Below are 115,343 nucleotides of genomic sequence, written 5' to 3' on the forward strand. Positions count from 1 at the left end.
TATGACCTGCAACTACCAGCAGTAGAGCTGGAAATAACACTGATGTACGAAGCGCTGAAGAACCAGGAAGCCGACGTTATTGCTGGCTTCACCACTGATGGCAGAATTCAGTCCTTCAACCTCCGGGTACTGGAGGACGACCTGCATTATTTTCCGCCCTACTATGCCGCACCCATTGTCAAGCTGGCAACGCTCAAAGAGTATCCACTGCTGGAAGCTTCTCTTGAAAAGCTGGAGGGCAAGATACCAAAGGAGTTGATTGCGTACCTTAACCTGAAGGTCGATCAGCATGAATTCACCATCGAGCAGGCTGCCGATAGCCTGCTTTCAGCAGTAACGAGGGGAGTTTTTGTTAACAATCGTTCTGCGTCCGGCAAAGAAAGGCTGGTTATTGGCTCCAAAGCTTTCACGGAAAGCTACATCCTGGCAGCTTTTCTTTCGAGGTATATCGAAGCTACTACCTCCTACCGAACCGATCTAAAGCTAGGCTTCGGAGGCACCAAGCTACTTTTCGATGCCTTCATTAGCGGCGACATCAAGCTTTATCCCGAATACACAGGCACAGCTTTGCTGGTTTTCGTTCAGCCCGACAAAACTGTTATTGACTCCTTGCTTCAATCACCGGAAAAGATTCATACTTTTACCAATAGAGAATTAAAAGAAGACTTTGGTGTTGTAATGCTGCCTTCGTTTGGGTTCAACAATACAACGGCCCTGATGATGAGAGAGGAGTTGGCAAATCAGCTTGGCATTGTCTCTATCAGCGACTTGAAAAATTACATCAATCGTTTTGATCAGTAGGGCAATAAGTCATATTTTAACAACCTGATACCTTAAAAAATGCGGAAGACAGTTCCGAGCTAATCGACCAAAAGTGGCTGCTAGAGATCAACAGAATAAACACCTAAAACATGGCCTTGAAATTGCAGGAGGGCTAGTGATCTATTTTATCCTGATAGCTCTGCTGGTGGAATTCGAAAATGACAGCAATCAGGCCTCGATAACAAACTTTTCGAATGCCATCTGGTTCTCAATAGTGACACTAACTACCGTTGGTTACGGAGACATCTATCCAATAACTATTTATGGAAGAGTTATTGGCTATATATTCCTCTTTATAAGCCTGGGTATTTATGGTCTTTTAATTGGTCAATTCACAACACTTATGACAACTATTAAAGAAAATAGCAAATTGGGCTATGGCGGCACTTCCTTCGAAGATCATGCTATTATCATTGGATGGAACGATTTTGGAAAAGCAGTCGCAGATCAGCTCGTTGGGGTAGGGAAAAAAGTAGCTATCATAACTGACAAAGCCACTGACATCGATATTATTAAGGAGAAGTACCGGAGCGCCAGACAAAACATCTACACGCTTTATGCTGACTATCAAAACCTCGATATGTTGTCGAAAGCGAATATTGAAGACTCTTCAATCGTGTTCATTAACTTTGAAAATGACACAGAGAAACTGGTCTATGTACTGAATTTGAAAAAGCTGTACTCCAGCTTACGTTTTGTTGTGACACTCGACAATGCTAACCTGCGCAACACATTCCTAACGGCAGGAGTAACAAACACCATCTCCAAAAACGAAATAGCCTCCAAGCTACTTGCCAGCTACATGTTTGAGCCAGATGTGGCTGAATACAGCGAAGACATCATGTCGATTGCTGAAACTGACGGAGACTACGATATCAAGCAATTGATTGTAACCGAAAAGAATCCATACCTCAACAAACCCTATCAGGCAGTGTTTTTTGACATCAAAAAGCGATTCAATGTAATCCTGATCGGCTTGAGCAAACTGGAGGCTGGTGGCAAGCGGAAGCTCCTTAAAAACCCAACTGATGAGCAGAAAATAGAAATGGGAGATTATATGATTATGATCCTCAACAAGAAGTCATATCAAGCCCTCCGCAATGTCTTCCAGATTGACGAAGGCTATGTTAAAAAACTATGATCCTATGAAGGCATTCAAAATCGCACGACTATCGCTGGCTTTGGCTTCACTTGTCCTCTTAGGATGTGAAAACAGAGATGCTAATCCAGAGACCAGCATCTCCATGGGGGAAATTCGTGAGGAGGGAGAATATCACTTCACTGTGATCATGGTCGACAACTGCGAATATCTGATGCTGATGATGGACAGAAATCACCCGCATGAAGGGTTTGGCTTTATGGCACACAAAGGGAATTGTAGAAACCCGATTCATATCTACAACCCCGATGTTCCCTATGTACCTACCGTTTACGACTCATCTGTCGTCGTCGGCAGACCACTTAAAATCGATAAGTAGTTTTCCCTTTAAAGCGCCGCAATGTGCTCTTTTACCTCCTCCAGAGAACTGGCAACTTCAGGAGGCAATCCACCTGAATGAACCGAGTCTTTAGCAAACTTGATGGCATCGATAAGCTCATCTTTGTCGCTAAACACTTCGTCAAGAATCTCCAGACTCCCCAGCAATGAAGCAAGAATGACGAACGCCGGAGTTGGCTTCACTCCTTTCAATACAATTGACTTTAACGAATCTCTGATTTCCTTCTCGTAGGCATAATTCGCATTGTCCATACGCTCAGAAATAGGTATCCATAGCAAGCGGGTTGCTTCCCTCTTCAAAATACCTCTGCCAATCAGTAAATCGATACACATTTCATAGAGAGATCTCATTTGAGGTGCAAGGCTCACAACTGTGTCCTTTACTGATTTGCCCCCTTGGCCGACGCCGCTCAGTATGTGGTCGAGTATTTTGTTGCCTGAGGAAGTCGTGTCTTTGATGGTGATTTTACCTCCCTCAAAACCAATTTTACGCAGCAAGTGCAGTTCAAAAATCCCTGCGGCTACCAAAGCGTCTATGATGCCTTTTTCGGCATCTGCCAACAACCTGCCCTCATTGTCATCAAGGGCGATTAACAATAGTCCTTCTGCTAAACTTAATCTCATTTTATAATTAATGTTACTATGCTAAAAACACTACAAAGTAAATGAAAATCACTATGACTTTATAAGTTTTCCAATGGTTAAACCTTGTACAAGTATGGAGAACACAACCACACAATAGGTACAAGAAAGTATAAGATCCTTTTCAGCGATAGAATCGGGAAGAGAAAGAGCCATTGCTACTGACAATCCGCCCCTTAACCCTCCCCATGTGAGGATAGCTACGGTGTTCTTTTCAAAGTGTCGGAAACGTTTCATAATGCCTATCGGCAAGGCCACGCCGATAAACCTGGCAGCCAGTACAATCGAAATTGACATTAGTCCGAGTGCAAAATAATCGACCACAAAACTTTGACTGATAACTATCATTTCGAAGCCGACCAAAATGAACAGAATGGCGTTCAATGATTCATCGAGCAAGTGCCAGAATTTATACACGTATTCTCCCGTGGCACTGGCAAACTCATCTCCCCTGCCCTCGTTGCCCACAAATAGTCCCATGATTACCATTGCCAGTGGGCCAGAGACATGTAGCATTTCTGAAAGCCTGGCGCAAACCAGCACCATAGAAAGGGTTACCAACACCTCAAGCTCCACATGATCATTGTCGATGAAGTCGAGTAGCTTAAGTCCCATATAGCCAAAAACAGCTCCAATACCCAATCCGCCAATTACTTCTCTGGCAAATAGTCCCGCCACCTCAAGTGCATCAAACGAATCGGCTCCTCCTCTTTCGTCAATTCCCATGATGGTGAGAAACACAACAACGCCAATGCCGTCATTGAACAGCGATTCTCCTGCTATCTTAATTTCCAGGTTTTTGGAAAGATTGGCTTTTTTGACCAGGGCTAGGACTGCAATAGGATCTGTAGGCGATATCAGTGCACCAAAAAGGTAACAGTGCACCAGCGTGATTTCAAATCCTACAAAGGTGAAGGCGTAATACATCAGCGTGCCTACAATAAAGGTAGACACAAGCACACCAATGGTCGCCAAAATCAAAATGGGCCACTTTTCCTGCAAAAGCATTCGCAGGTTAATCGACATGGCGCCAGCAAAGAGCAGAAAGCTCAGCATGACATTCAGGAGCACTTCTTTGAAGTCGAAATCCTCCATGATTTGGATAGCCAGGTCACTTACTGAAGGGAAAATCAAGCCAAGCAGTAATATCACGACAGACATCACAAGCGCAATAGCCATCAAACCGATGGTATGCGGTAGTTTAAGGTAGGTGATATTTACTAGAGTGAAGGCAGCTGACAGGAAAATCAGCAACGAAATAAGGTCTAATATATCCATACTCCTGTTTTAGTCGATAGGTCTAAGCAATTAAAAATTAATACCATCTAGAAAAGATTCTTTTTAAACACGGCCTTTTATTATTTGAACCCATTCGTTTTCCTTTCGAAAGGAGTTCCATGTAACAAAGCGCCACTTTTTGCTGGTGAATAAAAAGCTGCAGGAATATTGGTGGTAATCGCCGGGCAAATATATAGAATTAACCTCTATCTATTAAAATTAATGTAAAAAAATAGGTGCTTTACCCTATCCAGGGCTTTTGTCATGCGCAATCTGTTTGAGCAAAGGTAAGCACCTACGGAACCTACCTGACCAAGAATAAGGCATAAAAAGCTAATATGTCAATTTAGCTACTTCCGAAATTGGCATAGCATTGGCAGCACTAGTGACTTCACTTTCGGTAAAGGCCCCATCAAAGTCCACGGTGAACAGCGACTGATTGAAGGGAATCTGAAGAGTGTAACCTCCTACAGCTTGTGTTGCATCTTTTCTTTGCAAAAGTGCCTTGTACCCGCTCACCTTAACCACCTTCTGGCTACCATCCGAACTATTCATAATCATAGGCATAGCCAAAAGACTGTTAATACCGGCCAGCATGGGCGAGTTGTCCATCAAGTCAATGGCGACCGACTTGGTGGTGTCACCATAATCACGGTGAACAAACAATCCCCCAAAAGACGAAGAGTTGCCGGAGACATTATCGTTTGCCTCAACAAACGAAAAACCAGCAATACTTTTGGGCAGTATTTCCAGAATCTCCTTTCCAATCTCCTTATCCACCTCAGCCAGCGACTGCTGCAGGGCAAACCGAGCTTCTTCCAAATTGCCCGCCTTGTACTCATTCTTTGCTGTAGCCGTTGATGCGCTAAAATCATTTTGCGCACTAGCCTTCAGGCCAGCCACTGCTATAATCAATGCAAGTATATATATCTTCTTCATCTTAAATCTTAGTTAATCTTATCGCCCAACTGTTTTTGAATGCCTGCCAAATCAAAGGCGTCCGATACTTTTAGCGCAGCTGATTCGTTAGCAAAATTTACCATTTTCATGATCGCTATGCTTGTCTGCCCGAGAGGCACCGACAGTTTGTAACCATCGTATTCGGAAAACTCCAACACACCCTTAAAACCCTGCACCGTCACTGATTTGATGTTCTCCTGACCAGAGGTATAAGCCGGATTGGTCAGGTACATATTGGCCGACATGAGTAAGGAAGAATTATTGGCAACAGTTATATCTATGGCTTTGTCGTCGTTGTAGTATTCCCTGAAAATGGTTAACCCGACAAAAGCCATTCCGGTACTTGTGACCTTATCGCTCTCCTTGACAAAGCCTATGCCAGCCACTTTTTCAGGAAGAGACTCCATTACCTTGTTGCCCATTTCCATTTCTATCCCCACAATGGCCTGTTGTAGTGCATACCTGGCTTCGCCATATTTCTTAGCAGAAAATGAAGACTCGGCTGTTGCAATGCTCTTTCCTACATCGGGCGGGGTTGTGATAAGGCCTCCGGACGTGTTATTCATAGGTCGCCCAGATCGTTCATCACCTTCAGAAACACTGGGTGTAGACGGTGCGTCATTGTCACCAAAAATGGCGTTGGAAGCTTTGTTCTTGGCTGCCGATTTCACTTTGTTCAATATGGCTTGCGCCTCTGTTTGGTAGTTTAAAAAGCAGAGCAGCGCCAGCGCAACGGCTCCTTTCACTTGAAGTTTCAGCATACTCGTTTGTATTAAAAAAAGAATCGACAGCAAGATAATACGTTGAATCCATTTCAACGTTTCCTTACTGCCGATATAATTTTGAACGAAGCGGCTATTTTTGTGCTTTCAGCAAATCTCTGATCTCAGTCAATAGCTTCTCCTCATTGCTAGGTGCAGGTGGAACTGCTGGAGCCGGAGCTTCTTCTTTCTTCTTTTCCATCCGCTTGTAGGCCTTAATGACCATGAAAATGGAGAAGGCGATGATGATGAAATCAATCACAGTCTGGGTAAAAGCACCATAATTAATTGTTACAGCTGCTTTTTCACCAACCGCCTCCTGAATAACGACGTTTAGATCCCGGAAGTTGACATTACCAAGCAGCACCCCTATTGGCGGCATTAGTATGTCATTTACAAGTGATGACACAATTTTTCCAAAAGCCCCGCCAATGATGACTGCGGTAGCCAGATCGATAACATTGCCTTTCATGGCAAAGTCCTTGAATTCTTTTAAAATTCCCATGTTTACGATTTATGTTGGTAGTAAAATGTAATTAAATGCCCTAAGGCTTTCTGTTTTCCAGCAGGCTGAGAATGACGATAATAGCAAAAAAGATTACCCCAACAGACAAAAACAAGCTCACCTCATTGTTAAATAAAAAATTGTAAAGCGCTGCGCCGGTCGCACCTCCAGCCAATGGCCCCAGCACTGGCACCCAGGCATATCCCCAATTAGATCCGCCCTTTCCGTTGATAGGCAATACCGCATGTGCTATTCTCGGCCCCAGGTCTCGGGCTGGATTGATGGCAAATCCTGTGGTTCCTCCGTGCGACAAACCAATTGCAGTGATTAACCCTCCTACTACCAATGGGTTCAACCCTTCGGTAAACTGATTAGCACCTATAAACAACAGAGCAAAGATCAGGATAAAAGTGCCCATAAATTCCGAAAGTATATTAGCGCTTGTGCTCTTTATAGCCGGGCCAGTAGAAAACACGCCCAACTTGGCAGCGGCATCGTCCGTTGCCTTCCAGTGGGGTAAAAAATGAAGATAAGCTAAACAGGCTCCACAAAAAGCACCAGCCATTTGAGCAAGCATATACCCTGCTATCATGTCGGCAGGAAACTCACCTGCTGCATACAAGCCAAGCGTAACAGCGGGATTTAAATGAGCTCCGCTAATGCCGCCTACAGCATAAATACCGAGCGTTACCCCAAGCCCCCAGCCAATACAGATGGTGAGCCAACCTGCATTTTGTGCATAACTTCCTTTAAGTGTTGTTGCGGCGTTCACTCCGTTGCCAAAATACAGCAAGACCATTGTGCCAATAAATTCTCCTAGGTATGGGTTCATGTGTTGTCTTTTTGCGAAAATATACGAAGATGATTTGGAACCGCCATTCGCTCGGCTAATTTTACGCCCAGCGCTATCTAACCACGCAAATACATGAAGCCAGCCGCCTTATTGTTCGACATGGACGGAGTAATAGTAGATAATCATCAATTTCACCTGAAAGCGTGGATGGAGTTTTCAAAGCGACATGGCTTCCACCTTGACGAAGCCGAGTATAAAAAACACATCAACGGAAGAACAATTTCGGCTACTATGACCCACTTTTTCCCTGATGAAAAAAACCCAGATGTCATCCAGTCCCTTGGTGCCGAAAAAGAGGAGATTTACAGACAACTGTATGCTCCACATCAAAAACCAACTCCCGGCTTGGTAAATTTCTTGCGCCTGGCCATGGATGCCGGGATTGCTGTGGGCGTTGGTAGTTCAGCACCTCCTGAGAATATTGCCTTCACTTTGGATGGCCTTGACCTTCGGAAGTACTTCGCCGCAATTGTAAATGGCAGTGAAGTGAGTGTGGGCAAACCTGCGCCTGAGGTGTACTTGAAGCTGGCAGAAAAGCTCGGTGCAAAAGCTGAAGATTCCATCGTACTGGAAGATGCTCTCTCGGGGATTGAGGCTGGAAAGAACGCAGGAGCAAAAGTGATTGGGCTGGCTACAACCCACCCAGCACATGAAATCAGCCATTCAGACCTTGTGATAAACGATTTCAACGGACTCACCGTTGATAAACTAACGTCTCTTTTTGACTAATTATGAAGAAAGTCTCCATTTTGGCTCTTGTGATGTTAAGTTTCAGTGCTGTCGCACAGCAGGACAACACAATGAAAATTGCCAAGCTGAAATATCACGGGGGCGGCGACTGGTACGCCAACAAGACTGCACTACCAAACCTGGCCAAATTTTGCAATGAAACCCTGGGCACGGCCCTTGCACCTTCCGAAGACGCTGTTGACGTAGGCAGTCCTGAGATTTTCTTGTATCCCTATGTGTACATGACTGGGCATGGCAACGTGCTCTTTTCCGATCCGGAAGCAACCAACCTCAGGGAATACCTTGTTTCAGGTGGCTTTTTGCATATCGACGACAATTATGGTCTCGATCAGTTTGTTCGCCTCGAAATGAAGAAGGTGTTTCCAGAACTAGAATTTATTGAGCTTCCTTTTTCACACCCCATTTACCACCAGAAATACCAGTTTGCTGACGGTCTGCCCAAGATTCATGAACACGACGGCAAAGCACCCATGGGTTATGGACTTATTTATGAAGGAAGACTTGTTTGCTTTTATTCTTACGAATGCGACCTGGGAAATGGCTGGGAGGATCAGTCGATCTACAACGACCCGGAGACTGTGCGGCTAAAAGCCCTGCAAATGGGTGCCAACATTATCGCCTACTGTTTCACGAGTTTCTGATCAATATTTTCTGTTGAGAATTTCGCCAAGGATGATGGCCTTCTTGGCACCATGCTGATCGGAAAGCATATCTACAATTTCGTCCCGAAAAGCTGAATTGTCCTCTTCTTTGATCTCAAATTCTTTGAACCTGCTTTTGGCTCTTTCAAGCTGCGCTGAAAGCTCGTCGTCTTTGCTGTGATCGATATGGATTGATTCCTGATAAATTCTTTTTGTTTCTTCATCAGAAAAAAGCCTGGTGTGGCTACCCTCTTTCACAGTCACAATTTCCTTGTCCTCCCACTCATCGTGCACGTCTTCATAGTTTTTTCCGTCTGAGGGAAATTCGAAAGATCGGCTGGGCTCAGGCGCTGGTTGCTGGGGTGGCTTTTGAGCAGTTTTACCTCCGCTGGTCAGCTCCTTCAGCAGGTCTTCGAAGCTCATTGGTGGCGTGGATGTCGGCTCCGGCTGGCTTTCATAGTCATCATCACTTTGAGACCTTCTTTCCTGAACCTCAGGCGCTTTTGGCTTCTTCTTCAGGTTTCTGACCACAAAATAAATAATGGCCATAACAATGTAAATGATGACGTCTCTATCCATATACCTCAAATATAAGTCATTGAATGTTATTTTTGCTGTCTGCCCCAAAAAAGAGGACAAGTATCAGCGTAATGTTGATAACTAGCCCCCTTTGAGCCCCATTTTGTTGATAACATTTAAAGGTTAATGAATATTTTTGCCGCATGCAGTTGACGAAACTTGAGATTCGGGGGTTTAAGAGCTTTGGGGATAAAGTGGTGATCAACTTCGATGAAGGCATCACCGGCATCGTTGGTCCAAATGGCTGCGGCAAGTCCAATGTGGTTGATTCCATTCGCTGGGTGCTTGGAGAGCAGAGATCACGCATGCTACGTTCCGACAAAATGGAGAATGTGATCTTTAACGGAACAAAAAAAAGAAAGCCTACCAACCTTGCCGAGGTTTCTCTCACCTTCAACAACACTAAAAACCTCCTTCCTACCGAATATTCTCAGGTCACCATCACCCGCCGCTACTACAGGTCGGGTGAAAGCGAATATGAATTGAATGGCGTCACTTGCCGACTGAAAGACATTTCCAATCTTTTCCTTGATACCGGGATAGCGTCAAACAGCTATGCCATTATCGAGCTTAAGATGGTCGACGACATCCTCAATGACAAGGACAATTCGAGGCGTGGTCTTTTTGAAGAAGCAGCTGGTATTTCGAAATTTAAAGTAAGAAAGAAGGAAACGCTGCGGAAGCTCAGCGACACCGATGCTGATCTTGCCAGGGTGGAAGATCTTCTGTTTGAAATAGAAAAAAACCTGAAAAGCCTTGAAAAACAGGCCCGTCAGGCGCAGCAGTACTATAAAATTAAAGAGGAGTACAAAGAGGCCAGTATTGCCCTCGCCAGAAAAACAGTTGAAAAACATCAGCAATCATTTCGGGATGGAAAGAGCAAAATAGAGACTGAAAACGACCTGAAGCTAAGTCTGAACCGTCAGCTTGCGGAGAAAGAAGCGGCTATTGAGAAGTCTAAAGCCGATTTGATAGCCAAAGAAAAGCAGCTCAGCTCAAGACAAAAAGCGCTGAATGAACATGTAGGTAAGATAAGGTCGTACGAAAGCGAGAAGAAAATCAAGAACGAAAGGCTTCGCTTCCTGAATGACAAAAATGAAAACCTCAGAGAGCAAATTGAGCAGGACAGGAAAAGCAACGAGCGGGCATCCTTTTCTATTGAAAGTCTTACCAAGGAAAAGCAGGTAGCCGATAAGATCCTATCGGAAGTAGCGGCGAAGCTCGACCGGCTCAAAGGTGAGTATGACCACCAGAAAACAGAAACAGCGGCCCTTCAGGAGGAAGTTAACATCCTCAACCGCAACTTCCGGCAGAGCAGGGAAGAGGTGTATCAGCTTACCAAAGACCTGGAGATCAAACAAATTCAGCTATCCACGCTCAAGCAGGAACTGGACAAAGCAGCTTCCGACACGACGGAGCAATCGGCCAACCTGGAAGAGTTTGAAATTAAGTTGCAGGAAGTAGGTGAACTGAGGGCCGAAAGACAAAAAGAAATCGACAAGCTTAAGTCGGAAGAAGAAGCTGTTCAAAGTAGAATTGAGAGTATAAGCAAAACGCTGGAAGTCATCAAAGAAGAAGGCACCCAGGTGAGCCGTAAGCTTGATGCCCGGCAAAATGAGTATGCGCTCACCAAATCGCTGGTCGAAAACCTGGAAGGCTTCCCTGAAGCTATCAAATTCCTGAAAAAGAACTCTTCCTGGGGAAAAGATGCTCCCCTCCTCTCTGACGTTATCACCTGCCCTGAAGAATACAGGGTGACAATCGAGAATTTTCTCGAGCCTTACATGAACTACTATATAGTAGAGAGTGAGGCTAATGCCTATCAGGCGATCAACTTGCTGAGCGACGCTGCCAAGGGAAAAGCTCACTTCTTTATTCTGGAAAAGTTCGACAAATTCAAGCCAACCAGCACCAAAATCATTCAGAACGCTATTCCGGCCACTGAGGTGGTGGAGTTTGACGGCAAATACAAGAAGCTTGTCAGCTTCATTCTTGACAACGTTTACATCTCTACCAACCACCACACCGACCTGCCAGATGTAGATGATGCTATCTTCATAACAAAAAATGGAAAGGTTACCCGTCGTCACTATTCCATATCTGGTGGGGCAGTGGGACTCTTTGAAGGAAAAAGGATTGGTCGTGCCAAGAACCTTGAAAAACTCGCTGTTGAAATAAAAGCGCTCAACAAAAAGCTGGATGAAATTCAGCAGAGTATCGAAAGCAATCAAGCCGACCTGAATGCGCTGAAAGCTTCCAGCAAGAAGGAGAGAATTGAAGCGCTGCTTCCCGACCTGAATCAGATCAACGAGGAGTATGTTTCCATAAGAACCAAGCAGGAGCAATTTTCGAAAATGCTCACCTCCAACACCACTAAGAGGGAAGACATTATCGACAGGATTGAGGTGCTTACCGAAGAATTGCGCACCCTGCAACCAAAAGCAGAGCGTGAACAAGACTTGCAAAAAAGCGACGAAGAGAACCTGGCTTCAAAGAACAGTGAACTACAGGTTTTTCAAGAAATCTTAAGTCAAAAGTCGGCAGCATTCAACCAGGAAAACATTTCATACCACCAGCAGGAGAACAAGGTAGCGAGCATCGCTCAGGAAATCAGCTTCAAGGAAAACACCTACGAAAGCTCCAAAGAAAGGATTGAGCGCAACCAAAGTGAGCTGAAGCAAACCGAGGAAGAAATTAAAGCTCTCGTGGAAAAAGCGGAGATGAATGACGACGAGTTGGTGGCCATGTACTCCGAAAGGGAAGCGATAGAAGTAGGTGTTAATGAAGCAGAAAAGGAATACTACAGCAGTCGTGGGCTGATAGATGAGCTGGAGAAAGAGAGCAGGGAGATTCAACGTCGCAGGGAAAGTACCGACCTGATGCTGATGGAATTCCAAAACCAGCTAAATGAAACTAAACTACAACTGAGCGCTGTAAAAGAGCGTCTTTCCGTCGAATTCAATATTGACCTCGACGATTTGCTGAAGGAGCAAGCTCCGGTAGAAGGAGAAGAAGTGAAAGAGAATCCGTTTGCCGACATTTCGGACGAAGAGCTTCGGGAGAAAGTTTCCAGGTTCAAAACGAGAATTGACAATATTGGCCCCATCAACCCCATGGCCATGGAGGCTTTCGAGGAAATCAAAGAGCGCTACGACTTTATCATCAAAGAAAAAGATGACCTGATCAAAGCCAAGGAGTCGCTGATCAGTACTATAGGCGAAATCGACGCTGTGGCCAGGGAAACCTTTCTCGATGCTTTCGAGAAGATCAGGGACAACTTTATCAAAGTATTCCGATCTCTCTTCACAGAAGAAGATGACTGCGAGCTGAAGCTACTCAACCCCGACGACCCGTTGGAAAGCCCGATTGAGATCATGGCCAAGCCAAAAGGCAAGCGGCCATTGACCATCAACCAGCTTTCAGGCGGTGAAAAGACGTTGACGGCTATTTCCCTCCTTTTCTCTATATACCTGCTGAAGCCAGCTCCCTTCTGTATTTTTGATGAAGTGGATGCCCCTCTCGATGACGCCAATATTGACAAGTTCAATAACATCATCAGAACGTTCAGTAAGGAATCTCAATTCATCATAGTGACACACAACAAGCGCACGATGTCAAGCACCGACATCATCTACGGTATCACCATGATAGAGCAAGGTGTGTCAAGAGTGGTACCTGTGGATTTGAGAGAATTGGCCTGATCTAGTTGCGGTAGATCAGGAAGCCCGTATAGCCAACAAATGCCACCAGAAACATCACAGCTTCTACTCTGTCAAGTTTGTTGCGGTTAAAGGTGAACATGAAAAGCAGCAGCGCAATGGATCCGAAGAAAATCACGAAGAAATCCATATTCAACGTTGCATTATAGGGAATTTCCCGGATGCCTCCGTTGATTCCCAAAATGAGCAGGATGTTAAAAATGTTGGATCCCACCACATTACCAATGGCAATGTCTGTATTTCGCCTGTAGGCGGCGACGGCCGACGTGGCCAGTTCAGGAAGTGAAGTGCCTGCTGCCAAAATGGTCAACCCTATCAGCTTTTCGCTCAGCCCGAAGCTTGCTGCAATGGCTACAGCATGATCCGTCACAAGTTTACCTCCTCCTACCAAAAGCGTAATCCCTACTGTGACAAACAAAACCGATTTTAGCAAGGTCATCGTTTGTATTTCTTCTTCTGGCTGCGTTTCGTTTTTTGCCTGCCTGACAATGTAAGCCATAAAAAGACCGAAAAAGACCAGAAGCACCAATGCATCTATCCGGCCGAGTGAGTTGTGATCAGCACCAAAGAACATGGCGTCGTTGACCAGAAAGAAAAGAAGCAGTGCAGAAAACAAAGAGTAAGGAATTTCGTATTTCACAGTCGTCCGCTGTACACTCAATGGGTAAATAACGCCGGCAACTCCAAGGATGAATAACAGATTGAATATGCTACTCCCTATGATGTTGCCGAACATGGCATCGTTCAGTCCGCTGGACGAGGCAAAGAGGTTAACAGTGAGTTCTGGGGCAGACGTCCCGAAGGCAACTACTGTAAGTCCAATCATCAAATTGGAGACGTTGATTCTTTTAGCGAGGGATGAAGCACCACTAACCATCCAGTCAGCCCCTTTTATGAGGATAGCGAATCCTACCAATAGCAGGATAAAGTGAAGAGTCATAAGGTCGATTAATTAGGTTAAAAGCTAAGAAATGTAAGAAGAAAAACGACTAGATTATCTTCGAATAGATTAATTTTTTTACTGAATAATTCAATTTTTTAATAATTGGAGATTTTACACTCCCAACAAGGAATAATTTTCGAATATCGCATCGTCAATACACATGAATGACTAGAGTCCTAACGCTTTACAAAAATGCCTTCGGTGGGCTCTCAAGAGCAGCCTGGATTCTGGCGCTTGTGATGCTGATCAACCGCAGCGGATCAATGGTGGTACCCTTTCTTAGTGTGTACCTCACAGCCTCTTTGGGCTTTGATTTAGAGCAGGCTGGCATCCTGTTAAGCCTCTTCGGGGTTGGCTCTATTACCGGTGCATTTGTCGGAGGATGGCTCACCGATAAAATCGGTCATTTTTGGGTGCAATTTTTCAGCCTCTCAGGCGGCGGCAGTTTGTTCTTTTTTGTTGCCAACCTCACAGAGTTTTTCCCTTTGTGCGTTGGCATATTCACCATCAGCGCTGTGTCGGAAATGCTGCGACCAGCCAACTCGTCGTCAGTGGCTCACTACGCCAAGCCAGAAAATGTAACACGGGCTTTTAGTCTCAATAGAATGGCGATCAATTTGGGTTATTCTTTTGGCCCGGCGGTTGGGGGTATTTTGGCCACCTTTTCTTACAACCTTCTTTTCATTGTTGACGGGATCACGTGCATATCGGCTGGCATTCTTTTCTTCTTCTATTTCAAAAACAAAAAAGGGCATGAACAGAAAGAGGACGAAACAAAAGCTACTTCTTCCCCTCTCAATGCATTAAAGGATTGGCGATTTGTGTTTTTCGTTCTGTTAGTGCTCTCTTTTGCTACAGTATTCTTTCAATTGTTCATGACCCTTCCTCTGTATTATAAAGAGGTCTACCAGTTGCCTGAGTCACAAATTGGATTGCTGATCGGGCTCAATGGCTTCATCGTATTCCTGCTGGAGATGATTATCGTGTACAGCGTGGGTGAGAGATTCAGCATCAGGAGACTGGTGATGATAGGAAGCCTGCTCAACGGACTAGCCTTCATTATTCTCAACCTGTTACACAGCGAGCCCATCCTTTACCTGGCAGTGTTGATCATTAGTGTCGCCGAGATTATGGCAATGCCGTTTATGGCCACCTACACGGTACAAAGGTCGGGGCCAAAAAACCGGGGAATTTATATGGGCATGTACTCTTTTGCCTATTCAGCGGCATTTGTACTGGCACCTGCGTTAGGCACAAATATTGTCAGAGCATTCGACTTCACCACGCTGTGGTGGGTTTGCGGGGTTCTTTCAATTGGAACATCCGTCGGTTTTTTTCTATTGCTGGCACCGCAAAAAAAGAAAGCCTAGTCTTCTTTTTTGGCAGGCTTGGCATTCCACTCCTTCAAAAAGATGGCATAGGCATTGAGTGAAGGTACCTCTTCCAATATAATTTTCACAATTCCGACGAGCGGAATGAAAAGTATCATTCCAGATACGCCCCATACCAGGGCCCCAACAATAAACGATAAGAAAACAGCAAAAGCGTTTATTTCGGTTGATGAGCCAACCACCCACGGCCTGATTACATTTTCCTGTATCATGTTAGCCAGCCAAAGCAGCCCGACAAGGAGTAACGGCGTGAGTAGTGAGTCTTTGGTTACTAGTGCGTAGCCCACCACAATGATCATTGCAATTAGGTTGCCTACGTAAGGAATAAGGTTAAGAATGGCCACCAAAATGGCGAAGAACAGCGCATACTCAAGCCCGAGCGACAGAAAGATAATGATGTCCATGGCTGCTGTAATAGCTGTAAATAAGCTAATACCTACAATGTAACTGCGAAGCACTTTCTGGATTTTGCCAAAGACCTTCCTGATTGTCTCCTGATTTGATTCGCTATATTTTTTTTCGATGAACCGGGAGGGAAGATCCCGGTACAGGAGAATGAAATAGATATAGATGGGCATTAGAAAAAGGTCAAAGAAAGACTGCCCAACTGATGAAATATTACCAAACAGCCATTTCACGACTTCCTCGAGTTGACTGCCTATCATGCTCTTTAGCTCCTCGGTATCATCTGCAATGCCCAGGTCTTCAACAATAAACTGCTGAACCCTGGTGATGCTGGAAGAAAACCGTGTGGAAATGGAGGGGAGATCCTTGCTTATGGACACTACTTGCGCTGAAAGCGTTGCCAGAATTCCTATTATGACTGCGGTGAGCAAAAGTACGGCGATGATAATTGCCAGGCCCCTCCTCATTCGCTTACTTTCCATCCATTCGACAAAAGGCATCATGAAAATGGCAAAAAAAGATGCCCAAGCCAGTGGCACCAGTAATCCACGGGTAATCATTAGCACCCAGATAATTACGACTATCAGTGCTATTGTATAGAACTGGCGTTGAATTCCACTGATTTCTTTTTTAGCTGAAGGAGCCATTTAGTTTGCCTTTATTTTACCTATGAAAATATCACTCAAAGGTCTTTAAATTTAACGATCCAGCCACATTTTAAAAGCATTTACTTTTTCCCTGGCAACAACAACATCTGTGTCGTCGCAGTTGTGCAGCACCAGCCTCAATCGGCTGTTGGACCAGGCAATAATGTCTTTGATAGACTTGAACGACACGATATACTTCCTGTTTATCCTAAAAAACACTAACGGATCGATCAGCGCTTCGGCCTGATCAAGGGTAAAGTCAATGATAAACCTTTTACCTTCCCGGTTCTGGGCAAAAGTGGCTTTCTCCTGGCTAACAAAATGGTCAATGTCAGCTACTTCAACAGATTTTAGATGATCGCCCACCTTAATGATAAATCTCTCCTTATAGCTTTTAGATAACCCTGCCAAAAGGTTTTCCAGCTTATCAAGCGGCAAACCTGACGGGCCGCCAGACGGCCTAGTCAAGCTGTTAAACTTCCTGAGAGCCGCTTTCAATTCATCATCGTCAATGGGCTTCAGCAAATAATCAACGCTATTCACTTTGAAGGCTTTGATGGCGTATTCATCGTAGGCGGTAGTAAAAATGATTGGAGTCCTCACCTCTACCCTCTCAAATATTTCAAAGCTAAGTCCATCGGCCAGCTGAATGTCGAGAAACAACAAGTCGGGCGCTGACTGGTTGGTCAGCCATTCCACCGCTCTCTTTACTGAATCGACCTGGGCGATAATTTCTACATCAGGCACAATCTTTCTGACCATTTGGGCCAGTCTGTCGGCCGACAATTTTTCATCTTCAACTATCAGAACCTTCATCAAACTTTATCGAGGGTTAAAAGCGGCAGGGTTACTTCAAACTTACCGTTCTCCTGTGTGACAATTACTTTCTTGCCACTCAGAAACTCATACCTGTCCTTGATATTATCAAGTCCTGTTCCCGAAGAAGGCTCTCTGGTGTGCTTTATCTGAAGGGTATTGGAAACCCGCAAGGTTTCCTCTTCAACGGAAATAGCAATTGTCAGCGGATGTTCTTGTGAAATTTCGTTGTGCTTGATGGCGTTTTCTACCAGCATTTGAACTGACAATGGAGGCACCACTTTATGCATATATGCATCAGGAACACTTATGTCATATTTGAGGTTGTCACCAAACCGAATCTGCTGTAGAAAAAGGTAGTCTTTTACAAACCTTAGTTCTGTAGAAAGATCTATCAGCTCCTGCTTTCTTGACTCCAGCACAAATCTATACACTTCCGACAGCTTCTTAATGAACTTCACAGCAGTGTCTGGATCTTGATGAACAAGCGACGTAAGCACATTCAATGAGTTGAACAGAAAGTGCGGATTGACCTGGCTTTTGAGCGCTTCATATTGGGAAGCCAACTGTTCTGACTTTAGTTTTTCAAGATTGATAGCTGTTTGCCTCCAGCTAAGGAAAAACTCCCGGCCAAACAAAAATGTCATGATCAACATGGTGCAGAACACAGGAAAGATCAGGTTATATAAGAACCCTGAGGACAATAACGTGTCAATGTCTCTCCCCAAATAAACAACGTAAAACAGGTAGTAGATAAGCGAAGCTGCTGTAAGGGTGTAAACTACCATCACAATGAGGCCAATCACCAACCGCTTCCCGGGAGCCTCAAGCCAGCTTATACGTGTCTGAATAAACTCCGAAAGATATTGATTCCCCTTCCAGAAAAACAGCCAAAAAGACGCATTGAGGCTAAAAATGGCGATTGTGCGTGTGTTGAACTCACTGAAGCACGAATTACAGGAAAGATATCCGCCAATTAAGCCGCCCGCTAAAATTAGCAGGGCAATTTCTTTTAACTCCCGTTGAACGGTCTTTCTGGTGATTTGCATCTCTGTTTTTTGAAGAAAACCAAACGAAGCTTAAAGTGCAACAGGCTCCATTAAATTACAAGTATTTGATAGGCCTTTACTTTAGTTGCCTTCTCCGGAGGCAGCCTTCTGGCAATTCTTTAGCATTTGCTCCGCCGCCCCTTGTCCCCAGGTGGGCGAAAAATCCCCATTATCCTTTTGCCGACCATAGTTCTCCACTGCTTTGGCAAGGGTTTGACACGAGGCCTCATTACTTTGCCCGAAGAAGTTCTCAGTGCCGTCCTGCATTTGCGCCATGAAGAGCCTGGCTCTCGGGTTTTGCGGATCCATTTGGATGGCCTTGCCGAAAGTCTGGAAAACTCTTGTTGACAAAGTCTGACCACGGGTTGCCGGATCGAAGGCGATACTTAGCATGTCAGCATAGCCCTGCATAGTGATCAGCTCCACATTGTCTGGCGAGACTTCCAACCCGGTTTCAACAAACTTTCTCGCCCGGTTCATTTTCTCATCCTGCAGGGTTAAAGTTTCCTCTTTTGTTGCCATCCATGCATAGGCAAGCGCAGCATAGTAATGTGGCTGCCATTTGTCTTTTTCCACGTTGGCAATTCGCTCCAACTTGTTGGCTGCATTCTGCCAGGCCTCTTTGCCGCCTTCAGCAGAGAACAATTGTTCCAGGGCTCCCTTCATTCCTTTTTCATAGGAGTTTTGTGCATTGGTTTGGCCAACTGAAAACAATGCCAAAAGGGAAACTACTGCGGTTATTTTAAGTGTCTTCATGATAATTAGCGGTTAAGTTTGATTTCAATAGAAGTATCGTTTTTAAAGCTGATTTTGCTTTGCTCAAAGCTGGGAGGGCCAAATTTGCCCATGACATTATTGCTGAAGCCATAAGGCTCGGTTGGTATCACCAGAAAAGTGTCGAGTTCGCCATTTTCATTTTCATCATGGATCACGCTGACGGCATATTCTCCGTACGGAAGGTTCTCAAAAACAAGCTCCTGGCCTTCGGCTGTCACTTTAGCTGAAACACCTTTTATTGGCTCTTTCAGGAAATTGTCCTCCTTATCAAAAAGGCCTACCATTACCTGGCCTTTCAGATCTCCCAGGTTGGTAACTTTCACAACCAACCTTCCCTGGTTGTCGCCGGCCTGGCTTTCAATGCCAACCAGCAATAAAATCATCATCAGTACATTTTTCATTGTTATGATATTTAAGTTGAATTATAAGTTTTCGAGTTGATTTTTCGACTTGTCCTTTGACAGTGTAATGAAAACTCCAAGGAACAAGAAACGTTTAGCAGGCTGACCAATAGCTCTTGCCTCAAAGGCACCGTCGCTGTTTGGATTGTCTGCAAACTGATAACCGAAGATGTTGTCCCGACCTAGCAGGTTGGTAGCTGAAGCATAAAAGATAACCTGCGGACGAAACAGATAAGCCATGTTAAAGCTGAAGTCCTGATAGCTCGGTAGCTGACTATTCATAAAACCATCTTTGTTGGGATTGTTGTAGAAGCGGCCACTGCCGTAAGAGTAAGTAAACCCTATCTGCGACTTGATGGCATCGACAAAGTGCTTGTAGACGAAAGAAAAATTATGCTTTGAAGCGAAGCCAGGCACGGCAGCACTGTTGTAAGTCAGGTAGTCCCTTTCAGTATCCAGAAATGAATAAGATATCCAGTAGTCAATATTGCGAAACGTCTTTGCATCTCGGAAGAAAATATCCAACCCATTGGCATCGCCATAGCCCTGGTTGTTGAAATAGGTTGGATTATAAGGCTCCGCCCCGTTGTACTTTACCAGTTTGTCGTAGGCCTTCATGTAGCCCTCTACCCTGAAAGTCCTGTTGTCTTTTTGAATTTGATAGTTGAGAATATAGTGAGAAGCTATTTCTGATGTCAAATCAGTAGTGACACGAAAGCGTTCGTTGTCTGGCGTTTGGTAAAATCTGCCATAGGCCAGCGACACCTGACTGAATTCAGTGGTTTTATAAGCCAGCGAAGCTCTCGGTGCCAGATTCCATTTACCAATAAGTGATGAATACTCTAACCTTGCTCCGGTTCTGAATACAAACTTATTGGACAGGTAAACGTCAGCCTCAGCAAAAGTAGCCGGTAACGTCTCTGTCTTTTCGTTGACCAGACTTTGGCCCTCAGCTGCGGTGATATTATCAGTAAAGTCTCTGACAATCACTTCCTGCCCAAGTTTAAGCGTCACCTTCTCGTTGCTATCGTTGGTGAAGACTGACTTTACATGCCATGCGTGCTCACCTGTGTCAACACGGTCGTTGTCGAAGTCAATACTGTCCTCAGAAATGGTTTGGCTGATACCGCCGCTATAGTACCACCCACCTCCCAGTTGGTTCTTATAAGTAGCATTCAAGTAGCTGTATCCATTCTTTATAGCAATTCTATTGCTTCCGCCGGGGTTGTTGATATCTGGTTGACGCAGGGCAAAAGAAGCATTAGCAAACGAACCATATAATTTGAAAATTCCGCTCTTTCCACTTTTTTGCCTGACCATAAAAGAACCACCCAGCGACTCAGAAGGCTTTTCCCAGTCGTATGCCTGACTGATCAGCGACTGGTATGGCTTCAGGTTAGTATAAGCAAGCTCTCCAAAAACGGAACCTCTCTCCCATCTTTCAGTGTGGCTCACACTTCCACCTACACTCATCAAAGAAATGTTTGACTCGGTTTGTTCGGGGAGGTCAAAGGTGTTGAGCACCAGCGCCGACGACATCGCCTGACCATATTCAGCGCTGTAGCCGCCCGTGCTAAAGAACGTGCCTTTGAACAGGAAGGGCGAAAACCTTGATCGGCCAGGCATATTAGGTCCGCTGGTATTATAGAAACTGTTCATTAGCATGCCGTCAACAAAAGTCCTGGTTTCTGTGCTGGCCCCTCCCCGCACGAAAAGCCTTCCGGACTCTCCTACCTTTTGAGTCCCTGGCAGTGTGTTGAGCGCCCCTGGAATGTCGGCAGTGGCCCCCGCCGTCATGGCAATATCGAGTGGCTTGAGCACTACCGATTTTTTCTCATCGCTTGCCTCGAAAGTGCCTGCTGTAATGGTGACGCCGTCAAGCTTGTTGATTTCCTCCTGGAGCTGGATGGTCAGCTGAATTGGGTTGCCTTCCAGCTTCACCTCCGTCACATGCTTCTTGTAGCCGATAAAAGTTGCCACCACCTGGTGGTCTCCGGCCTCCTCAGTTTCAAAAGAAAACGCCCCTTCCATATCTGTGGTGGCACCATCATAAGTACCTTCAACATATATATTGACGCCGGGAATCGGCTCACCCGATTTTTCGGTGATCACCCCCTTGATGACTGTTTGCGCTATAAGTGGTGTTGAAAAAAGTAGCGCCAGAACATAAAAAACGATTTTGAGTAGCTGTATCATTGAATCACTTGTTTGTCGTTGAATGATTCAAAGGTGCTATGCTCCCGACCGCTTTAATAATAGAAGTGACTGAACTGTAGAAGAAGCCGGATGAAATGACGCAGGGTTTGGATGGATGTTTTTATCTTTAATCGACCTTGAATTGAAAAGCATGAAAACCATACTCTTTTTCTTCGTAATTACGATGGCAGCCACAGCCAGCCAGGCTCAGCGCTCAACTGACCCTGTTGATGTAGTGAGCCGTCAGTTGGACGCCTACAATGCCAGAGATATTGACAAGTTTCTTGAAACATACAGCGACACGGTCAAGATTTACAACTATCCTGACAAACTACTTATGGATGGAATTGAAAACCTTAGAAAAGGATACGAGGGTTTCTTTCAAACTGCCGTTGACCTCCACTGCGATATTGTCAACCGAACTGTTTTAGGAAATACGGTTATTGACCACGAAAGTGTGGTCTTTGACAAGAACAAACCCAGGCTTGAAGCAATTGCCATTTACAAAGTAAGTAACGGCAAGATCTTCGAAGTGCGCTTTATCAACGCCAGTACTGAACCTTAGGGAGCACCAGCTGTCGGGTGTTTACCTGGTACCAACAAATGAACTGATGCCAGCAAATGAACTAATACTTCTGTTATTTAGCCTGGGTGCTTTTCAGGGAGTTTTACTTTCCGTATTACTCAAAGTAAAATACCGTCGTTCTCAGTCAGGCTACCTCTCGCTGATTTCTCTGTTCTTTGCGTTGCTGCTTGCCTTTTATGTGGCCTATTGGGCCAAACTGGGTACGCCCACCTACCTCTGGTGGGTTCAATACCTCACTTTTCTCATCGCTCCGCTTTTCTATTTTCTCATTAGAGGCATCTCCATTCAACAGGCAACGAAATGGCCGACAATCCTACATCTTCTCCCCTTCCTTGTGGCGGTCTTCGTTCTATACATGCCGATAAGCCCCATGTTTCTTTTCCTCTTGCAGCCGCTTCACCTGGTTATATATGTGGTTCTTTCCTTCCCATTCGCAAGAGGCAGGCGAGACAATGTTCGACACTGGCTATTTATACCATTGCTGGCTTATGCCCTACTGTTTGTGCTCTACTCCATTATGGTTGCCACAAAAACACTGACGTTGGAATTTGACTACCTGATTGCCGTCGCTTCATGCTTTTTTATTTATGCGCTGTTGATCAAATCCTATCTCCAGCCCCAATTCATCAGCCAACTCTCTACAGAAGAAAAGTTGAGCACCTACATTTCGGAAACAGTACTTTCTCAAATTGAGCGCCATTTCAAAGACTGCAAGCCCTACCTTAATGGTGAATACAGGCTCAACGACCTTTCGAATGATTTATCCTTAAAGCCCTATCAGCTTAGCGAAATCATCAACCAGAAATACGATGGATTTAACAAGCTACTAAATGACTACCGGATAAGAGAATCCATCTACCTTCTGAACAACACGAATGAAAAGGTTATTGACATAGCCCACCTAAGCGGTTTCAACAACAAGGTATCTTTTTATAAGTCATTCAAAAGAGCAACCGGGAAAACGCCGGTGGAATGGAGAAACTCTCAAAAAAGGCCGGTTAACATTTCTATAGATTAACCACTTCCATTCGTATCTGTGATAGATTGATCGGAAATCAAAAACTATCAATCTATGAAAGGGATATTATTCACCGTCTTACTGTGCTTCGGCTTTGCGGCACATTGCCAGGAGCTTCAACTTAGCAAAATTGACACAACCCAATACTTCGACTTTTGGGTGGGTAAATGGAAAGCAACCTACGACGAGGGAAATGGTGTGCAGCAATATGGCATCAACACTATTGACAAAATTCTCGACGGCACCGTCGTTCGAGAGACTTTTGAGCTCGATGAGGGCCAAAATAAAGGATTTAAAGGCACGAGTATTTCCGTTTACCAGCCACAGCTCAAGAGGTGGAAACAAGCCTGGGCGGATAACCAGGGCGGTTACTTCGATTTCGAAGGAGAATTTATCGGAGACAAACGAATCTTCAAGACCCAGATATTTGAGCGGGGCGAGAAGCGAATCCAGCAGCGCATGGTGTTTTACAACATCAAACACGACTCGTTTACATGGGACTGGGAGCTCTCATCGGACGGAGGAAAAACCTGGGCGCTGAGCTGGCGGATTTTGTATGAGAGGATTGACTAATCGTTATCCTTCATAAACATTCAAATCCAAATACTCATTCCTGAACTTTCCTTGCGGATCATACTTTTTGACTAGCTCCAAAAACGATTGGTATTTTGGGTATCTCTCATGCAAAGTTTCGGGAGCTACGGCGAACAGCTTGCCCCAATGTGGCCTCACTCCAAATGGAGACAGTTCTGCTTCAATCATTGGCAGTAGCTTGCTTACCTCCGGCCAGTTTTGCTTCCAGGTAAAGTGGATAGCCAAACTTGGCTGCCTGTAGGCTGTGCTCATCCACAGCTCATCGGCTGCAATGGTGCGAATTTCAGTGATCATCAATTGAGGAAAGATCAGGTCACGTTTTTTCTCCAGCGCCAAAATAGCGTCAACGGCGTTTTCCATGGGGACAAAGAACTCTGACTGCAGCTCCTCTCCACTGCTAGGCGTAAAGCCCATTTTAAAGTGTGGCAGACGGTCGTACCAGGGGCCAGGCTCACCCATTTGTTCGGTGCAATTCTCTGCTGAAAGGCGGGTAATCGGATGCAGGTTTTTGGTGGCAGCAGTTGCTCCGTAGAATTCGACGCAGGCATCTGTTATTTCCTCATCCATCCGCCGTTTGATCCACACCTGACTCACCACCTGATTCTGCCAGTCAGTAAATAAGCTGACGCTGTAGCCGGCAGACATGATGGCTTCAAAGTCCTTTTCCAAAGACACCAGCGGCAAATCCTGAAACACGTCTTGCCTCACATCGAAGGTCTTCTCGATAGCGAGCGTCACTTTCGTAACAATGCCCAATGCGCCAAGACCGACGACAGCTCCATAGAAATCCGGATCCCCTTCTTTCAATTTCACCAGTTGCCCGTTACCATCTACCAGCTCCAGTCCCTTCACAGCGCTTGCCAGGTTTCCGTTCCCCACACCCGACCCGTGAGTGGCCGTGGCAGCAGCGCCAGCGACAGAAATATGAGGCAGTGAAGCAAGGTTGTGTAAAGCGAAGCCCTTCCGATGAAGTTCCGGAGCAAATTCCCCATACCTGGCGCCCGACTCTACCGTGACGGTCATCGCCTCCTCATCAATCCCCAAAACCTTGTTGAAGTGCTTAGTAGATATCTGATTTTCGGGGCTGTCGGCTATATTGTTAAAGCAGTGCTTAGAACCCAACGCCTTCTGACTGGAAAGCTTTCTGACAAGCCCCTGAAGCTCCTCGGTGGTTTTGGGTTCCAGAAGGTTCTTCGCTTTGTACTGGTAATTACCCGCCCAGTTCTTTCGCACTTCCGTCGGTTTATCTTCGCAGGAAACCAGCGGCACCATCATTGATCCGGCTACAAATGCGCCCGTTGTTTTCAAAAACTCCTTTCTCTTCATAGGATGTCAGGTATAGGTTGGCAAGAAGTTAGCAATTTTCCTGGTGAATGCCCTACCTGCATACCTCAATTTCCTAGAGCATCTCCTCCAGTGCACCCACCAGCATGTTCACATGGTTTTTGGTACAGCTTTCTCCCATAATACCTATTCTCCAGATTTTACCGGCAAACACACCCAGTCCTCCACCGACTTCAATATTGTAGTCATTTAATAAACGAGTTCTGAGTGCCGCTTCGTCGACACCCTCAGGTAAGTAGACGGCATTCAAATTGGGCAAACGATGCTGTTCATCTACTACAAACCGAAAACCCAGTGCTTCCAGCTTCATCTTCAAATAGTTGTGCACTACTTCGTGCCTGGCCCAACGCTCTTCCAATCCCTCCTCCAACACAATATTCAATGCCTCATGCAGGGCAAAAATAGCAGACACGGGACCGGTGTGGTGGTAAGCCCGCTTCGCCCCTGCCCAATAATTCTTCACCATTGTGAGGTCAAGAAACCAGCTTTGCACCTTAGTTTTGCGGTTGTCAAGTGCCTTTACAGCAGCCTCCGAAAAGCTGACTGGCGACAGGCCCGGAGGGGCACTGAGGCACTTTTGCGATCCTGAGTAAATGGCGTCAATACCCCACTCATCGACCTTCAACGGTGCGCCTGTATAAGACGTAACTGCGTCAACAACAAGAAGCGACCCTGCATTATGCACCAGGTCACTTATCTCCTGTAAAGGCTGCATGGCACCTGTAGAGGTTTCGGCATGCACAATGGCTACCAGCTTTGGCTTTGGGCAGACATCCAGCACTTTCTTGATCTGACTCACTTCGGTCACCTTGCCCCAGTCGGTGTCTATCCTGTGCACCTTTGCCCCGCAGCGCTCGGCTATATCGACCATACGGCCACCAAAAACACCATTGACGCAAATGATGCACTCATCACCTGGCTCCAGCAGGTTGACCAGGCAGGTTTCCATGCCAGCCGAACCTGGTGCTGACACAACGAAGGTGAGATTATTCTTGGTCAACAATGTTTGCTGCACCATGCTTTTCACCTCGTCCATCATCCTGACAAACTCAGGGTCAAGATGGCCAATTAGTGGTGAAGACATCGCCTTCAGCACTCTCGGGTGCGCATCTGACGGGCCAGGGCCCATTAGTACTCTATGAGGGGGATTAAATGGGTAGGTCATAATTGTTCTGGTTTCTTCTCTTATCAAAGATATATTTTTCAGTTACTTACGTCATCTAAAAGTTTCATAACCGATTCGTAATTTTTTCCTACGGCCTCAGACAGTGCTATTTCACAAGTCTTAGAGGTAGAATAATATCCGTCGTACGTCACTTGCTTTACTTCAGTCGACTCTTTCTTTGTCGCCGCCTTCGTCAAGTCAGGGTAGTAAAACCCACGATCGCCAGCCATGCCACAGCAACCCGCAAACTCCGGCACCTTCACCTCTCTAGCACAGGCTTTACCAATTCGTTTCAACTGATCGAGAGAGCCCATTTTTTGAACAGAGCAAACCGGATGAAACGCAATTTTGTCTTTCTGTGCAGAAATGGTCAAATGCGGCAACACAACCTCGGCAGCAAAGTCAATAACATCATGAATGATCAGCTTGTCAAACCGAACCTTGTTAACGTCCGTAAGATAAGACCTGCTGGACTTTACGGTTTGGGTGCAGCTCGTTACGTCCATCACCACCGCAATTTCGCCTTCCTGCGAGCTTTGCCAAAGTCGTTCAATAGCCTGGTTGGCAGTGAACTTGTAGGCCTCTGCAAAGCCTTTGGACGAGAAGACTTGCCCGCAACATGTCCCTTTCAACTGGTCGGGCAATACAATATTGATATTGGCTTTTTTGCACACAGACAAAAAAGCCCTCACTCCGTCGCCATCCATCATCCTCGAAATGCAACTTGAGAAGTAAACCACAGACTGGCCCTCGCTACGTGCACTGCGCCCCGCCACAAAAAGCTCCTTTATAGCCGATTTTTGAAAATGATTGGACCAGAGCGGCATACCTGGAATGATCCGTTTCATTCCCGAAGTCAGCTTTGGCATAAACTGCTGACCGAGCAACTTGTTTAGTAGAAACCCTTTCCAAAGTGCCAGCCTGGTACCGCTTTCAAGCCATTTGAAGTTTCTGGCAACACCAAGAGCTACTTTATTCTCAAATGAAGAATGGTTTTCCCTTCTCAATCGCTTAATGAGGTCACCTGTATTGATATCGACCGGGCAGTTTGTAGCGCACATCCCGTCGACCGCACAGGTTTCTATGCCATCAAATGCATAGTCTTTCAACAGCGCATCTTTCGTAGCATGATCCCCGGCCATTTCTGCCCGCTTGATGGCCCTTCTAATGCCAATTCGCCTCCGGGGAGTTAAAGTATAGTCACGACTGGGACAGCTATTTTCACAGAATCCGCACTCAATGCACTTGTCGACCTCTTCTTCCACTATGGGCATCACTTTGAGGTTGTGCACGTGACATTTCTTGTCTTCGGTTATCACAATACCGGGGTTGAGCAGGTTATGCGGATCAATCAGCTGCTTTAGCCGCTTCATTACCTGGTAGGCTTCAGGCCCCCATTCGGTCTCCACAAAAGCAGACACAGCCCTCCCTGAACTATGTTCTCCTTTCAACGAGCCGTCGTACTTATTGAGCACCAGGTCAAAAAGGTCATCATTGAACTTCTCATACAAAGCGATGGCTTCAGGAGTAGCATAGCTTTGCGACACCACAAAGTGGAGGTTGCCATCTTTCGCATGACCGAAGATGATCCCATTCTCATACTTATGTTTTACAAACAGCCGCTGCACATCAACTACCGCCTCCCCCAAGCGTTCCACTGGAAAAGTAAAATCTTCCATCAATGCTGATGTGCCTTTCGCTCGCATGCCAGCCACTGAGGGATACATTCCCTTTCTGATTTTCCAGTAAAGTGCCTGCTCAGACGGGTTTTGCGTAAAGCTTGGCTCAAACAGCATCGGAAGCTTCGCCAAAGTCGGCTTCGCTAATTCGTATTTAGTGTCCAGCCGCTCCTGTGTGCTTTCCTGGTACTCGCACAAAATGGCCGATGCCTGCTCAGGCAATGTTTTAATAAAATCAGGAACACCTGGCATGTCTTCCACCGACCTGAGCGATGCCCTGTCCATAAACTCCAAAGCCTCGGCTCCTGTGTCCCTTAGCGCCGCAATTGTGTTGCAAGCCTCGGCAGGACTGTCAAAATAGAGCATGCCCGTCATTTTGAAGGGAAAATCAGGGATTGTGTTCAAGACAGCCTCCGCAATGAATGCCAGCGTCCCCTCCCCCCCGATGATCACATGTGCCAATATATCGAGCGGATGCTCGTAGTCGAGAAAGGCATTCATGCAATAGCCGACGGTGTTCTTCTGCTTGTATTTTTTCCGAATCCGGGCAACCAAAATATCATTTTGCTCCACCTCGTGCTTCAGTGCGAGCAAGCCATTCCCTATTTCTTCGCAGTCCTTCAAAAATCGATCGTAGTCTTCCCTCATTTCGGTGGAAAAAACCTTTCCATTGGGGAGCACAAAGGTGATGTGTTTCAGCGTGTGATAAGAATTGTTCACTACGCCGCAGCACATGCCGCTGGAGTTGTTGGACAGGATGCCACCCATCATGGCGGCATTGATCGACGCTGGATCTGGCCCTATCTTTCTACCAAACTTCTTCAGGTGAATATTTACATGGGCACCGATGGCTCCTGGCTCCACCCTAACGGTTTCTCCATTATTTTCCGGTGTCACCTTTCGCCAATAGTTACTCAGGTCGGCCAATATGCCATCAGAAACAGCTTGCCCCGACAAACTGGTGCCTCCCGCCCGGAATGTAATTGGAAGGTTCAGCTCCTGAGAAACGGCGAAAAGCTTTTGAATTTCCTCAACTGTGATGGGCTGCACCACAGCTTTGGGAACCAGGTAAAAATGACTGGCGTCGTTTGCATAGGCGTAGCGGTCAATCAGGCGTGTTTTCACACGTGGCCGGGGTATTATTTTTAAAAGGGCGTCTTCAAGCATATCTCAAAATCTTGAGCACGAGTTCACGTGCTCATTAACGCTCCATATTAACTGATTTCAGGCAAAAAATCTCAGCTAAACTGATAATCGGTCGACAATGATATGTGCGGTGGATACATTGAAATTTTTCACACTAATTTATTATGCATGCATACTATTTTTCCTTACATTTGAAATAGTATGCATGCATACTATTTATCCGAATTACAAAACTTTAAAATTCTTCATTAGCCATGGAAACTACAGTTGCCAAAGATGCCATCAAGGGAGGTGAATTTCTGATCAGAGAAACTGAAGCCGACGAGATATTTATTCCTGAGGAGTTTTCGGAAGAGCAAAAAATGATGGCGGAAGCCACCAGAGATTTTATTGAGAAGGAAATCAAGCCGAACGTAGACAGGATGGACAGCCTTGAGGAAGGCTTTATGCCAGGAGTGCTCGAAAAAGCAGGTGAGCTGGGTTTATTGGGCATATCCATTCCTGAGCAATATGGCGGCCTTGGCATGAGCTTCAACACAAGTATGCTAATTGCAGATATTGTCAGCTCGGCCGGTTCATTTTCTACCGCATATGGTGCACATACTGGGATTGCAACACTCCCCATCTTGTACTATGGCAATGAAGATCAAAAAAATAAGTATATCCCAAAGCTCGCCAGCGGGGAATGGAAAGGAGCCTACTGCCTCACTGAGCCAGATGCGGGCTCCGATGCAAATTCTGGTAAAACAAAAGCCGTTCTTTCATCCGATGGCAAGCACTACCTGATCACCGGGCAGAAAATGTGGATTTCTAATGGTGGGTTCGCCGACTTTTTTATTGTATTTGCCAAAATTGATGATGACAAGAACCTTACCGCATTTCTTGTAGAGCGTACGTTCGGTGGCATCACTATGAATGAAGAAGAAAAGAAACTTGGCATCAAAGGATCGTCCACCCGCCAAATCTTCTTCAACGACTGTCCGGTCCCTGTCGAAAACATGCTTTCTGATAGAGAGAATGGATTCAAGATAGCCGTGAACATCCTCAATATTGGGCGAATCAAGCTAGCCGCCGGCGTTATTGGCGGCTGCAAAGACGTGGCCACCATGAGTACACAATACGCCAACGACCGCAAGCAGTTCGGTGTTTCCATTTCTTCCTTTGGCGCTATTCAGCATAAGCTGGCCGAGATGGCAGTTAAAACCTATGCGACAGAATCGGCCTGCTACAGAGCTGGGCAGAATATCGACGACAAAATCACCGATTTGATAGCTAACGGCATGCCCGAAAATGAGGCCAAGCTGAAAGGTGTAGAGCAGTTTGCTATCGAGTGCGCCATTCTTAAAGTGCATGGCTCTGAAGTATTGGATTTTGTGGTTGACGAGGGTGTTCAGGTGTATGGCGGCATGGGTTTCTCTGAAGAAGCACCAATGGCCAGGGCCTACAGAGATGCCCGAATTACCCGGATTTACGAAGGCACCAACGAAATCAACAGAATGCTTCTCGTAGGGATGGTATTGAAACGAGCCATGAAAGGCGAGCTTGATATACTGCAACCGGCTATGGCGGTGGCCAAGGAGCTGACTTCAGTCCCCTCTTTTGCATCACCAGACCTTACCAAGCCATTTGCAGAAGAAAAGGAAGTATTGAAGAACCTAAAAAAGGCCATACTAATGGTAGCTGGTAAGGCCGCTCAGACTTTTGGGCCTAAGCTGAATGACGAGCAGGAAATACTGATGTGCATCGCAGACATGATGATTGAGGTGTATGTGGCTGAGTCGACGTTGCTGAGAACTGAGAAGTTGGTATCAAAAACCGGAGAAAGTGCCAACGCTCTTCAGGCAAAACTTGCCCGTGTATATTTGGCTGAGGCAGTGGAAAAGGTAAATCGTGCGGGAAAAGAGGCAATTGCCGGTTTTGTGAAAGGCGACGAACAGAAAGTAATGCTCATGGGGCTGAAGCGATTCACCAAAATGGGCCCTGTTAACACCATTCTGTTGAGACGTGAGATAGCCAATGTAATGATCGAGAAATCAGGATATCCCTTAGCATAGTAAGGTAGGTGGTTCCCAGTTTAAAAATCCGCCCCAACAAGGCGGATTTTTTTTGCGTTATAGTCAAAAAGCAACAGGCTTTTGTGAGCTTTTTTGTGAATTAGAAATCAAAACAGTGCTTTGATTGTTTACATTAAAAACACCCCTCAAAGATTCAGTTTTAATAATAATACGACTAATTTTGTTCAAACAGGACTAAGTGTATGGATGCATCCTTTCGAAAGCTCACTACCAAGGAAAAAGCACTAAAAATAAATCTTGACGAGAAAATCTATGGCACCTTTGCTGAAATAGGTGCCGGTCAGGAAACCGCAGCTCATTTTTTCAAAGCAGGGGGAGCTTCGGGCAGTATTGCCAAAACCATGTCTGCCTATGACATGACCTTCAGTGATGCCATCTACGGTCCTTGCGACAGGTACGTATGCCAGCCTCGCCTGCATCAAATGCTTGATAAAGAGTATAACCTGCTTACAAAACGGTTAAGCTACAGGGCCAAGCGAACTACCTTCTTTGCTTTTGCTAATACCGTTGAAACGCTCAATTTTAAGAGAACCAATAAGGGGCATGGCTGGATAGGCATCCGGTTTCAGCTCCACCCCAATACACAGCCCAACGACTGTATCATCCACCTTGTGCTAAACGACACTGATGCGTTGTGGCAGCAGCAAGCATTGGGTATAGTTGGCGTTAACTTGCTTTACGCCTGCTATCACTACATGGATCCAGAAGAATTTATCATTTCTCTGATCGACAACCTGAGTGAGGGTCGAATAGAAATTGACATGTTCCGCCTGGAAGGCCCCGACTTCCACCATGTGGACAATCGCCTGATGAGCCTGAAGCTTGTTAAAAACGGATTGACACAAATGGCCATGTTTGGTGCCAACAGAGATGTGCTGCAGCCGTCGGAAGCACTGTACAAAAAGAACGTTCTCGTTCTTCGTGGAAGGTTCAGACCAGTGACGCTGGTCAATGTTGATATGATGATTGCTGGTTTGAGACAGTTCAAAAAAGAAGCCGACGTTGACCCAAAGAAGCTTATAGTGCTTTCGGAACTTACTCTCAACGACTTAACCAAGGATGGTAAGATCGATGAAAATGATTTCCTCGACAGGGTTGATATCCTTTGTTCGCTTGGGCAGAACGTGATTATTTCAAATTATCAGGAGTACTACAAACTGGCTACCTATTTTGCTCAGTATACAAGAGGCAAGAAAATCGGCATCATCCTTGGCTTCAACAACTTGCTCAGGATTTTTGACGAAAAGTACTACTCAGACCTCAATGGTGGAATTCTACAGGCTTTCGGTGAGCTATTTGGCATTAATATCAAGCTATTCGTTTACCCCTACATCAAAGATTTTGAATCCAAGGAATTGATGACTTGTGCCAATTTTAAACCAGCCGGGCACCTCAGACACCTTTACGATTACCTTCTGGAAAACAAAAAAATAGAAGACTTATCGAAAGTAAATGAGAAAAATTTGAGCATCATTTCGGACAAAGTCCTGACGATGATACAAAATGGAGAAGATGGTTGGGAGCAATTTGTTCCCCACAAGGTGGCTGCTGCTATCAAGAAAAATCTCCTTTTTGACTACCCTTCACCAGTTGCTATGGAAGAAGATGACTAACGTTTTTATTGCTTTGTTTGGAGTTCAGGAGCCTGTGGTTGTCAATAGTTTCGAGAAAGTTAGCTTTGAGCGAAACTCTCTTTAAGAAAAATGAATAACTTTAATGTTGAGTCATTTTTTCAAATCTCTTTCACCTTTTGCTAGGTGACATATGCTGATTTAAACGCTTTGTAGAGTCAACCTAACCTATTGTAGACAAAGTAGTATTTTAGACTTCTACCTAAACCAATATGTGATGCAATTCAGATTAAGTAGCGCACTGTTTTTTGTAATATCCCTGTACCTGTCTGTCTCTTCAACCCTCTCAGCGCAAAGCTGGGAATCGCTTCTTGACAGTAGTGACTATTATTATGATACTGATCAGAAAAGGGCCCTTATGTATCTGCAAGATGCCTATAGCGCACTCAGTGCGGAAAATGCAGGTAAGCCCAATGGTCAGGAGGCAGTATTACTCAATAACCTGGGAATGCTGTATTGGGATGTCGACGACCTGGGAAACAGCAAGAAGTACCTTCTGAAATCAGTAGAGACCTGGCGCAATATTGGACAAACCAGCAACGAAGACTATGCAAACGCCCTTACCAACGCAGCCAATGTTAGTAAGATATTGGGGGATTTCGGGGCAGCAGAGCGCTTTTATAAAGAGTTGCAAGAGGTAATCGGCAAAACTAAAGGAGATCGCAGTACCGACTATATTAAATCGATGCAGGAGCTGGGAAGTTTCTACGAACATATTGGCGAGTTGGAAATGGCCGCTGTGAATTTTGAGCGTGCACATACGCTTATCGAAGGCCATCATTCGACAGTAATGGTTCTAATGGCAAACTCCTATAGCGACTTGGGAAGAATTTACATTAAGCTTGGGCAACCAGACAAGGCGTTTTCGTTTATTCAGCACAGCGACGAGCTGTATGAAGCTAACTCACTCACACACAAGCTGGAATACCTTGAAAACCTGGAACACCTGGGCATAGTGTATGAGTATCTGGGAAAATACGGCGAGTCCGAAAGAGTGCTTCTGAAAACCCTCGACTTAAAAAGGAAAAGAGAAGGGATTGACCAGGGTCTTATTTTGGAAACCTTAAATGATTTGGGAATTCTCTATATCGACCTGGGGAACTATGAAAAAGCGGGCGTGCACCTACAAGAGGCTTTTGTTCTCAGTAAAAAAATATTTGGTCCCCGACATCCCAACTATGCCACGGCTGCCAATAACCTTGCAAGTTATTACAACGACAGAGGCGACTTAGACAAGGCTTTCGAGCTCTTCAAGGAGTCCGCTGATATATATAAAGCCAACTATGGAGAATACTACCCTAAGTACGCTACTTCACTTAACAACATGGCTGGAATTCGCCGCACACAAAAAAAATATGATGAGGCGAAAAAATACTATGAAGACGCCCTAAGGATAGACAAAGTAGTTTTGGGGGAGAGCCATCCCGACTATGCTACCTTGATCAACAATATGGCCGTTCTCTACTCGAACACAGGCGATCATCAAAGAGCTGAGGCACTTTATCTTCAGGCACTAAACCTAAGAAAAGTGAGCTTGGGCGAAAACCACCCTTCCTATGCCAGATCCCTGGAGAATCTTGGTCTTTATTATATCACACATGATCAACCCAAAAAATCAGGAGAGTTCTTCAAGGAGGCTATCAAAATACAGGTGGGTCAGGTAGGAAAGATATTTCCTGCCCTTAGCGAAATTGAAAGGGAAGTTTTTTACAACACGGTTCGGGAGGACGTAGAGCGTTTCAATACAATAGCCCTCAAGCTCATGAAAGAAACCCCGGCGATACTGGGAGACCTATACGACAACCAACTGGCAACAAAGGCGATTATATTCTATGCCTCAGACAAAGTGAGAAAGAATGTGCTCGCCAGCGGTGACGAACAGCTAATACAGGACTATATTCTCTGGAAGACGCTCAAAGCCCGTCTGGCAAAGTTTTACCAGGTAGGTACAGCCAAACTGAAGGAAATGAATATCAACATCGATGAGCTTGAGGTCAATATTAATAACCTGGAAAAAAAACTTGCCTACGAATCCTCCTATTTTAAATCCGGGGAAGATAAGGTTTATAGCTGGGTCGACATCAGAAGAAACCTTAAAGAAGGCGAGGCGGCCGTGGAAATTGTCAGATTCCGGGAATTCAAAAGCCTCTATGGTGATGACGACAACCTCATCTACGGTTTCTCGGATCATATACAGTATGCGGCCCTTATTATAAAGCCCGACTCATACACGAATCCAGAGTTGGTATTGCTCGATAATGGTAATCAACTCGAAAAACAGTACTACTCGGCCTTTTTTAACTCTTTGAAATTTGGCGTGACAGACAACGAGACGTATGTGCAATTTTGGGCCAAAATACAGGAACACTTGGGTGGCATAAAAAAAATCTATTTCTCTCCTGACGGGGTCTACAATAAGTTTAACCCTGAAACATTATATATTCCTGATCAAAAGAAGTACCTGACCGACTTACTTGACGTAAATTTTGTCACCAGTACAAAAGACGTTGTAGAATTTAGCAGAACCGAAAAAAACAACGAAAGAACGGCCATTCTCGTCGGCAACCCTGACTACGGCCATATACCCAGCGAACTGGCAACGAATGCCAAAACAGCCTTTATCAACATGTTTCAGCCCCTGCCAGGCACGATGGTTGAAATACACACTATTGACGACATGTTGCGGGATGCGGGATGGAATTCAAAAATAAGCACTGATAAATTGGCCAGGGAAGAAAAACTAAAGAGTTTGGTAAGCCCTAAAATTTTGCACATATCTACTCATGGGTATTTCCTTGAAAACCCTCCGTTCATTTCCCAGAATGTTAACACAACCGCCAACAACCCGCTATTCAAGTCGGGGCTTGTGCTGGCAGATGCCAACAATTTCTTTGTAGACTATGTAACAGGAAAGGATGCAGACCTGGAATCGGAAGATGGTATTTTAACCGCATACGAGGCAATGAACCTCACGTTGGACAATACTGACCTTGTCGTATTATCCGCTTGTGAAACTGGCTTGGGAGAAGTGATGAATGGCGAGGGCGTTTATGGTCTTCAGAGGGCTTTTAAGGTAGCCGGGGCCAGGAACCTGATCCTAAGTTTAAACAAGGTAGACGATCAGGTCACAAAAGACCTGATGATTTCCTTTTACAAGTACTACCTGAGTTCTGGAAACATTCGAGACTCATTCCGAAAGGCACAACTGAACGTTAGGGAGAAATATGAAAGCCCCTATTTCTGGGGATCATTTATCCTGATTGGGAAAGGGTAATTCCAGATTCAAAATTGATGCTCGGGTATTAAAGGCAGCCTACTAGCCTGAAATAGCCACCCGTATTTTACTGGCTCAAAAGGGCTACCCGAAAACAAATTGAGCGGCGTACAAGCAAATCCAAAACCCCGAAAAAGTCTCCATCAGACTTTTTCGGGGTTTTATCTGTTAGACTCCTAGGCTACCTTTATTGATCAGGAAATTACCGCCGTTCAAAAGGAGCCATTCAGAGCCTCAGCAATATGTCGTCAGACCCCTGCACTCAAGCTAAAGCAAAACATCAAACCGGCTGAAGCCATACCTTTAATAAGAAACGTAAATATCAATTACGTCTCCCGGGTTCAATTGATATCCGTTCAGGTTGTTCAATTCAAGCAACAGCTCTTCAGGAAGGTTGAACTTCTCGGCTATGGAGATGATAGACTCTCCCTTTTTCACTTTGTACTGTTTGTAATTCACAGCATGGTCATTTAACTCAACCAAGAGACTTAGGCTCGGTTTGATGCTGTTTTTGCCTTCTATTCTAATAGGTGTATATGGCTTAACTACCCTCGATTGCAAGCCATTCATAGCTTGTATCCTATCTGCCGGCAGGTTGAATGCCCTGGCGATAGCATCAATAGTAGCCCCGGGACGGGCAACATAAATCTTAGCCAGTTCAGTTTGCAAAGGTTTTGTAGAGTATACCTCAAGTTCCACCCGTCTGTTAAAAGCACGTCCATACGCCGTGAGATTACTGGCAACAGGGTCACCTTCTCCGTTGTAGTAAACGGTCAAGGCCGTCTCATCCACTCCATGACTGACAAGGTATTTATAAACAGCATCGCCTCGCAAATCCGACAGTCTGTGATTATAGTCATGCTCGCCCTGGCTGTCAGCATGCGCATGAATTTCGATCTCAATTTCAGGATTCATCCTGTATAGTTCGATCAACTTATTCAACGTCACAATTCCCTCATCCCGAATATTGGTGGCATCAGAGTCGAAATAAATGCCTTCATAATTCAGCACTATGTATCCATCTTTGTACCCACGCACTTGCAAGTCTTTAATGAAAAAGTTGTCCGGCTTTATCGCAGAAACAGTCTGGTTGTTTGAGAGAATCTTATAGGCTTTGTTGCCGTCTAAGTAGTCAAATACAAACTCGCCATTTTGGTTCGTATAACCCACCTTGATTGTTTCGCCGGAGCTATTTGCCAATACAACCGGGTAGTTAGCAAGAGCTTTACCGGTTCTAATATCTACCAAACGCCCCTGAATCTTGATATTCTTAAACTCTTCTGTTTGGTATTGATCGACACTCGCCATGACCATACCTGATTCAACATACTTGTTTTCTAGATCAATCTGATCGCCAAAAATGTAGTTCGATCTTGCCCTGACATCGATCAGAGTCCCAACCAAGCTCTTCTCCTCTGCACTCAAGCCATTGTTAACCCCCCTGTCTTTTGTCAACAAGTCCATCTGGTTTCTACCCTGAGAATAGCTAAAAGCCTCAGTTAAAATCAAGTGGTTGAAAGTCTTTCTGATTTCAGGGTTGTAATTTTTGTATTTGATAAAATCATCCTTAATCGCACCCATTTCAGCCGTAGAGAGCTGATCTTCTGTCATAAACTTTGCCATTCTTCTGGCCATCCGCCTTTCCTCTGAGTCAAACTCAGCGAACCTTTGTTTGTCCTCTTCAAACATCTCCGGTTGGCCCGCATAGTCGTTGTTGATCAGTGAAACAGCTACAATCCTGTCAATTGCCTGCCTTTTACTCGGAGGCAGGCTCTCATAAAGCGCTCTTTGATCAGAGCTCATGCTTGTAGCCGCCCGACTTGAAGCCACCTTCGATAGTGTGTTTCCAGACTCGGGCTCACCCGTCCCCTCTCGTCGGTCGATGATGAGTTGACCACCCTGGTTTGAAGCAAGGTTAGTGCCGGTGGTCGAAGCTGGAGAGTTTTGCGTAGCAACATTTGCACTGCTGTTATTGGAGTTGCCCTGAGCCAGTGCCTGGTTTTCACTTGATTTAGAGGAACCAGCCGCACTACCAAACGAAGATGCAACCATTGGCCTATTGGACTGACTTGCGATAAGTTGCGAGGGCTCAGATGCATTTTCATCGAGTGCCAACAGAGGTCTGCTGGCTAGTTTATCGTAGCTGTCGACGCCGGACACCATTCTTGCAAACCTCAACTTCTCCTCCTCGCTAAGGGAACTATAAGCATTTCTATTGGCACCAGTTAATAAATTACCAACCTCTCCTACAATGACATTTCCGTTTGTTTTGGTATTCAAACTGGTAAGCAACAGCGTCTGTTTTGCTGTAGCATGATTAAAAATATACTCATCTGAGAAAGACAAATTCCGAAGTCTTCTCACAAGAATTTTGTCAATAAGCGCTTTTTGTCCGGCCGGTTTCTTATTGTAAAATTCCAGGTCTGCCGGAGTAATGTTCTTATCGAAGTCCGAAGGCTTCGCAGCCAAAAACGCAGTCACCAGCCTGTCAATAGACTGCTGCTCTTCAGTAGGCAAATTCTGGTAAAATACTTTATCATCTTCACTCAAAGAGAAATCGCTCTCAAGTGCCAGATTCTTTAGTTGATTTACTATGGAAGCCTCGGCCCTCTCCATAGACTGCTCGTCCTGCTTTTTTAGAAAAACATTTGTATTGACGCCCAGCGAGAGATTTTCAATTGACTTTTTCTGAAGCAGGTAACTGCGTGCCAACGTTTTTACCTGAGTTTGGTCGGTGGCAGGCAAAGACTGGAAATACTCATCTTGAACCTCCTTGTTTCGGTACTCAGTTACCTTCAGTGTGATGTATTGATCTATTTTCTCTTTCGCATCTTTCGAAAGCTGCTCATAGTACGCCTTTTCTTCACTACTTAGCGATACATTCAGACCTAAGCCATCTTCCTCCAGGTAAGACGACACCATCCTGTTGATTGAATACTTATCTCCGGTAGACAGCTGCTGGTAATAAAACTCATCTTCAGTTCTAACCGCCCTAAGGTCTCTTTCCGACATTTTCCTTACTCTGGAGTTGACAATCCTCTCAATCTTCTCTTTGTCTGACTCAGATAAGTTATCATAAAATGCCTGTTGCTCGGCGGTAAGCATCGCTTGCGTATTGAACATACGTGCAGCAAGAAAATGAGAGATCACTTCCTCCACCTTCTCTATGTCATTGGTGTCGAAATTGTAGTCATCCGAGAAAACGGAGCTACGGCCTGCCACCACGTCTTCCTCAAGAATTTCAGCTATAATTTCCTGGTCGGTCTCAATATGGAAGGTGTAAATATCTTGTCCTCCCACTCCACCGTCTCTGCCCGATGTAAGATAACCACTTTGCTGTCCCAATATAAAAAACCAGTCATCCCGATTTGAGTTATATGGAAAGCCCATATTATAAATCTCCGAATTCTCGAAGTTGTTGCCATTGGTCATGAATATATCAAACCCTCCAAAACCTCTATGTCCATTGGAGGAGAAGAAAAGAACGCCCTCCTTCTGATCAAAAAAGGGGGTGGCTTCGTCCATACTAGTGTTGATAGCAGATCCAAGATTGATAGCAGGCCCCCAATTATCATTGCCAGCATCTACACTGTACCAAATATCTGTCTGACCAAACCCACCAGGTCGGTCGGAAACAAAAAATAGCGTATCATTCCCCGGTGACAATGATGGATGCCTTGAGGTAGTGTTTTTTGCATTTATATTGGCATTCAGAGGCTTTGGTTCACTCCATTTGCCATCGATAAGCTCCGATTTAGATATCTGAGAAGGTGTTGACGAACCAGCTGGCGGATTGTAGGTAAAGTAGACTTTCGTATTGTCTTTGTTAAAAATACCGGACCCCTCCCCATTTTTAGTGTTCAGGTTGGAAAACTTGTCTTTATTTCCAATTTCTGTCCACGCATCTCCGGAATGCTCAAACCGAAAAAGGTCAGCCGTTGACTGCCCCATTCTCGCATCAAACACGGATCCTGTTGATGATTTTCTTGACGAGGACATCATAAGAGAAGAATCCCCTTTAAATATAAAAGGAGCATAATCGTCGTATTGCGTGTTGACCGGAGTAGGCAGCACTTTGAATTCGGCATGCCGAACCGGGTTGGCTAACTCATTAAGCGCCAGAAGACAGCCTTCCTTTTCAACAAGCGCCTGTAGCCTGAGTGCCTTAAATGCCGCCATTCTATCAGGGTTGGTATTATACCACTTAAGGTATTCCTGAAAATTCTCCATCGCCTCCTGATACTTGCCGTTGAGCTTTTGCATCAAGGCGAAATAATACCGGCTTGTCGGATAGTTGGCTTCCGAAAGATTAATCATCTTCTCGTATTGAAGCTCAGCCTCCTGATACTTAAAAGTGTTTCTATAACACTCAGCTAACTGAAAGGTCGCCAGCTGGTTGTTCGGTTCTTCCGCAAGTGCCTGGAGGTAATACTGTGCTGCCTCAGCATAATGTCCGTTCCTGAATTGATCATCTGCGTATTCATTTAGTTGAACAGCTCCCTGACCAAAGGCATTAGCTACTAAAACTAAACAGGTTACAAATGCTAAAGATAATTTCCTCATGACTAAAATAATGGATTGGACGAGCTACCACCCTTTTTGTCCTTACCTAAAGTGTAAGTTAATGAAATTTCAAATGAAGGCACAAGTGAATCATTTGGTTCCGTAAAAAGGTATACTTTATTGAGATCGTAACTAAAAGCCATCTGTAGGTTATTATTTTGAAAGCCGGCTGTGAAAATGAAAGAATCCCTCAATCGATACCAAGCTCCAAAGGTAAGGTAGAGGTTATTTGCTTTAAGGGAGCGGTTATCGCTAAAGCTGTAGCTAACATAGCTTCCCATATTAAACTGATAGCGATTATCAGTGGAATAGTAAAAAATTCCATTGGGAGACCACCTCAACTTATGGGAAATGCTAAATTCCATGCCTCCATGATAAGCCATGAAAATTGGCTTACGAGCTACCTCACCTCCCATAAAAGAGGTATTTGGGCGATTTAAGTTCTTGAAAGAGAACCCTGAGAAAGCGCTATACTTGTAAAGCCTGTATGTTCGGGCGGGGTTAAAGTAGTAGGTCAACCCTGCATTGAACACCGGGTAATGCACGATATCATTGAACTGTGCAGACGGATCTGCCGCATTCGGGTCAAAACCAGAAATCAGGTATGGTGTATACTGCGATCCCCACTGTAGATTACCGAAATTAATGCTTTCGTTAAAGTACCCCCCCTGGAGCCCGAAGATCACGTAATCCGGACTAAAGTCGCCCAACCTAAGGTTGTAGGCAGTGGAAACCATAAAACCATTGTTCTTGAAAAAATTATCCCCAATGCTCTCACTGAAAGCTGTCACTCCAATGCCCCCAAACTGTCGTGCATTAAACCCACTTGAAACGAAGGGATAGAGTATCGAAAACTGCGAAAGTTCGTTGGAAATTCCAGAAGTCTGAAATTGTCTTTTGTGATTAAGAGACACCTGCAAATCTGGCGGAATTCCTGCAAACGACGGGTTTAAAAACAAAGATGATGTATAGTACTGCGAAAATTGGCTGTTCTGTCCAGAAACGCTAAAAGTGAAGCAAGCCAGCATAAGAAAGCATATATATTTCAGCATACTCGTCATCTTATCAGCATTACCTGCCCGGTTTTTGACACTTTTCTTCCATTAAAAAACTCAAACTTTGCGGAGTAAAAGTAATACCCACCTGACGCCGGTTTCCCGCTCTTAAGCAAGCCATTCCACCCGTTGGTTTGCGCATCCGACAAATCGTTGGTCTCATACAAAACATCGCCAAAGCGATCATAGATTTTGAAGGAAAACCCATCGGGAATCACCTTCTCACTGTAGAACTTTAAGACCTGATCTTCCTCATTAACTGACAAAGGAGAGAAAGCGGTTGGGATATAGGACACACCGTCGGCAGGTACCTTAGGAGAAAGAGCGACAGCCAGGTATCTTTTTGTGAAACTTTTTTCTCCAGTAAGCAGACCTGAGGAAAACAAGTCGGGATCTTCGACAGAGTCATCTGTTGTGAACAAGTTTGTAAATGGCTCGTCAAGTGACTCCGCCTCCGCCAGCGCCGGCGTGGCGCTATCAAAGGCAATGTCATTTCGGTTCTGACTGCTCTCCAGGTCAGCGCCCACGTAGTCGACCGTCACCCTGCTGCTATCAAATCTACCAAGCACAGTTTCAATATCCCAGTAGTAGTCCTCGGCAACGCCTACCAAAAGCCGATCAGGAAAAGGTGCTTGAGAAAAAGCGCCAACTTCCACACCTATGAGCGGGTTTTGACCAAAAACGTTCTCCAGGTAGACAGGTAAATAGAGTTCGTCATTTCCCACTGGAAAGAACTTATACCCAAGCCCCCGGTGATAAAGTTTTCCCTCCGAGTAAGAGTTGTCGCTGCCGCCCAGCACCTCTGCCCCGTCTTCAATGATCAAATAGCTACCAGGGTTAGCGTCCACATAACCATTAACAAAGTTGATCATTCCGACCACACGCACAGTGTCTCCAGTAAATAGCGTTTTGCCGGTTGAGTTCACCACAATACTGTGCACATCGGTGGGCGTACTTGAGAATGTTTGGTCAGAAGTACCGTCCAGTTCAATCTCGCCATCAATACCGTTATAGATTCCTGTGTTGTTCCAATCGCCAGAAACTCTGATGAGGCCCACATTTTCCAGATTGCCCGTATTGTTGATGAGGCCGTTGGAGTCCAATATTGGGGGAGTCGACGCATTGTTGCTAATATTCAACCTGCTTTCGTTGTTGACAGTGCCATCCACAACCAACAAGCCTTCATCGTAAACCTGGCCTTTGTTGGTTAAGTCACCGCCAATCATTACCGTTGCCGAGCTTCCTACTTTCAACTGCACACCCGATGGGGCATAAAGCCCCTGAGCTGCCACTGAAGCAGCGGCAAGTAAACTGAGCGATATGGTAGCAAGTACCTTATTCATTGGTTTTGGTCGCTGACTTAATACCCATTTGCTCTTTAATAAGGTCGATGTCACTCTTCATGGAAGAGTTTTCCATTTGCAATTGAGCCATGAGCTTCATCTGCATTTCGGAAAGCTTCATTTGTTTATCAAGCGCTGCTTTCATCTCTTCTTTGGTCGTTTTCTCATTACTCAGGTCGGCCATCAGTTTTTCGATCAGTTTTTGCTGTTCTTTGATGGCTTCGATGAGGACGGGGATGAGTTCGGTGTAGTTCACAGACTTATACCCTCTGCTATCCTCCTTTACCATATGAGGAAAGAGTTTCTCTATTTCCTGAGCGATGACGCCAAAGTGAACTTCGGTATCTGCGTCGGCTTTGTAGTTGTAAGAAAGGCCCTCAGAAGCCAGGATTTTATCCAGCGGGCTGTCAAGGGGTTTGATATTTTCTTTGAGGCGGATGTCGGAGGAGGAAAACGCCCCCGCTGCGCTTATAGTAAATGAATTGGTCAGACCATCACCGGTATAGGTATCTTCAGCCCCCGCAAGGGCCGTAATTGTTAATCCATTGAAAGTCGGTGAATCACCCGTTCCAAGGCCCAAATTCGTCCTGGCTGTTGCAGCATCACTTGCCCCCGTGCCGCCATCGACTATGGCAAGATCTGTAATCCCGGTAATAGAGCCGCCGCTTATCGATACACTATTGGCGTCCTGTGACGACATGGAGCCCAATCCAATATTGCTGATGATTGTCGCATTGTCTGCAGAACCAAGCAATGTCTGTACATCTCCAGAGGGACTGATGCCAGCATAGGTAGATAAGTCCGTATCAAAGGCCTGAACATCGGTTCCAATAACTAATCCCAAGTTTGTCCTGGCGGTCGGTGCATCGCTGGCACCGGTTCCGCCATCGGCTAAGGCAAGATCTGTAATCCCGGTAATGGAGCCGCCACTTATCGATACACTATTGGCATCCTGAGAAGCAATCGTGCCTACATTGACATCCAGTAATACCGTACCACTCGCATCCGGAAAACTGATCGTACGATCCGCCGTCGGGTCTACCAAACTGATCGTCGTCTCATTCGCATCATCTGTCGCTCCCTCTAGTATAAGAGGACTGCCGCCCTGGATCTCACCATTCAATAATATGTCCCCGGTAGCATCGGCACTCAGATTGATAATACCACTGTTTAATGTAGTTACAGGGGCATCTACTGTCAGATTACCTCCGTTGATATTGGTCGCCGCAGTAATATCTACTGCATCACCTGCTGCATCACCTATATTGATCGCAGCACCCGTTACATTCGTCGTCGCACTGTTGAAATCTGACTGGGGTGAACTTACTGTCAGGTTACCGCCTGTGATTGTCGTCGCTCCTGTGATGTCAACTAAGTCCCCTGCTGCATTACCTATGTTAATATCATCGTTGTTGATATTGGTAGCAGTAGCGCCATCGGCTATCGTTACATCGCCTCCATTCAAATTTGTAATACCCGTGATATCAACTACATCATCTGATTCATCACCTATGTTGATATTCTGAGACTGAACATTGAAGTCCTGCGCCTCTACTGCATTCACTATCTGACCTGCCCCGTCTGTACTCAAGGCTATATCATTGGCCAGCGTTGCCCCTCCTGACAATACAACCGTACCACTCGCATCTGGAAAATTAATCGTGCGGGCAGAAGTTGGATTAGTAATTGCAAAGCTTGTATAAACGTCATTATTAGCCGACCCTTCAAAATTAAGTGGTGTCGCTCCCAGTATTTCCCCTGTCACAGTCACACCATCTGTGGCTGCATTTCCCAGTGTGACATTGCCATTTAGTGTCGTGTTTCCATCAATATCTGCACCCTGAGTTACGTTCAAGCCCCCGATGACATCAGTCAGCACGCCGTTGGCTCCGATATTCACTCCACCGGCACCTTGCAGCGTCAATGCCCCTGCGGAAGTAGATAAATTCGACGCACCGGTTGCGTCCAGGCTAAAAGTTGAGCCATCCATCGTCAGACTTCCGTTCAAATCAGTGGCATTAGCTACCTGAAGGCCGAGGGTGTTATTTAACTGAACTTGATTAGCACCAGCTACAACGAAGTTACCAGAGGTCACATCTATGTCATCACCCTGAACGGCGTTGTCTTGAATTGTTGTCGCACCAGCACCATTCAGATTAATGTCACCAGTCAATGGTAGCGAAGCAGCTGAAGTTCCGTTACCTATAATTAAGCTACCGGCATTATTTACACTCAGTTGAGTAGATATACCAGAAGAATTACCAATAAAAATACTCCCATAAGCGAGGTTATTAGTAGCAAATTCACCAATGGGTTTTGTGGTAATACTTCCTCCCGAGCTAGTAATAAGTACTTGATTAGATCCTGGTGCGAACCAAACGGGAAAATTCGAAGAGTTGTTAATTAACAATGAATTTTCAAACCCTGCCGTGCCTGACAACTTATCAAAGGTAATCGTCCTGCTGGCTATCTTAGGGTTAGTTATTCCGAGATCCTTCACTTGCAACATATCGGTGAACAATTCGATCGTCACATCATCAGGATTGGCATCAATCTTCTCTCCATTACCCACCAGGCCATTCCCAGCCAAATCCCCAATCACCGTTGAAAGGTTAACATAACCAGGCTCTCCGGTAGTTTGGTCTGCAACTATCAATTGAGTGTTACCGGGTGTGCCGTTTTGCAGCTTGGCGACTGTCACCTGATTATCTCCAATGTCTATTGTTTGGATGGTGCCATCCGCAATGTCGTCAGTTTGTACTTCGCCATCCAGTATTTTACCAGTAGTAATAGCATTGTCAGCTATTTCAGCAGTCCCAACAGCATTATCAGCCATCTCAGCGTTGGTAATTGCATTGTCCGCCATCTGAGCATTTGTCACAGCATTGTCGGCAAGTTGGGTAGTAGTAATGCCAGCATCCTTTACTTCCAAACTAGTGCCATTATATCCAATAGTACTATTATCGTACTGCACGTCCAGTTTACCCGAACTTTCTGCGAGTGCCTCCCCTGCTATTCCTGAAAGGTCTACACTAACAACATCCAAAGCAATCGCAATGCCATTACCCGCATTTATATCCAGGGCTCCTGATGCATTTTGAACAAGTCCATCACCTGCCACATCATCATTTAGCTTGGTCGCAGTTACATTATCGTCCAAAATTTTAGCAGTAGTGACGTTTCCATTGAGAATTTTAGCTGTGGTAACAGCATCGTCATCAATCTTAGCGGTGGTCACCGCATCATCAGCTAGCTGATCCTCGGCGATCCCTGCATCAGGCACATAAAGCTCATCACTACCGTTGAGCCCTACCGTTGTCCCATCGTATAGCACATCAAGCACCCCGGAATTTTCTGTGAGCGCTTCACCTGCTATACCAGAAAGATCCACCTGAACAGCGTCCAAAACTATTTCTATACCGTTGCCAGGGTTGATATCAAGCGCCCCTGAAACATTCTGTAGTAACCCGTTACCGGCGACATCTTCATTTATTTTATCCTTGTCGACTGCGTCATTGTCAAGTTTTGCTGTTGTCACATTGCCATCAGCAATCTTACCGGTAGTCACATTGTCATCGGCAATGTCAGCAGTTTGCACGTGACCGTCTCTTATTTTGTCTGTAGTAACTGAGTTGTCAACCAACTTTATTTCAGTAATGATATTATCACCAAGGTCGCCTGTTTGAATCGTGCCATCAAGTATTTTACCTGTCGACACTGAACCGGCAGCCAACTTATCCTCCGTAACTGCCAAATCTTTTATTCTTGACGTGGTAATACCATCGACCTTAACTTCCAGATTATTTGCATTCAATCCAATACTCACATCGTCGTACTGAACATCAAGCTCACCCGTGCCCGTATTTTCAGCAAGTGCCTCGCCAGCAATGTCACCCAGATCAACTTCTATGTCATCTGCGTTTACTTTGATTCCGTTGCCTTGCCCAATGTCTAATGCACCACTCCCATTCTGAACCAAACCTTGCCCGGCAACAAGCGCATCCAATTTTGCTGGGGTAACTGCGTCATCAGCAAGTTTGCTGGTCACTATCGCACTATTGGCGATCTTGGCGGTCGTGACATTTACATCAGCAATATCCAATGTCTGCACCTGGCCGTCTGCAATTTTGCCAGTGGTGATGGCATTATCATTAATCTTGGGGGTGGTTACGCCCAAATTCACTATGTCAACTGCCTGAATGGTGCCATCAGCTATTTTGTCGGAGGTGACAGCACTGGCACCTAATTTCGGGTTGGCCACAGCACCATCCGCAAGCTCTGGGGTATTCACCGCACCGGCGAGAATTTCGGCACTACCAACTGCATCTGTCGCTATTTCTGTAGCAGTCACCTTGTCTGGCTGTATTTTGGAGTCAATTCGGTCTGTACCAGAGTTGTATGTCATTGAAAGATCCCCCACCACTGTCGTTCCCTCAAAACCCGATGATGTACCAATCAAAAATTCGTCATCGTTGGGCACAATCGCCAGCTGTAACTTTTTATCAGGATCGAATGAGAGTCCACTCCCTACTTTCACCCTTAGCGTTCCATCGGTAAATTGTTCAAGGCCATCACCTGCTACATCAGCATTAATTTTATCTTTAGTTACTGCGTCGTTGGCTATGTCCGCCGTGGTAATGGTAAGATCCAAAATCTCATCGGTACTAACGGCTCCGGTCGCTATGTCGGCTGCACTCACGCTGCCATCAGCAATTTTATCGGAAGTAACAGCATCAGTGGCAAGCTTTGCATTACTAATTCCCCCACTCGCTACCTGCACAATATCCGAGGCAATTTCCAGCGACGTACCGTCTACTTTAATATCTACTGCCCCAGTTCCTGTGTTTGCACCCAGGCCCTGGCCAGCCAACTGAGCAATGTCCGCTTCCAGATCATCGCCATTGATGGTTAATCCGTTACCTGCATTTACATCCAGGGCACCAGTGGTACCATTGGGGCTTAGGCCCGCTCCAGCCACATCAGCATTGATTTTGGTAGCGGTTACACCGTCGTCAACAATTTTTACTGTTGTAACATTCTGATCAGCTATATCGGCGGTCTGTACCGCTCCATCCAAAATTTCATTACTTGTGACGGCACCCGTAGCAATTTCGTTGGCCGTTACGGCATCTGCCGCCAGCTGCAAATCAGCACCTGTAGCTGTGTAGGTAAGAGTGGCATCACCGATAACGGGTTGGGCCGAGGCTGTACCCGTGTCGTTACCTATAAAAACATTGCTTGTAGCTAATGTAGAGCTCGCAAAATTGCTTAGCGGTATCCAGGTTGGGGCGCCTGCTGCATCCGTCCCCAATACAGAGGAGACCGTCCCTTCGGCATCAATCTTATTAATAGTAATAGTATTGTCAGCCAGGTCAATATTAATAATGCTCCCATCAACTATATTGTCTGACACAATAGATATGGCCACATTAGCCACGCTCGTGATAATGCCACGGTCGTTCACCGTCACTTGCGACACGGTTGTCTCATTGCCAAATGTGCCTGCCGTAGCTCCGCTTACCGCCAATTTATCAGAGGTAACAGCACCATTTTCAATTTTATCAGTCGTTACAGCACCGGGCGCTATCTTCTCACCTATAACGCTGAAAGGCGCAAGCTTGTCAAAAGTTACAATGGAAGGCTTCAAGACAGGGTTGGGAAATGTTCCAGTCAAATCTCCTCCAGCCACAGCCCCTTCAAACACACCTAATCCTTTGCGCCAGGCTCCATTGGCCCAGTAGTAGAAACTGTTTTCATCACCGTCGTACACAATCAGTCCATTGTTTGTCGTTCCGCTAGCAAGTATCGGAATCATAGACTGCCTCTGACTGGTGGAAACTTGCGGAACAAGGAATCCCTGGTTACTATTTGGGGAAACCAGATGCAAAACAGCGTTACTGTTGGGAGTAAGAGTGTTAACACCCACTGAGAACTCCTGAGCCCTGGCACCAAAAAAAGGAATAAGGCAAACTATTATTGCCAGTTTGATTTTTGCCAAATTTATCTTCATGACCGGCTAAGGTTAGAAATGGTCCAATTCATATTTTGATCAGATGAAAAAAACACTGATTTATAATTACACTATTTTTGTCAAAAAGTCATAACTATTGACGATACAAATAGCAAAGAACCTGAGCTATTACAAAAAGTTTCGTCGAAGATAAGAGGTGTTTGAACTAAAAGATTGTTGAACGACTAGCTAAACACCACTGACCTCAGATCAAGTTATGATCCTAATAATCCAGGAATAGCTGATGAAAATTCGGGGTTACCTAAAGAAAAACTAAAGTTGGCTATTATTCTATTTTATAGTTTTTGTGGGATTGGTCAACATCAAATTATTCATACAACTTAACCTATAAAATCTCTCAGTAGCGGTGCAACAACCTGTAAAAATACAATTGAGGCATAAACATAGGAATTATATAATTAATACCAATAATATTCATATCAATTTAATTTGGCTGATAATAAATACTTATTTATAAGTAGTCACGTCATTTCCAGTTCGAACGAAATGCAACGCCAGCATTTTTCAAATATAAAAATCGTCCAAGTAGCCTGTTTGTCAATCTCTTTCGAATTAATACACGTGTAAGTGTGGACTACAACCAGTACCTCGTCTCTATTCACTCAGCTAGTTCACCACACCGGAAAAAATTGAATTTTGCCACTTTCAGATGTAAATAATCAGCTTTGGTTACTCACTTTCGCTAAATAATCTCTCCATAAAAACAAATACACTTAAGCTGAAGACAAAAGGAATTACATTGACTTCGCAAAATACCCCATCCCCGATAAATGACTTAGGATGCTAACCTTACATGGGATGAAACTGAACATCCACCAGTCTCTCCACAAAGAGGCGCTCATCCGGGTTAACTAGCTGATATCCAATCATGGATTGTATCTGTTAAATCACTTACACACATCGCATGATTAACCGTAGAAATAATTCTCAGACTGTCGAACGAAGATTTTTCATCGCATTTGATAGATTGCGTGTTGGAAACAAACTTAACCTAACTACCAAATGGCTTCTAGAGGGAATTTCAATAGTAAGATCGGTTTCATTGCGGCAGCAGCTGGTTCGGCTGTTGGTTTGGGCAACATCTGGAAATTCCCATTTGAAGTGGCTGACGGTGGAGGAGCAGCCTTTGTGTTGATGTACCTCGGCTTTTGCTTCATTCTATGTTTTCCGGTGATGGTGACTGAAATTGCCATCGGCCGAAAAACCCAAAAAGACCCAGTTGGAGCATTTGGGGCGCTCGGATTTCCAAAATGGAAGTTTCTTGGGAAAATGGGGGTGCTAGCCGGTGTGCTTATCCTTTCTTTCTATAACGTGGTGGCCGGTTGGGCGTTTGGCTACTTTCTCGAAATGTTAATGGGCAACTTTGCCATCGGAGGGCAGTTTGGAGATTACATCAAAGATGTGGTTAAAATTGGAGCCTACGGTGCCGTGTTCATGTTCTCTACAGCTTTTATCGTTTCAAAAGGTGTGTCTGGTGGCATCGAAAAGGCTTCCAAAATTCTGATGCCTACCCTCCTCATTCTTATTATTTCCCTGGTAGCATACGCCATGACCCTACCACACGCCATGGAGGGGGTTAAGTTTTACCTCGTACCCGACTTTTCCGAAATCAATTTTGAAGTAGTATACAGTGCACTTGGTCAGGCCTTCTTTTCTCTTTCTTTAGGTATGGGAGCACTCATTACCTACGGCAGCTACGTGTCCAAAGAAGAGAACATCATCTCTTCCGCAGCCCTGATCACCCTCACAGATATTTCCGTGGCATTTTTGGCAGGTTTGATGATGTTTCCATTCGTTGCCTACATGAGTGAGGGAAACTTGCACGAGGTCACCGGTGGTCCGGGCCTTATTTTTGCCACACTTCCTGGCGTTTTTGAGTCATTTGGCCCAATTCTCGGCATTGTGGTCGGAGCCTCTTTCTTCCTTTTGCTTTCTTTTGCAGCTCTCACCAGCACCGTATCGCTTCTAGAGGTACCCGTGGCCTATGCAGTAGATGAACTCAAAATAGATAGAAAAAAGGCTGTTTGGCTTATAGCTGCCATCATTTTTATCGTAGGTATCCCATCGCTGATGGCCAATGGCTATTCTTCTTTCTTCTCTTCTTTTATTACTTATATGGGTAACGACAATCCCACCGATTTCATGACGCTGGTGTCGGACATTGCTAATGACAGCCTGCTGCCACTGGGCGGCTGCCTGATTTCGTTTTTCGGTGCCTATGTATGGAAAAAACACAATCTCAATGAAGAAATTGCCCAGGGTTATCCTAACTATCACGGCTCCTTCGTTGAAAAATTCATCAACATCATGGTAAGCTACTTCTGCCCGATTGTGTTGGGTATTATCTTCGTCTTGACTGTTTTGGACAGGTTCTTTGGAATAGCATTGGTTTAGCAAACAGCATCACCAATCACTTCTTAACAAACGACTCCTTAAAACCGTCGAGAATGATGTAATAGTTGCCGGGTTTCAAAAGGCGAAGAGGGATTTCTTTGGCGTTCCCTGTAAGGATTACCTCTTCCTTTTCATTTAAGATTTCAAAAGCAGTTGCCCTCGATAGCGTCATTTTGTCTGACACCACCTTTGGCGTGAAGGTGATGGGCACCTTGTAGTAAACAAACTCAACCTCATCAGAATACAGATAGTTGTTAGCACTCGCCCTGTACTTCACCCGGAATTTATTCGAGCCTTCAGTCAATTCGGGAAAGTATGAATAATCACTGGACGCAAACTGCCCCTGTGAAGGAATTTCGTTTATTTCTATCCAGTCTTCCCCTCCCAGTCTTTCTATAATATAAGATGCTCTTTCTCTCTCTCCTCTGGTGTTCCACTTGATTTCCTCTTCAATGAAAACAATGCTATTAAACCGAAAGGAGCTATGCCAGAAAATGGCCTGCGGGTTCACAATCTTCGGAGAACAAATGGTATCGTGCAGCACTCTTATCGAAACCGGCGTGTATAAGTCGAGTCCTTTGAAGTCAATCTCAAGCGCTGAAAGTTTCAGATTGAGATTCAATGTTCGTCCATTGAGCAATACCTCCCTTACACAAAACTTCTCTACACCCTCAGAGAGTGGGTTTTGAATAAATAAAGATTTGCCCTGGTAAACCCCGGTGATGGCGATCTCCTGCCCCCTTGCAAAAAAGGATAGGAAAATTAGCCCGAAAAAAATCCACAAGCACTTCCAGGTAGTCGATAACATAAATTGTACTTGCACGGAAACAGAATTCTTTAAAAGCAAGAAAGCACAATTTACGAAATTGTTACCACTACATGGCAATTATTCGAATCGAAGAGATTCGATGGGATCAAGCTTCGAGGCTTTGTAGGCTGGAAGGTAGCCGCTGAGTATCCCCACAAACATACCAATAAGTAAGCCTACCATCATCCAAAACCAGGGAATGACGAAACCATTAGCTTCCAGTAATTTAGCAATGAGGTTGCCTACCAGAATACCCAATATAATACCACCTATACCACCCATTTGCGTGATAACTATGGCCTCTATGAGAAACTGCTGCCTGATTTTGGTTGGCGAGGCACCAAGTGCTTTTCGCACGCCTATCTCCCGGGTTCGTTCCGTTACTGAAACCAGCATGATATTCATAAGCCCAATGGAAGCCCCCAAAAGTGTAATGAACCCGATTCCAAAGCCACCTATTCGGAGGTATCCGGTAATCTCTTCAAGGCTCTCTGCCAACGACTGGTTTCTGGCGACATCAAATGAATCGGGCTCACCTAAAGGGTCTCTGCGAATAGATCGCATGAGACCTGTGGCCTGGCCCATCGCATATTCCATTTGGGTAGGGTCGTTGATGGCAACTGTGATAGTATATTGAAGGTTTCGTCGTGGATCCACCCTTCTTGCTGTTTCCAACGGCACCAAAAAATACCGATCCAGCCCACTATCGCCGCCAATATTACCTTGTTTTTCAAGCACTCCAATCACTCTGAACCTGATCCCATAGGCGGTAATGAATTGATTGACGGGATTTTCGTTCTTTTCGAACAAATTACTATACACCTCGTCGCCAATAATGACGACGTTAGCCCCGTTTTGGGCTTCAATTTGAGAAAAATTACGCCCCTGCGACAACTCGCCACCTTCAACGACCAGAATATTGGCATCTCCTCCCACAATTCGCATGTTTGGGTTGGTTACCTTCGACCCTCTGCTCAACTCGGCTACTCCGGTTACCCAGGTAGTGAGAGAGGGGGTGCCATAAGAGTTGTAGAGATCAAGGAACCTTCGGGCCTCACGGTAGTTGATGGCCGGGTATCGTTTCTCTTCCACTCCGCTCGACCGGCGATTATCGTATCGCTTGGTTCTGACATCAAAGGTGTTAGCTCCTAAATCAGATAAGCTATTGTTGATAGACGCCTGGATGCCTTCTATGGCTGTTAGGATACCCACCAGAGATGTAATGCCTATCGCAATGATCATCGCTGTAAGAACTGACCTCAGGGTGTTCGTTTGCACAGCCTTGATACCTTCCCGGATGTTTTCTAAGATGATCATAAGAAATTTAAATTCTTCGCAAATCTAATAAATGTACTGTCAAAACAGTTTCCTAACGCCTTCTATAACTAATGGTGTATCTCTATTAAATGTATTTTGCCGCACGTAAAGCGCACTTCAAAACCCCATTATGAGAAATCATTGACCTCAGAACCGACTACATTTGCCATTCATACCAAGCCCTGTTGTGCGGTCGTCTGCACTTGCATAGCTTTACATTTTGAGAAGCTATCAACATGCAGTTAATGAGTAGGGTTTTATTACTTTTTATTACACTCTTTACGTTTTTTATTCAAGCCAAAGCACAGTTATTGCCCCTGAGCACCGCATCTGACTCCGCTAAACACTATTATTACCTTGGGTGGAAGCAGATCATGGACTATGCCGACTACACAAAAGCTGAGCAGTCTTACCGGAAATCCATAGCATTCGACCCTGAATTTATCTTGGGCCAGAGCCTTGTTGGCAGGATATCACCCGACATTAAGGAGCGCTACGAAATACTTGAAAAGATAAATACAAAAAAACATCTTGCTACAGAAGACGAGCAGCTAGTGGCAGATGTGTCGGTGATGTTGATAGAATTCCTGAACGCCAGGGAAGAAATGGACAGCGCAAAAACGGCAGAAAAGATTGCTATTGCTTTACAGACCGGCTTGAAAAACTTCGGCTTGATTGGCCAAAAATACCCTGAAGAGGTATACTTTATCTCCGAATATTTCGAGATCGTAAACTACTTATACGGGCCAAAAAAAGCACTCGACACTCTCAAGAGCTATAATTCATCGCTTAAGAAACCTGCCCCTTTCCTCATTGGCTACGAGTCAACGCTGGAAGCAGCCCTTGGCAACTATGATAACGCACTCGAACTTGCCTTCAAGCTCAAGAAATGCTTCAAAGACAAGAAAGTACCAAAGCCCTATGTTGTTCTTGGCGATATTTACCTTCAAAAAGGCGACCTGGAAAGTGCTTACAAATATATCAACAAGGCGTTGGAACTTGATCCCGCCAACCGGGCAGTGCAGAGGCTAAAAAAGAGAGCAGAAGTGCTGCAGAAAAATAATTTCTAACGCTATCATGCTTAAAAGAGAATTAACTTTGCCTGAAAACTGTTCCCAGCTTTATTGAAAGTGACCAAATTGCTCAACTTTCCGCCAGGAGGAAACGACTCATTGAATTTAACGTTAGTTCTGTTAGATTTAATGGACAAAGTTGAACTTCAGGAGCAAGAAAGTGGCTCCGATCAGCCGGGTTCAATTTAAAAATTTTGAGTAGATGAAACGCATCATATTTCTCCTGTGTATCTTTCTGTTTATTGGTAGCAAGGCATTCTCGTCTTCTATCCTTATTCCCATGGACAACAGCCAAACGAACCACCTGAAGTCGTACGGTGTGGCCTATTGGGTGCTTTCAAAGGATATTGAGATAGACTGGCTGCTCAATTACCGGGGCGGTAGTTTTATGTTCAAATATTACCAGGCTTTTGAAAATGAGCTGATTATCCGGGGAGTAAGTTATGAGGTAATTTCTGATGCCGAAGCCGGGCAGATACTTGAAGTGATTGCAAGCCCCTCCTCCAATATGGACGCCATGCGGCTGGAAAAATACCCAAAAATTGCCGTTTACTCACCAAAAAGTAAGCTCCCCTGGGACGACGCCGTGACCATGGTACTCTCCTACGCCGAGATTCCCTACGATGTCATTTTTGATGAGGAAATCCTGTACAACGAGCTACCCAAGTATGACTGGCTGCATTTGCATCACGAAGATTTTACAGGCCAGTATGGGAAGTTTTACCGGGCCTATGGCAACTACCCCTGGTACATAGAGCAGCAAAGGGACTATGAAGAAATGGCCAGAAAGCACGGCTTCATGAAGGTATCGCAAATGAAACTGGGCGTGGCGAAAAAAATCAGAGACTTTGTGGGTAGCGGCGGCTTCCTTTTTGCCATGTGCTCGGCTACCGACTCCTACGACATTGCCCTGGCCGCCGAGGGTATCGACATTTGCGAAAGCATGTACGACGGCGACCCGGCAGATCCACGAGCTCAGCAAAAACTCGACTTCAGCAAAACATTTGCATTCGGCGATTTCTTATTGGAACGCCGGCCACTTGAATACGAATACTCAAACATCGACATGCAGCCCAACGAGCGGGGAGTCATTGAAAGAAACGATTACTTCAATTTGTTTGAGTTCAGCGCCAAGTGGGATCCTATTCCCACTATGCTCACCCAAAACCACGAAAGGATCATCAAAGGTTTTATGGGACAAACAACTGCATTTAGAAATGCCACTGTGAAGCCCGATGTGGTTGTGATGGGAGAAAATAAAAGCATCGGTGAAGTGCGATACCTTCATGGCATATTTGGCAAGGGCTTCTACACTTTCTACGGTGGCCACGACCCTGAAGATTACCAACACCTTGTGGGCGACCCCCCTACCGATCTCAATCTACACCCCAATTCCCCTGGCTACCGGCTGATTCTCAACAACATACTTTTTCCTGCTGCAAAAAAGAAAAAACAGAAAACCTGAGTTTTTAAACTCCCTGGTTTAAAAAATTTCGATTATTAATTTGGCCTTGACTAGTTTCACCTTCATTTTTATTGATAGAACCTGATCACCGCCAAACCTCATTCTTAGTTGATAGAACTTTTCTCCTATGAGCTTTCCCACTCTGATTTGTGGATGATACTTTCGGTGTCAGTGCTCATCGGCATGTCCAAAACAGGCGTTCATGGAGCAGGCATGATAGCGGTGCCGCTGCTGGCTGCTGTGTTTGGTGGCAAGCAGTCGAGCGGTTTCCTCCTACCTATTTTGTGCCTTGCTGATATTTTTGGAGTGGTTTACTACCACCGGCATGCTGCGTGGGATCACCTGTGGAAGCTCTTTCCCTGGGCAGCAGCAGGAACCTTGCTCGGCACCTGGGTGGGTAACTACATCGACGACGAGGCCTTCAAGCTCATCATGGCCATCATTATTTTTGTTTCAGTCGGCTTAATGATTTGGCTGGAGAAGAGGAAAAAAAATGAAGAAAAGGTACCTGCTTACTTTTGGTTTGCGGCACTCATGGGGGTCGCAGGTGGATTTACCTCCATGGTTGGCAACCTCGCAGGGTCTGTTATGGCCCTTTACCTGCTCTCCGTGCATTTGCCTAAAAATTCATTCATCGGTACGGCAGCCTGGTTCTTTATGGTTCTCAATTGGTTCAAGCTACCTTTTCACATCTTCAGCTGGCACACCATCACCGTAGACTCATTCCTTTTTGACCTTGTCACCTTACCGGCGATTGGTCTTGGCGCCCTCATCGGAGTGGCCATCATTAAGAAAATTCCTGAGAAGCAGTATCGGTGGTTTATAATAGCAATGACAGTTGTGGCAGCTTTTGGAATGCTGTTATAGAAACGGCTTATCATGGATGCAAACAATTTTTAAGAGTGGCAGTTAAAAGGTGGGAATTCCATTGCAAAAACAATTTTCTGCACGTTATTACCTTCCTGACAACAACCAGGTTAGTAATCAGAGTTTTTTATGGGCAAGCCTACACTCAAATTCTGGCAAATCATCAACATGAATTTTGGCTTTTTCGGGCTCCAGTACAGCTTCGGACTACAGCAAGCCAACATGAGCCCCATTTACTCATACTTGTGGGCTGAAGAAAGTGAGCTCCCCCTCCTGTGGCTGGCAGGCCCTATGACCGGGCTCATCGTTCAGCCCATCATCGGAGCCATAAGCGACAAAACCATCACTAAATGGGGCCGCCGGACTCCGTATTTTCTCATAGGCGCTATATTCTGTAGTCTTAGTCTGCTCGTGATGCCGTACAGCAGCACCGTATGGATGGCAGCGAGCGTGCTTTGGATCCTAGATGCGGCTAACAATGTCACTCAGGAGCCCTACCGGGCGTTTGTTAGCGACAAACTGCCGAAGGAGCAGCATTCCCTTGGCTTTTTAACCCAAAGTGCCTTCACAGGTCTTGGACAAACCCTCTCGTACCTCACCCCCACCCTACTTATTTTTTTCGGTGTCAGCGAACTTGCAAAAAATGAAAGCGGTATCCCTGTCACAACAATCATCGCTTTCATGATTGGCGCTGTGGTGTCCATAGGCTCTATCCTGTGGACGTTGAAAACCACGAAAGAAATCCCTATTTCGGAGGAAGAAAAGGCCCACATCAGAAGCCAACCCAAGGGCATAGGCTCGACCATTGCTGAAATTGCGACGGCTTTCAAAGAAATGCCTCTCACGATGAAGCAGATGCTGCCCATGATGCTGTTTAGCTGGTATGCGATGTTCATTTACTGGCAGTACATAGCCAAGTCGCTATCAAAATCGCTTTTTGGCACAACTGATGTGCTTGACCCTGGCTTCAGAAAAGCTGACCTGCTGGTGGGGCAAATTGGGGCGTTTTACAATTTCATTGCCTTTTTTGCGGCTTTCGGGTTAGCTATGCTGGCACAAAAATATGGCCCAAAGTGGATTCACGGCGCATGTGTGTTTCTGGCCGGTGCTGGCTTGCTCGTGATTCCGGAGCTAAACACTCCTGGCATGGTCTTCATTCCTATCATTGGTATGGGGCTATCCTGGGCAAGCATGATGGGAAACCCCTATGTCATGCTTGCAGGCAGTATTCCGCCGGAAAGAACGGGCGTATATATGGGCATTTTCAACATGTTTATCGTCATTCCTATGTTGCTCGAAACGTTCACAATACCAATGTACTACTCATCGTGGCTTGGCAATAGTCCGGTAAATGCTATCAGGCTGGCTGGCACGCTGTTAATACTTGCAGCTATTTCGGTTGCTTTTATCAAACTAAAAAGACCAGACCAAAGCGATTTACACACAGGAAAGTGAAGAACGCTCATAGCTTAGTGCACGGCTTTATGATTTCGTAAGTGACTGGATAGCATGGTATTCGAAACACTTTACAACTGCATTTTTCCAGCCATCCCAGACGTCTATGAAATCTGATCAATTATTGGTACTTTGAAAGTATTCAGTAAATCAACTCTTACATTATGGCCCAGTTTAATCTAAAAGTTAATGGAAAAGAACACCAGGTTGATGTAGATGCGGACACCCCACTGCTTTGGGTGCTACGTGACAACCTCGATTTGGTAGGCACCAAATTTGGCTGTGGAATAGCCATGTGTGGTGCATGCACGGTTCACGTTGATGGTGATGCTATCCGCTCTTGCTCGATGCCAATTTCAACGCTGGGAGACAAGTCTGTGGTGACCATCGAAGGCTTATCTGCCGATGCCTCTCACCCGCTTCAGAACGCCTGGAGAGAGCACGACGTACCCCAGTGTGGTTATTGTCAGGCAGGTCAGATCATGAATGCCGCAGCCCTGCTGTCGAAAAATGCCTCTCCAACGGACGAGGAAATAGAAAGCGCCATGAATGGCAACATTTGCCGTTGTGCTACTTACAACCGTATCAAGGCAGCCATCAAGACGGCTTCCGCAAGCGTTTAAGTCTATTCCAAAAATCCGAAATCATGACTTTAATAAAAACATCATACAACAGAAGATCCTTTCTGAAAGTGTCAGCGGCTGGTAGTGGTGGCTTAGTGATAGGCTTCAACTGGCTGGTATCGTGCAGTCCCAGCGCTGAAACTGCGATAAAAGGAGCGCCTAAAGAGTGGTTCAATGTAAATGCTTATCTCAAGATAGGCGAGAACGGCCTCGTTACCATCATGTCGCCAAACCCGGAAGTAGGCCAAAACATCAAAACTTCAATGCCGATGATAGTGGCTGAAGAGCTGGATGTGGCCTGGAAAGACGTCGTTGTTGAGCAAGCCCCGCTCGACACCGAGAAGTTTGTGAGACAAGTGGCTGGCGGCAGTCAGTCGCTGAGAAGTTCATGGAAAGGGCTGAGAATGGCGGGAGCTACGGCCAGAAAGATGCTGATGGAAGCGGCGGCCAAACAGTGGCAAGTAGATGCCTCAACCCTGACTACTTCTGAGGGAGTCATCAAAAACGCAAAAGGTGAAACACTCACCTATGGACAAATAGCCTCCGCTGCTGCATCCGTAACCGTGCCTGAAGAGGTGGAGTTGAAAGACCCATCTGCCTTCAAAATCATTGGCACCGACACCAAAAACGTTGACATAGAAAAAATCATTACCGGCAAGCCACAGTATGGCATGGATCTGAAGAAAGAAGGAATGAAAGTGGCGGTTGTACTTCGCCCACCTTCCTTCGGTGCCAAACTAAAGTCGTTCGATGACAGCGAAACCAGAAAAGTGTCTGGGGTGTCCGATGTTATCCAATTTGGCAACAAAGTGGCCGTACTTGGCAATACAACCTGGGCAGCTATGAAAGGCAAGAAAGCACTGAAAGCTGAGTGGGAACAAGAAACACCTGCCGAGAGCACGGAATATCATGACAAGCAAATGATGGCCTTGCTGGGCACAAAAAATGGAGAGCCCAGAAGAAACGATGGCGATGTGGACGCCGCCTTCAAAACCGCAGACAAAGTAATTGAGAAAACTTTCGAAGGCCCTTTTCTGCCGCACAATCCCATGGAGCCCATGAATTTCTACGGACATGTGACGGCAGCCAAGGTTGATCTCATTGGCCCTATACAAACACCCGAGAGAACAAGACGCCAGGTGTCTGAGCTACTAGGACGGCCCGAAACGGAAATCTTCATCGACATGACCCGTATGGGCGGCGGTTTCGGTCGCAGGCTTTATGGTGATTTTGTGCTGGAAGTAGCCGAAATTTCAAAACTATCGAACACGCCCATCAAGCTGGTGTACACAAGAGAAGACGACATGACAGCGGGCATTTATCGCCCGGCTTCCAAATACAAATTCAAAGCCGGCGTAAAAGACGGCAAGCTGGTGGCATACCATTTAGTTGGCACCGGCATCAACGGTAACGGCTGGACTCGTGAAAACTGGTTTCCAGCTGGATCCATTCCTAACTACAGGGTGGAGTCGTATGGACAGGACAGCAACATTACCACAGGCGCCTGGCGTGCACCCATCACCAACTTCCTGGCTTATGCCGAACAAAGCTTTATCGACGAAGTGGCTGAGGAAATGGGAGTTGATGCTGTGCAATTGAGGCTTGATTTACTCGAAAAAGCTAAGAGTGACCCTGTGGGTACGGTAGACTATGAGCCAGAGAAAATGATTGGCGCCATAAAACTTGCTGCCGAAAAGGCCAACTGGTCGGCTACTGAAGATGGAGTGAGCAAGGGCTTTAGCGCTTATTACTCACACAACTCCTATGTGGCGATGGTGGCGGAGGTTGTCAACAAAAAAGGCCAGCCGAGCACCAGAAAAGTAACCTGCGCTGTTGATTGCGGGATAGTGATCAACCCAATAGCCGCCAAAAATCAGATTGAAGGTGGCATCATCGACGGCATCGGGCACGCTATGTATGGCGACATGACCTTTGTGAATGGTGCGCCACAGGCAAGCAACTTCAACAACTACAGACTGATCAGAATGGGAGAAGCGCCTCCGGTTATTGAATGTCACTTTGTGAAAAACACGAATGACCCCACAGGTCTCGGCGAACCATCGTTGCCACCGGCAGGAGGTGCGCTGGCCAATGCTATGTACAAAGCTACCGGACAGCGTTTCTATAAGCAGCCATTTATGCAACAGCAGATAAAACTTGGGTAGTTTCAATTCTGCATTAACAAAAAAGGTTTAGGGGAGACTCCTAAACCTTTTTTTGTTTTATATATTCCTGGATCGTCAATGCATCCTGTCTCCTCTCACAGCAAGCGATTTCATTATTGCGGCCTCAGCTTCTAAGAACTCGTTCCATCTAACTTTCACATAATCCTTTGGCATGTATTCTTCCGCCAGCTCAATGAAATTATGATAGTGGCCAGCTTCTGAAACCATCAATTCATAATAGAACTTTTTCAACTCTTCATCCGCAATATGCTTATGCAGCAGTTTGAACCTCTCGCAGCTTCGGGCTTCAATCAGCGCATTCAGCAGCAGCTTTTCCACGAGCTGCTGGTTGCGGGATCCTCCCTTTCTCACTACCTCATTAAGCCTGGCCACATACTCGTCCTTCCGTTGCCTCCCTAACCCAAAGCCCCTCTTTTTAAGTTGTTCTACTACCCTTTCAAAGTGGCTCCATTCCTCCGCCACTACTGGTACCAACATTTCCAACAGCTTTTCTCTTTCCGGGTAGAGCATAATGAGCGAAATGCACGAAGAAGCTGCCTTTTGTTCGCAATAAGCGTGGTCAACAAGAATGTCCTCAATCTGCATACTGGCGATATCTGTCCAGCGGGGATCGGTGGGCAGCTCCAGGCCAAGCGTCGTTTTATTTTTTGCTTCCATTGAGGCTATTATTTAGTCAAAGAAATACCACGTGACCCCAATGTCAAATACCCGGCGCTGCCCGGGGTAATACGGCGAAATGAAATAGCCATCGGCGCTGCCGGGTTGGTTTGCGTGCGTCATCTTGGCAAAGTATCGTGCATTGCCCACTTTGAAGTTCAGGAATACATCTGCTGTCAAATACGAATCGATGGCAAAGCTATTCTGGATGTAAAACTGCTGAATGACGGGATTGTAAGCATGGCCATAGTAAGTCGACTTCCAGTTCAGGTCAACGCCAAGTTGCACAGGCAGATAATCATTAAACCACACCCCCTCATAGTACAATCTTGTATTGATATGCCACTCAGGCATCCTCCAAATTTCTGAGTCAGTACCAGTAACAGCAGTGTAAATCACTTGGGGGTTCAGGTGAAAGCTTTTGCCAATGGTAAGTTCCACCGCAGCACTTGGATTCACCAGCAGCTGTCCGGCAGCTGATTGGGATTGATGTGGAAGAGAGTCTGTACCAAAGTAAACATAGTTGGCCACCCTGGTCAGATTAAGCCCAGGCTTGAGTGTGACAGGGCCAAACTTAACATTCAACTCACCCCCCAATCTATCAGCTCTTTGTGGTTCGAAGTCATTGACCCAGCTATAGTGGTTTCCAAAATAATAGAGTTGCTGGTAGCCTGGCTTGTACCTCATGCTTCGCAACCACAAATTGAGAAATGGCAAAGTGGTTCTCCCTTCAATATCAAAAAGCCCACCCTGTAGGTACTCTACCTTTGCGTCCGTATCCCAGATATCGAACAGCCTTACATTGATTTTTGCCCCTCCATAGCTCTCCGACTGGCGGCCAACAGGAGACGAGAAACGATCATTGTAAGTCACATACCTCTGCTTCAGGTAAAAATTATAGCTCAAACCGCCTATTTTTCCCAGCACTCCAGCTTCGTTAAGCAATGCCCTCATCTGAATCAGGTCTGCCGTGCTATCGCTGGTGATCAGAATGTTTGGATAAGCCGAAGTGTTATTTGTAGGTGTCGGATCCTCAAAACTATTGTCGTGTCTTCCTTTGTCGAGCAGATAGTAAACCTGAAGCTCATCAGTGATTTTGTACTTCTGAAAAAGGTGGAAGTTGATCTTATAATCATAGGCTTTCACTCCTGTCAGCTTTATGGGAGAATCAAGGTATTGAAAAAGCTCAGCAGTTGTAGCATCTTCGCTCACATCGATCCCGCCCGTTTCAAGCACCTGATGTTTGATCCTGTCAACGTTAAAGAGCAGTTGATACCTCTCGTTTTTTGACTTATAGCTAGTGTACAAATCCCAGGTGGTGCTATTCACATTCCGGTCACCTCGACTGGAAGAAGCTCCAATCTGCTTATCCGATGTAAGCAATTTAAAATCTACCCCTAAATTCCACTGTGGATTGATGTTTCTTGAGTAGCCTACGTCCACTACACTTCTTCCCGAGCCGCCTACAATGGCTTTTATCTTGATCCAGGGTGATTTTGTATCAAAGTATTTTATCTGAGAAGAGGGAATAAAGTAGGGGTCGTAAGCATTGATACCCAACGTGGCGCCTATGGTTGATGGGAACAGGTAGTACAAAGATCTGGTGGCCGTACCATTATTGCCCAGGTCGACCAGAGTGTGGTTTGAAACGTCAACTGCATCAAAATTCTCCAGCCCGTAGAGCAGCGTGTCTAGCACATGCAGGGAGTCGGACAGCTCTTTAACATCAGCCTCCGTGAACCAGAAAGTTGTTTTGGTAGAGTAAACATTTTTCGTGGAATCGTCCAGCACCTGTGCATGCGAAACACCCATAACCAGCCCCGTGGCGAAACATCCAATTGCCGCAATTTTTAGTATGATCTTCAAACCGACTTGCCCAGGTTTTTAGTTACCTTCTCAGCTATTACCGCCTCAAAGTTTTCTTTTTCTTTTGAAAAGGAAAACTCTATCGGGATATAAAAAAATGGCGCACTGTCCAAATACTGCTGAAACTTCGGATTGCTCATTTTCACATAATCCTTTTCTGTGGTAAGAATAACGCAATTGCCGCTGTTTTGATATTCGTCAACGATCTTTTCCATTTCCTGATCATTGTAGGCAAAGTGATCAGCTCTTTCCCAATGCTTTAACACCTCAATTCCCTCAATTTTCAAATAATCCAATAATGGTACCGGGTTGGCAATACCTGTGATCAAAAATACTCTCTTATTCCGCTCACCTTCCTTCCCAAACGAAACAGGCCGTCCATATTGTATGGAACAAAAAAAGACAGGCGTGCCTACCTGTGCGTATGTTTGAATCTTTGCTCTCATTTCGTCCTTCTTCCCTTGAGACATTTTCTCAGGCGATTTTGTCACTACGATAATATCAGCTCTTCTGGCCCACCTTCGCCCTTCTCTTAAAGACCCAGATGGCATTATAAAGTCTCGATAAAAAGGGTTTTGGAATGAAGTGAGAAGCATTGAAGTAGATGGTCGCACAGCCCGGTGCTGGAAACCATCGTCCATGAGAATCACATCCAGTTTTGGGTATTTCTCCCTTATACTTTTGATGGCCGTCACCCTTTTCTCACCCACAGCAACAACTACTTTCCCTGCCCATCTTTTGAAAAACAGAAGTGGCTCATCGCCAACTGACTCAGCAGTAGACTGCTCTCCTACCACAAAAAAACCTTTAGTCTCTCTGCCATATCCCCGGCTGACCACCGCCACATTCTTATCCATCGACAACAAGTAAGCTATGAGATAATTGATAGTTGGTGTCTTACCCGTGCCCCCCACTGAGAGGTTGCCAACACAAATCACAGGAACACTGAAAACAGTGCTTCTTAACACTCCCAGGTCATACAAAGCATTTCTGATATTCGTAATGCATAGCCAGACAAAGGAAAATGGTGCCGCAAGAAGAACCCTAAGTAGTTGCATTAGTCAATTGTATTGTGGGCCTAAAGATAGTATACTTGCGATAAGGAGAAGCGAATGAGCAAAGAAGAAATAACGATCAAAGAAATTACTTCATACCTGGAGACTCTGGCTCCAAGGGCGTATCAGGAGAGCTACGACAACGCTGGTTTGATAGTTGGAAACTCTTCTAATCGGGTCACGGGAGTGCTCATCTCCCTGGATGCCACAGAAGAAATTGTTGACGAAGCCATCGCCACAGGGTGTAATCTCATTGTCGCCCATCATCCGATTGTCTTCAAGGGACTTAAGACACTCACCGGAAGCAACTACGTGGAGCGAACAGTGATCAAGGCTATCCAACACGACGTTGCCATTTACGCCATCCACACAAATCTTGATAACGTACTAGATGGTGTCAACGCTGAAATCGCCAACATCATAGGACTAGAGAATCTCAGGATACTGGCACCCAAATCAGGGATTCTTTCAAAAATTGTTACGTTTTGCCCAAAAGACAATACCGAAGAAGTTTTGGCAGCTTTGCACGAAGCAGGCGCCGGACAAATCGGGAACTATGACCACTGTAGTTTCCGGGTAGCCGGAACAGGCAGCTTTCAACCAAATGATAAGGCGGTTCCCCACATTGGCACCGCTCACCAGCTTGAGCTAGTACATGAAGATCGCCTGGAGTTAATCTTCCCATCGCATTTGAGTCCGGTGATCATAAGCACACTCCAAACGGCACATCCCTATGAAGAGGTAGCTTATTATCTCTCTTCGCTGCAAAACCAAAACCAGGAAGTTGGATCGGGAATGATTGGCACTCTGCCGGAACCTACGGAGCCGGAAGATTTTCTGGGTCACCTTAAGCAAAAATTTGATCTTCAGGTGATAAAATACACGCCGGTCGACAAGAAGATACGTACAGTAGCAGTTTGCGGTGGGGCTGGAAGCTTCTTATTGGAAAGTGCCAAAAAACAATCAGCCGACGCATTTGTGACGTCCGATTTCAAATATCACGAGTATTTCGACGCCGAAGGCAAGGTACTGGTGGCTGATATTGGACACTATGAAAGTGAGGTCTCTACAAAAAACCTGCTTCATAGGAAATTAAAACAAAAATTCACTAATATTGCACTCCGTTTGTCTAAAGCAAACACAAACCCCGTCAGATATTACTTATAGAACTGAATGGAAAGCACCGTAGCACAAAAATTAGAATCGCTCAGCAACCTCCAAGAAATTGATTCCAACCTCGACGAAATAAAAAAAATCAGGGGAGCACTTCCAGAAGAAGTGATGGACCTTGAGGATGAAATTGCCGGTTATGAGACCAGAGTTCAGAAGTTCAACCAGGATCTGGAAGAACTTGAAGGCTCTATTTCAGATAACAAAACCGCAATTAAGGACGCAGAAAAACTCATCAAAAAGTACGGTGAGCAGCAAATGAATGTCCGCAACAATCGTGAGTACGACGCAATCACCAAGGAGATTGAATTACAGCAGCTTGAAATACAAATTCTTGAAAAAAGGATCAAAGAGGCTTACGTAAAGATCGATACCAAAAAAGAAGAAATTCAAGGAACGAAGGACGTTCTTAGCGAACGCAGCAAAGACCTTGAAAGCAAGAAAAAGGAGCTTGACGTCATCGTGAAAGAAAGCGAAGACGACGAAAAAGCCCTCAGCAAAAAGCGTGAAGCAGCGGCAGCTAAAATTGAAGAGCGATTGTTGAAGTCTTACGACAAGACAAGGGCTAACGCCGTAAATGGCTTAGCTGTTGTTCCTGTACGCAGAGGTGCTTGTGGCGGGTGTTTCAATATTGTTCCTCCTCAAAGACAAGCTGACATCAGAGAGAAGAAAAAACTCATCGTATGTGAACACTGCGGTCGTATATTAGCAGGAGTTGATGACGAGATTGAAGAAGAAGACACAAAAGGTAAAACAACAAAACGGACGAGAAAGTAATTTCTTGGCATTCGTTTGTACCCCATATAAACAGGTGAGCCTCAAGGCTCGCCTGTTTTTGTTTGCGCTCCTGCCATTTTTTCACACCTCTGCCATGCAAACAGACCTTGGATGGCAACCCTCCGTGGTAGCAACCCACGAACTAATTCTACAATACAGGCTCTCTGAGGCCAAGCCCCTTCTGGCAACTCTCCCCAGCTCAGCAGAAAAAGCCTACCTCCTTAACCTCAGCGACTTTCTTCAGATGATCTACACTGAGGACGACAGCTTCTACGAAAACTACCTCAGCAATCTCCATGAGAGAAGAACATGGATTGAGGAACTATCGGACGGTGATGCAGGAAAAGCCTTCTATTTGGCAGACATGAAATTGCAGGAAGCGCTATTTAAAATCAAATTTGGGGACTACCTGTCGGGACTTTACAGTTTGATGCAGGCCCACAACCAAATAGATGAGCTTCAAAACCGTGATGACAAAATCCTCCCGTTCTTAAAGTCATCTGGTGTCATCAACATCCTCATTGGTCTCACGCCCGAAAAGTACGAATGGGCCATCCGGTTGATTGGTCTTCAGAGCGATATCGCCAGGGGAATTGAACAACTCACTAGGCTTTCATCCAGTAACAGCCCGTTGGCTGACGAGGCCCTCATCATCCTTGGATACTTCTATGCCTACCCGCTTCATGAACCAGTCAAAGCAAGTGCCCTGTTTTCGCAAATCCTGGAAAAGCAACCCAATAGCACGCTTTCCCGATTTATGCTGGCCACTTCTCTCAACAAGGCGCACAAGGGCGAGCAGGCGTTGACCACCTTATCTAAAATCTCCGCAGATCAACAAAAAAAACTCGCTCCAGTATATTACCTTTTTGGCGACCTGTATCTTGAAAAAATGGATATGGCAAAAGCCCGGGAGTACTACGCCATGTTCATCCAATCGTGTAATGGCGAGAGCTTCAAGAAAGATGCAATGAGCAAAATAGCCGCCTCCTATTACCTGGAAAACGACACACCCAGTGCAAATAGCTGGAGCGAAAAGGCTGCGAAAATGCAGCGAAGCACCACTGAACCAGACAGAAATGCGGATGTATTTCTAACAGAAATGAACCAATATCCGATCCCGCTGCTAAAGGCCAGACTTTTAACTGACGGAGGTTATTGGAAAGAAGCTCAGGGGCAACTGTCCGTTGCAAAACCATCGGAACTTGATGGAAAGTGGCTATGTGAATACTATTATCGCTTGGCGAGGCTCTATCATTTGCAAGGAGAAAATTTTGAAGCTATCCCTCATTACCAACAGGCCTTGAAGCTCTCCGAACGGCAGCCGTGGTACATGGGTGCTAATGCTGCTTTACAGCTTGGGCTTATTATGAAGAATGCTGGGAAAGCCAAAGAAGCAAAATGGTATTTTGAAAAAGCAATGGCATTCGATAACCATCCTTACAAAGCCAGCATCGATTCGAGCGCTGAAAGGGAGCTAGCCCGGCTGACTTCAGATTAATTCAACACCTTCGAGGTGGCTGACATCGTTGGATGTGACCATCGAAAGCTGCCCCCCGGTGTAGTTGAAAACGTACAAACCAAGGTTTGAATGGCCAAAGCTCTCCATTAGCTGAAGCGGATAACCGAGCATCCAGCAAACGAGAATTCGAATAGCTCGTCCGTGCATACATATCAGCACTTTTTCTTCATCTGATTTGCTTAGAATATAATTCATAGCCATCTTCTGCCTTTCCATGACCTCAATCGGCGACTCTCCCCCATCTATCCGCTGATCAAGCTCACCTCGTTGCCATGCCTCAAGTGTGGTCAGGTAATGACTGTGGATGTCTGGTTCAAAAGCAAGTCCCTCTTTATTCCCCCAGCTAATCTCATCCAGTCCTTCAAGTTTCTCGTGGGGTATACCCTGATTAATAAATGATTCCACTGACTGATAGGTACGAATCAACGAAGACACGTATACCTTATTGAACTTTTCATCTTTGTAATGATTGAAAAACGCCCTGGCTTGCTCCTGTCCTGTTTGGTTCAGCGGGGCATTCACTCCTCGCCCCTGTACCTTCTTTTCCCTGTTAAACTGGGTTTCCCCATGCCTAACGATGTATAACTGCTTCACGCTCTAGTTGTCAAATGAGCCACAAAACTACGAGTAAAGAATAAATATGTCCTCCTATAAACATTTTAATTCAACAGGCTGTTTTGCGGGTAATTCATTCAGTGCTAAATTTCGACACCATTCATAAACGACCACTTTTTTGAAGGAGAAGAGCAGTACGGAAACAGAGATCAGAGAGCTTCACATCAAGGAGATCATTTCGGGAGCCATTAATGGAAAGAAATCGTTCGCTTTTTGGAAAAAACAAGGCCAGTCCCAACTCCTGGGTATCGTTGACCTGGGCGAACAACCATCAACCGACAAAGGAGATTTAGAAGAAGCAAGCCCTGGCTTTGTTGTAAGCCCCTTTCTGAACGAGGGGAGAAAAAAAAATATCAAAATCAATGCAGACCTAGTACTTATCCCCACCGACAATAATTCCTGTTTCCAGGCAAACCCGGCTGTTGGTGTAATTAATGAGTACACAGACTCATTTATCAAGGATTCATCTCAACCGCTAGGCCCAGCATCACTCGAATCGTACTTCCCAACCACGGGCAACACCGCCAATAGTGAAAAAGCCCAGTTTATAGACATTGTAAACAAAGCAAAGGAAAACATAAAAGCGGAAGTATTTCATAAAGTGGTTCCTTCTCGATTTTCCGAGGTTTACTACCCTACAGGCTGGGACTTTATATCCGCCTTTGAAAGGCTTCACCAGCTATACCCCAACGCCTTCGTCTATATTTTCGGCATTCCCGGTGTTGGCATATGGATGGGAGCGACTCCGGAGCTTTTGCTCAGCATAGTAGATGGCAGGTGGTTCAAGAGTGTGGCTTTAGCCGGCACTCAAAAAATTCCCGAGTCAGGCGATCTTTCCCAGGTAGCCTGGACCCAAAAGGAAATTGAAGAACAAGCCTTGGTTTGCCGATACATTATCAACTGCTTTAAAAAAATACGATTAAGGGAGTATGAAGAAAAGGGCCCCAAGTCTGTGAAGGCAGGTAATCTGGCCCACCTGAAAACAGAGTTCTACGTGGATATGGCGGCCGTCAATTTCCCGCAGTTAGGTAGCGTGATGCTGGATTTACTCCACCCCACCTCGGCAGTTTGTGGCATGCCACTGGAGCCATCGTTGCAATTCCTTAAGGAGTTTGAAGGCTTCGACAGGGAATTTTACACGGGCTATCTGGGTCCCGTAAATATGCAAGGCAGCACCCAGCTTTATGTTAACTTGCGATCCATGAAACTACTTTCAGATAGGGCCAGGTTATTTGCGGGAGCTGGAGTTACCGAAGATTCGATAGCAGAGAAAGAATTTGAAGAAACCGAACTGAAACTCCAAACGCTGATGTGCCTGTTCTAGCCAGCAAAAATGGTAATCAAAGCAATCAACGATATAGCCAGTATTTGTTACCTGAAAGGACTACGCAATGTGGTACTTTCGCCGGGATCTCGTTGTGCACCACTTACACTGGCCTTCAATAGGCACGGTGACTTCAACATCTACACAATTCCCGATGAAAGGGCAGCAGCCTTTATTGCATTGGGCATGGCTGAGCGGACAGAAACTCCGACAATACTTATTTGCACATCAGGTACTGCCGTTCTCAATTATGCCCCGGCAGTCACTGAGGCTTACTACCGAAACGTCCCCATGCTGGTATTAACAGCCGACCGGCCACCAGAATGGCTTGAACAATGGGATGGCCAAACAATCAATCAGAAGGCAATATTTGAGCCTCATATAAAAAAGTCTTTCAGCTTTCCCGACAGTTTCGAACATAAGGATGCCTTATGGTTCTCACATCGGTTGGTGAACGAGGCCATCAACTGTTCCAGGTCGCTCGGGAATGGCCCGGTGCATATTAATGTACCTTTGAGGGAGCCTTTCTACCCGGAAAAAGGTGAAAAACTGGTCTTTGATAAGGCGATTAAGCTCATCGACGAACCGGCGTTTGAAAGCTCTCCAGGCAAAAACACACTTTTGCGGCTCTCAGAAGAACTGAGTCAGTATGCGAAAATTGTTATTGTCGTTGGGCAGCACAAGCCCGACAAGTCGCTTATCGACGCTCTTTCGATTATATCGCTTAAGCTCAATATTCCTGTCGTGGCCGACATCATTGCCAACCTGCATGGCTTTGCGGGTACTATCAGGCATTCGGATGCCTTTTTACCAAAAGCCCCTGCTAGTTTAAAGCCTGACCTTCTGATCACTTTAGGGCAGTCGGTGATCAGCAAGAACCTCAAACTGTTTCTCAGGCAGCACCGGGCCAGCTCCCACTGGCATATTGCCCAGGCTGGCGACATTCCAGATCCGATGCAATCATTGACAAGAATTGTCAGAATGAGTCCGCCTAACTTCTTCAAATATCTTGTTGATTCGGACATTGCGCCAAAATCTCCTGAGTTCATAGAAAGCTGGCGAAGCTTTGACGAGAAAGTAAAGGAGAATTTCAACAGCATTTTTGCTAACCAACCTTTCAACGAATTTCAAGCGGTATATAGGTTCATCAAAAGCATTTCGGGAGAAGCTAAATTGCACCTTGCCAATAGCATGGCCGTGAGATATGCCAATTTTGTAGGCCTCAGCTCACAGCAAAACAACATTTCGGTGCATGCAAACAGAGGGACCAGCGGCATAGACGGCAGCTCCAGCACGGCTGTTGGCATTACCCTTACCTCTGCCGTCCCCAATTATCTAATTACCGGGGATGTGTCTTTCTTCTACGATATCAATGCCTTTTGGCACAATTACCTGCCGACCAATTTCAAGATCTTGTTGCTTAACAACCATGGGGGCGGAATTTTCCGGCTTATCCCCGGCCCGGCCCAGCAGCCAGAGCTTGAAGAACTTTTTGAAACGCAACAATCGAGAACTGCCGTAAGAATGGCAGAGGAATTTGGTTTTAGCTACTTCAAAAGCGTCGGCGAGCAAGATTTCAATAGCCAGCTGATCTCATTTATGGAAGATGAAAATCGGGCTATCTTTGAAGTAGAAACAGACAAGACAAATAATCAGTTGTTCTTTAATCATTTCAAATCTCATATAAACACCTGATATGGCATCAAAATTTGAATGGCAAACAATAAAGGAGTACGAAGACATTCGCTTCGAATTCCTGGAAGGAATAGCCAAAATAACCATCAATCGCCCAGAGGTGCGCAACGCATTCAGACCTCAGACTGTCAATGAAATGTCGGAGGCGATGGACTACTGCCGGGAAGACCCGGACGTTTACGTGGTTGTGCTAACCGGAGAAGGCGACAAGGCATTTTGTAGCGGTGGCGATCAAAATGTCAAAGGCATTGGCGGATATGTGGGCAAGGATGGGGTCCCCCGACTGAATGTGCTTGACCTGCAAAAGAAAATACGGTCACTGCCCAAGCCTGTGGTAGCTATGGTCAATGGCTTCGCCATTGGTGGTGGCCATGTGCTTCACGTGGTGTGCGACTTGACGATTGCTTCAGAAAACGCCATTTTCGGGCAAACAGGCCCCAAAGTGGGAAGTTTCGATGCTGGCTTTGGTTCGAGCTACCTGGCTCGCCATGTAGGGCAAAAGAAGGCCCGTGAAATCTGGTTTCTTTGTCAGCAATACAGCGCCAAAGAAGCTGAAGACATGGGCATGGTCAACAAAGTTGTGCCGCTGGATCAGCTGGAGGAGACTACAGTGGAATGGTGCAGGATCATGATGCAGCGCAGTCCTATGGCTTTGAGAATGATCAAAATGGGTCTCAACGCTGAACTGGATGGGCAGGCTGGTATTCAGGAACTGGCAGGCAATGCAACTTTGCTCTATTATTTTACTGAGGAAGCCCAGGAAGGAAAAAATGCCTTTCTCGAAAAGAGAGCACCTGACTTCAAGAAATTTCCAAAATTTCCCTAAACGAAAAAAGGGTGCGAACGCACCCTTTTTTATTCTCAACTGAACAAAGCCTATCTACAGGCTTTTCCGTCTATTTCATATTTGCTTTTAGAACCAGTCACTTCAAAAGAAAACGTCTGGCTGATTACTTCCATCACCTCGTTGATTGGTTTACCATCAAAAGTAGCAGTCAATCGGCAATCACCAATATCCTTATTTGCCAGCCTGATATCAGCTTTGTAAACTTCGTTGAGCGTACTCACTACCTCCTTCATGCTTGTCTGCTTAAACACCATCTTATTGGTCTTCCATGCCAGGTAGTTTTGGTTCATGTTCTTCGACTTCGACACGCCCTGACCTTCCCTTCTAACCACACCTGTTTCGCCCGGAAACAGTTCGACCTTTACCGGCCTCTCGGCTACATTAGGCTGTGGTTTCTTAGTCAGGCTCACTACGCCCGTTTCAACAATCACCTCCGAATACTTCGCTTCTCTTTCGGTTTTCACCTGAAAAGATGTACCTACAACAGTTACCAGCGCCTCTACAGTTTCCACTTTGAAAGCATGGTCAGGATCAGGCGTTATGTCAAAAAATGCTTTCCCATTGAATACCACTCTTCTTTCATCTGCAAATTGAGTGGGGTAACTAAGCAATGACATCTCGCTCATAGCAACCACAGACCCATCAGACAGCTTAACATCCTTAGACTCACCAGCATCGGTTTCTACTACCACCCATCCGTCAACGGTTATTTCGTCACTGGTGTTAGCACCGCTACCCACAAAAAGAAAGTATCCTATACCCAGCAGCACAACAATAGATGCTGCTACAGCCCATATCTTCCCGGAGAAGCCGCTAGCTGGCTCTCTTACCTGAGCAAAATTCTTTTGGGTGGAAATTCTCCCCATAACGGAGCCCCTTGCCTTCTCAACATCAAAGGACTTTACATCGGTAGCAGACCATGCTTCTGAGAACGAAAGAAACTCCTCTTGATTTTCGTTTCTCCATTCTTCAACTTGCTGCTGCTCTTCTAAACTGGCATTACCTGAGAGGTATTTAGCCAACAATTCTATCATTTTCGACCTATTAGAAATATCTAGTCTTGTAACACTATCTGCTTACCCGACCCTTATTCAATAATACAACAAAGGTGCAAAGATACACAGAAAACTTATTTGCGAGGTCGGGTTTCGGGCTCATATTCAATCGGCAGACTTTCCGCCAACCTTTCCCATGACCAGTACCCCAAAGTTGTAACGGCCAATGGGTCGTAAATAAATCCTCGTCTATCTACCGACACCGTTGGAATGTTCAACTGCAAGTAGGACACCTGCCTGCTCCCTCCTGACTCTCCAGCCATCCTGTAATTAAGTCCTGCCGGTGAGGCCAGGTTATTACTAAGAAGCTTCTGCTTTTCCTCAAGGTACGACATTGGCTCTGTTTCCCGAAGGTACATTACCTGGAGGTAGTCCTTGAACGACAACTTTTTCTCATATGAATGTGATCCATTTTTCAGTATGCTATTGATAGTAACCTCGTAAAATGGCACAGGACCGGAAGTCGGCAAATCGTATACTTTATAAACAAGAAACCCTTCTTTTCGCAACCTGTTAGCCGTTAGGGATCGGATAAAGTGTTCTAGCGAACCACGGTAGGCTCGCAAACGGTTCTTGTTCCACCGCTTTAGCTCTCCCTCGTCGGAAGGGGTCAGCTCTTCAAACCTGGATTTTCCTACATACCTCGTCGTTCCTCCCCGTTGCTCAAACAACTCCAGCACATAGTAAATCCTATAACCCAGGGCCCAGTTCTCTATGATCAATGGCTCACTGGCGTAGCCTATGAGCAGGTCGTCGTTTCCGTAGTATTGAAAGTCCAGCACATGGTCGTTTGTTATCACACAGCGGGAAGCATTAGGTGTAGAGCCTAGAAAGGCTGTTTGAAAAGCTCGCAAGTGCCTCTCCCAGCTTTTGTCTCTGGTGGAGATAACCTCAATACTTTCAAGTTGACCCAGCTTCGAAATCAAAGCTATCCGCAGCGCAATGTCGGTAGTGTCCTGAATGTTGATTTTCTTTACTCCCAGTTGATAGGCCACATGTGAAAAAGTGACCTCATAGGTACCCAAAGGCAGATGGTCAATACTAAAAAAGCCATTCTGATCAGTGCCGTCTCCCAACATTGACTTTGCAACAAAAACATTCACCCCTTCAATAGGAACGCCGGTGGCGTCGTCGGTTACCGTACCAAAAAGCATCACATGCTCCTTAAACTTGGCCTCCTCAACAGTCACCTGAGGCTTGAATATAATGACCTGATCGCCGATGAGCTTATATTCCAGGCCAGTGCCGGTAAGAAGCTTGCTCAGCACATACTTGACTGACTTATTGGACTCAGCTAATGTGAATTTCTGTTTGATGGGTACGATATCAGCGTTGTAAGAGAAAAAAATACCAGAAACCTCCGACACCCTGATAATTGCAGAGTCCAGATTTACCTCCCAAACCTGAACGTCAATTACCCTGTCCAACACAGACTTCTGACTTTGCGCACTCACAGTACAGCAATAGCCTAACAGCAGTATTGAAAACAAAAAATGAAATCTATGCGATTTCATATGTGCATGCGGTTCATTAGCAGTGGATCAAGCTATGTATCAATAGCTTCCTAAGTTCTGAAATTTGGCGGGCTAATTCAAAAAAACAACTGTCAATTGTCTTTCAAAAAATCTTTCAGCTTTTCACGCAGCAGTCTAAGTGCCTTACCCATCTGCACTTCAACGGTCTTCACGGAAATACCAATATGGTCAGCTATTTCCTGGTATTTCAGCCCGTCAAACCTGCTCATTCTAAAAATTCGCTGACATTGTGGGGGCAGCGAGCTTATTGCCACCTCAATTTTCTGTTCCAAATCCGGCTCTTCGTGAATCCCATAGGCGTAGGTTGATTCTTTTTCGAGGTAGTTGACAACATATTGCTTGTAGGCATCCCTTACCTTCAAATGCTTCAGGTGATTAAGGCAAGTGTTGTGTACTGACCTGAACAAGTAAGATTTAACTGATGAGTCGGGCGCCAGTGACTCACACTTCTCCCAAAACTTAACAAATACATCCTGCACAATTTCCTCTGCCGACTCCGGGTCATTCAGGTATTTGTTAGCATAGCTGCAAAGAATCGAGTAGAACGAGTTGAAAACAATCTCAAATGCCCCTTCTTCCTTATTGCGTAATCGCTCAACCAGTAAAAAATCAGACTCTGCCAAGTTCTAGTATTGTTATCAACTTATATTTGATGGAAAATCAAAAATATAAATTCAGTCCAACAAATCTATTATTTGCGCTCATTTGATCATTAACATTAAATACTGTCCACTGATTGACCTACAATAGCACCATCTGGTTAAACGACAAAAATATTGATTTGACGTCAGCTAACAACCTGAGTACATTCGACAACTACGAACAGGGAATTCTCCTATTCATCAAACAATGGCTGTCAGGCGCAAATAGTTTCACCCTCCACACATCTGGATCCACTGGCATTCCAAAAGAAATTCAAGTGACCAGAAACCAGATGATTGCCAGCGCTAAGGCAACTATAAATTTTCTGAAGATTGCACCGGGAACACCGGTCACGGTTTGCATAGATGCCCGATATATTGGAGGAAAAATGCAACTGGTGCGAGCTCTTATCCATGACCTGCCCTTGCAGATCATTAGCCCAACAATACTATTAATGAATCACCTTGAGGCGCTGCCTTCTTTGGGTTTAATGTCGTTGGTTCCCCTTCAATTGTACAGTTCACTCGACAACAGTCCAGAAATGCTGGACAAAGCCAGTGCCATCCTCATTGGGGGAGCGCCTGTTCAGCTAAGCTATCTACCCAAATTAAAATCGATTGCTCCGCCAGTGTACCATACTTATGGCATGACAGAGACTATCTCGCACGTAGCTTTGAGGAAACTAAATCATGAAGACGCCCCAGATGAGTTTACACTGCTGCCCGGCATTGAAATATCAACCGACGAGCGTGAATGCCTTGTAGTTAACGGGGAGGTGACGGGCAACCAACCCGTGACCACCAACGACATTGTGGAGCTAACAAGCGCTACCACCTTCATTTGGAAAGGCCGCTACGACAACGTCGTGAATTCAGGGGGCGTTAAAATATTCCCTGAAGAAGTGGACAAACTCATCGCCCCCGAACTCGAAACCATGTTTCCTGGTGCACAGTTCTTCACTTCCGGAATGCCAGACGAAAAATTGGGACAAAGGTTGATTCTCTGTGTTGAATCAGCTCAAAGCATAGAAGTCAGTGGCTTAATTGAAAGCCTAAGGGCTGCCCTCCCGCCCTATCATGCCCCAAAGCACATTTACTTTTTGGAGCACTTTATAAAAACTTCGTCGGGCAAAGTCGATAAATTGAAAACAGTTGAATCAGTTTTATCTTAAATTTGTCCTTTGAAGCGCAACTACATGACCAACACGATCTCCATTGACTATTTCACACAGAACATTCCTGCTCCATATTCTTTTCATATTCATGCAGAGCTAGCACCCTCCGACAGTGTAGCTATTTCTTTTAGCCTCACATATACAGACAGAGAAGCGCTTGAGGAAGATGAAATACTAAACGAAGGATTCACCGGAGATGATGACATCAACTGGTCGGGCTCACTTCCTGGTGTGTGGAACGAGTCGTTGGAAGACCTAATCAAAAAAACTACCTGGAGTGGCAAGGCTGACAAGTTGAGCCGGTGCAAAATAAAAGTGACCCTTGCGGGAGATGAGGCAAAATACCCCGCCAACACAGGCAGCTGGGAGTATTGGCTTCAGGAGTTGCAGCAAGCCTGTATTGAAACTGCTAAGGTTGAAAAGCCACTTGAGATGGACTTTGTGAAGGGCGAAAGAAAGCTTTCATTGAAAGGTTCGTTTGAAAAAAGAGAAGCCTTCATTGAAGAGCGGCTTGGTGGATTGGTTGTCAATAAAAAAATCCCCTGGGAAAAGCTTGGAAAGGTTTTAAAGCAAATTTACATCGCCGAATACTATCCAGAGGACGTGCAACCAAACTATAATACCAAGGGAGATACCTTCCTGAATATTGGGGGTGGTCAATGGTTTAACCTGTCAAAGACCAACCTCCATATCAGCAAAAAGAAAGAATGGCTCAGCAAGCTGGAAGCCTCATTTGAAGACCTTATTAGCGGTCCTTCAGCTTAACAACCTCTTGTTGTAACTCCAATACTATTTGGGTAAGCTTTTCCAGGCTCAGCTCTGATGACTTTCCGTCATCAGGAAACTTGAAGCTAATAAAAGCCTTCGCCTCCCAAATCTCCAGCACATCACTTCCCTGAATTTCATAAGGTGTGTAAACGGCATTGTCGGACACCAGGTATAGCTTGCCGTTGTCCTTCAGGTAATTAAATACCCTTTTGTATACAACGCCCTCTTTGCTAGTTACAAGCACATAGGTTTTCCCATTCTTTATGTGATCCGAACTCTCCAGGTATTGCCCTATGATAATCGTGCCGCTTTCAAGGGGCAACATTGAATCACCGCTAATCTCAAATGCCCTGTAAGTGGCATTTTTTGGCAACACAGGCAACTGAAAGCGTGGTAGCTCCTCGATATATTCCGGATCAGCAAAACCATTCAGATAGCCGGCAGAGGCTTTTTGTGGCACTAATTCTATGTTCTCATTGTCATCTTTGTCGACAGTAATGGACAACACCTTGAACTGGGGTGAGTTTCCACCAGTCCCAATTGGCGATGCCACCTCTCCTTTGCTCAGGTTTTTACTGATAAAATCATCTGCAGTGATTTGAAAAAGCTCAGCCATTTTAAGCAGTGTTTCAAGCGGCGGTGAGGCCCTTCCCTCCTCGTACGCTCCTACCACAGACCGCTTGATTCCTACTTTCTCAGCAAATTGTTCTTGTGTCAGCCCTTTCTGCTTTCTCAAAAAACGTATGTTCTCGTTTATATTAACCATGTCAATAGCGTTATCAGGCGTCAAAAATAATAAAGTTAAGGTCGTCAGCATCCTTTTTGCCGATGCTGTACAAATTAATGTGGTGAAATGAATCACTGGTGTTCATCCGATCCAGTCGCATACGGATTCTCTCGATCACTTTTTTAAGTGTTTCGTCAGCATTCACCAGCACATAGCCATACAGTTGTTTGCGATCAGCAATACTGGCATAAAATTTTACCTGGCATCTTCCCGAGTGAAGCTTCTTCGAAGTGATCTTTATCTTATATTGGTCATCGAAATGGCTCGAATCATAAGAAGAGACACTACTCATACTAACATTATTGTCGCTTAAAGCCCTTAACTCCATAATATTTAGCTTTTATGACAATAAATTTAGTAAAAAGTATTTTTACGTGAAAGGGATATTAAAAAAATTTAAATAATGATAATTTCAGGGAATTCTATGAACCACTTAAACTACACTACACATGTCTGAAACAGATAACAAGAACAGGCTATTTTATGGCAGTTGCTTTGCGCTGATCACCACTGCCTTCACCTTTTCGATTCGGGCGGGAATTTTACCCCAGCTGGGCCAGGAATTCAACCTGACTGCCGAACAACTCGGCTTCATCAATTCAATGTGGTTTTTGGGCTTTCCCATCTCCATGATCATTGGTGGGCTGGTTTACTACTCAGTAGGCCCTAAAGTTATCATGCAGGTGGCCCTCTTGTCACATGCCATAGGTATTCTGCTCACCATCTATGCAGGTGGTTACTGGACCCTGATCATCTCGACACTTTTCATTGGCTTTGGTAACGGCTGTACTGAAGCAGCGTGTAACCCGATGATTGCTGACTCTTATTCGGGTACAACCATGAATAAAATGCTTAACAGGTTCCATATGTGGTTCCCTGGGGGTATTGTTATTGGTAGCCTTATTTCAAAGTTCATGACCGACGCCGGCATGACCTGGCAGTCTCAAATTTGGGTGCTTATCATCCCTACCCTTGTGTATGCCTATTTGTTCTGGGGACAAACATTCCCTAAACCTAAGATAGAAGGTCAGTCTTCATTGGCTGAAAACTTCAAGGCGATGATCTCACCAGTTTACATTTTCCTCTTTGTATTCATGGCCTTTACAGCCATTTCAGAATTTGGCCCTCAGCAGTGGGTAAACATTGTACTCAATAGCAGTGGTGTTAGCGGAATGGTACTATTGGCGTTAACAACAGGTGTAATGGCAGTAGGCCGATTCTTCGCTGGCCCGGTTGTAAAAGCTCTCGGCCAAACCGGTGTTTTACTCGGAGGAGCTATTTTTACTTTCATTGGAATCTATCTATTCAGTACCGTTACCGGCCCTATGGCCTACGCTGCAGCCGTTATATTTGCCATTGGCGTTTGCTACTTCTGGCCAGTTATGGTTGGAGCCGTTGCGCAAAGAGCTCCCCTTAGTGGTGCTCTCGGTATGTCTATCGTCGGTGGTGTAGGTATGTTTTCTACTTCTATCTGGCAGCCAATTATTGGCGGATGGATTGACGATGCCAGAGCTGAAGCGCTGTCGCAGGGACTTACCGGAGATGCACTGGAATTAGCTGCAGGACAAGAGACGTTGACTACCATGTTATTCTTCCCAGGCATCCTGATAGTGGCATTCACCATCTTCTTCTTCTGGCAGAAAGGCAAGAAGCCTGCCGTTGAGGCCGCACACTAACAAAGTCAAAACCGAATTTACAAAAGCCACTTCCAACGAGGTGGCTTTTTTTTGTTATCACGCTGAATTGTAACTTCATCTATCCAAAAAACTTAGCGCCATGGAGCCTCTCAATATCATGCACGAATATGTGCTGCCAAAGCAATTCAGGTTCTTTGGTATCCTTGCTTTAATATTTGCCATCATGTTCTTCACTCAGCACATCAACCTGTTCGGCTTTCTGGTTTCTTCCGCTTCGATCTTTTTAGGCGCACTTATGCTTACTGCCAGATATGGACTGTCTCTTAACATATCTCAAAAGCAATACAAAGAATTTGTGTCTTTGCTTTGGTTTCAAAGAGGCACCTGGAAAGACTATGCTGGCATCGAGAAGATTTTCATCAACAAAATAGTGGAGTCAGAAAGGATGGTGAGCCGAAGCGGAGCAAAATTTGATTTCCAATCGCAGAGCTGCCAGGCGTACATCAAGTTTGACGATGGTCAAAAGATAGAGCTGGACAAAGATGGGTCGAAGGAAAGACTACTCGTTCGACTGAGAACATACAACGAGCACCTTCAAACCACCATTCAAGACAATACCATATGAAGGCTAAGTCGGCTTCCTATCACACGTTAAGGCTGGTGCCAGGCGAAATGCTCAAAGAAACACTAGCGGAATGGGCTCAGACACATGCCATTGATGCTGCCGCAATCATTACCTGTGTTGGAAGCCTTAAAAAAGCAGCGATACGGTATGCCAATAGCAATGCAGCCACAATTACCGAAGGCAAATACGAAATAGTATCGCTGACGGGCACGCTCTCCCGGCATGGCATTCATTTGCACATCTCCTTGTCGGATAGTGATGGGAAAACCACCGGCGGCCACCTGATGGACGGGTGCGAGATTTTTACAACCGCCGAAATCGTTCTGGCAGTGTTTGAAGGAGTCGTTTTTAAGCGACTCCCCGATGCTACCACCGGCTACCTTGAACTTAACGTAGAAAAGAAAACCTGATCTAAAAAAGGCTGGCATTCTCAATCATGTCCCTCGTTACCCGGTAAAACTCTTTGTGGATGTTGAAGATCGGTTCATTTTCTCCGGGCTGCACCGCTTCATAGCTGCCATCTTCCTGCATCACATATTTGTTGTAGTTATCCTTCTGGTTGAATTTCAAAATATTGATTGCCTGCTTCTTAAGGAACGGATCGTTTATCAGAAAGAGTGATTCCAACCGGCGATCAAAACTCCTTACCATGATGTCGGCGCTTCCGGCGTACACTTTTGGCTCCCCATTGTTATGGAAGTAGAAGATACGTGAATGCTCCAGGTACTCACCCACAATCGAGCCTACTGTGATATTCTCGCTTAGCCCGGCTCTGCCAGGGCGAAGACAACAAATACCTCTCACTGTAAGCTTAATCTGAACACCAGCCTGCGAAGCCTGGTAAAGCGCATTGATGACATCGATGTCTTGCAACGAATTGATTTTGATGACTATGCCACTGGGTAACCCTGAGGTGGCATTCTTCGCCTCATTGAGAATGAGCTCAATCAATGAGTTTCTCATTTCCCTGGGTGCTGTGATCAGGTTCTCGTATTTCTCAGGATAAGAATGCCCTGTGATGGCGTTAAAGAACTCCGACACATCGCTGGCGTACACCTCGTTGGTGCTTAGGATACCTACGTCAGTATATAGTCTTGCAGTGGCTTCATTGTAGTTGCCGCTGGCGAGGTGAACATAGCGGGTAACCTTCTCGCCCTCCTTGCGCACGATCAGCATCAGCTTTGTATGGGTCTTGAGTAACCCAACGCCGTAGATGACAAAGCACCCAGCCTTTTGCAGCCGCTTGGCCTCCCGCATGTTGTTCTCTTCGTCAAATCGGGCCTTCACCTCAAAAAGCACCGACACGTGCTTGCCATTTTCTGCCGCATTCAGTAGCGCTTCAATAATCCGGCTATTCTTTGCTAGCCGGTAAATGGTAAGCTTGATTGACAAAACATGGGGATCCTCTGCTGCCTTTTCAAGCAGGTTCATCAGCGGCTCAAACGAGTTGTATGGGTGATGAAGCATGATATCCCTGCGCTTCAGTATCTTAAAGATGTTTTCGTCAGCATCCTGACTAATACTGACCGGCTGAACCGGAGCAGGAATAGGCGTGCAAAGATGGGAGAACTCTGAATGCTTAACAATCTGCCAGAGGCCTGTGTAATCCATCAAACCAGGTTTGTGCACGGTGATGACGTTTTCTTCGTCCAGTTCCCACCTCAGCTTGAGCTGCTTTATGAGCCACTTATCGTACTTATCCTCCACCTCAATCCTAACGACCCTTCCTGTTTTCCTTGTTTTCAGCTTACTCTTTAGCTCGTCGATAAAGTTGGCCTCCAGGTCTTCCGACTCTTCCAAAGTAAAATCACCATTCCTCGTAACCCGGAACAAAGTCTCAGAAATTATTTCGACGTTCTTGAAAAATGAGTCGATATATGTTCTAACAATGTCTTCTATCGGCACGAAATAAAAAGTGTCGTTTCGCTCGATCTCATAAAACCTGGGTAGGTTGGTGGGGATCTGAATGAAAGACATCTTTCTTTTCTCTTCATGCTCTTCCCTGCTTCTGGTCACCACGCCGAAAATAAGTACGTTGTTGACCAGGATAGGAAACGTGTGAAAGGAGTCAAATACCATTGGAGTGAGCATGGGGTGTACCACTTTTTGAAAGTAGTTTCTCACTCTTTCCTGCTCCTTTTTCTGTAGGCTTTCTACCTGGGTAATCTTTATCCCATTCTTTGGGAGCTCTGGTAAAAGGTGCTCAACAAAATAGTCGGTCTGCTCTTTGGTAAATATCTTGAACTCGCTCAGAAGCCTGCGTTTGAACGGAATTGCCTTTAGCCCAGAGAGGTCCACCCTTTCCTTGCCATAGTCAAGGTAGTTATAGAGCGACCCCATTCTGATCATGAAAAATTCATCAGCATTGGAAGCCGTAATGGCAAGAAACTTCAGTCTGTCGAGCAAGGGTCTGCCTTCCTTTTTGGCCTGATCAAGCACCCGATGATTAAACTTCAGCCAGCTCAAATCCCGGCTAATGTATTGACTATTGTCTATTTGCGTTGAATAGCGGTCTTTAAGGATCAGGTCGCTCATGTAAGTATATATTTGTAAACAAAAAAGGGTTCGACAATGTCGAACCCTAAATTAGCTTTTCCGATTCGATTATTTAAACATCTACCTTAGCATACTTGGCATTCTTTTCAATGAATTCACGCCTTGGAGCCACTTCATCGCCCATAAGCATACTGAAAAGGTGATCGGCCTCCGCAGCCGACTCTATGGTCACCTGTTTCAAGCTCCTGAACTCAGGATTCATCGTAGTAGACCATAGCTGCTCAGGGTTCATTTCACCGAGACCTTTGTAACGCTGCAAGCCAATAGAATCTTCTTTGCCATCACCTGCCATTTCCTTGGCTGTTCTTATCCTGTCGTCTTCCGACCAGGCATAACGCTCTTCCTTGCCCTTTTTCAAAAGGTACAAAGGCGGTAGTGCGATGTAGAGGTAGCCCTTTTCAATCAAGGCTCTCATGTAACGGAAGAAGAATGTCAGGATCAGCGTGCGTATATGACTTCCGTCAATGTCCGCATCCGTCATAATGATCACCTTGTGATAGCGAAGCTTCTCCATGTTGAGGCCTTTCTCATCGTCCTCAGTGCCAAAGCTCACGCCAAGCGCTGTGATCATATTTTTGATCTCCTCGTTGTCGTATATCCTATGCTCTTGTGCTTTTTCAACGTTTAGAATCTTACCTCTTAAAGGCAAAATGGCCTGAAATTTCCTGTCTCTGCCTTGCTTGGCCGAACCACCGGCAGAGTCACCTTCCACTAGATACAATTCACATGCTGCGGGATCTTTGTCCGAGCAGTCGGCCAGCTTGCCAGGAAGGCCTGTTCCTGACAAGACATTCTTGCGCTGCACCATTTCACGGGCCTTGCGAGCTGCGTGACGTGCCTGAGCAGCAAGAATCACCTTAGAAACGATCATTTTCGCTTCCTTCGGATGCTCTTCGAGGTAATATTGAAGCATCTCCGAAACAGTGGTATCAACAGCGCCCATTACGTCGGAGTTGCCAAGTTTAGTCTTGGTTTGTCCTTCAAACTGAGGCTCAGCCACTTTCACCGAAATAACGGCCGTAAGTCCTTCTCTGAAGTCATCACCGGCAATTTCCATCTTCACCTTGTCAAGAAGCCCTGACTTGTCGGCATAAGCCTTCAATGTACGTGTCAGCGCCCTTCTGAAGCCGGCCACATGGGTACCTCCTTCAATGGTATTGATGTTGTTCACGTACGACACCACATTCTCAGAATAAGAGGTATTATAGTTCATTGCCACCTGAACAGGGATATCTCCCTTTTCTCCATCGATATAGATGGGTGCTGGAATGAGCTTCTCCCGGGTGGAATCAAGGTATTCAACAAATTCGGCAAGCCCTCCTTCCGAATGAAAATCGTCAGTGGTGGGAAGACCATTGTCGTCGAGGTTCCGCTTGTCTGTCAACGTGATGTGTATACCGGCGTTGAGGTAAGACAGCTCCCTCAATCGGCTAGCCACTGTTTCGTAGTTATATTCCAGCGATGTGAAAATACTTCCGTCAGGCTTGAAATGTATCGTTGTGCCACGGTGATCGGTTTCACCAATTTCGCTTACCTTGGTTTGGGGTATACCCTTAGCGAACTCCTGCTGATAAATCTTACCATTTCTATGAACAGTGGCAATCAATTGCGTCGATAACGCATTCACACAAGAAACACCCACTCCGTGGAGACCTCCCGATACCTTGTAAGTGTCTTTGTCAAACTTACCGCCGGCATGGAGTACAGTCATTACTACCTCCAGGGCAGACTTCTGCTCTTTCTCCATGATATCGGTGGGAATACCCCTACCGTTGTCTTCGACAAGAATGGAATTATCAGTTTCAATTGTTACCTTGATAAGGTCACAATAGCCTGCCAGCGCTTCGTCAATGGAGTTGTCTACTACTTCCCAAACCATGTGGTGAAGGCCTCTGATGCCCACGTCACCTATATACATGGCTGGCCTCTTTCTTACGGCCTCTAGTCCTTCAAGGACCTGGATATTTTGTGCTGAATAATTGTTGCTTTTGCTACTTCCTTTTTCGTCACTCATCTTTCAGTTTTAAGCTCGTCAAAAATAGTATAATTATCACTCTTATACATGTTTAACAGTAGGAAATAATTAACTAAGTTCTTAGTTTTAAGGTATGAAAAGCAAATATGCAGCGTTATCGTTTTTAATCATTATTTTCCCTGTTTTTTTGTTGGCTCAACAGTCATCTGAAGTAAAAAGGGGCAACGAAATGAGGAGCAAGTTCTCCATTGAAATGGGGGAATTTAATTGGCGAAACGCTGTTGCTAACACTCGAAAAGACACCATTAAATTTCTCAACCTATCGCACTGTAGAACAGATAGTTTAGGCATCATCCTGAATAGCTATCCTCATATTACCAGTTTAAGTCTAAACAGCACGCTTTTTAATCCCGATGAGCTGGCTGGTACTAAGCTCGATTCTCTGAAAAGACTTGATTTGTCAGGCAATAGTCTGCGGGAAATACCGGCTTTTATTTTCCGGTTAAAGCAACTAGAGTCTCTTGACCTGAGAAGCAACTATATCTCCAAGCTCCCTGGTAAATTGCGAAAGCTCAAACAACTGGAGGTAGTGGACCTCTCGCACAATCGGCTAGACAGCCTGGGATTGACGGCAGGATGGAATTGGCGAATCAGTAAGATCTATTTGAATCAAAACAATCTTACTGAAGTGCCGAAGCAGATAAACAGGCTTCGGAGAATTGAAGAACTGGTAATGATGAACAATGAATTAACGAGGCTCCCATCGAGAACCGGCCGCATCAGAACACTTAGGGCCCTGAAGCTGGAGAACAACTGCATTCAGACAGACGGACAGAACCTGCGCCCCCTCGGGCGCCTGCAGCTATTGAATTTGGACAACAACGACATCAACTACCTCACACCAAATCTGCTGGCACTGAAAGAACTCAACAACCTGCAGTTCAACAATAATGCTATTCTTGATATTCCTGATTGGATCGACGGATTTGAAAATCTGGAAGCTTTTTCAATGTACAAAAACCGGATCAGCCACTTGCCTGCAAGTTTCTACAACCTGAAAAAGCTCAAGGTGATCGACATTTATCACAATGAGCTTGAGGTGATTGATCCCGCTATCAACAATTTTAGTGAGTTGGAAATACTGTACACCTCTTACAACAAGCTCTATTCTGTCCCTGCCGAAATTGCAGACCTGGCTCATCTAAAAGCCCTGTACCTTCACCACAACCGGCTTAGCTACCTGCCGGAAGAATTTGGGAAACTGAATAATCTGGAAATATTCCACGTCAACAACAATTATCTCAGTGCGTTTCCTTTGTTTGTTCTGACTCTGAACAAACTAAGAGAGCTAAAGGTATCTAACAACGACATCAGGGTTTTTCCCAGGGAGGTAACAAAACTCGATAAGCTCAAGGTTTTCTTTTTTAACAATGAGCTCATAAGGGATTTCACAGGTAAAGAAGCGGACACGGTGGAATTCCTAAAAAACTACATGACGGCCAATGACATCCTTATTGATTATAAAGCAATGGCCAACTAGATGGTGCGCTTCAGCACTCGAACGGTAACCAGTAAAAAAGGATAGCTGAGTAACAGTCGGCGATCAGTCAATCATTACGTCGAATTGCTCGTCGTAGTCGCCAATGTCAAATTTCACTGAGTATTGACCTGGAGCGAGAGACGAAACATCAAAAAGGATTCCGTTCGATTCCTGCCTCATACTAAATTCAACGGGAGCGCCATTGTGATCAAGCACCGTTGTTGCGTATGCCAGATCGTACAAAGCGTCTTCCAGCCTTATTTCGAATGCTTTTTGTTCTTTGGCTTCGTGAACGGCAGGTTTGTGGTCAGCAAAATCAAACGCTACTTTTCGCACGTCAAACATCTCCGTGACACCCTCGCTGCTTGTCTGCGATAGACGATAATAAGTGGCAGCCGGCAGTGGGTTTTTATCCTCAAACTTGTATTGTGTTTCACTGGATTTTGTGCAAGCGGCCTTTACAATGCCTAAAACAGACCAGTTAAGAGCATCAGACGACTTCTCAATTGTGAAGTACTTGTTGTTGTTTTCGCTGGTTGTAACCCAGGAAAACTCCACCTGATCATTAGTGGCATTGGCTGTCCAGCCACGTAAGCTCAATTTGGAAGCCTCTGGAAATAAGGCATGTGCACCTTGGCTAACGTTATCACCCACAATGGCCTCTGTCTCATCGTCTGCAATTGGCCAATGATCCGGGCTAACTTCGAACATAATATCCAGCAATTCACCCTCAAAATCCAACCGCCAGTTGTCTTGAGACCCGCCATGATTGATGGCCTCCAGATTGAGAACCTCAGTCTCGTTATTAACTATTTTCGTTCCATCAGTAGTGGCTTTTCCTTCGGCACTTAGAAGTGCTACAGATAAAAAGGCGAGAACAATTAGCGTTGACTTCATGGCACTGTTATTTAGGTGAAATGAATGTAGGTATCAATAAGATGTGAAATGGAAAGTGTCGACTAACTCCCTGAAAAATTCGTTGAACATTATCATTTCGCAGACCAAATTTAAGAGGTCGTCCGCCATACCCGATGCGATCCAACGAGCGGCCTGCAACGGAAAGTGAGAGCAAACTTGCATACAGTTTAGACCTTCGATCGTCGGTAAGATACCTTTCTTCTAAACTTTCCCTTTTGACAATTACCATACAAGTAATGCTTTTATAAAAAAAGATAACTAACTGATATTCAGATATAACTACCCTATCAATCGATAATTACTTTGATATTCTGGACATAGCTCCCGACGGCCACTTTCACAAAATAGTATCCCGTTGACAACGAGGTTGCATCCACAACCACTTCTCCCCACTCCTGGCTTACGTTGGCCTCAACCGCCCTTCCATTCACATCAAACATCTGTATGGCATAGTCGGCCTCCAGCAATACGTCGGGTAGCTTGATTTTGAACAATCCGTTGCTTGGATTGGGGTATAGCAGCAAGTTCGTAGCAAAAAGGTCAAGCTTCACCGACACTATTTCGAACACTTCAGTAGTTCCATCATAGTCAGTTTGCGAAAGTCTGTAGTAGTTTGTCGAAGGCATTGGCTCTTCGTCCACCAGGTCGTAATACATTTTGCGGTCAGTAGTGCCTGCGCCTTCCACTATTTCAAAGATTTCCCAATTTTTGGCATCAGAAGACCTTTCGATGGTGAAGTAATGATTGTTCTTCTCAGCGGCAGTGGTCCACGTAAGTAAAACCTGATGGTCAACTTCCTTTCCGTTCCAGTTAAGCAGCTCAACCGGCAACACACCTGAAGAAGACTCCATAACACCATCAGCATCGGCCGTTGCACTCGAAGGAGTTGTACCTCCGGCAACGGCAGTTCCAGCACCTCCGTTGGTTCCATTGGCACCACCAGTACCCTGCGCATTGCTTGTAGAAAAATTGGTTGCCGGCACTGTTCCTGAGAAAATAATCACTCCTTTGCCGCCGCCACCGCCACCGCCGTGGGTATTACCGTCGTTGACAGAACTACCGTTTCCTCCTTTAGCTTCTGTGGTAACCGCACAGCTCAGGCTCCAGTTGTTTACCTGGAAGACGATCGATCCTCCGGCACCAGCACCAGCACCTCCGTCGTTTCCGGTAAGGCCTTTACTTGCCCCATTTGCCGTGATTGACAAGCCGCCACAGCCTCCATTGGTTTGAATGGTTGACGCCCTGATGATGATGATTCCTCCACCTGCTCCGCCCGTGAGCGACGCACCATTGTTTTGCTGACCACCGCCACCTCCGCCGCCAAGGAACACCCGTGAGGCATTGATGTAAGAGCTAAGGTCTAACCCTCCAAGGCCACCGGATGTGGGGGTGCACCCACCTGTAGAACCGTCCCAACCCGGGCCGCCGGCACCACCTGTGGTGTAGTTACCGCCACCACCACCGCCAGCATTGTGGAAGTTGCCACCGCCGCCGCCATTGGCCACTTTGCCTCTGGCAGCACGATAGTTAGTAGATGTTACTTTATAAATGCTCTCGCCCTTTCTGGCGTAGCTATTCGAGTTAGTAATATAAGTAGCTGCATCACAGCCTGTTCCGTCGCCTGTGGGGTTTGGAAGCCCACCAGTGAAACCCTGAGCATTCACAGAAATGTTATTGGCAAGCGTCAGAGTATTATTAACATCAATGGCGAAAACACCACCTACGTTTCCATCCCATGGAAGAGCGGTAAGGTTAGCAGTTGTGGTGTAGTTGGTATATTCGGGGAATGAGATGATCTGTACTGAAGAATTAGCACCTGTGTTGTAAGTGTTGGCTAGCGACGATGTCAGAGTGATTGAAGAAGGTGTTCCGGGAGTGCCGGTAACCAGCACATTATCGAACCCGCCGAAGTCGTTGGTGGCATTGTTCATTATGTACACAAATAGCTGCAAGGTTGAGCCTGACACGCCAGAGGCTGTAGCGCTTACTGCGCCAAAATTACCAGACCTGTTCCCGTTTGTCAGGATTTGCTCAGCCGAGCCATTTACAGAATAATATGCTCTTACATAATCACTTCCATTATCGTATCCAGCCTGAGCGAGAAGCATTGAAATGCTTACACTTGTGTATCTGGAAATATCCAACACTTCTGAACTCCACTTAACAGGGTTAGAGACGTTGTTTCCAACTATAAGTCTTGAGTAGCCTGCTCCAGAGCCGTCGTAAACATTGGCTGACCTTCCGCTACCAGCAGGAACACCACAAGGTGTCGCTCCACTGCAGCCCAAAGACCAGGCCGTTATGCCGTTGTCGGTTGTAGTGCCAAAAGCCTGATCCTCGAAGGTTTCTGACCATATCGTTTGCGAGGCACCAGCAGTTTCCGTGACACTTTGTATGGTAGCTTCTTCGTAAAGCCCGGCGCTACCTATTGTTGATATGTTTCCAAAGTTTGCATTGTTACCAGTATTAGAGCCGATAACATTGTCCTGCATTTGCATAACAAGAACCTTCTCACCTGCTTCGAAAGTGGCGAAAGTCTCATTTACGTTTGATAGTGAAAGGTTGGCACCAGAAACGTTGGTGACTTTAGCATAGGCATTGATTACTGACTGACCCTGTGCTGCTGTAGATACTCCTGATAAAATGGCAAAATAAACTAATACATTCTTCATAGCCTTACTCTTAGAAATTCTTAAATCTTCCTAAAAGTACGGCAGCGAATTATGCAGGTGTTGAAGACTCGACTAAGCCCGAGGCGGTTTCGCCCAACTATGCGTATCCTTAGATGAACCGAAATCCCGGAAATCCGAAATCAGCCTTTTTCAGTATTGATTGGTGGAAAGCATAACGAGTGTACATCCTTCAACTACCTCTACTCCTTCACTACGAAGCAGCTCCTCAAGCTCAGGGTTCTCACTGCCTGGGTTGAACACTACTCTCTTTGGGTGCAGTTGGGTAATATAGTCGTAAAGGCTCTTCTGATGCTGAGGGCCGACGTACATTGTAATTGTGTCTACCTCATCTACCATTGGCGAGGATGTTACGTCTAAAATTTTATGGCCAAAGACCTCTCCCTTTTTGATGCCTACGGGAACAATTTCGTGGCCTGCCTTCAAAAGTCTGTTAGCTGCGATATAGGCATACCGCTCAGGATTGGTGGTAGCGCCTAGTATTACTGTCTTTTTACTCATTTAGTTAACAAAAAAACCGGGGCCATTTTTGGGGCCAACTAAGAACCCAATATTCACCCCAATAATTATTGGAAATGAAATATTGCTCTGATTTAAATCAGAAAACACATTATTTCGTTCAGCCGTTTCCTGATAATTCTTTCTCAGGAGTCTATAGCCGATACCTGCTCCAATATAGGCGTCCACGGTAAAACCGCTGCCCCCGGGGTCACTCAGCCACCGGTTGCCAATAAATAGTCCGTATTCAATTTTCTGCTCCTGTGTGCCTATTGTAATGCGGCGGTTGTTCACTCCCGTCGAATCGATGATATGGGCCCGGTGGTCAATAGAGGTAAATGCCACCTCCTGGCCAAAGTAGAACATCCCAAACAGGTTATCGCTATCGTAGAACTTTTGGCGCAGCTTAATTCTGCTTCCTTGCAGAAAGAGCTTATTGTCCCGCACCGAGGAGAATCCTTTGAAAAATGGTTGCTTCAGATAAATAAACTGAAATTCGTAGCCCAGCCGCTCCTGTGAATAGTGTTCGACGGACACTGGCAAGCCACCAAGCAGGGGTGCCAGTGGGTTTGTGGCAAATATCCACCCTTTGTATTCGCCGACTCTTGGCGTAAAATACCGGGAGTTTCGGTTCTTAAATTTATACTCTGGCTTGTTATAAGGCACCCTGTCTGGCACCAGGTTTTCGGTTTCCGAAAGTCTAAACACCGGTTTGTCATCCTCGTAAATAGGTCGGTAAAGACCTGCCAGGCTGCCATCCTCATGGTAAAGCTTCCACTCGCCCACTCTATCACCATTTCGAACTTCTCCCTCCATTTTCAGGGTGCCATTTTCATAATAGCCCCGAAAAACACCTACACCGTCGGTGAAAAAGCATTCCCCCTCCAGTACCCCGCTTTCAAAATAATAGTACCACTGTCCAACTTTCACGTCATCCTTCAGGTCGCCTTTCACTTTAATTTTACCGCTTTCAAAGTACTCTGTATATGTACCAAAGCCGTCCTGGTAAAGAACACTCCCCTTCGTCTGCCCATCTCTTTCAAACAGCTTCCACGAGCCATCTTTCTTGCCGTCTGCCAGATTGCCTTCGGCACTGACTGTGCCGTCCTCGTGGTAATACTTCCAGTTGCCTTCCTTCGTCCCGGCTTCAAACGCCCCCTCCGCTGAAACCTCACCATTGGTGTGGAAATACTTCCAACCTCCTATCCGTTCACCCTCCCTGAACATGCCTTCAGCCTGCTTGCTTCCGTCTTCAAAATAGTACACCCACTTGCCTTCGCTTTTACCACCTTTGTTCAAGCCCTGTGCCTTTAGCTGCCCCGACGGGTAAAACTCTTTATAGATACCCGTCCCGTTTTCATAGAACGCCTGAGCTTTCAGTGTTCCATCTTCGTAGAAGTAGTTCCAAATTCCCTGACGTTCTCCATTTTTGAACGCCCCCTCACTCTTTATGTCTCCATGCTCAAAGTAAAACGTCCAGTTGCCTCCCCGCACTTCGCCATAGAGGCTCCCCTGCATGCTCTTTTTGCCACTTTCGTAGAAGTACTCCCATTTCCCGAAGGGGATTCCATTTTCAAGGTATCCCTTCATTTTTATCCCACCGCTCTCATAATAGTACTCCCACAGCCCTGAGGCTGTGCCCCGGCTGTAGTTGCCCATCATTTGCTTGTTGCCAGTCACGTAGTAGGATTCGTAAAGCCCTTGCAGCTCTCTGGGGTTGGCATAGGAAACGTGGTATTTTTCTTTCAGGTACTTTTTTTCCTGGTCATAGTAAACAGACTTCTCCTCCTGCGCCGTCAACGACTGAACGACACATAAAAGGCCAAAGACCAGTAAAAACACCTGTTTGAAGAAAGTCGCTATCATTTAGTTATTGACTTGGCGCTGCAACTACATCAGTGGACTTCCCCCATCGATGCAATTCGGTTTCACTCCAAAGACCAGGGAAGAATGTAACCATTTGAAAGCGTGGTGGCAAGTATTTTTGCCAGTTGGTGCCACCTGTGGCAGCAATTACGTCAGGTTCTCTTTGCAGGTATCTAGTGGCGGACTTAAAGTGCGAAAGCGGCCATTTTACGTTGGCCTCCTGATCTAATGCCCTCATTAGTTCAATAAGTTCCTCTTCCCCGTGCTTTTCGTACCGCTGCCGATATATATCCCAAATCGTCCGATGTTTTATCTCTTCGCCAAATTGAATAAACTCACGGTGGTACTTGTCCTCAAACTGCCTCAGTGTCAGCGTCTTTTTGGAGGTGGCAAGCTCGGTGGCCCCCCGTTTCCAATACAGATTGTCGATCAGAAATTCCACTGAAGGTTCTCCGTGCGCACTTTCACGGTACGACTTATCTGTCAGGTTGATCAATGGTGTTGACCCGATTTCTATCAGTCGGTATTGGGCAGACTGAAAGCCGCTGGCAGGCAGCAGGGCCATTCTGAACTTCAGAAACTGCGAAGGCTCCATGCCGTCGATCATTACTTCAAAGGAATCCACCAGGTGTTTCCAGTAGCGAAGAATTCTTTTAACCCTCACCTTAAAAAGGTTGATGTCGTCAGCGTCGTCGAACGACAGCTGTTTCATTTCGTTTCTTATCAGCTGAAAATAGAGCTCCGTGATTTGGTGATAAAGGATAAATATCTTTTCGTCAGGAAAACCGGTTCTCGGCGTTTGCAGACTCAGCAGGGTATCGAGGTGAATATAGTCCCAGTAAGTAAGGTAATCAGCATGCAAAAGACCATCGAGATAGGATGACAAATCTTGCCCCATCGCCTCATACTTCTCCTCCAATTTTCTAATCTGAGACACGATCTTCTGATCTTTTTCCGAATTGCTCATCAAACAAAGGAATTAATTGTTTTAGTTGTAAATTTGAACGTTTAAAGGGATTTAACCAAAAAATAGCATGTCCGTAAATACATTAACCCCAGGCACCCAAGCCATTAAAAATCAAAAACAAGATCTATTCGAATCTCCCGACTTTTATGAAATAGATGACCTGCTAACTGAGGAGCATCTACTGATCAGGAGTTCAGTGAGGGATTTTGTTAAGAAAGAAATCACTCCCTATATCGAACATTGGGCCGAAAATAACCATTTTCCTTATGAGATCGTTCGGAAATTCGGAGAAGTTGGCGCCTTTGGCCCCACCATTCCTGCTGAGTATGGCGGAGGTGGGCTGGATTATATTTCGTATGGGCTGATCATGCAGGAGATAGAAAGAGGTGACTCGGGCATGCGCTCTACTGCCTCTGTGCAAGGCTCCCTGGTGATGTATCCCATTTACAGTTATGGCAATGAGGAGCAAAAAATGAAGTATTTGCCCAAACTGGCGAGTGGAGAAATGCTCGGTTGTTTTGGTCTGACGGAACCTGATTTCGGCTCGAATCCGTCAGGCATGAAAACTAACTTCAAAGACATGGGCGACCACTACCTCCTCAACGGAGCCAAAATGTGGATCTCAAATGCCCCTAAAGCCGACATCGCTGTGGTGTGGGCCAAAAACGAAGCAGGTCGTATCCATGGTTTGGTGGTAGAGCGGGGCATGGAAGGCTTTTCCACGCCAGAAACTCACGGCAAATGGTCGCTGAGGGCCAGCTGCACCGGTGAGCTGGTGTTTGATAACGTAAAAGTACCCAAGGAAAACTTACTGCCCGGCAAAAGCGGTTTGGGCGCTCCCATGAAGTGCCTCGACAGCGCACGCTATGGCATTGCCTGGGGTGCGATTGGCGCAGCAATGGACTGCTACGATGCAGCCCGCCGGTACTCATTGGAGCGTATTCAGTTCGACAAACCCATCGGAAGCTTCCAGCTTATTCAGAAAAAACTGGCTGAAATGCTTACGGAAATCACAAAAGCACAACTGGTTAACTGGAAGCTCGGCAAAATGATGAACGAAGGCAAAGCCACCACACCACAGATTTCGATGGCCAAGAGAAACAGCGTGGCAACGGCGCTGGACATTGCCAGAGAAGCCCGGCAAATCCATGGCGGCATGGGCATTACCGGCGAGTACCCTATGATGCGCCACATGATGAACCTGGAGTCGGTGTTGACTTATGAGGGTACGCACGACATTCACCTGTTGATCCTGGGAAATCATATCACAGGTATTGCTGCCTTCAAGTAACAGTCAGCCTGAGTGACTTTACAAAAGGAGGTTCCTGGTGATGGAACCTCCTTTTTTATTCCCGGGCACCGCTTGCTATGCTACTAAAATCATCATCAAACCGCTGTGCACAAACCAAAGTAACTACCCGATCAAGTTCTGTCTTTCGAGGTAAAACAGGGGGATTTTTAGCAGAAATGAACTGCGTATTTCCTTCTTGATCAAATTTTCATTAACCTTTGCGCTCGCTTAGATAAACATTCAATTAACAGACGCTTTATGAAGATTTCGATAATAGGTGGTGGCAACCTGGGCATGGCGATTGCCGAAGGGATAATTAAAAAAAACTACGCCAAAGCAGAAGACATTACTGTAACCCGTCGAAACGTCCAGTTGCTGGATCAGTTGGCTGAGAAGGGCGTGAACATCAGCGCCGACAATGTGCAAGCCACCGAGTCGGCTGACATGGTGATTCTTGCCATCAAGCCCAAGCAAACCAAAGAGGTGTTGCAGCAAATAAAGTTTGCCGTAGAAAAGAAGGGACCTATCGTTGTGTCGGTAGTTACCGGTGTCCTTATCCAGGACATGAAGGCTATCTTAGGAGCGCAGGCGTTGGTTTACAGGGCCATGCCCAATACCGCCATCGCCATTTGTGAGTCGATGACCTGCCTGGCCGGAGACGAAAGCAACAAAGACGCCTCGGAGGCAGTTCTGAAGCTTTTTTCGCAGCTTGGCTCTGCTATCTACATTCAGGAAGAGCTAATGAATGCATCTACTATTCTTGGGGCTTGCGGCATTGCCTATGCGCTCAGGTTCATCAGGGCGGCGTCGCAGGGTGGTATCGAAATTGGTTTTAGTGCCAAAGTAGCACAGCTAATCGCCACACAAACAGTAAAAGGAGCGGCGAGCCTATTGCTTGAAGGCGGGCGACACCCTGAATATGAGATTGACAAAGTAACTACCCCGCAGGGATGTACTATTGCTGGCTTGAATGAAATGGAACATCAGGGCTTCAGTTCGGCGCTGATCAAAGGAATCATAACGTCGTACAACAAAATTTAAAGCCTGAGTGCCCACATGCCGAACGGATGTGGGCCATTCTCCCTTATCTCATCAATACCCCAACGGCCTCGAAGGATAATTCCTGAACGGGCTCAATGATAGCGGCGATTTCTTCGGCTGTCTTTCCGGCATCTTTGGCATAGTGTTGCAGTTCTTCAACAGGCGTCAGCGATTTCAATGCCACTCCTTCTATTACTACCTCCCTGCCTTTGGCGTCTTTTGGCACAAAGAAGCCATAGTCTTTGAATGTTACCCTCATGGTTTCGTTGTTGCCAAGATCCAGCTTCATCCAACATCCTTTTGCCTGGCACACCTCAACAATAGTCCCTCTCACTTTGGTGTAGGCTGAATCGCCAGCCATCGCTGTAAGTTCGGCTACCGGTGCGGCCTGATCGTCGGATATAGTGGCACCAAAGCTTTCGTAGACCGCCTCTTCAGCAACAACAGCTTGCTCATTTTTCACTTCCTTTTGCTGGCAGGCAGTCAGCAGCAATGCTGAAATACCTATATAGAATAGTTTACGCATGATTGTCTATTTTCGCATGAAGATACGAAACACCAGGCCAGGTTATCAACAAAATTGTTGTCGGATTGTGGAAAACTTCTGATTAACAATCGTTTATGAAAGGTGAAGAATTGTTAATATTGAAATAGAAACCTACTTCCCCTAAGTTCAATGAAAATTGGAAAGACCTGGAGCAAAGTCCTTTTAATCGTTGAGGTAACATTGTTTTTCTCCCTCCTGGTGGTTATCGTCATCAACAAATTTTTCATCTCTATTTTTTGAGGTACGCATAACATTTCGTTCATCACATTTTTTCTAAAAACGCCGCTTCTTTTTTGCAAATTGTGTAAATGAAGGGTTGGACAAACTACCACAGCCATACGCACTACTGCGACGGCATAGGCACAGCAGAAGAGTATATCAGCCGGGCGGTTGGGCTTGGCATGATTTCTTATGGCATTTCATCGCACGCACCCACGCCATTTACCTGGCCGTGGACGATGAAAAAGGAGGCCATGTCCGACTATTTCACTGAGATACAAGACTGCAAAGCGAAATACCTTGGGATTATTGATGTATACAGCAGTCTTGAGGTTGACTTTATACCTGGAGTTGTATCGGTAAACAGCGACTGGATCATAGACGCCGACCTGGACTACAGCATAGGCTCGGTGCATTTTGTGGACTCGTTTGCCGATGGCACCCCCTGGGAAATAGACGGAGCATCACAGGTTTTTGACGAGGGACTGCAATCCATTTTTGGTGGTGATGCCAGGGCTGCTGTTCAAAGATATTTCGCCCTTACCAGACAAATGATTGCAGAAGCCCCTCCTACCATCGTTGGGCACCTCGATAAAATCAAAATGCAGAATGCCAACGGGCTGCTTTTCAGCGAAAACGACAGGTGGTATCAAAAGGAGATTGTTGAAACGCTGGAGGCAGTGAAAGAAAAAGGCCTGATGCTGGAAATCAACACCCGGGGTTTGTATAAAAAGAAAACTACAACGAGCTACCCCTCTCCTTGGGTTTTTCGCTACCTGAAGGACATGTCGATTCCCATCATGATGAACTCCGACAGCCATCACACACAAGAAATGACAGGATTTTTCAGCGAAACAGCCGAGCAGTTGATCAGTGCCGGCCTTACGCAAGTGATGGTACTTCTCAACAATGACTGGCAGGAAGGTCGCCTTACTGTCGACGGGATTGAGGTGTGATCAGTTGAGAATGTGCGCCTTTTGCATTAGATTGATGTGACGCTAGTTTGTTTTTTTAATAGCTATGCTGAACGCCCGAAGAGCAAATGGTTTGATGGGCATTTTGCATAACAACAACACACACATGAGCGAACCCATGGATGCCCTCAGCTGGCAAAAGAAGATTTACCTTGACGGTATGGCTGGTATTTTACCGAAGGTACCTGTCGACTTCGCTAAACTTCAGAAGAAGGCCAAAAAGAACATGAGCAAAGAGGCCTGGGCCTATATTGCCGGTGGCGCAGGTCGGGAGACTACGATGGCTGAAAACCTCTCAGGGTTCGAAAAATGGAAGATCGTTCCTCGTATGCTCAACGATGTATCACAAAGAGACACTTCTACTACCCTCTTTGGCCAAAAGCTTCCGCTACCTCTGCTACTCTCTCCAGTCGGCGTGCTTGAAATGGTGCATAAAAAGGCCGACCTGGCGGTGGGAAAGGCCGCCGCAAAAGCGGGCATTCCTTTTATTTTCTCCAATCAGGCATCGGTGCCTATGGAAAAAGTAGCGGCGACCATGGGAGGTAACCCAAGGTGGTTTCAGCTCTACTGGAGCAAATCGAATGAGCTGGTAGAAAGTCTGGTGAAACGAGCTGAGAATTGTGGCTGCACCGGAATTGTCGTCACGCTCGACACATCGATGCTGGGCTGGAGAACCAGAGATCTTGACCTGGCCTTTCTCCCCTTCCTGAAAGGAAAGGGCATCGCTCAATACACCAGCGACCCTGTGTTTATGCGACTGCTGAGAGAAAAGGCTATTGGTGAGGAAACGCCAGTGGAGCGAAAAATAAGGCCTACCACCTTTCTTTCACTGATACAACTGCTCAACAACTACCCGGGCAGTTTCTTTAAAAACGCCTTTTCGGGTGAGCCCCTGGCAGCGATCAGACAGTTTATTAACATCTATTCGAGGCCCTCGCTGACCTGGAAGGATCTTGAATTTCTCAGGAAAAGAACCAAACTACCCATCCTGCTGAAGGGCATTCTTCATCCTGACGATGCCAAAATGGCTATGGAGCATGGCATGGACGGCATTATCTTATCCAACCACGGAGGCCGCCAGGTTGACGGCTCCGTCAGCACCATTGAGATGCTGCCAGAGGTAAAAAAAGCGGTTGGCAAAGATTTCCCGATTCTGCTGGACTCCGGTGTGCGTTCCGGGGCAGACATGATGAAGGCGCTGGCGCTGGGCGCTTCAGCCGTGTGCATTGCCAGGAGCTATGCGTTCGGACTGGCCATTGCAGGCGAGCAAGGAGTGTACGACGTAATACGAAACATGGCGGCAGATTTTGAGCTCAATATGGGATTGTCTGGGTGCAAGAATATTGAGGAAGTGAAAGCGCTGAAGCTGAGAGGATAGCGCTTTTCACGTATCAAAACCCCAGCAGCAAATCTGAAAGAACAAATAGCAAGCGCCAAAAGGCAAATAAATCTCAAATTCGAATAAGAGAAATTCGAAACTTGGAGTTCTGCCTGATGTGCCTCCCCCAGGGCTGTCCCCTGACAGCCCAAACGCATCGCAAAAGACTTTCGTCAAGGTCTGTCGGGGGACAAACCAGGGGTTGGAGGTTGGTTTTTGACATTTCAACAGATGTCTGGCAACACCTCCCATCTCTTTCAGGCTTCCAGTGGAAATTCAAACGTGAAAATGGCTCCTTTACCCGGAGCTGTGTCAACGCTGAACTGCCCTCCGAACTTCTTCACCCGGTTTTCGATATTCTGCAAGCCAATGCCTCCTTTTCTTCGAGCTTCTTTGTAGTCAAACCCGATGCCGTCGTCCTCAGCAGTAAGAATTACGCTGTTCTCTGTTTTGTTCAGCTGCACGATGAATTCGCTGGCCTGCGCATGTTTGAGCACATTGGCCAGCATTTCCTGGGTGATACGGTAGATACCTGTTTCCATTTCTACCGGCAGCCGTTCTTCCAGGTTAAAGTGCATCACTTTCATGGCCACACTGTCCGACTGATTAATCCTCGCTGCCAGGTCATCCATGGAGCTAACCAGCCCGTAGCGGGATACCTGACCGGTAGAGAGATTGTGAGAAATGCGCCTCACTTCGGTGACGGCTTCCTCCAGCATTTGGCTGGTTCTGACTGTCTCGTTTTCAGTGCTTTTTTGTTCTACGTCTTTTTTGACAGTGCTGCCAATGAAATTGAGTTTGATCGCCGACAGCATACTGCCCAGCCTGTCGTGAAGCTCCTCGGCAATGCGCATGCGCTCCTTTTCCTGCCCTTCTATCAGGGCATTGAGCGAGCTTACCTCCTGCTCTTTCAAAAGGGCATCTATGCGAACATTGCGCTCTGTTAACGCCTGCATACTTCTGAGGTGGCTGGCCTTTTGCCGCTGCGCAAAGAAGGCAGAGACTGCAATGGCCAGCGCCACTGCCAACACAATCCCCACCCGATAGGCGTTCTTTTCTGAGGTGGCCAGCAACACCTCCTGCTCCTGCGCCTTCTTTTCTGATGTAAGCTTCGCTATTTCCTTTTCCTTGAGCTCGGTTTCGTATTTGATGGTGAGTTCTCTTACTGTCTTTTGCTTTTCCGAGCTATACAAGGAGTCGGAGTAGTACTTTTCCCACGAGCGATTACTATATGCTTCCTTATATTGACCCAATCCGTGGTAAGTATTTGAAAGCAATTTGTATGAGTCTATTATATAAGAAATAGCATTAATTTCAGTTGCTACCGATCGCATTATCTCAGCATAGTTTAGGGCAGCCTGATAATTTTTTCTATCATATTCAAGTCGGGACAATAAACTTAGATTGTGGCATCTATTAAGCTTGTCCTCGAACTCCTCAAATCCTTTTTCTGCTTTAAAAAAATAATATTCAGCTTTCTCAATATTTTTCATTCTCAGAAAAACCTGGCCAGTTGTAGACCAAAGACGAGGAAACATGTAGACGTCTCCGATTGATTTGTAACACTCAAATGACTTAGTGTAGAACAGAAGTGAACTATCATATTGCAGTTTGACCAAAAAAAGGTTGCCAAAGTTGTAGTACATATCAGCCAAGCGGCTAGTGTCATTTGTATGTTCGAATATTGAAAGTGCCTTATGATAGTATTCCTCACACTTTTCAAATTCTTTGGTTTCGTAGTAATAATTTCCAATCCCGTAGAGAGCTAAAGCTTGATCAGTTTCGGACCCATATGTATTTCGAATATCTAATGACCTAAGGTAGTACTCCATGGCTAGTTCTCTGTTACCCAGATATCTATGGATACTTCCGAGAAATAATAAATTTCTACTGACACCAAGCGAGTCACCCTCCGCCTTATATAGTTGAATGGACTTTTGACCATATTCTATAGCCTTTGGATAATCTGCCTTTTGGTTATAGGCAGTACTCATTTGCTTATACAAGTGAGCAAGGCTATTGGTGCGACTGTTCTTAAGAAGTACTTCTTCGAAAGGGGCACCAAGAAGAATTGCTGAATCGGGATAATTCTTTGAAAGGCTAGAAATAACTTTAAGAAGACTATCTATATCGACATCAGATTGCCAAGCTTCGCAATGCAGACGTCCGAAAAAAAACAAAATTAGTAACAACCTTCTCCTCAAAGCCATAGAACCAGTTCTAGCATAAGGAAACGAAAAAAATCAATGTTTCACAACCCAATATAGGAGAGAAAAATCAAATTTGAATCCAAAAAATATACATACCTCTATAAAAGACGAAAGTGACACTTTCCAATTCTAAAACTTAAGCTCTGAGCAATTTTCAAAAACTTCTTGAATGGCTTGCTAAGCGCCGAAGAAAAATTCAGTCAAGGTCTGTCAGGGGACCGGCCATGGGGTTGGGGCTTCTTTTTTGAGCTTTCTCCTTTTGTGCATTGGTGTTTATTTGAGATTTATCTTTTGCTATTTGGAGTTTCAACCCCTAGTTCTGCAAATCAAAATACCCATTCTCGTAAGCATAGCGAATAAGGCCAGCTGTGTTCTTCACTCCCAGCTTGTTGATGATATTACGGCGATGGGTGTCTACCGTGAAATGGCTTAGGAACAGCTTGTCGGCAATTTCCTGTGAGGTGAGCTCCTGGGCGATTAGCTTGATAATCTCAATTTCCCGGGTGGTGAGGAAGGTGTTTTCATCTTTCTCCTTCCTGAAGCTGTCGTAGAAAATGCCAGAAACTTCCTTGCTGAAAAATTTCTCTCCATTATTCACGGTTTTGATGCCCTCTACCAGCTCCTCTTTACCCGTGTTTTTCAGCACATAGCCATCCACACCCGACTCCAGCAGCTCACGGATAAAGCCAGGCTTGTCGTACATGGTCAGCACGAGGATGCGGATTTTCGGATACTTCTTTTTGATCTGTTCTGCCACCTGAAAGCCATTCATCTTTGGCATTTGCAAATCGAGCAATATTACATCGACTGGCTTTCTGGAAACAAACACCATGGTTTCCTCTCCATCGTTGGCCACCCCAACAATCTCCAGTCCCTCTACATCGTCCAGCAACGACTTGATGCCATCTACCATCAAATGATGGTCATCTGCTATCAACACCTTAATATCACTCATGCCTCTAATGGAAATTCAAATGTAAAAATGGTTCCTTTTCCCGGTGAGGAGTCCACGCTGAACTGCCCGCCAAATTTCTTTACCCTATTGTCAATATTATGGAGGCCGATGCCTCCCCGCTTTCTAGCTTCCTTGTAGTCAAATCCTTTGCCATCATCCTCGGCTGTCAGGATAACGCTATTGTCTGTCTTACTCAACTGAACGGTGAATTCTTTGGCGTTAGCATGCTTCAGCACGTTGGCCAGCATTTCCTGCACAATGCGGTAGATGCCAGTCTCCAGCTCAATGGGCAGGCGCTCGCCGAGGTTGAAGTGCAGCACTTTCATTTTGATGCTATCCGAGCGATTGACGGTGGCTGCCAGGTCTTCCATGGACCCAACCAGGCCATAGCGAGACACCTGCCCGGTGGAGAGGTTGTGCGACACCCGCCTTACCTCCGTAACGGCTTCATCGAGCAGGCCGCTGGTTTTGGCAGAGTAGTCCTCCACCTCGTCCTGGCTCAGGTCCCGCTTGCCTATCCAGCCGTTAAAGTTGAGTTTAATGGCCGAAAGCAGGCTCCCCAGCCTGTCGTGCAGTTCTTCGGCAATGCGGAGGCGTTCCTTCTCCTGCCCTTCCAGCAAAGCACTGAGTGTGTTGACCTCCTGTTCCTGGAGCAGTGAATTGATCTGCGTATTTCGCTCCGCCAGGGCCTTTTCGCTTCGCAGCTGCATGGCTTTTTGCCTTTGAGTGAAAAACGCCAGAATGGCCAGCGCCAGGGCAATCGCAAACACCACGGCAATCATGTAGGCATTCTTTTCCGTGGTGGCGAGAAGTATTTCTTTTTCCTGAAGCTCCTTTTCGGAGGAGAGTTTTTCTATTTCTTGTTCCTTGAGTTCGGTTTCGTATTTGATAGTGAGTTCCTTGACAGTGTTCTCTTTATCTATGCTATAAAGAGAATCTGAAAGTTTACGATAAAGTTGCAAGCTTTGATAAGCCTGTTCGTAATCTCCCAATTCCAAAAAAATATCATTTAAAATGCTTTGCGCCTCTTTACTATACGAGAGGGCTCCTATTTCATTAGCCAATTCATCGGCTTCTCTGACATATTTTAAAGCGCCTTGATAGTTCTTCAATTTAAGCTCGGTAGTCGACAACATGAGAAGATTGTAACAGAATCCGTACCTGTCAGTTACTTTCAGAGTACTATTATCAGCTCGCAGAAAATAGGCCTTCGCCTTTGAAAATTCTCCTTGTTTAAAGAAATTATATCCCAGAGCATACCATATACCAGGAAACTGAGACTCTTCTCCTAGTTCCTCATACATTCCTAGGGCTATCTCGTAAAACTCCAAAGATTTTTCATAGTCCTTCTTAAGCCCAGAAAGAACACCCATACTGTGATAAATATCAGAAAGTCTAGATATGTCTCCCAAATCCTCCATGATTTTAATGGCTTCCAGGTAATATCGCTCACATTTCTCATACTCTCCTATCTCCATAAAGTAGTTACCAAGCGAGTGTAGGCCGACAGAATACTGTTCAGGTGAACCATACAGCTTTCTTAGCTGCAACGACTGTAGAAGAAATTCTAGCGATTGCTTTCGATGCCCGAGGTGTTGATGTGCATAGGCCAATTCGTTGTAATTAAATGCAACCCTAAGTGAGTCACCCAATTCACGATATAGTTCTATGGATTTGTTTCCAAATTCGATAAGCCCCAAATAGTCAGATTTGGCCCGGCACACCAATGAGATACTTCGATACAATTGGGCAAGTCTGATTATATCATTATCGTTAGCCAGTAGCATTTCAAGTTTGGATGACAGCTTGAGCGCAGAATCTGGTGTTACATTAATCAGGCTATCAAAAATCAAAAAAAGGCTCTCCAACTCAGCCTTTTTGTCGATTTCTTGGCCGTTCGTATTATAGAAAAGAAAAGAGAAAAGTAGTATCGTTATAATTCGGCGGCTCATTTGCACTTACTTTTTATCTTTATCTGGATCCGGGGGCGGCGGGGGCGGCGGGGGCGGATCGCCTCCTCCCAAGGAACTACTAGACCGGAATTCAGCACTGTAAACAAACAAAACATTGATCGGCAGCTTTTTCATAATAATAAGGGTTAGTAAGTGAAAAATTCATCTACGCTTAAATATACCGGTTTACCGTCACCACGACATACCGACTTTTAGGTATTTTCAACAAACTTCGCCAGCAAACTATGGAAATGATGCACGCCTTTCTCTCGTGTTGGTGAGAACCGGCCTCCCGGGTAAAACCGGGACCGAATGCCCTTCTGCACTGCTTCCACTACAAACTCATCTTCCCGCTCTACCTTGTCGGTCATCACGTCCGCTCCCTGCTTGTAGCGCTCCTCATCCAATATATAGGTAAGGAAACTCACCCTGGTTCTGCCTATTGCGAGTGGCTTCACTATGTTGACAGACAGCCCCCATGGATAAAAGTTAAACATCATATTGGGGAAAACCCAGTAGTACCAGGCTGAAACTATCTTGCCTGCGTCGGGGTGGCCCTCGGGCAGCTCAAAGCAGTCGCTGCCGGGCTTACCATAGCCAATCTGTAGGTTACAGTGGTCGTAAACCACGGTCTTGTATGTGCCGTAGTCGAGCACAGCATTCAGGTCTTTGTGCACAAATGGGATGTGGAAGCCTTCGAGGTAGTTGTCGCAGTAGAGCGCCCAATGGCTATTGACCAGGTAGTCTCTACTGAATTCCGGCGCAAAGCGGAACTTCGTGTGGTCAAGAAACCCTATCCGCTCCTGCATCACATCAATCACCTGCTGAAAATCGAAAGCCGGAGCCAGCGAGGTGAAAAGGAAGCCAAACCACTTTCGCAACTCTAAGGCAGGCAGGTTATCACAGTCTCTGGGAAAGTTTTCCGCTTCACCAAACTCCGGCATGTGCTCAAATTTGCCATCGAGGGCAAACCTCCGACCATGGTACTGGCAAACAAGTTTTTTTGCCCTACCAGGGTTCATGCAAAGCAGCGCTCCCCTGTGGGTACATACGTTGCTCAGGCAGCGCACTTGCTCATCGCTGTCTTTTGTTAGCAATAACGGCTCGTCCAGGTAACCGTCGAGCAAAGTAAGCGGGTACACACTCTCCGAAAGGCTTACCTGACTCTCCTGCCCTATCCATTGCCACGACCGGGCAAAAACTTTCTCCCTGAGGCTTTCGAACACATCGCTGTCTCGGTAAAAGGAAGCGGGAAGCGTTGTAGCTCTTTTGATATTTGGGTCAATGTTCAATCGGCTCATGATAGGTTTCGATGGATAAACGACCAAGATAAGGATAACCCCAAATGAATGCATGAAACGCATTGAAATTCTGGCACCAGCCGAGCCGCCCGCCTCCCTTTCCATCATCATAGTCCAGCGTTTGAACCCTGGGCTAGGATGATCGAAAGGCAATGCCTACTGAGCTCAATCGTAAAAAAATGTCATCATTGTGCTACCTTAGTTCGAAACTTGCGTATCTCCCAATTGACATCGCTCTATGAGGACATCTTTTGCTAAAATATCATTTATCCTGGTGCTGGTCATTGTGCTGCCCATCAGTGTGCTGGTGATATTCGAAGTCCGCAGCCTCAATCAGAGCGTGGCCATGATGCAGGCCATCTACGACAAGCAAATCGACACCTTCCTGTTCTCCATCAATCAATATTCCGACGACGTGGTCAACAGCATGACCACCCGCATTGATGATGCGTGGGCAAGAAAAGGGGCTGGTAAGTTTCCAAAAGAGATTCTTGAAGGTTATCCTGGAGTGTCGGCTATCTTTTTCTTTCCACTGGAAAAAAACCAAAAGCTGGCCTTCTATGCTAAAGACGAAATCCCCCAACAACAACTCATAACCCTGCTTGAAAACCACATTCGGGAAGACTCAGCGCTGGTTAAAAAAATGACTGGCTACCGGTCGGCTGGCTTTCGGAAAATTGAACCGTACAAGGTGCTGGCTGTAGAGGGTGAGCGCTTCAACACCCTGCTGATGGTACTGGGCGAAAACCCCGATACTTACTCACTCTGTGTGATGATCATTCGCCCCTCCGACTTCATCGAAGAGCTGATTGCACCGAAAATGGAGCAGGTGGCGGGCGAGGAGTTTGTGCTGGCGGCATCCAACAAGGTGACCGGCGAGCTTATTTACACCACCGACTCACTAATGAACAACAAGGCACGGTCCAAAACCATCTGGTTGCTGCCTGAGTACGAACTGGAAATCTACATTCCCGGCAACTCCATTGAGATGGTGATGCAGGAACGATCCAACACCAACATGATCATGATAGGCATGGTGTCGCTGGTGCTGCTATTGGGTTTTGCGATGGTTTTCAGGAACATCAGAGCGGAAATGCAGCTGGCACAAACCAAGTCGGACTTTGTCAGCAATGTTTCCCACGAAATCAGAACACCTCTGTCGCTCATCAGCATGTTTGCCGAAACCCTGCTGCTGGGGCGGGTAACGACGGAGACAAGGAAGAAAGAGTACTACGAGATCATTGTAAAGGAAACCGGCAGGCTGACCAATATTGTGAATAAGATCCTGAATTTCTCTCAGATAGAGGCCAATAAAAAGACGTATCACCTGGAGTCGGTTTTGCTCAACGACATTGTGAGAGAGGTGCTGCACACCTATTCGTTTCATTTGGAAAACAAGGGATTTACCTACAAGGTCCACTTCACGGATGACTTACCCAGCATGATGGCGGACACGGAGTCGGTGATGGAAGCCATCATTAACCTGCTCGACAATGCCATCAAATACAGCCCTGACACCAAACACCTGGACATATCTACAGAAAGGATGGATCAATGGGTCGTGGTGGCCGTCAAAGACCAGGGTGTGGGCATTGAAGAAAAAAAGTTAAAACAAATCTTCGACAAGTTTTACCGGGTGACGCAGGGCGATATCTACAACACACAGGGAGCGGGGCTAGGGCTGTCGATAGTGAAACACATCATGGAAGCGCATGGCGGGCAAATTACCGTAGAAAGTGAGCCGGGAAAAGGCAGTACGTTTAAACTGATGTTTCCTATTTTAGTAAAGAAATAACAACACCATGGCCAAGATATTGATAGTAGAAGATGAGCTGCACATGCGAATGGGGTTAAAAGACAACCTCGAATTTGAAGGCTACGCTGTGGAGCTGGCTGAAGATGGCGAAAAAGGCTTGCAGAAGATTCAGCAGGCTTCGTACGACCTGATTGTGCTCGATGCGATGATGCCCAAAATGTCGGGGTTTGATGTATGCCGACAGACAAGGAAGCTTGGCATCAAAACGCCGATCATCTTCCTCACGGCCAAAGGAGAGGAAATCGACAAAGTAGTAGGGCTTGAGATAGGCGCCGACGATTATATGACGAAGCCGTTCAGTCTGAGGGAGCTCATTGCCAGGATAAAGGCCATACTCAGAAGAACCGATGGGCAGGGAGGCTCAGGAGCAACTGGAAATGTGGATACTATTGAGAAAGCCACCATTGGCAGGCTAACTATCGACTTTAAGCACTACCTGGCCCACGAGGAGAGCGAGCAGGTAAAGCTATCGCACAAAGAGTTTGATATCCTGAAGTTTCTTCTGGTCAACAAAAACGACATTGTAAGCCGCTATAAGCTACTGGAAGATGTGTGGGGTTACGAGGCACAGCCCACCACCCGGACCGTCGATAATTTCATACTGAAGCTCCGCCAGAAAGTAGAAAACAACCCTAACGAACCAAAGATTATCCTGACAGTGCACGGCATAGGGTATAAGATGATTATTGATTGAAGAGTAATTCAGTAAGTAGTAAAGGGTAAAAAGTAAGTAAGAGCGTTAGCTCCACTCTTATCGCAAGCGTCAGCTTGTGAGGCTAATTCTTCTGGCGTCCGCCAGGATCAGGATGAGGCTTCACCGCCATCCTTTAGGTATGTCGCCCTTTCAGGGCTAGAACGCACCATGCTTTAAGGTAGGCGTCGGGTCGGCAACGAGCCTCAGTAAGCGCCACAGCCGTCCCGACGACAGCTCCGGTCTTCTGTCTTCCGTCTCCGTTCCTCCGACTCTCCTCCCCCCCTTTTTACATCTCTCAACAACTTTATGACATTTCGTGACACCCCTTGACTGACCTATGACAAACCCGCCCCGGGTTGCCCGTATCTATGTATAACTAATTCAACAACAAGTCAATTAAATTCAGAAACTCATGAAAAGAACTATCATTTTAAGCGCAATGCTCGTAGCAGCTATGAGCACAGCCACATTGGCAGAAGGCAATGGTGACAAGTCATCCAAAGCCGCTCTTATTCCTTCACAAGTTGAGGGCAGGTACAACCTGATTTACGCCGACGCCACTCCCGGCATGGTCAAAGTAAAAATAATGGACGAAGAGGGGCATGTACTCCGAGTGGATCGCATAGACAACAAAAGGGGCTTTAAGCGCCCATACAATATGACAGATCTCGGCCCTGGCACCTACCAGGTAGTGGTGTCCGACAAAGATGGTGAATTTACTCTCATGGCCAGGGTGCAGGAGCTTGAAGAGATGGGCGTTAACCAGCTAGGTGGTAGTAAATACCAGTTGGTGTATAAAGACCCGAAGAGCAATGGTGCCACTATAGGCATATTTGACCAAACCGGTGAGCTGGTTCATAGCGAAAGTATCACTTTCAACAAGGGTTTCAGCAAAGTATTCGACCTTTCAGGCATCAGCTCCAAAGGCTTTACTTTCGAAGTCTCTTCCAGCAACAGCTCCAAGCGGGTATCGATGTAGCATTTTCTAAAAATTTAGTTTAATAGTTGTTTGGAGAAAGTCCCGCTAGTCTCAAGCGGGATTTTTTAAATGACAAAGTTTTACAACAATCCATTGAAAGCCAGGGTCAATTTCTTTGAAAAAAAGAAAAACGCATAGATATTGCTCGTCCTGGGTGAGAAAAATGAACATCTGGTATGTTCGTGAACCGTAAACAGATCACCTGATGCATAGCGCTAGATACATTTCTACTATTTGCCTTCTGCTATTTTCTGCTTCAGTTTTTTCACAAGGAAGAAACATGCAAAAAGTGGTGTCGCTGAGAGGTAGCTGGAAGTTTCATATTGGCGACAATATGGACTGGGCCAAGTCCAGGTACGATGATAGTCAATGGGAAACTATCTATGCGCCGTCAGAATGGGAGTCGGAAGGCTTTAACGGCTATGATGGCTACGCCTGGTATAGAAAGAAATTCGATGGCAGCGAAGTAGCCAAGTTCAACAATATTTACCTCAACCTAGGTTATATCGACGATGTAGATCAGGTATATGTCAATGGCCATCTTGTCGGCTTTTTCGGGAGCTTTCCCCCTCACTTCAGCACCGCCTATAATGCCAAACGGTGGTATTACATTCCATCAGAGTTTTTAAACCTCAAAGGAGACAACGTCATTTCGGTACGGATATTTGACACCATCCATAGTGGCGGCATCGTGGGTGGCGACATAGGCCTTTTTGCGTCCTGGAGTCCACTCGATCAGGGCATGATGCTGGAAGGAGTGTGGAAGTTTGCAGAAGGCTACGAGTCGCAATGGAAGCTGGCTAATTTCAATGATGAAAAGTGGGGTGTAATTATGGTACCTGGCTTCCTGCACACCAAAGGCAAAAAACACTGGGAAAGCACCTTCTACTACCGCAAGCACTTCAGAATGGATGCTAAGCTGAAGGGAAAGCCACTTGTGCTGCTGCTTGGTAAAATCGACGACTTCGATAAAGTATATTTGAATGGAAAGCTGGTTGGCGCAACAAATGACGGCAGGCCATTGGGGCAATCGCATTCATGGGAAACCTACCGGGACTACCCCATCCCACCAGAGTTTATCAACTGGGAAGGCGAGAACGTCATTTCGGTGGAGGTCACTGACATTGGAGGGAACGCTGGCATCTATCAAGGCCCGGTAGGCATCTTCCCGGCGGAGATCATTGATAAGTTTTTGAGATAGCTTAAGCATGAACAGCTAAATCGCACCGATCCCCATATCCATCCTCCTCGAGTCTTAAAACTTTTGCTTAATTTCATAACAACCAATGCTCGTTGCTATGAAATTAAAATACCTCTTCCTGCTCCTCGTCTTCTCATTCTCTGTTGCGAAAGCACAGCCGAAGGTTTCTGACCTTGATAAGTACATCGCCAAAGCACAAAAAGAATGGAACGTACCCGGCATTGCCGTGTCCATTGTGAAGGATGGAAAGGTCGTGCTTTCGAAAGGTTACGGAGTAAAGGAAGCCGGAGGTACCGAAGCGGTAGATAACGAAACACTTTTCGCCATTGCCTCCAATACCAAAGCATTTGTGGCAACGGCCATCGGGCAACTGGTTGCCGAAGGCAAGCTCAATTGGGATGATAAAGTGATTGACCACCTCCCCTACTTTGAATTGTACGACGACTACACCACCCGGCATGCTACAGTAGAAGACCTGCTTTGCCATCGACTTGGCCTCGGCACATTCAGCGGTGACCTGATGTGGTACAAGGCCAATTTATCCGCCGAAGATGTGGTCAAAAAGGTGAAATATGTCCCACAGGCCTATGAGTTCCGCAACGGATACGGCTACTCCAACCTCATGTTCATCGCAGCTGGCGAGGTCATCAGAAGCGCTTCGGGTCTACCATGGGATGAGTATGTAAGGAAGCAAATCATTGCACTATTGGGTATGAGCCGTACCGTAACATCCACCAATGATTTAGATGCCAAAGGCAACTACGCCTCCCCACATAAACCGGATGCCATGGGGAACAACGAACCTATTCCCTGGGTAAACTGGGACAATATGGGCGCAGCCGGTGGCATCATTTCCAGCGCCGACGACATGGCCAAATGGGTAATTATGAACTTAAATGGGGGCAAAATGAATCAGCAAACCATCATAGCCAAAGAGCAACAAAACAGGCTGTGGACTCCGCACAACAACTTCGTTGTTTCAGAGCAGGCCAGAGCAGCCACGCCGGGCAGGCACTTTTCGGGCTATGGCCTTGGCTACGGTGTGAGTGACTATTACGGTCGGCAATTGGTAACTCATAGCGGCGGCTACGACGGCATGTACTCTTACGTGATGATGGTGCCCGATGAAAACCTGGGTGTGGTGGTGCTCACCAACAGCATGAAAGGCATCGCTTCTCCACTGAGCTACTACATCATCAACCAATATATCAAAGAAGAAACAAAGGACTTCTCCGTTGAAGCCCTGGCCCGGAACGACAACAACAAAAGCCATTTTGATGACGTAGCCAAAAGAAGACAAGCCCGGGTGAGCGGCACCAAACCCAGCCTCTCACTTGAAAAATATGCAGGCACCTACTGGGCTGGTATGCACGGCAATGTGGTGGTGGTTAAGCAGGGTGATAAACTCTGGTTTTATATGGAGGACAACCCGGGTTTAACTGCCGACCTGGTGCACTGGCACTACGACACCTGGGAGATCAAATGGCGGGAGCCACAAGCCTGGTTTGACTTCGGGACACTCCAGTTCAAAATCGACAACAACATGAAAGTAACCGGCCTGCACTTTGACGTACCCAATGGCGATATCTTCTTTGACGAGGTAGACTTGGTAAACACTAAAAAAGGAAGCCAGTAAAATGTGCAGAAAGTGTAAAATACCGCCCACCAATCTCTTTTGGTTCTACTTGCTATTAGGCGTATGCCTCGCTTGATCCGCTGATGAACCACCGCCAAGAAAATTTGGTATCTTCCCCCCTGATGCTATACTGTAAGGGCGTAAGAACTATTCATATGCAACAGCGGCAGCTCGCCTTCGGGAATTAGCACCCTTGGCGATTACTAAAAACAAACCCACTATGAAGGACGACAAACTGGCAGTACTCATTGACGCAGACAATGTACCTTATGCGCACATCAAAGAAATGCTCGACGAAATAGCCAAATACGGCAACCCCACTATCAAGCGTATTTATGCCGACTGGACAAAACCCACGGTATCGGGTTGGAAAAATGTCTTGCTGGAGAATGCCATCACTCCCATCCAGCAATACAGCTATACCCAGGGCAAAAATTCGAGTGATAGTGCCCTGATCATCGATGCCATGGATTTGCTTTACTCTCAAAAAGTCAATGGGTTTTGCATCGTGTCCAGCGACAGCGACTTCACTAGGCTCGCCACACGTTTGCGGGAAGCCGGCATGTTCGTCATCGGGATTGGTGAGAAGAAAACGCCCCGGCCATTCATCACGGCTTGCGACAAATTCATTTACATAGAGATATTGAGAAAAGAGCAGGAAGCCGAATCACATGAAAAGCCCAATCAAAAGACTCAAGCAAAAGCTAAACCCTCTTCTGTAAGCAACATTGATAAAGAGTTGATAAAGGTGATCAAAGAAAGTGTTGACGAGATTTCTGACGATGATGGCTGGGCCTTCCTGGGGTCACTGGGAAGTTACTTAATCAAAAAGAAAACAGATTTTGATCCCAGAAATTATGGGTTTTCAAAGCTATCTCCCCTTATCAAAAGCACCAACGCCTTCATCATCGAAGCAAGAGAATCAGGCGAGAAAAACATCAGGCATATTTATTTAAAAAATAAATAACGAGTGCCTCTTAGGTGAAACACAGTAAGCGGAATTACAGTTACCTGGGTACTCTCACAAGCAAGGAGCATACGCTGCCAACAGATAGGCTATTTTGAAAGAGTTTAATGGGCTATTTTGAGGCTTGCTTTAAAAATAGTAATAAGCGGTATATGGTCAATAGCCGAATTCAATTGTCAAACGCAGCCATTGCCCCAAAACACGAACCCCTGCAACTCTGTCGAAAAACCTCAAAGAAACGGTTCAAATACAGTTTCTCTTCGGCTCTCCATTGAAGCCTCAATGAACTCCCGATGAAGCTTCAACGCCCATCGCTGAAGTTTTTGCTGCACTTGTCTGCCGAAACTGTTACCTTTCTATGTATTGATCGGTCAATTTTTCCTTCCTTTTTGGTCTCTTCTTTTTCCAGGAGAAACCACCAGGCTAAAAAGATTGAAAAAGGTCTGCAGCATGACTAACTACGAAAATGAATAAGATAGTTGCCAAATTATTTACCTGGGCCCTCTTTTGTTGCTTTGCCCTGTCGGGGTGCATGCAACAAGCCAGTGACCAGCCCTTCAATGTCCTTCTCATCTGCGTCGACGACCTGCGGCCGGAGCTAAAAAGCTTCGGTGCCTCCTATATTAGCTCGCCCCATATCGACGAGCTGGCCAGGTCGGGCGTATCGTTTCAAAGACATTATGTGAATGCCCCTAGCTGTGGCCCCTCCCGCTATACTTTGCTCACTGGAAAATATGGCCCAGCCGGCAACAATGCACTTTTCCTTCGGGCCGAAAAAATCAAACAAGCCAACGAGGCAGTGGATCCCAGTATGCCTGAATGGTTCAAAACCCACGGCTACACCACCGTGTCGGTGGGGAAAGTATCCCACCACCCGGGTGGCAGGGGCGGCAACGACTGGAACGATTCCACCGTCATTGAAATGCCTCGGGCCTGGAACCAGCACCTGATGCCCGTGGCGGAATGGGAGCACCCCCGTGGGGCCATGCATGGCCTCGCCCATGGAGAAATCCGAGTGAAGTCGGGCGACATGGATGTTTTTCAGTCGGCAGAAGGGGACGATGCCAGCTATCCGGACGCCGCCATTGCCAATGAGGCATTGAAGCAACTGAGGGCACTTTCGGCCGATAACCAAAAGCCCTTCTTTCTGGCCGTGGGCATCATCAAGCCCCACCTGCCCTTTGGTGCCCCAAAGGCCTATTACGATCAGTACGAAGGCGTTGCTTTACCACCCATTGTCCACCCTGAAAAACCAGAAGGACAAACCACCTGGCATGCTTCCGGTGAATTCAATCAGTACAACCTGTGGGGGAAAAACCCCAATGAGGACGCTGCCTTTGCGGAGGAAGTGCGTCGGCACTATGCGGCCTGCGTGAGTTATGCCGATGCGCAAGTGGGTAAAATAATGGATGAACTGAAACGCACTGGTGCCGACAAAAACACCATCGTTGTACTGTGGGGCGACCATGGCTGGCACCTGGGCGAGCATGCCATTTGGGGCAAGCACAGCTTGTTCGAGGAGTCGCTGCGCTCGCCTTTGATCGTCCACTATCCGGGCATGAAAAATACAAATACCTCCACCCAGGCCATAGTCGAAACCCTCGACATCTTCCCCACCTTGTGTGAATTAACGGGCATTAACACTCCTCCATTTGCGCAGGGAGTATCCCTGCAACCCCTGCTCGAAAACCCGGAGAGTGAAGGGCACGATGCAGTGGGTTATTTTAACAGCGCTTCTACCTTAAGAACCAAGACCCATCGGCTCACACTGCACAACGATGGTTTTGTGGAGCTCTATGATCACACACAAGATGAGGGTGAAACTAAAAATATAGCGCATGATCATCCAGCTTTGGTACAAGACTTAGTGAAAGTGCTGGAATCAAAACTGCCGAGGAATGACAACAGTTTACATTGATAAAAATATCGTTTTATGGCCTGAATAAATATTTTGATAACCTCTTCTCGCTTGCTTCGTTGAAAGGCAAAACCATTCTTTTATGAAAATAGAACACATCGCCCTGTGGACAACAAAGCTTGAGGCTCTGAAAGACTTTTACGCTACCTATTTTGGTGCGACGGCCGGAGAAAAATACCAC

General features: G+C 45.9%; 88 protein-coding genes and 1 pseudogene (2 of these 89 cut by a window edge). 44 read left to right on the forward strand and 45 right to left on the reverse strand.

Annotation, left to right across the window (positions count from 1 at the left end; genetic code table 11):
• From RIG68_RS06540 to RIG68_RS06550, 3 genes are all read left to right on the forward strand, one after another.
• Nucleotides 1-801 carry the 3' portion of an ABC transporter permease/substrate-binding protein gene (locus RIG68_RS06540; protein WP_350120124.1) on the forward strand. It extends 768 nt beyond the left edge of the window, so the window shows 801 of its 1,569 coding nt (coding positions 769-1,569); its start codon lies beyond the left edge, outside the window; the stop codon is at nucleotides 799-801.
• Nucleotides 802-874: 73 nt separating this feature from the next.
• A complete protein-coding gene (locus RIG68_RS06545; protein ID WP_350120127.1) occupies nucleotides 875-1,963 on the forward strand; it encodes a potassium channel family protein in 1,089 nt (362 codons plus the stop codon).
• A gap of 4 nt (nucleotides 1,964-1,967) precedes the next feature.
• A complete protein-coding gene (locus RIG68_RS06550) occupies nucleotides 1,968-2,300 on the forward strand; it encodes a hypothetical protein (protein WP_151999925.1) in 333 nt (110 codons plus the stop codon).
• 8 nt (nucleotides 2,301-2,308) lie between these two features.
• Here the strand turns inward: RIG68_RS06550 and RIG68_RS06555 are convergent, their stop codons facing one another.
• From RIG68_RS06555 to RIG68_RS06580, 6 genes are all read right to left on the reverse strand, one after another.
• On the reverse strand, nucleotides 2,309-2,944 hold the full coding sequence (locus RIG68_RS06555; RefSeq protein WP_350120130.1) for a GOLPH3/VPS74 family protein: 636 nt from the start codon (nucleotides 2,942-2,944) through the stop codon (nucleotides 2,309-2,311).
• A gap of 51 nt (nucleotides 2,945-2,995) precedes the next feature.
• A complete protein-coding gene (locus RIG68_RS06560; RefSeq protein WP_151999923.1) occupies nucleotides 2,996-4,240 on the reverse strand; it encodes a cation:proton antiporter in 1,245 nt (414 codons plus the stop codon).
• Nucleotides 4,241-4,573: 333 nt separating this feature from the next.
• Nucleotides 4,574-5,179: a hypothetical protein gene (locus tag RIG68_RS06565; protein WP_350120133.1), complete on the reverse strand. Its 606-nt coding sequence runs from the start codon at nucleotides 5,177-5,179 to the stop codon at nucleotides 4,574-4,576.
• 8 nt (nucleotides 5,180-5,187) lie between these two features.
• Entirely contained in the window at nucleotides 5,188-5,961 is a 774-nt protein-coding gene (locus RIG68_RS06570) for a hypothetical protein (protein ID WP_350120136.1), read from the reverse strand.
• 94 nt (nucleotides 5,962-6,055) lie between these two features.
• Nucleotides 6,056-6,466, reverse strand: coding sequence for a large-conductance mechanosensitive channel protein MscL (gene mscL / locus RIG68_RS06575; protein ID WP_350120138.1), 411 nt, complete (start codon nucleotides 6,464-6,466; stop codon nucleotides 6,056-6,058).
• Nucleotides 6,467-6,506: 40 nt separating this feature from the next.
• The gene (locus tag RIG68_RS06580; RefSeq protein WP_350120141.1) at nucleotides 6,507-7,298 is read right to left on the reverse strand and encodes an MIP/aquaporin family protein; all 792 of its coding nucleotides are present in this window, start codon (nucleotides 7,296-7,298) and stop codon (nucleotides 6,507-6,509) included.
• Between the two features lie 93 nt (nucleotides 7,299-7,391).
• Between RIG68_RS06580 and RIG68_RS06585 the strand changes: the two genes are divergently transcribed.
• Nucleotides 7,392-8,048: an HAD family hydrolase gene (locus tag RIG68_RS06585; protein WP_350120144.1), complete on the forward strand. Its 657-nt coding sequence runs from the start codon at nucleotides 7,392-7,394 to the stop codon at nucleotides 8,046-8,048.
• Between the two features lie 2 nt (nucleotides 8,049-8,050).
• Complete coding sequence (locus tag RIG68_RS06590) at nucleotides 8,051-8,710, forward strand: DUF4159 domain-containing protein (protein WP_350120147.1); 660 nt, start codon at nucleotides 8,051-8,053, stop codon at nucleotides 8,708-8,710.
• Here the strand turns inward: RIG68_RS06590 and RIG68_RS06595 are convergent, their stop codons facing one another.
• Nucleotides 8,711-9,289: a hypothetical protein gene (locus RIG68_RS06595; RefSeq protein ID WP_350120150.1), complete on the reverse strand. Its 579-nt coding sequence runs from the start codon at nucleotides 9,287-9,289 to the stop codon at nucleotides 8,711-8,713.
• A gap of 143 nt (nucleotides 9,290-9,432) precedes the next feature.
• Between RIG68_RS06595 and smc the strand changes: the two genes are divergently transcribed.
• A complete protein-coding gene (gene smc / locus RIG68_RS06600) occupies nucleotides 9,433-12,990 on the forward strand; it encodes a chromosome segregation protein SMC (RefSeq protein ID WP_151999915.1) in 3,558 nt (1,185 codons plus the stop codon).
• Between the two features lies 1 nt (nucleotide 12,991).
• On the opposite strand, the gene RIG68_RS06605 is transcribed toward smc, so the two are convergent.
• On the reverse strand, nucleotides 12,992-13,948 hold the full coding sequence (locus RIG68_RS06605; RefSeq protein ID WP_350120153.1) for a calcium/sodium antiporter: 957 nt from the start codon (nucleotides 13,946-13,948) through the stop codon (nucleotides 12,992-12,994).
• Nucleotides 13,949-14,115: 167 nt separating this feature from the next.
• Between RIG68_RS06605 and RIG68_RS06610 the strand changes: the two genes are divergently transcribed.
• Nucleotides 14,116-15,321, forward strand: a complete 1,206-nt coding sequence (locus RIG68_RS06610) for an MFS transporter (RefSeq protein ID WP_350120156.1) — start codon at nucleotides 14,116-14,118, stop codon at nucleotides 15,319-15,321.
• Here the strand turns inward: RIG68_RS06610 and RIG68_RS06615 are convergent.
• The 6 genes from RIG68_RS06615 to RIG68_RS06640 form a co-directional block, all read right to left on the reverse strand.
• The gene (locus RIG68_RS06615; protein WP_350120159.1) at nucleotides 15,318-16,394 is read right to left on the reverse strand and encodes an AI-2E family transporter; all 1,077 of its coding nucleotides are present in this window, start codon (nucleotides 16,392-16,394) and stop codon (nucleotides 15,318-15,320) included. The genes RIG68_RS06610 and RIG68_RS06615 overlap by 4 nt on opposite strands.
• A 51-nt stretch (nucleotides 16,395-16,445) precedes the next feature.
• Complete coding sequence (locus RIG68_RS06620) at nucleotides 16,446-17,210, reverse strand: LytR/AlgR family response regulator transcription factor (protein WP_350120162.1); 765 nt, start codon at nucleotides 17,208-17,210, stop codon at nucleotides 16,446-16,448.
• Nucleotides 17,210-18,259 carry a sensor histidine kinase gene (locus RIG68_RS06625; RefSeq protein ID WP_350120165.1) on the reverse strand — a complete coding sequence of 350 codons (1,050 nt, stop codon included), beginning with the start codon at nucleotides 18,257-18,259 and terminating at the stop codon, nucleotides 17,210-17,212. The genes RIG68_RS06620 and RIG68_RS06625 overlap by 1 nt, the downstream gene beginning before the upstream one ends.
• 81 nt (nucleotides 18,260-18,340) lie before the next feature.
• Nucleotides 18,341-19,015, reverse strand: coding sequence for a hypothetical protein (locus RIG68_RS06630; RefSeq protein WP_350120168.1), 675 nt, complete (start codon nucleotides 19,013-19,015; stop codon nucleotides 18,341-18,343).
• Nucleotides 19,016-19,020: 5 nt separating this feature from the next.
• A complete protein-coding gene (locus RIG68_RS06635) occupies nucleotides 19,021-19,437 on the reverse strand; it encodes a DUF2141 domain-containing protein (protein ID WP_350120170.1) in 417 nt (138 codons plus the stop codon).
• 21 nt (nucleotides 19,438-19,458) lie between these two features.
• On the reverse strand, nucleotides 19,459-21,633 hold the full coding sequence (locus RIG68_RS06640) for a TonB-dependent receptor (RefSeq protein WP_350120173.1): 2,175 nt from the start codon (nucleotides 21,631-21,633) through the stop codon (nucleotides 19,459-19,461).
• Nucleotides 21,634-21,784: 151 nt separating this feature from the next.
• On the opposite strand from RIG68_RS06640, the gene RIG68_RS06645 reads away from it, so the two are divergent.
• From RIG68_RS06645 to RIG68_RS06655, 3 genes are read left to right on the forward strand one after another with little or no spacing between them, the layout of a single operon-like run.
• Complete coding sequence (locus RIG68_RS06645; RefSeq protein ID WP_350120175.1) at nucleotides 21,785-22,198, forward strand: nuclear transport factor 2 family protein; 414 nt, start codon at nucleotides 21,785-21,787, stop codon at nucleotides 22,196-22,198.
• Between the two features lie 46 nt (nucleotides 22,199-22,244).
• A complete protein-coding gene (locus tag RIG68_RS06650) occupies nucleotides 22,245-23,237 on the forward strand; it encodes a helix-turn-helix domain-containing protein (protein WP_350120178.1) in 993 nt (330 codons plus the stop codon).
• 54 nt (nucleotides 23,238-23,291) lie between these two features.
• A complete protein-coding gene (locus RIG68_RS06655; protein WP_350120181.1) occupies nucleotides 23,292-23,810 on the forward strand; it encodes a hypothetical protein in 519 nt (172 codons plus the stop codon).
• 3 nt (nucleotides 23,811-23,813) lie between these two features.
• Here RIG68_RS06655 and RIG68_RS06660 read toward each other — a convergent pair whose 3' ends face one another.
• The 3 genes from RIG68_RS06660 to RIG68_RS06670 all read right to left on the reverse strand — a co-directional run bounded on the left by RIG68_RS06660 (nucleotide 23,814) and on the right by RIG68_RS06670 (nucleotide 29,144).
• Complete coding sequence (locus RIG68_RS06660; RefSeq protein WP_350120184.1) at nucleotides 23,814-25,157, reverse strand: D-arabinono-1,4-lactone oxidase; 1,344 nt, start codon at nucleotides 25,155-25,157, stop codon at nucleotides 23,814-23,816.
• Nucleotides 25,158-25,230: 73 nt separating this feature from the next.
• On the reverse strand, nucleotides 25,231-26,340 hold the full coding sequence (locus RIG68_RS06665; protein WP_350120187.1) for a pyridoxal-phosphate-dependent aminotransferase family protein: 1,110 nt from the start codon (nucleotides 26,338-26,340) through the stop codon (nucleotides 25,231-25,233).
• 38 nt (nucleotides 26,341-26,378) lie between these two features.
• Entirely contained in the window at nucleotides 26,379-29,144 is a 2,766-nt protein-coding gene (locus RIG68_RS06670; protein ID WP_350120190.1) for an FAD-binding and (Fe-S)-binding domain-containing protein, read from the reverse strand.
• Between the two features lie 275 nt (nucleotides 29,145-29,419).
• Between RIG68_RS06670 and RIG68_RS06675 the strand changes: the two genes are divergently transcribed.
• From RIG68_RS06675 to RIG68_RS06685, 3 genes are all read left to right on the forward strand, one after another.
• A complete protein-coding gene (locus tag RIG68_RS06675) occupies nucleotides 29,420-31,219 on the forward strand; it encodes an acyl-CoA dehydrogenase FadE (RefSeq protein WP_350120193.1) in 1,800 nt (599 codons plus the stop codon).
• Nucleotides 31,220-31,422: 203 nt separating this feature from the next.
• Nucleotides 31,423-32,853, forward strand: coding sequence for a TonB-dependent receptor (locus RIG68_RS06680; protein ID WP_151999898.1), 1,431 nt, complete (start codon nucleotides 31,423-31,425; stop codon nucleotides 32,851-32,853).
• Nucleotides 32,854-33,088: 235 nt separating this feature from the next.
• A complete protein-coding gene (locus RIG68_RS06685; RefSeq protein WP_350120196.1) occupies nucleotides 33,089-36,145 on the forward strand; it encodes a CHAT domain-containing protein in 3,057 nt (1,018 codons plus the stop codon).
• 303 nt (nucleotides 36,146-36,448) lie between these two features.
• Here the strand turns inward: RIG68_RS06685 and RIG68_RS06690 are convergent, their stop codons facing one another.
• The 4 genes from RIG68_RS06690 to RIG68_RS06705 are packed head-to-tail and all read right to left on the reverse strand — an operon-like array spanning nucleotide 36,449 to nucleotide 49,116.
• Nucleotides 36,449-40,708, reverse strand: coding sequence for a LysM peptidoglycan-binding domain-containing protein (locus tag RIG68_RS06690; RefSeq protein ID WP_350120199.1), 4,260 nt, complete (start codon nucleotides 40,706-40,708; stop codon nucleotides 36,449-36,451).
• Between the two features lie 2 nt (nucleotides 40,709-40,710).
• Nucleotides 40,711-41,760 (reverse strand): PorP/SprF family type IX secretion system membrane protein, encoded by a 1,050-nt coding sequence (locus tag RIG68_RS06695; protein ID WP_193217911.1) that lies wholly within the window; start codon nucleotides 41,758-41,760, stop codon nucleotides 40,711-40,713.
• Nucleotides 41,761-41,765: 5 nt separating this feature from the next.
• Complete coding sequence (locus RIG68_RS06700; protein WP_350120202.1) at nucleotides 41,766-43,106, reverse strand: T9SS type B sorting domain-containing protein; 1,341 nt, start codon at nucleotides 43,104-43,106, stop codon at nucleotides 41,766-41,768.
• Entirely contained in the window at nucleotides 43,099-49,116 is a 6,018-nt protein-coding gene (locus tag RIG68_RS06705) for a tail fiber domain-containing protein (protein ID WP_350120205.1), read from the reverse strand. Before RIG68_RS06705 ends, RIG68_RS06700 begins: the two co-directional genes overlap by 8 nt.
• A 1,023-nt stretch (nucleotides 49,117-50,139) precedes the next feature.
• Here RIG68_RS06705 and RIG68_RS06710 point away from each other — a divergent pair.
• A complete protein-coding gene (locus tag RIG68_RS06710) occupies nucleotides 50,140-51,531 on the forward strand; it encodes a sodium-dependent transporter (protein WP_152000877.1) in 1,392 nt (463 codons plus the stop codon).
• A gap of 16 nt (nucleotides 51,532-51,547) precedes the next feature.
• On the opposite strand, the gene RIG68_RS06715 is transcribed toward RIG68_RS06710, so the two are convergent.
• Both RIG68_RS06715 and RIG68_RS06720 read right to left on the reverse strand, forming a co-directional pair.
• Entirely contained in the window at nucleotides 51,548-52,315 is a 768-nt protein-coding gene (locus RIG68_RS06715) for a hypothetical protein (protein WP_193217979.1), read from the reverse strand.
• Nucleotides 52,316-52,417: 102 nt separating this feature from the next.
• Nucleotides 52,418-53,656 (reverse strand): ABC transporter permease, encoded by a 1,239-nt coding sequence (locus RIG68_RS06720; protein ID WP_350120208.1) that lies wholly within the window; start codon nucleotides 53,654-53,656, stop codon nucleotides 52,418-52,420.
• Nucleotides 53,657-53,901: 245 nt separating this feature from the next.
• Here RIG68_RS06720 and RIG68_RS06725 point away from each other — a divergent pair, with 245 nt between their 5' ends.
• From RIG68_RS06725 to RIG68_RS06750, 6 genes are all read left to right on the forward strand, one after another.
• Nucleotides 53,902-54,726 carry a tetratricopeptide repeat protein gene (locus RIG68_RS06725; RefSeq protein WP_350120211.1) on the forward strand — a complete coding sequence of 275 codons (825 nt, stop codon included), beginning with the start codon at nucleotides 53,902-53,904 and terminating at the stop codon, nucleotides 54,724-54,726.
• 205 nt (nucleotides 54,727-54,931) lie between these two features.
• Complete coding sequence (locus RIG68_RS06730) at nucleotides 54,932-56,194, forward strand: asparagine synthetase B (RefSeq protein ID WP_317491330.1); 1,263 nt, start codon at nucleotides 54,932-54,934, stop codon at nucleotides 56,192-56,194.
• Nucleotides 56,195-56,302: 108 nt separating this feature from the next.
• Nucleotides 56,303-57,061, forward strand: a complete 759-nt coding sequence (locus RIG68_RS06735; RefSeq protein ID WP_152000882.1) for a sulfite exporter TauE/SafE family protein — start codon at nucleotides 56,303-56,305, stop codon at nucleotides 57,059-57,061.
• Nucleotides 57,062-57,190: 129 nt separating this feature from the next.
• Complete coding sequence (locus RIG68_RS06740; RefSeq protein ID WP_350120213.1) at nucleotides 57,191-58,516, forward strand: MFS transporter; 1,326 nt, start codon at nucleotides 57,191-57,193, stop codon at nucleotides 58,514-58,516.
• Nucleotides 58,517-58,680: 164 nt separating this feature from the next.
• On the forward strand, nucleotides 58,681-59,139 hold the full coding sequence (locus RIG68_RS06745) for a (2Fe-2S)-binding protein (protein WP_350074658.1): 459 nt from the start codon (nucleotides 58,681-58,683) through the stop codon (nucleotides 59,137-59,139).
• 23 nt (nucleotides 59,140-59,162) lie between these two features.
• Nucleotides 59,163-61,304 (forward strand): xanthine dehydrogenase family protein molybdopterin-binding subunit, encoded by a 2,142-nt coding sequence (locus tag RIG68_RS06750; RefSeq protein WP_350120216.1) that lies wholly within the window; start codon nucleotides 59,163-59,165, stop codon nucleotides 61,302-61,304.
• A 75-nt stretch (nucleotides 61,305-61,379) separates the two neighbouring features.
• Here RIG68_RS06750 and RIG68_RS06755 read toward each other — a convergent pair whose 3' ends face one another.
• Genes RIG68_RS06755 through lpxK form a run of 3 tightly spaced genes read right to left on the reverse strand, consistent with a single transcriptional unit; the run spans nucleotide 61,380 to nucleotide 64,906 of the window.
• A complete protein-coding gene (locus RIG68_RS06755) occupies nucleotides 61,380-61,982 on the reverse strand; it encodes a MiaE family protein (RefSeq protein WP_350120219.1) in 603 nt (200 codons plus the stop codon).
• A gap of 12 nt (nucleotides 61,983-61,994) precedes the next feature.
• Entirely contained in the window at nucleotides 61,995-63,848 is a 1,854-nt protein-coding gene (locus RIG68_RS06760; RefSeq protein ID WP_350120222.1) for a putative porin, read from the reverse strand.
• Nucleotides 63,845-64,906, reverse strand: a complete 1,062-nt coding sequence (gene lpxK / locus RIG68_RS06765) for a tetraacyldisaccharide 4'-kinase (RefSeq protein WP_350120225.1) — start codon at nucleotides 64,904-64,906, stop codon at nucleotides 63,845-63,847. Before lpxK ends, RIG68_RS06760 begins: the two co-directional genes overlap by 4 nt.
• Nucleotides 64,907-64,960: 54 nt before the next feature.
• Between lpxK and RIG68_RS06770 the strand changes: the two genes are divergently transcribed.
• The 3 genes from RIG68_RS06770 (at nucleotide 64,961) to RIG68_RS06780 (ending at nucleotide 68,348) form a co-directional block, all read left to right on the forward strand.
• Nucleotides 64,961-66,070: a Nif3-like dinuclear metal center hexameric protein gene (locus tag RIG68_RS06770; RefSeq protein ID WP_350120227.1), complete on the forward strand. Its 1,110-nt coding sequence runs from the start codon at nucleotides 64,961-64,963 to the stop codon at nucleotides 66,068-66,070.
• 6 nt (nucleotides 66,071-66,076) lie between these two features.
• Nucleotides 66,077-66,850 (forward strand): zinc ribbon domain-containing protein, encoded by a 774-nt coding sequence (locus RIG68_RS06775; RefSeq protein WP_152000890.1) that lies wholly within the window; start codon nucleotides 66,077-66,079, stop codon nucleotides 66,848-66,850.
• A 94-nt stretch (nucleotides 66,851-66,944) separates the two neighbouring features.
• The gene (locus RIG68_RS06780; protein WP_350120230.1) at nucleotides 66,945-68,348 is read left to right on the forward strand and encodes a tetratricopeptide repeat protein; all 1,404 of its coding nucleotides are present in this window, start codon (nucleotides 66,945-66,947) and stop codon (nucleotides 68,346-68,348) included.
• On the opposite strand, the gene RIG68_RS06785 is transcribed toward RIG68_RS06780, so the two are convergent.
• Entirely contained in the window at nucleotides 68,340-68,963 is a 624-nt protein-coding gene (locus RIG68_RS06785) for a histidine phosphatase family protein (RefSeq protein WP_350074671.1), read from the reverse strand. The genes RIG68_RS06780 and RIG68_RS06785 overlap by 9 nt on opposite strands.
• A 139-nt stretch (nucleotides 68,964-69,102) precedes the next feature.
• Between RIG68_RS06785 and RIG68_RS06790 the strand changes: the two genes are divergently transcribed.
• From RIG68_RS06790 to menB, 3 genes are read left to right on the forward strand one after another with little or no spacing between them, the layout of a single operon-like run.
• Nucleotides 69,103-70,308: a chorismate-binding protein gene (locus RIG68_RS06790; protein WP_350120233.1), complete on the forward strand. Its 1,206-nt coding sequence runs from the start codon at nucleotides 69,103-69,105 to the stop codon at nucleotides 70,306-70,308.
• A 9-nt stretch (nucleotides 70,309-70,317) separates the two neighbouring features.
• Entirely contained in the window at nucleotides 70,318-72,003 is a 1,686-nt protein-coding gene (gene menD, locus RIG68_RS06795; protein WP_350120236.1) for a 2-succinyl-5-enolpyruvyl-6-hydroxy-3-cyclohexene-1-carboxylic-acid synthase, read from the forward strand.
• A 1-nt stretch (nucleotide 72,004) separates the two neighbouring features.
• Nucleotides 72,005-72,829, forward strand: a complete 825-nt coding sequence (menB, locus tag RIG68_RS06800) for a 1,4-dihydroxy-2-naphthoyl-CoA synthase (protein ID WP_317491317.1) — start codon at nucleotides 72,005-72,007, stop codon at nucleotides 72,827-72,829.
• A gap of 50 nt (nucleotides 72,830-72,879) precedes the next feature.
• Here the strand turns inward: menB and RIG68_RS06805 are convergent, their stop codons facing one another.
• The 3 genes from RIG68_RS06805 to RIG68_RS06815 form a co-directional block, all read right to left on the reverse strand.
• Complete coding sequence (locus RIG68_RS06805) at nucleotides 72,880-73,884, reverse strand: FecR family protein (RefSeq protein ID WP_350120239.1); 1,005 nt, start codon at nucleotides 73,882-73,884, stop codon at nucleotides 72,880-72,882.
• A gap of 95 nt (nucleotides 73,885-73,979) precedes the next feature.
• Entirely contained in the window at nucleotides 73,980-75,419 is a 1,440-nt protein-coding gene (locus RIG68_RS06810) for a carboxypeptidase-like regulatory domain-containing protein (RefSeq protein WP_350120242.1), read from the reverse strand.
• Between the two features lie 92 nt (nucleotides 75,420-75,511).
• Complete coding sequence (locus RIG68_RS06815) at nucleotides 75,512-76,063, reverse strand: RNA polymerase sigma-70 factor (RefSeq protein ID WP_350074681.1); 552 nt, start codon at nucleotides 76,061-76,063, stop codon at nucleotides 75,512-75,514.
• A gap of 113 nt (nucleotides 76,064-76,176) precedes the next feature.
• Between RIG68_RS06815 and RIG68_RS06820 the strand changes: the two genes are divergently transcribed.
• Nucleotides 76,177-77,253: an AMP-binding protein gene (locus RIG68_RS06820; protein ID WP_350120245.1), complete on the forward strand. Its 1,077-nt coding sequence runs from the start codon at nucleotides 76,177-76,179 to the stop codon at nucleotides 77,251-77,253.
• A 9-nt stretch (nucleotides 77,254-77,262) separates the two neighbouring features.
• On the forward strand, nucleotides 77,263-78,021 hold the full coding sequence (locus tag RIG68_RS06825) for a hypothetical protein (RefSeq protein WP_350120248.1): 759 nt from the start codon (nucleotides 77,263-77,265) through the stop codon (nucleotides 78,019-78,021).
• Here RIG68_RS06825 and RIG68_RS06830 read toward each other — a convergent pair.
• Together RIG68_RS06830 and RIG68_RS06835 are read right to left on the reverse strand one after the other, a co-directional pair.
• Complete coding sequence (locus RIG68_RS06830) at nucleotides 78,002-78,790, reverse strand: XRE family transcriptional regulator (protein WP_502880048.1); 789 nt, start codon at nucleotides 78,788-78,790, stop codon at nucleotides 78,002-78,004. The genes RIG68_RS06825 and RIG68_RS06830 overlap by 20 nt on opposite strands.
• A gap of 13 nt (nucleotides 78,791-78,803) precedes the next feature.
• Nucleotides 78,804-79,139: a hypothetical protein gene (locus RIG68_RS06835; protein WP_350120252.1), complete on the reverse strand. Its 336-nt coding sequence runs from the start codon at nucleotides 79,137-79,139 to the stop codon at nucleotides 78,804-78,806.
• Between the two features lie 121 nt (nucleotides 79,140-79,260).
• Between RIG68_RS06835 and RIG68_RS06840 the strand changes: the two genes are divergently transcribed.
• The 3 genes from RIG68_RS06840 (at nucleotide 79,261) to RIG68_RS06850 (ending at nucleotide 81,483) form a co-directional block, all read left to right on the forward strand.
• Entirely contained in the window at nucleotides 79,261-80,487 is a 1,227-nt protein-coding gene (locus RIG68_RS06840) for an MFS transporter (RefSeq protein ID WP_152000903.1), read from the forward strand.
• Nucleotides 80,488-80,587: 100 nt separating this feature from the next.
• Nucleotides 80,588-81,073 (forward strand): hypothetical protein, encoded by a 486-nt coding sequence (locus RIG68_RS06845; protein ID WP_350120254.1) that lies wholly within the window; start codon nucleotides 80,588-80,590, stop codon nucleotides 81,071-81,073.
• The gene (locus RIG68_RS06850; protein ID WP_350120257.1) at nucleotides 81,070-81,483 is read left to right on the forward strand and encodes a PPC domain-containing DNA-binding protein; all 414 of its coding nucleotides are present in this window, start codon (nucleotides 81,070-81,072) and stop codon (nucleotides 81,481-81,483) included. The genes RIG68_RS06845 and RIG68_RS06850 overlap by 4 nt, the downstream gene beginning before the upstream one ends.
• Nucleotide 81,484: 1 nt before the next feature.
• On the opposite strand, the gene ppk1 is transcribed toward RIG68_RS06850, so the two are convergent.
• Nucleotides 81,485-83,608: a polyphosphate kinase 1 gene (ppk1, locus tag RIG68_RS06855; RefSeq protein WP_350120259.1), complete on the reverse strand. Its 2,124-nt coding sequence runs from the start codon at nucleotides 83,606-83,608 to the stop codon at nucleotides 81,485-81,487.
• Between the two features lie 73 nt (nucleotides 83,609-83,681).
• The gene (gyrB, locus tag RIG68_RS06860; RefSeq protein ID WP_350120262.1) at nucleotides 83,682-85,643 is read right to left on the reverse strand and encodes a DNA topoisomerase (ATP-hydrolyzing) subunit B; all 1,962 of its coding nucleotides are present in this window, start codon (nucleotides 85,641-85,643) and stop codon (nucleotides 83,682-83,684) included.
• A 190-nt stretch (nucleotides 85,644-85,833) separates the two neighbouring features.
• Between gyrB and RIG68_RS06865 the strand changes: the two genes are divergently transcribed.
• Nucleotides 85,834-87,144 (forward strand): leucine-rich repeat domain-containing protein, encoded by a 1,311-nt coding sequence (locus RIG68_RS06865; RefSeq protein ID WP_350120265.1) that lies wholly within the window; start codon nucleotides 85,834-85,836, stop codon nucleotides 87,142-87,144.
• Nucleotides 87,145-87,207: 63 nt separating this feature from the next.
• Here RIG68_RS06865 and RIG68_RS06870 read toward each other — a convergent pair whose 3' ends face one another.
• The 5 genes from RIG68_RS06870 to RIG68_RS06890 all read right to left on the reverse strand — a co-directional run bounded on the left by RIG68_RS06870 (nucleotide 87,208) and on the right by RIG68_RS06890 (nucleotide 94,083).
• Entirely contained in the window at nucleotides 87,208-88,041 is an 834-nt protein-coding gene (locus RIG68_RS06870) for a hypothetical protein (protein WP_350120267.1), read from the reverse strand.
• A gap of 308 nt (nucleotides 88,042-88,349) precedes the next feature.
• Nucleotides 88,350-90,734, reverse strand: coding sequence for a T9SS type A sorting domain-containing protein (locus RIG68_RS06875; RefSeq protein ID WP_350120270.1), 2,385 nt, complete (start codon nucleotides 90,732-90,734; stop codon nucleotides 88,350-88,352).
• A 150-nt stretch (nucleotides 90,735-90,884) separates the two neighbouring features.
• Complete coding sequence (locus tag RIG68_RS06880; RefSeq protein ID WP_350074703.1) at nucleotides 90,885-91,253, reverse strand: CoA-binding protein; 369 nt, start codon at nucleotides 91,251-91,253, stop codon at nucleotides 90,885-90,887.
• Nucleotides 91,254-93,116: a toxin-antitoxin system YwqK family antitoxin gene (locus RIG68_RS06885; RefSeq protein ID WP_350120273.1), complete on the reverse strand. Its 1,863-nt coding sequence runs from the start codon at nucleotides 93,114-93,116 to the stop codon at nucleotides 91,254-91,256.
• A 4-nt stretch (nucleotides 93,117-93,120) separates the two neighbouring features.
• A complete protein-coding gene (locus RIG68_RS06890; RefSeq protein ID WP_350120276.1) occupies nucleotides 93,121-94,083 on the reverse strand; it encodes a tryptophan 2,3-dioxygenase family protein in 963 nt (320 codons plus the stop codon).
• 67 nt (nucleotides 94,084-94,150) lie between these two features.
• Between RIG68_RS06890 and RIG68_RS06895 the strand changes: the two genes are divergently transcribed.
• A complete protein-coding gene (locus RIG68_RS06895) occupies nucleotides 94,151-95,374 on the forward strand; it encodes an acyl-CoA dehydrogenase family protein (RefSeq protein WP_350120279.1) in 1,224 nt (407 codons plus the stop codon).
• Nucleotides 95,375-95,632: 258 nt separating this feature from the next.
• Complete coding sequence (gene proC / locus RIG68_RS06900) at nucleotides 95,633-96,415, forward strand: pyrroline-5-carboxylate reductase (RefSeq protein ID WP_350120282.1); 783 nt, start codon at nucleotides 95,633-95,635, stop codon at nucleotides 96,413-96,415.
• Between the two features lie 43 nt (nucleotides 96,416-96,458).
• On the opposite strand, the gene RIG68_RS06905 is transcribed toward proC, so the two are convergent.
• Nucleotides 96,459-96,941: a DUF4920 domain-containing protein gene (locus RIG68_RS06905; protein WP_350120285.1), complete on the reverse strand. Its 483-nt coding sequence runs from the start codon at nucleotides 96,939-96,941 to the stop codon at nucleotides 96,459-96,461.
• A 329-nt stretch (nucleotides 96,942-97,270) separates the two neighbouring features.
• Between RIG68_RS06905 and RIG68_RS06910 the strand changes: the two genes are divergently transcribed.
• Nucleotides 97,271-98,137 (forward strand): histidinol-phosphatase, encoded by an 867-nt coding sequence (locus RIG68_RS06910; protein WP_350120288.1) that lies wholly within the window; start codon nucleotides 97,271-97,273, stop codon nucleotides 98,135-98,137.
• A 64-nt stretch (nucleotides 98,138-98,201) separates the two neighbouring features.
• Entirely contained in the window at nucleotides 98,202-99,533 is a 1,332-nt protein-coding gene (locus RIG68_RS06915) for an alpha-hydroxy-acid oxidizing protein (protein WP_350120291.1), read from the forward strand.
• A 257-nt stretch (nucleotides 99,534-99,790) separates the two neighbouring features.
• On the opposite strand, the gene RIG68_RS06920 is transcribed toward RIG68_RS06915, so the two are convergent.
• The 5 genes and pseudogenes from RIG68_RS06920 to RIG68_RS06940 all read right to left on the reverse strand — a co-directional run bounded on the left by RIG68_RS06920 (nucleotide 99,791) and on the right by RIG68_RS06940 (nucleotide 106,062).
• Nucleotides 99,791-100,867, reverse strand: coding sequence for a sensor histidine kinase (locus tag RIG68_RS06920; protein WP_350120719.1), 1,077 nt, complete (start codon nucleotides 100,865-100,867; stop codon nucleotides 99,791-99,793).
• Between the two features lie 231 nt (nucleotides 100,868-101,098).
• A pseudogene (locus RIG68_RS06925) lies at nucleotides 101,099-101,743 on the reverse strand (tetratricopeptide repeat protein); the annotation flags it as partial.
• Between the two features lie 313 nt (nucleotides 101,744-102,056).
• The gene (locus RIG68_RS06930) at nucleotides 102,057-102,698 is read right to left on the reverse strand and encodes a response regulator transcription factor (RefSeq protein ID WP_152000421.1); all 642 of its coding nucleotides are present in this window, start codon (nucleotides 102,696-102,698) and stop codon (nucleotides 102,057-102,059) included.
• Nucleotides 102,695-104,650 carry a tetratricopeptide repeat-containing sensor histidine kinase gene (locus RIG68_RS06935; protein WP_350120293.1) on the reverse strand — a complete coding sequence of 652 codons (1,956 nt, stop codon included), beginning with the start codon at nucleotides 104,648-104,650 and terminating at the stop codon, nucleotides 102,695-102,697. The genes RIG68_RS06930 and RIG68_RS06935 overlap by 4 nt, the downstream gene beginning before the upstream one ends.
• Before the next feature lie 212 nt (nucleotides 104,651-104,862).
• Entirely contained in the window at nucleotides 104,863-106,062 is a 1,200-nt protein-coding gene (locus RIG68_RS06940; RefSeq protein ID WP_350120296.1) for an aromatic ring-hydroxylating oxygenase subunit alpha, read from the reverse strand.
• A 127-nt stretch (nucleotides 106,063-106,189) separates the two neighbouring features.
• On the opposite strand from RIG68_RS06940, the gene RIG68_RS06945 reads away from it, so the two are divergent.
• The 8 genes from RIG68_RS06945 to RIG68_RS06980 all read left to right on the forward strand — a co-directional run.
• A complete protein-coding gene (locus RIG68_RS06945) occupies nucleotides 106,190-107,746 on the forward strand; it encodes a sensor histidine kinase (RefSeq protein WP_350120299.1) in 1,557 nt (518 codons plus the stop codon).
• 7 nt (nucleotides 107,747-107,753) lie between these two features.
• On the forward strand, nucleotides 107,754-108,461 hold the full coding sequence (locus RIG68_RS06950; protein WP_350120302.1) for a response regulator transcription factor: 708 nt from the start codon (nucleotides 107,754-107,756) through the stop codon (nucleotides 108,459-108,461).
• 412 nt (nucleotides 108,462-108,873) lie between these two features.
• Nucleotides 108,874-109,440 (forward strand): hypothetical protein, encoded by a 567-nt coding sequence (locus tag RIG68_RS06955; RefSeq protein WP_350120304.1) that lies wholly within the window; start codon nucleotides 108,874-108,876, stop codon nucleotides 109,438-109,440.
• A 205-nt stretch (nucleotides 109,441-109,645) separates the two neighbouring features.
• Nucleotides 109,646-110,641, forward strand: coding sequence for a beta galactosidase jelly roll domain-containing protein (locus RIG68_RS06960; protein ID WP_350120307.1), 996 nt, complete (start codon nucleotides 109,646-109,648; stop codon nucleotides 110,639-110,641).
• A gap of 97 nt (nucleotides 110,642-110,738) precedes the next feature.
• The gene (locus RIG68_RS06965; RefSeq protein ID WP_350120310.1) at nucleotides 110,739-112,277 is read left to right on the forward strand and encodes a serine hydrolase; all 1,539 of its coding nucleotides are present in this window, start codon (nucleotides 110,739-110,741) and stop codon (nucleotides 112,275-112,277) included.
• A gap of 220 nt (nucleotides 112,278-112,497) precedes the next feature.
• On the forward strand, nucleotides 112,498-113,244 hold the full coding sequence (locus RIG68_RS06970) for an NYN domain-containing protein (RefSeq protein WP_350120313.1): 747 nt from the start codon (nucleotides 112,498-112,500) through the stop codon (nucleotides 113,242-113,244).
• A gap of 466 nt (nucleotides 113,245-113,710) precedes the next feature.
• Nucleotides 113,711-115,162, forward strand: coding sequence for a sulfatase (locus RIG68_RS06975; RefSeq protein WP_350120316.1), 1,452 nt, complete (start codon nucleotides 113,711-113,713; stop codon nucleotides 115,160-115,162).
• 82 nt (nucleotides 115,163-115,244) lie between these two features.
• Nucleotides 115,245-115,343, forward strand: the beginning of a protein-coding gene (locus RIG68_RS06980; protein WP_350074744.1) for a VOC family protein. The gene runs 285 nt beyond the window's last position; the window shows 99 of its 384 coding nt (coding positions 1-99); the start codon lies at nucleotides 115,245-115,247; the stop codon falls past the right edge of the window.

Origin of the sequence: Imperialibacter sp., assembly GCF_040222385.1 — a bacterium.
In the GTDB taxonomy this organism is placed as follows: Bacteria; Bacteroidota; Bacteroidia; order Cytophagales; family Cyclobacteriaceae; genus Imperialibacter.

Coding starts and splice junctions, on each gene's coding strand:
- RIG68_RS06635 (WP_350120170.1), bottom strand. CDS start 19,437: ATGAAAAATGTACTGATGATGATTTTATTGCTGGTTGGCATTGAAAGC.
- RIG68_RS06680 (WP_151999898.1), top strand. CDS start 31,423: ATGGATGCATCCTTTCGAAAGCTCACTACCAAGGAAAAAGCACTAAAA.
- RIG68_RS06620 (WP_350120162.1), bottom strand. CDS start 17,210: ATGAAGGTTCTGATAGTTGAAGATGAAAAATTGTCGGCCGACAGACTG.
- RIG68_RS06910 (WP_350120288.1), top strand. CDS start 97,271: ATGAAGGGTTGGACAAACTACCACAGCCATACGCACTACTGCGACGGC.
- RIG68_RS06650 (WP_350120178.1), top strand. CDS start 22,245: ATGCCAGCAAATGAACTAATACTTCTGTTATTTAGCCTGGGTGCTTTT.
- RIG68_RS06885 (WP_350120273.1), bottom strand. CDS start 93,116: ATGATAGCGACTTTCTTCAAACAGGTGTTTTTACTGGTCTTTGGCCTT.
- ppk1 (WP_350120259.1), bottom strand. CDS start 83,608: ATGAGCGACCTGATCCTTAAAGACCGCTATTCAACGCAAATAGACAAT.
- RIG68_RS06940 (WP_350120296.1), bottom strand. CDS start 106,062: ATGATGATGGAAAGGGAGGCGGGCGGCTCGGCTGGTGCCAGAATTTCA.
- RIG68_RS06645 (WP_350120175.1), top strand. CDS start 21,785: ATGAAAACCATACTCTTTTTCTTCGTAATTACGATGGCAGCCACAGCC.
- RIG68_RS06810 (WP_350120242.1), bottom strand. CDS start 75,419: ATGAAATCGCATAGATTTCATTTTTTGTTTTCAATACTGCTGTTAGGC.
- RIG68_RS06945 (WP_350120299.1), top strand. CDS start 106,190: ATGAGGACATCTTTTGCTAAAATATCATTTATCCTGGTGCTGGTCATT.
- RIG68_RS06895 (WP_350120279.1), top strand. CDS start 94,151: ATGTCCGTAAATACATTAACCCCAGGCACCCAAGCCATTAAAAATCAA.
- RIG68_RS06915 (WP_350120291.1), top strand. CDS start 98,202: ATGCTGAACGCCCGAAGAGCAAATGGTTTGATGGGCATTTTGCATAAC.
- gyrB (WP_350120262.1), bottom strand. CDS start 85,643: ATGAGTGACGAAAAAGGAAGTAGCAAAAGCAACAATTATTCAGCACAA.
- RIG68_RS06560 (WP_151999923.1), bottom strand. CDS start 4,240: ATGGATATATTAGACCTTATTTCGTTGCTGATTTTCCTGTCAGCTGCC.
- RIG68_RS06585 (WP_350120144.1), top strand. CDS start 7,392: ATGAAGCCAGCCGCCTTATTGTTCGACATGGACGGAGTAATAGTAGAT.
- RIG68_RS06705 (WP_350120205.1), bottom strand. CDS start 49,116: ATGAAGATAAATTTGGCAAAAATCAAACTGGCAATAATAGTTTGCCTT.
- RIG68_RS06960 (WP_350120307.1), top strand. CDS start 109,646: ATGCATAGCGCTAGATACATTTCTACTATTTGCCTTCTGCTATTTTCT.
- RIG68_RS06565 (WP_350120133.1), bottom strand. CDS start 5,179: ATGAAGAAGATATATATACTTGCATTGATTATAGCAGTGGCTGGCCTG.
- RIG68_RS06570 (WP_350120136.1), bottom strand. CDS start 5,961: ATGCTGAAACTTCAAGTGAAAGGAGCCGTTGCGCTGGCGCTGCTCTGC.
- RIG68_RS06780 (WP_350120230.1), top strand. CDS start 66,945: ATGCAAACAGACCTTGGATGGCAACCCTCCGTGGTAGCAACCCACGAA.
- RIG68_RS06625 (WP_350120165.1), bottom strand. CDS start 18,259: ATGCAAATCACCAGAAAGACCGTTCAACGGGAGTTAAAAGAAATTGCC.
- RIG68_RS06750 (WP_350120216.1), top strand. CDS start 59,163: ATGACTTTAATAAAAACATCATACAACAGAAGATCCTTTCTGAAAGTG.
- RIG68_RS06720 (WP_350120208.1), bottom strand. CDS start 53,656: ATGATCATCTTAGAAAACATCCGGGAAGGTATCAAGGCTGTGCAAACG.
- RIG68_RS06590 (WP_350120147.1), top strand. CDS start 8,051: ATGAAGAAAGTCTCCATTTTGGCTCTTGTGATGTTAAGTTTCAGTGCT.
- RIG68_RS06950 (WP_350120302.1), top strand. CDS start 107,754: ATGGCCAAGATATTGATAGTAGAAGATGAGCTGCACATGCGAATGGGG.
- RIG68_RS06630 (WP_350120168.1), bottom strand. CDS start 19,015: ATGAAGACACTTAAAATAACCGCAGTAGTTTCCCTTTTGGCATTGTTT.
- RIG68_RS06975 (WP_350120316.1), top strand. CDS start 113,711: ATGAATAAGATAGTTGCCAAATTATTTACCTGGGCCCTCTTTTGTTGC.
- RIG68_RS06655 (WP_350120181.1), top strand. CDS start 23,292: ATGAAAGGGATATTATTCACCGTCTTACTGTGCTTCGGCTTTGCGGCA.
- RIG68_RS06920 (WP_350120719.1), bottom strand. CDS start 100,867: ATGCGATCGGTAGCAACTGAAATTAATGCTATTTCTTATATAATAGAC.
- RIG68_RS06665 (WP_350120187.1), bottom strand. CDS start 26,340: ATGACCTACCCATTTAATCCCCCTCATAGAGTACTAATGGGCCCTGGC.
- RIG68_RS06660 (WP_350120184.1), bottom strand. CDS start 25,157: ATGAAGAGAAAGGAGTTTTTGAAAACAACGGGCGCATTTGTAGCCGGA.
- RIG68_RS06555 (WP_350120130.1), bottom strand. CDS start 2,944: ATGAGATTAAGTTTAGCAGAAGGACTATTGTTAATCGCCCTTGATGAC.
- RIG68_RS06740 (WP_350120213.1), top strand. CDS start 57,191: ATGGGCAAGCCTACACTCAAATTCTGGCAAATCATCAACATGAATTTT.
- RIG68_RS06610 (WP_350120156.1), top strand. CDS start 14,116: ATGACTAGAGTCCTAACGCTTTACAAAAATGCCTTCGGTGGGCTCTCA.
- RIG68_RS06685 (WP_350120196.1), top strand. CDS start 33,089: ATGCAATTCAGATTAAGTAGCGCACTGTTTTTTGTAATATCCCTGTAC.
- RIG68_RS06755 (WP_350120219.1), bottom strand. CDS start 61,982: ATGGAAGCAAAAAATAAAACGACGCTTGGCCTGGAGCTGCCCACCGAT.
- RIG68_RS06955 (WP_350120304.1), top strand. CDS start 108,874: ATGAAAAGAACTATCATTTTAAGCGCAATGCTCGTAGCAGCTATGAGC.
- RIG68_RS06970 (WP_350120313.1), top strand. CDS start 112,498: ATGAAGGACGACAAACTGGCAGTACTCATTGACGCAGACAATGTACCT.
- RIG68_RS06845 (WP_350120254.1), top strand. CDS start 80,588: ATGGAGCCTCTCAATATCATGCACGAATATGTGCTGCCAAAGCAATTC.
- RIG68_RS06615 (WP_350120159.1), bottom strand. CDS start 16,394: ATGGCTCCTTCAGCTAAAAAAGAAATCAGTGGAATTCAACGCCAGTTC.
- menB (WP_317491317.1), top strand. CDS start 72,005: ATGGCATCAAAATTTGAATGGCAAACAATAAAGGAGTACGAAGACATT.
- RIG68_RS06695 (WP_193217911.1), bottom strand. CDS start 41,760: ATGCTGAAATATATATGCTTTCTTATGCTGGCTTGCTTCACTTTTAGC.
- RIG68_RS06595 (WP_350120150.1), bottom strand. CDS start 9,289: ATGGATAGAGACGTCATCATTTACATTGTTATGGCCATTATTTATTTT.
- RIG68_RS06605 (WP_350120153.1), bottom strand. CDS start 13,948: ATGACTCTTCACTTTATCCTGCTATTGGTAGGATTCGCTATCCTCATA.
- RIG68_RS06700 (WP_350120202.1), bottom strand. CDS start 43,106: ATGAATAAGGTACTTGCTACCATATCGCTCAGTTTACTTGCCGCTGCT.
- RIG68_RS06890 (WP_350120276.1), bottom strand. CDS start 94,083: ATGAGCAATTCGGAAAAAGATCAGAAGATCGTGTCTCAGATTAGAAAA.
- RIG68_RS06805 (WP_350120239.1), bottom strand. CDS start 73,884: ATGATAGAATTGTTGGCTAAATACCTCTCAGGTAATGCCAGTTTAGAA.
- RIG68_RS06830 (WP_502880048.1), bottom strand. CDS start 78,790: ATGGTTAATATAAACGAGAACATACGTTTTTTGAGAAAGCAGAAAGGG.
- RIG68_RS06865 (WP_350120265.1), top strand. CDS start 85,834: ATGAGGAGCAAGTTCTCCATTGAAATGGGGGAATTTAATTGGCGAAAC.
- smc (WP_151999915.1), top strand. CDS start 9,433: ATGCAGTTGACGAAACTTGAGATTCGGGGGTTTAAGAGCTTTGGGGAT.
- lpxK (WP_350120225.1), bottom strand. CDS start 64,906: ATGCAACTACTTAGGGTTCTTCTTGCGGCACCATTTTCCTTTGTCTGG.
- RIG68_RS06905 (WP_350120285.1), bottom strand. CDS start 96,941: ATGCGTAAACTATTCTATATAGGTATTTCAGCATTGCTGCTGACTGCC.
- RIG68_RS06710 (WP_152000877.1), top strand. CDS start 50,140: ATGGCTTCTAGAGGGAATTTCAATAGTAAGATCGGTTTCATTGCGGCA.
- RIG68_RS06640 (WP_350120173.1), bottom strand. CDS start 21,633: ATGATACAGCTACTCAAAATCGTTTTTTATGTTCTGGCGCTACTTTTT.
- RIG68_RS06745 (WP_350074658.1), top strand. CDS start 58,681: ATGGCCCAGTTTAATCTAAAAGTTAATGGAAAAGAACACCAGGTTGAT.
- RIG68_RS06935 (WP_350120293.1), bottom strand. CDS start 104,650: ATGAGCCGCCGAATTATAACGATACTACTTTTCTCTTTTCTTTTCTAT.
- RIG68_RS06870 (WP_350120267.1), bottom strand. CDS start 88,041: ATGAAGTCAACGCTAATTGTTCTCGCCTTTTTATCTGTAGCACTTCTA.
- RIG68_RS06840 (WP_152000903.1), top strand. CDS start 79,261: ATGTCTGAAACAGATAACAAGAACAGGCTATTTTATGGCAGTTGCTTT.
- RIG68_RS06775 (WP_152000890.1), top strand. CDS start 66,077: ATGGAAAGCACCGTAGCACAAAAATTAGAATCGCTCAGCAACCTCCAA.
- RIG68_RS06550 (WP_151999925.1), top strand. CDS start 1,968: ATGAAGGCATTCAAAATCGCACGACTATCGCTGGCTTTGGCTTCACTT.
- RIG68_RS06675 (WP_350120193.1), top strand. CDS start 29,420: ATGGAAACTACAGTTGCCAAAGATGCCATCAAGGGAGGTGAATTTCTG.
- RIG68_RS06850 (WP_350120257.1), top strand. CDS start 81,070: ATGAAGGCTAAGTCGGCTTCCTATCACACGTTAAGGCTGGTGCCAGGC.
- RIG68_RS06730 (WP_317491330.1), top strand. CDS start 54,932: ATGAAACGCATCATATTTCTCCTGTGTATCTTTCTGTTTATTGGTAGC.
- RIG68_RS06725 (WP_350120211.1), top strand. CDS start 53,902: ATGAGTAGGGTTTTATTACTTTTTATTACACTCTTTACGTTTTTTATT.
- mscL (WP_350120138.1), bottom strand. CDS start 6,466: ATGGGAATTTTAAAAGAATTCAAGGACTTTGCCATGAAAGGCAATGTT.
- RIG68_RS06930 (WP_152000421.1), bottom strand. CDS start 102,698: ATGAGTGATATTAAGGTGTTGATAGCAGATGACCATCATTTGATGGTA.
- RIG68_RS06580 (WP_350120141.1), bottom strand. CDS start 7,298: ATGAACCCATACCTAGGAGAATTTATTGGCACAATGGTCTTGCTGTAT.
- RIG68_RS06875 (WP_350120270.1), bottom strand. CDS start 90,734: ATGAAGAATGTATTAGTTTATTTTGCCATTTTATCAGGAGTATCTACA.
- proC (WP_350120282.1), top strand. CDS start 95,633: ATGAAGATTTCGATAATAGGTGGTGGCAACCTGGGCATGGCGATTGCC.
- RIG68_RS06690 (WP_350120199.1), bottom strand. CDS start 40,708: ATGAGGAAATTATCTTTAGCATTTGTAACCTGTTTAGTTTTAGTAGCT.
- RIG68_RS06965 (WP_350120310.1), top strand. CDS start 110,739: ATGAAATTAAAATACCTCTTCCTGCTCCTCGTCTTCTCATTCTCTGTT.
- RIG68_RS06835 (WP_350120252.1), bottom strand. CDS start 79,139: ATGGAGTTAAGGGCTTTAAGCGACAATAATGTTAGTATGAGTAGTGTC.
- RIG68_RS06770 (WP_350120227.1), top strand. CDS start 64,961: ATGAGCAAAGAAGAAATAACGATCAAAGAAATTACTTCATACCTGGAG.
- menD (WP_350120236.1), top strand. CDS start 70,318: ATGGTAATCAAAGCAATCAACGATATAGCCAGTATTTGTTACCTGAAA.
- RIG68_RS06880 (WP_350074703.1), bottom strand. CDS start 91,253: ATGAGTAAAAAGACAGTAATACTAGGCGCTACCACCAATCCTGAGCGG.